Genomic DNA, 113,959 nt, shown 5'->3' with positions numbered 1-113,959 from the left:
ACACTTAATGTAGGAGCTGCCGAAGGCCGCGATATTTTGATGCTGATTTTTTCAAGAGCAAGAGATCGCAGCCTTCGGCAGTTCCTACAAGGATCAGAGGTGCTCTTGCGCCCAGCTGCGGACTTCGGCATAGGGATACTCCTCCAATGCGGCAAACCCGGTAATCGTCCGCGCCTTGAGCTTGGTGAACAGCGGCACGCTGATCCCACACAAAAATCGCGTCAACCGCTCAGCCGTTGGAATCACCCCGGTGTACTGCTCATGCCTGTGGATAAAATCACCACACAGCGCCGCGAAGTTTTTATCCACAAGTGCTGGCAACTCCGGTGGTGCCGGCAACCGCGCCACCTGGCCATGACACACCGAGCAATGCCCGCATTGCTCGGGCGCATTGTGATCACCGAAATACTTGGCCAGGCGATTGCCCAGGCAGCGTTCGGTGGCGAACACTTCAAGCATGGCGTGGATGCGCGCCACTTCGGCCTGCTCATGCCGGGTGAAATACTCATGCAGCTCGGCACTCAGGACGTCGCTGTCAAAGTCACTATTCAGCAGGCTGTAGACTTCGGTCATCTGCTTGCTTTCCAGTTCGACCCAGCCTTTTTCCTGAAAGTAATCCAGCGCCTTCACCACCCGATTGCGCTCGGCGGAATATTGCGAATACATCGCCTCGAAATTCACCGTGGCCCAAGTGCGCGCGCGAGCCGAGGTCTGAATAATTGCAGCGACGAAATCCCTGCGTTCGCCCTCAAAACGCTCAAGCAGCACTTCGGGTTCCAACAGGTATTTGAAACGGTATTCGGCGTAATAGGCGTAGCGCGGCGCGATCAAACCGCGCAGTTCCAGTTGCACCAGCAAGGTCTTCAGCGGCAGTGCACGAATGTTGCTTTGATCAGCCAATGGCCCGAGCAGAAACTCCCACTGCCCTTCCGGCACCGAGGCCTTTAGCTCATCGAGTACATAGCGAATGCCATCGCGCTCCGGCGTATCGCCGTAGACGAAGTTTTCCAGCACATTGAGGCTGTCGCGATTAGCCAATACCAGACAATCCGACGGCTGCCCGTCGCGCCCGGCGCGGCCAATTTCCTGACTGTAGTTTTCGATGGATTTGGGCAGGTCGAAGTGCACGACATTGCGGATGTCACTCTTGTCGATGCCCATGCCGAATGCGATGGTCGCGACGATGCAATTGGATTGCCCGGCCATGAAGCGCTTCTGGATCGCCTCGCGTTTGTCGTGGGCTAAACCCGCGTGATACGCCTCGGCCTGAATGCCGTTGCGCTCAAGGTGTTCAGCGATGTGCTCAGCAGTTTTCTGCAAGGTCACGTAGACGATGCTCGGCTGCCCCGCACGCTCGGTCATCCACTCGACCAGCCGCCGGCGCTTGTCCTGGCCACGTACCGGCTCGACCAGCAGATTGAGGTTGGGCCGGTAGAAGCCGGTGGTCACCACATCGTCAGCGGCGATAGCGAATTTGGCCTGCATGTCGGCGATGACTTTCGGTGTTGCGGTGGCCGTCAGTAGTAAAGTTTGCGGGATGTTGAACTGGCGCTGATAGTCCGGCAGCTTGAGATAATCGGGGCGGAAGTTATGGCCCCACTCCGAGATGCAATGCGCCTCGTCCACCACCAGTAGCGAGATTGGCACCTGCTGCAGAAAGTTGCGAAAGCGCTCGTTTTTCAAGCGCTCCACCGAGATCATCAAAATCTTCAATTCACCCGAGCGGGCGCGGGCCATCACGTCACTGGCATCATCGCGACTCTGCGCCGAATCGATGCTGCCAGCGGAAATACCGTGTCGCTGCAAAAAGGCCAGTTGATCCTGCATCAACGCCAGCAACGGCGAGACTACCAACGTCAGGTGCGGCAGCATCAGCGCCGGCAATTGGTAGCAAATCGACTTGCCGGAACCGGTAGGAAAAATCGCCGCCGCCGAGCGCCCGGCCAGTACCGCACTGATCGCGGTTTCTTGACCGGGTCGAAACTGTGGAAAACCAAAAACCTGTTCCAGGGTGTTGTGCATTCGCTGTCACTCCATTGACTGCTGCCATGCCAACAGCCTAGCGGGCGATCGCAGCGAGTCGAGAAAAGGTCGGGGCCAAATCGATTCGGAATGATACAGCGGATGCCACGAACACCGGGGGACTCTGTGGGAGCGAGCCTGCTCGCGAAGAGGCCAGCCGCCACACCACAAAATTTAAAAAGTCAGGGACGTAAAACCGCCACCCGCAACTGCTCATTCAGCATCTGCTCATGCACACCTTGGCTCTTGCTCGCCCACAGCGCATGGGCCGGGCTGATGTCGCCGGTGAATGCCGCTGCCAACTGCCGCAAATCAGCGACGCTGCGCACACGCGGGCAGAACGGTTGCTCATCACAGTTCTGACTGGCGCTTCGATAGGTGCTCAGCAAGCCCTCCCAGAGACCGTCGCGCACATGGCGAATCGACTTCAGTTGCACGTGCGGCACCCCGAGTCGCTGCTCAAGCCCCTCTTCATCCAGTGCTTCGCTGGCCAACAGAGCTTTGGCGAACATCAACACTTCACCGCGCGACGCCGTGTCCATGCTCGCCTGGCTGATGAGTGCCTCCGGCCAATCGGTGCGATCGAGGCGATCCAGCACCCACGCATTGCCAATGTCAGAGGCCATGGTCAAACGGCAAGTGCTCAGCCCGAGCAATAAAATTGCGGCCATTCGTAGCCAGTGCATACCTAATTCCCTTTAAGCGCGTGTCAGACGTTTGGAAACGCCCTACAGATTCTGGCGCGCACGATACAGCGGTTTACCGCGAATCGCCTGACAATCACGTAGGAATTATTACGCCTAAGGGTTTTGGCCTGAAAAAGCTGCGAAAACACGTAGGGTATTTCCTCAAAACACGGAAAAACCCCTACGAATACTGTCCATTGCGGCTGTCTTGTCCCACAGAGAAACGCCCTTCTATAGTGGCCGGCGCGGCTGCAAATCCGCTGCCGGCCCGCCCCAGCGCTTTAGAACAGGACACGCCTCACCATGATCAACCGCTATCGCCCACTCAAGACCTGCTACAGCGAAAACCCGGTACTGCTTATCGACAGCCACTCCAGCCAGACCGACCTGATCAATGCCGCCGATCAGCGCTTGCGCGCGGCCGGTGATTTGCTGGAAACGCTCTACTGCTTATGTTTCAAACAGGCTGATGTGAAAGACATTCCAAACATCGTTAACGCGCTTTATCTGCTGGTTCAGGATGGCTGCGACTTGCTTGAAGTGGCCAAGCAGAGGCCAGCGCAGCCGGCGTACAACTAGGCCACGCCAGGTCAGCGCTATATGTCCTTGGGCAGGAATCCAACAATGAATGTTACGAGCGATGAGTTCGATCCACCGAGTGACGAGGATGACTACACGGCTTGGTTCATCCGACAGGTTCAAGCCAGCCTTGATGATCCTCGCCCCAGCATTCCCGATGAGGTATCCAGAGCATTGATGGCTGATAAACGCGCTCGTTTAAAGCAGAAGGTCGATCAGCGGCGATGACCTATCAAATCTACGTCCCGTTCCTACAAAGACAGACTCCTTGTCTTCTATCGGCTTCGTGTAGCTGATCTCTATAGTCGTGGCTGTCGCTGTCAATTCAGCGGCTCGGGCTTGGTCACCCGATTGGATCGTGTATACGCATGCGCTGTATGCTGCCGGCACTCATTTGCCTGCAGTTTATGGTGACTGTGTTTGGGACACCTTCGGGTGTGCCGGGTATGTGCACGATCCTCACCGGTTGACCAACCCGAACACAGTTGCCTCCTGTCGCTTGGTCACGATGTGGTGGCTTCACCTGAAGCATATGAGGATCAAAAAATGAAAACATGGAATCAATTCACCACCGATCGCTACCGCCCACTCGAATCCAACCTCACCGACTCCAAGCCTCTGCTCATCGACACCGAGGCCAACCCGCAAGACATCCTCGAATGCGCCGTCCAGCGCCTGCGCGCTTCAAGCGACCTGCTACGCACCCTCTATTGCCTCAACTTCAAACAAGCCGACGTCGAAGACATCCCCCACATCACCCACGCCCTCTATCTGCTGACGCAGGATGGCTGTGACCTGCTGCAGGTTGCGCAGCAGCGGATGCTCAATTGGAAAGCTCCGACCGGAGCTTGAGTGATTAAACCGCTCTCACCTATCCGTCGAGAGCGGTAAATAAGGCAATTAACCATCGGAGTAACCATCGGAGTAACCATGAGCAAATTTTTTGATGAGCTGATGGAAAGCGTCCAGGAAATGGACGAGATCTTACGCCGGGAGCGTAGCGCTTCCAGTCCGACCTCTACACCGAAAACAGACGACAAGACCGCGTTGTCGCTTGAGCAAAAGCGAGCCTGCTACGACAAGCCACTTCCTTCAAGTGAGTCAGCTCTCGAAATGAACCGTAGAAACACAAACTGAATGGAAATTACAGCCCCCCATAAGTGGCAGTATTCTGGCTGTATATCCTAAAAACAGTTGGAATAATGCCATTTAAAAACTTGAACACTGCAGATCCGCCCTACCCTGCATCCTTCAACTTAAGTGCTATTATTCTGGCAGTTAAGGTTAAAAAATGAAGGAATACTGCCACTATGGCCAAGAAAACAGCGCCGCTTTTGCCCTCCACTGCTCGACTTCTGGTCGACTTTGGCGAACGCCTGAAGCTGGCTCGCTTACGCCGCAAATTGACGGCCAAGCAAGTCGCTGAACGATCTGGCATGTCGCTGACAACCTTGCGCAATGTGGAGACGGGAGGATCAGGAGTGACCATCGGTGCCTACCTTTCGGTCATGCAAGTGCTGGGGCTGGAAAAGGATCTGAACAAACTCGCTGCAGCCGATGAAACGGGTCGCCAATTGCAGGATGCGCAGTTAATGCCTGCAACACGATCCGCAGCGAAAAAGCCCCAGCGAGTACGAGCAGCCAGTGCGGTAAAAAAGGGCACATCCGAACACGTCGGGGCTTCAAACGTAATCGATGCCGCCACTACCACGAAAATTCCGGCTGACTTCCCATTCAACACACACTCACTCTCCAGCCTTTTGAACAAGAAGAAAAAGGCTGGCCCCCCGACAGGTGAAGAATGACGCTGATTGCTGTTTATGCAGACTGGGAATCTTTGAAAGGCGCCAGACGCCTCGGGTTTCTACACGCAAGGAAAACACGCAACACCAACGTGTTCGAATTTGAGTACGACCCGAAAGCGCTGGCCGATCCCGAGTTGAGTTCCATAACTCTAGACCCGCGCATCGGCCCCTTCGAAGGTCGCCAATTCCCCGGCGAACATCAGAGCCGCTTTGGCGTCTTCGCAGACTCAAGCCCCGATCGTTGGGGCCAACTGCTGATGAAACGCCGATTGGAAAGGGACATTCGCGACGGCTTGCTCCCCAGCAACAGCAAGTTGTTCGAATCCGATTACCTGCTTGGCGTGCACGACCTGTTCCGTGTCGGCGCCCTTCGCTACAAACTCAATGACGAAGGCAACTTCCTCGACGACCGCGACGGCGTTGCAGCTCCACCCTTTGTCGAGCTACGCGCATTAGAACAGGCAAGTCTCGCCTTGGAAAACGATAGGGACAACACAGCCACCGAGGGCCGCGAATGGCTAAGAATGCTCATCGCACCGGGCGGCTCACTGGGCGGCGCCAGACCGAAAGCCAGCGTCGTCGACGAGTTCGGCCAACTGTGGATCGCCAAATTCCCAAGTACGAGAGATGACTATGATGTCGGTGGTTGGGAAATGGTCGTGAACGCTTTGGCAGTCAACTGCGGGTTACGCGTAGCGACCGGCACAGCCCGACGCTACGCAAGCGATCACCACTGCTTTCTGGTGAAGCGTTTCGACCGAACCGAACGCGGCGGCCGACATCATTTCGCATCAGCCATGACCATGACCAACCGCGTCGACGGCGACGACGCCTCAACCGGCGCCAGCTATCTAGAGTTGGCGGAAGTGATCATGGAACACGGCTCGGAACCCAACACCGACCTCCGTGAACTCTGGTCACGAATCGTCTTCAACATCCTGGTCTCCAACACCGATGACCACCTGCGAAACCATGGTTTTATTCTGGATCCTGGTCGGGGATGGCGGTTGTCCGCAGCGTATGACATGAATCCGGTGACACATGCGGATGGGTTGAAGCTGAACATCACTGATTCTGACAATGCGCTGGACTTGGAGCTGGCGAGGGAAGTCGCGGGGTATTTTCGGGTTAGTCGTGAGGACTCAACAGACATCATTGAGCGCATTCAAGACGTGATCCGTCTTTGGCCGGAGATCGCTAATGCGCTTGGGATGTCCAGAAGTGAGCAGGAAAGGATGGCGCTTGCTTTTCGTACCTTCTAATCACCCACAAAAAAGCCGCCCCAAAGGGCGGCTTCTTCATTCACGACAGATCTTACAACTTCGGCCCAGCAGCCTTGATCGCGTCGCTCACTTCGAACTTCTTGAAGTTCTCGATGAACAGACCGGCCAGTGCTTTCGCAGCCTCGTCGTACGCAGCCTTGTCAGCCCAGGTGTTGCGTGGGTTGAGCAGGTTGGTTTCAACGCCCGGTACGGCCAGTGGCACGTCGAGGTTGATGGTGTCGAGGTGTTCGGTGGCAGCACCGATCAGCGCGCCGCTCTGGATCGCTGCGATCACCGCGCGGGTGGTCGGGATGTTGAAGCGTTTGCCGACGCCGTAGCCGCCGCCGGTCCAGCCGGTGTTGACCAGGTAAACCTTCGAACCGAAACCGCGGATGCGCTTGATCAGCAGCTCAGCGTATTCACCAGCCGGACGCGGGAAGAACGGTGCGCCGAAGCAGGTGGAAAAGGTCGACTTGATGCCGCTGCCCGAACCCATTTCAGTCGAACCCACCAGTGCGGTGTAGCCGGACAGGAAGTGGTAGGCCGCTTGTTCTTCGTTGAGGATCGACACTGGCGGCAGGACACCGGTCAGGTCGCAGGTCAGGAAGATCACAGCGTTTGGCTCGCCGCCCAGGTTCTTCTCGGAACGCTTGGCAACGTGCTCCAGCGGGTACGCGGCGCGGCTGTTCTGGGTCAGGCTGACATCGGCGTAGTCGGCGTGCTTGGCGTCGTCGATGACAACGTTTTCCAACACGGCGCCGTGCTTGATGGCTTTCCAGATAACCGGCTCGTTCTTCTCGGAGAGGTCGATGCACTTGGCATAGCAACCGCCTTCGATGTTGAACACCACGCCTTCGCCCCAGCCGTGTTCGTCATCACCGATCAGGTAACGGCTTTCGTCGGCCGACAGGGTGGTTTTACCGGTGCCCGACAGACCGAAGAACAGGGTCACGTCGCCTTCTTCGCCGATGTTGGCAGCGCAGTGCATTGGCAGCACGTCAGCGGCCGGCAGCAGGAAGTTCTGCACGGAGAACATGGCTTTCTTCATCTCACCGGCGTAACGCATGCCGGCGATCAACACTTTCTTCTGTGCGAAGTTGAGGATCACGCAACCGTCGGAGTTGGTGCCGTCACGCTCAGGCACGCACTCGAAGTTGGCCACGTTGAGCACTTGCCACTCTTCACGACCGGCCGGGTTGTACTGGGCCGGGTTGATGAACAGGCAACGACCGAACAGATTCTGCCAGGCAGTCTGGGTGGTCATTTTCACGGCCAGGTAGTGATCTTCCGCCGCGCCTACATGCACGTGGGACACAAAGTGCTCTTGCGCGTTGTTGAAGGCTTCTACGCGAGCCCACAGCGCGTCGAACTTGTCGGCCGGGAACTTGCGGTTGATCGGGCCCCAGGCGATAGCGGCCTGGGTGGAAGGCTCTTCAACGATGAAACGGTCAACAGGCGAACGACCGGTGCGGTGACCAGTGCGAACAACCAGAGCGCCGGTATCGGCAAGCTCGCCCTCACCGCGGTTCAGGGCTTCTTTAACCAGATCATCAACACTCAGATCGGTGTACACGGCGTTATTGGCTTGCGTCATGAGGTTCCCCGTCGGCCAGTGGCCGAGTGTGCTCCAAACGTTTTGTAGTAGAAAGTCGTGCACTACTACCGCGAAAAAAGTGGGCCGGATTATGCCAGAAAAGCCCAAAAAGAGTAGGGTCCTCCCGTCGTAACGGCGAAATTCCGTCGTTACGCAGTGAATTTACCTGCGCTGAACCGTTTTAGTGCCGGGTATCTGACGGCGTGTCGACGCCTGCGCCAGCGAACAATTGAGCAATATCGGCTGCGTCGAACAGGTACTGCTGATTGCAGAACTGGCAATCGATCTCGACAGTGCCGCCGTTCTCTTGAACCAATTGCTGTGCATCCTCAAGACCCAGACTGACCAGCGCGTTGCCCGAACGCTCGCGTGAGCAGGTGCAACGAAAGCGCAGATTCTGCACATCGAACAGACGCACCTGCTCCTCATGGTAGAGGCGATGCAACACGGTTTCGTTGTCCAGACTCAACAACTCATCGGCGGTCAGCGTGCTCGCCAGTGCAGTGAGGTGCTGCCAACTTGCGGCACGCTCTTCTTCGTCTTTCAAACGGTCGGCCGGCAGTTGTTGCAGCAGCATCCCGCGGGCACGGCGGCCGTCAGCGAACAACTTGAAGCGCGTGCCAACTTGTTGCGACATGACGAAATAGTTGGTGAAGCACTCAGACAGGGTTTCGCCATCAAGATCGACGATGCCCTGGTAACGCTGGCCAATCGTCGGGTCGACGGTCAGGGTCAGGTCACCGCCCGGCATCAGGTCGGCAAGGCTCGCGTCCGGCTTGATCCGCTCAGCGTCATAACGCGCCAGACCACGAATTTCGCGCTCGCTGGAGCATTCGATCATCAGCAGCGGGATCGGCCCTTCGGAACGCGCCTGCAGAATCAGCAAGCCATCGAACTTCAGCGTGCCCACCAGCAAGGAGGCGGCCGCCATCAATTCGCCCAGCAATTGCGCCACCGGCTCCGGGTACGGGTGCTTGGCGAGGACTTCGGCGTAGCTGCGTTCAAGCGCAACCAGTTCGCCGCGCGTGTCGCTGTCATCGAAGATGAAACGTTGAGTGAAATCGGTATCCGCTAGCTCGGTCATAATTTTGGGTATCTGAATGTGGTGACAAAATGGTTACAAGACGTGAAAATTTGCGCTTCTTGGCACTCTTTTTGGTGCCGACTGCTCTGCCATGGGAGGCATTTTATGAACAATCCGGGTTTGTTCCAATCTAGGTGGAACCTCGGCCGGCTGGTTCTGTGCAACGTAGCGCCACTGGCGCTACTGGCTTTCTGGTTATGGCCTACGGGCAACTCGCTGTGTGTGATTTTCGACGAGTGGCTGTTCCGCTCACTCAATGCACCGCTGGCCAGCAACCCGATATGGCTCCACATCTGGGCAATTGCAAGTCTGCGTCCGTTCGACATCGTTGTTGGTCTGATCTTGCTGACGCTGCTGATCAAGGGCGACTGGGTCTTCAAGGCGATTGATGTGCGTCGTGCGTTCTTCGGTTTTTTCTCGATCCTGCTATTGATGGTGGTAATTCGCGCACTGTTTTCCAAATTCGCCGACCACATGGACTGGCAGCACAGCAGCCCGTCGATGGTGCTGGAAGGCGCGGTGCATATCAGCGATTACTTCCCGCACATGGAGAAGACCTGGGAGCTGAAGGATCGCTCGAGCCAGAGCTTTCCCGGTGACCATGCTTCGGTGCTGCTGATCTGGGCGTTGTTCATGGGCGTGTTCAGCCGCACGGTTGGCCAGTTTGTGGCGATCTGGGGTCTGGCGCTGTTGTTCATGCTGCCGCGTCTGGTGGCCGGTGCGCATTGGGGTCAGGACGATTACATCGGCGGTATGCTGCTGGCGGTGTGGGCGTTGGGCTGGGGTTACTACACACCGTTTGCTTATCACGCCTCGAATTTCTGGCTGAAGGTGACTTCGCCGATTTTCAATCTGCTGAACAAGTTGCCGCTGGTTTCGCGAATGAGTGTGGTGCGTAGCGCCTGATACCGGGCTGTTTTCGGCGAGGGCTGCGCCCTCGATTCGCGAGCAGACTCGCTCCCACAATTGATCAAGTATCCACTGGAGGAACCGGATCTACTGTGGGAGCGAGCCTGCTCGCAAAGAGGCCAGCACATACAGCCCGGAAACGTCGCGCTTACTCGTCGTTGCTGCTACCCCGAAACTTGAACAAATCCCGCCGCTGCTTCTTGCTCGGCTTGCCGTCGGTACTCACACCCAACGCCCCCGCCTTGCGCATTGCCGCAGCCGCTTCACGTTTGGCAATACTCGCCTCGGTCTCCGCGTACAACGTCTGCGCCTCCGGTGCGCCGCGCCGCACAATCGACAACGCCTCGACCTTCACCGTACGCACCTCGAACCCAGTACGAATCTCGAACTCATCGCCGATGCGCGGCTCTTTGCCAGGCTTGCAGCGCTCACCGCGACAATGCACCTTGCCGCTTTCGATCGCCGCTTTGGCCAAGGCACGGGTTTTGTAAAAACGCGCGGCCCATAGCCACTTGTCGAGACGAACCTTGTCGTCCTCTTCGCTTTTTTGCGCCATTTGAATTCCTCGTTCAGCCAGTAGTCGAAACTGTACTACCGTTTCTGTCGGGCGCAACAACTCGGCCCTCCAGATAGACTGTGATCTTGGCCGGTGCACCGGCATGGGGGTGCTCAAGTGACTAAATTTCCCTCTTCATTGACTTCGACTCACACCGGTTGCCAGGGCTGCCAACACAGTGAACCGCTGGGCTTCGATTTTGCCTTTGCCTACCAACCTATCGTGGATCTGCGCGACCAGTCGGTTTTCGCCCACGAAGCGCTGGTTCGCGGTGTGAACGGTGAAGGCGCATTCACCGTGTTGAATCAGGTTACGGAAGAAAACCGCTACCGTTTCGACCAGCTCTGCCGAACCCGCGCCATCGAAGGCGCGGCCAATCTTAATATGCAGACACACTTGTCGATCAACTTCATGCCCAACGCCGTCTATCGTCCAGAGCTGTGTATTCGCAGTACGCTCGAGGCGGCCAAAAAACACCGTTTTCCTCTCGACCGGCTGATTTTTGAAACCCTGGAAAGCGAGCACGTAGATAACTATCGCCATTTGACCAATATTCTGCGTGAATACCGCGAATTCGGCTTCAAGACCGCCATCGATGATTTCGGTGCCGGTTATTCGGGGCTCAATCTGCTGGCTGATTTCCAACCGGACCTGATCAAACTCGACATGGCGCTGATCCGCGATGTCGATCAAGACCGTGTTCGTCAGGCGATCGTTCGGGGGATTGTCACAATCTGTGCGGAGTTGGACGTTACAGTCATTGCCGAAGGCATTGAGAGCGCCGGTGAACGGGATTTCCTGGCCGACTGTGGAATATTTCTGATGCAGGGCTACTGGTTCGCCAAACCTGCATTCAAAGCGTTGGCCCGGGTTTCACCTGAGGCCTGGACGCGTTAATCGTTGGTTTTTTCTATTGAAGACATTTGACCATTTGACCGTTGTCGGTCTGCGCGAGTGGGTGGCGCTCCCTGATCTGGGAGTCGCAGGCCTGCGAGCGAAAATCGACACCGGCGCCAGCACCTCCAGCCTGCATGCCACCGACATCGAGCCGTTCGAACGCGACGGCCAGAAATGGGTACGTTTCACCGCGCACCTGGGCACGGTGGTGCAGTTGCGTCACCGCCGCTGCGAAGCGCCACTGGTGACGCGCAAAACCATCAAAAGCTCCAACGGCCATGCCCAGGAGCGCTATGTGATTAGCACCACTCTGGCCCTGGGTGATCGGGTCTGGCCGATCGAGTTCACCCTCGCCTGCCGCAAGTCCATGCGCTATCGCCTGTTGCTCGGCTCCAAAGCCCTGATCGATGGCCAGTTGGTGGTCAATCCGGGCATCAAATATGTACAAGACAAGCCGGTGTTCCCGGTATCTACCTCCTCCACAGGTGTTGCATGAAGATCGCTGTGCTGTCGCGGAACCCGCGTCTGTATTCCACCCGCCGTCTGGTCGAAGCCGGAACCGAGCGCGGGCATGAAATGGTAGTGATCGACACCTTGCGCGCCTACATGAACATCGCCAGCCACAAGCCGCAGATCCACTATCGCGGCAAACCGCTGGAAGGTTTCGACGCGGTGATTCCGCGGATCGGTGCGTCGGTGACGTTTTATGGCTGCGCGGTGTTGCGTCAGTTCGAAATGATGGGGGTATTCCCGCTCAACGAATCGGTGGCCATCGCCCGTTCGCGGGACAAGTTGCGTTCGCTGCAACTGCTGTCGCGGCGCGGCATCGGCCTGCCGGTGACGGGTTTTGCTCACTCGCCGGATGACATTCCCGATTTGATCGACATGGTCAACGGCGCGCCGCTGGTAATCAAGGTTCTGGAGGGCACGCAGGGCATCGGCGTGGTGTTATGCGAAACCGCGACCGCCGCCGAATCGGTGATCGAGGCGTTCATGGGCCTGAAGCAAAACATCATGGTTCAGGAGTACATCAAGGAAGCGGGCGGTGCGGATATTCGGTGCTTCGTGGTCGGTGACAAAGTCATCGCAGCGATGAAGCGTCAGGCCAAGCCGGGCGAGTTCCGCTCCAACCTGCATCGTGGCGGCAGCGCCAGCCTGATCAAGATCACCCCGGAAGAGCGCATGACCGCGTTGCGCGCAGCCAAGGTCATGGGCCTGGCGGTGGCGGGTGTGGATATCCTGCGTTCCAATCACGGGCCGCTGGTTATGGAAGTGAACTCGTCGCCGGGGCTGGAAGGGATCGAGACCACTACCGGCAAGAATGTGGCGGGGATCATCATTGAGCATCTTGAGAAGAATGGCGGGCCGAATATGACCCGCACCAAAGGCAAGGGCTAAAGCGAAGAGCTAGAGCTAAGAGCAAGAGCCCCTCATCGGAACGCCGCCCGCCTAACCCTCTCCCGAAGGGAGAGGGGACTGATTGGGGGATATTGGAGAACTACGCCGACTTGAACGAGTACCGCTGAATCCATAATCGACCTGATTTTGCAGGTCGATGTATGACGCAAGACACCTCGGTCGGCTCCCTCTCCCTCTGGGAGAGGGCTGGGGTGAGGGGCTTTTGATCTACACAGCGTCCCTAGGCAACATTAGCCCCAACGGCAACCTCACCCGCGCTTCCAGTCCACCCCCGGACCGATTACGCAATTCAACATTGCCGCCATGCATCGAAGCAATCCGCTTCACAATCGCCAACCCCAAGCCGGTGCCCTTACCGCCCCGGGCACGATCGCCTCGCGTAAACGGGTTGAAAATCGCTTCAAGTTCCGAAGGATCAATCCCCGCGCCGCGGTCCATCACGCTCAGCACCACATAAGGCGCATTGACGTCACCGGACACATAAGCCGCGACTTCCACGCTACCGCCGGCATGGTTCAAGGCGTTGCCGATCAGGTTATTGAGCAAGCGCTTCATCGAGACCCGACGCAGCGGGAACGGCTGAATCGGCTCCAGACGCAAACGCACTTTCTCTTCATTCTGGTTGTATGGCGCCGCCACCTCGCGCACCAGATCAGTCAGATCCACCTCTTCCACCGACTCGTCGCGACCATCACGAATAAACGCGAGGAACTGGTCGAGAATCGCGTCCATGTCTTCGATGTCGCGCACCATGTCGTCGGTCAGGTCGTTGCGGTCGCCCATCAACTCCAGCGACAGGCGCAAGCGGGTCAACGGTGTGCGCAGATCATGGGATACGCCGGCCAGCATCAATTCACGCTCGCGACCGGCCTGTTCGACGTCTTCCGCCATCTGGTTGAAAGCGCGATAGACCTCGGTCATCTCGCTCGGTGTATCGCTGATCGGCAGCCGCACGCTACGGCCCTGACCAAGCTGCCGGGCGGCATACACCAGACGTTTCAACGGCTGGTTGAGCTGACTGACGAAAATCCATGCAGAGGCTGTCGAGAGCAAGCCGATGGCGAGGAACCAGCCGAGCACGTTCCAGATTTTCTGGCCACGCAACGGGTGCGGATACAACGGCACCTTCAACCAGCCATCACCGAGGCTCGGCGCGCGCACCCACAACGCTGGCGGCGAGTGCATGCGCAAGCGCACTTCGGTGTCGGCGCCCAGCTCCGCCTGCATTTGTCGCTGATAGATTTCGCTGTACGGCCAGTGCTGTTCGCCTTCCGGCACACCGGCGCCGACCACCCGGATCAGGGTCGCCGCATCAGCAATCTTTGCGCGGTTTTCTTCATCCGCAGCCCAATAGGCACGCAGCGTCAGGGCGACGCCATGGCTGTATTGGCGATCCACCAGCACGTCCTCGTTCATCAACAGATAAACCAGGGTCAGCGCCTTGGAAAACAGCACGACGATGAGCACCAGCCAAAGGGTGCGGGAGAAAAAACTTTGGGGGAACCAGACAGGGGTTTTCATCTATAACCGCTACACACTTGCAGGAGCGAGCAATGCTCGCATATTGCGGATTGCGAGTCTGCGGGCATGGCCGTTCGACCAAAACCTGCAGACCCGCTCCTACAAATCACCGATCACTTGGTGGCGGCACCATCCGGTACGAACACGTAGCCCACGCCCCAGACAGTCTGGATATAGCGCGGCTTCGACGGATCAGGCTCGATCATGCGACGCAGACGGGAAATCTGCACATCGATGGAACGCTCGAGGGCATCCCACTCGCGGCCACGGGCCAGGTTCATCAGTTTGTCACGGGTCAGTGGCTGACGCGCGTTCATTACCAAAGCCTTGAGTACCGCAAACTCACCGGTGGTGAGCATGTGCACTTCTTCGCCGCGCTTCAATTCTCGAGTGGCCAGCGACAAGACGTAATCACCGAAGGTGACGTTTTCGTCTTCGCTGCCCGGCGCGCCCGGTACCGGTGCGGCCTGACGACGCAGGACAGCTTTGACACGGGCCATCAGCTCATCCGGGTTGAACGGCTTGGCCAGATAGTCGTCGGCGCCCAGTTCCAGGCCTTTGATGCGGCTCATCTCATCGCCCTTGGCGGTGAGCATGATGATCGGAATCTGATTGTTCGCGGCCCGCAGACGGCGGCACGCGGTCAGACCGTCTTCGCCAGGCAACATCAGGTCGAGGACCACCAGATTGAAAACTTCACGCGACAGCAGACGATCCATCTGCTCGGTGTTCGGTACGGTGCGGGCACGGTAGCCCTTGCTGACGAAAAAACGTTCCAGCAGGCTGCTTAAGCCCGGATCGTCGTCAACGATGAGAATTTTTTCGCCTTCAGCAGTTTGTGCAGTGCTGCTCATTGGATGCTCCTTTTAGCTCGGCGCGCATTATGGCGTAGCTGCCGTTATACGCACCGTGTGCATTGTTAGCAGATTTTTCCTTCACTGCCAGAAAACCGGGGTTTATGCCTACAGACTGCGACGCCCCCGAATGACAGAACGCTGGTTATAATGCGCGGCGTTTTGTGCCAGGCAACGTCTGAATCGTTACCGCAGGTGGCAGGCTTTTTTTCCTGCCGCGCGCAGTAATTGTTCGATTTCACGGGTCAATGGGCTGCCTTTTGACCCAGGCAGCGGCAATTTTCTAGCCGCTCAACCAGACTCCGGGCCTTTATTTCCGTGCCTGCGAGCCTGATTTCACAATATGTCAGGTGGTTTTATGGACAGCATCAACAGCCGCATTGCCGAGGAACTCGGCGTACGCCCACAACAGGTCGAAGCGGCCGTCGCGCTACTCGATGAAGGCTCTACCGTTCCCTTCATCGCCCGTTACCGGAAAGAAGTCACCGGCAGCCTCGATGACACCCAGTTGCGTCATCTGGAAGAGCGCCTGCGCTACCTGCGAGAACTCGACGAACGGCGCATCAGCATCCTCGCCAGCATCGAAGAGCAAGGCAAACTCACCCCTGCCCTTGAGCGCGACATCAAACTTGCTGACACCAAGACTCGCCTCGAAGACTTGTACCTGCCGTACAAGCAGAAGCGCCGTACCAAGGGCCAGATCGCCCTGGAAGCCGGCCTCGGCGACTTGGCCGATGGCCTGTTCAACGACCCGAACCTGACCCCGGAAACCGAAGCCGCACGCTTCGTCGATGCCGAAAAAGGCGTGGCCGACGTGAAGGCTGCGCTCGAAGGCGCCAAATATATCCTCATGGAACGCTTCGCAGAAGACGCCAGCCTGCTGGAGAAACTGCGTAACTACCTGAAACAGGAAGCGACCCTCAGTGCCCGCGTCATCGCTGGCAAGGAAGAGGAAGGCGCCAAGTTCCGCGATTACTTCGAACACGACGAACCGCTGAAAAGCATGCCGTCGCACCGCGCGCTCGCCATTTTCCGTGGACGCAACGAAGGCATCCTCAGCTCCGCGCTGAAAGTCGGCGACGAACTGCCGGGCACCATGCACCCGTGCGAAGGCATGATCGGCCAGCAATTTGGCATCCAGAACCAGAACCGCCCGGCCGACAAGTGGCTCGGTGAAGTGGTGCGCTGGACCTGGAAGGTCAAGCTCTACACCCACCTGGAAACCGACCTGCTCGGCGAGCTGCGTGACGGCGCCGAAACCGAAGCGATCAACGTCTTCGCCCACAACCTGCACGACTTGCTGCTGGCCGCCCCGGCCGGCCCGCGTGCAACACTGGGTCTCGACCCGGGCCTGCGTACCGGCTGCAAGGTCGCCGTGGTCGACTCGACCGGCAAACTGCTTGATCACGCCACGGTTTACCCGCACGTGCCGCACAACAAATGGGATCAGACCATCGCCATTCTGGCCGCCCTGTGCGCCAAGCATTCGGTTGATCTGATCGCCATCGGCAACGGCACCGCCAGCCGCGAGACCGACAAACTGGCGATCGAGCTGATCAAAAAATATCCAGCGATGAAGATGACCAAAGTCATGGTCTCCGAAGCCGGTGCATCGGTGTACTCGGCGTCGGAACTGGCGGCCAAGGAATTCCCGGATCTGGATGTGTCGATCCGCGGCGCGGTGTCCATCGCCCGTCGTCTGCAGGATCCACTGGCTGAGCTGGTGAAAATCGATCCGAAATCCATCGGTGTCGGCCAGTATCAGCACGACGTTTCGCAGTTGAAACTGGCGCGCGGCCTGGACGCTGTGGTCGAGGACTGCGTGAACGCCGTCGGCGTTGACGTGAACACCGCTTCGGTGGCGCTGCTGGCGCGGATCTCCGGCCTCAACGCGACGCTGGCGCAAAACATCGTCACGCACCGCGACGAACACGGTGCGTTCAAAACCCGCGCAGCGCTGAAGAAAGTCGCGCGTCTGGGCGAAAAAACCTTCGAACAGGCGGCCGGTTTCTTACGCGTGATGAACGGCGACAACCCGCTGGATTCGTCGGCCGTTCACCCGGAAGCCTACCCGCTAGTGCAGCGCATTGCCGCTGAAACCGACCGCGACATTCGCTCGCTGATCGGCGATGCCGGGTTCCTCAAGCGTCTGGATCCGAAGAAATTCACCGACGAGACGTTCGGTCTGCCAACCGTCACCGACATCCTGCAAGAGCTGGAAAAACCGGGCCGCGACCCGCGTCCGGAGTTCAAGACTGCCGAGTTCCAGGAAGGCGTTGAAGACCTCAAAGACCTGCAATTGGGGATGATCCTCGAAGGCGTTGTCACCAACGTGACCGCATTCGGTGCCTTCGTCGACATCGGCGTGCATCAGGACGGTCTGGTGCACATCTCGGCGCTGTCGGAGAAGTTCATCAAGGACCCGCGTGAAGCGGTGAAGGCCGGCGATGTGGTGAAAGTGAAGGTCATGGAAGTCGACATTCCGCGCAAACGCGTCGGTCTGTCGATGCGCATGGGCGACACCCCGGGCGAGAAGATCGACGGCGCCCGTGGCTCGCGTCCAGGCTCGGCGCAACGCCAGCCTTCGAACAACGCACCGCGCAAGGAAACCGCCACCGCAGCGCCAGTGAACAACGCGATGGCCTCGCTGTTCGCCAACGCCAAGCAGTTGAAGAAACGCTGATGGAGATTCCGGCCGGGCTCGTCGAGAGCGCGTTTTTCAAGCTGTTGGGCTGCCGCCTGCACAGCCTGGAAACCGGGGTGGCGCAAGTCGCCCTGGTGCTGGAACCGGAACTGCGCAATCGCGGCGGCAAATTGCACGGTGGCGCGCTGTTCAGTCTGGTCGATATCGCCATGGGGCTGGCCTGTTCCAGCACTCATGGCTTCGATCAGCAGAGCGCGACCATCGAATGCAAGATCAACTATATCCGCGCCGTTTCCGACGGTGAGGTCATGTGCACGGCGCGGGTGATTCACCCGGGCCGACGTACTTTGGTGGTCGAAGCCGACGTGATGCAGGGCGACAAACTGGTCGCAAAAGCGCAAGGCACGTTCGCTGTCCTGTAGCTACCGGTCATCATTTTGAGTTAATTTCGGCGCAACGAATCCTGTAGGAGCTGCCGCTGGCTGCGATCTTTTGATTTTGTTTTTCAATAGCAAGATCAAAAGATCGCAGCCTGCGGCAGCTCCTACAGGTATGTGTGCGGCTGACCGGCTAGAAAAACCAGGCGAAAACGCCAGTTTCAACTTCACCCTTGTAGACCGTCTTGCCCACCCCCATATTGGGGCGACTGACGCGTGAAGGAATCCAAATTGAGCGAACTTCTCAACCGCCGCCTGGCTCTGCTCGGCGAGCGCGCTAACCTCTCTCTGCTCGAGCAGTGCCTGCACGGTATCGAACGTGAATGCCTGCGCGTGACCAGCGAAGGTCGCCTGGCGCAAACGCCGCACCCCGAAGCCTTGGGTTCCGCGCTGACCAACGAACAAATCACCACCGACTACTCCGAGTCGCTGCTGGAATTCATCACGCCCGCTCTGCCGGATCCGGCCGACACGTTGGCGAGCCTGGACAAGATTCACCGCTTTGCCTACAGCAAGCTCGGCAACGAGTACCTGTGGAGTCCATCGATGCCGTGCCCGTTGCCGGCCGAGGAAGACATCCCGATCGCCTACTACGGCACCTCCAACATCGGTCAGCTCAAGTACGTCTACCGCAAGGGCCTGGCCCTGCGGTACGGCAAGACCATGCAGTGCATCGCCGGGATTCACTACAATTTCTCCCTGCCGGAAAAGCTCTGGCCACTGCTGCGCGAAACCGAAGGTTTTGTCGGCACCGATCGCGATTACCAGTCGTTTTCCTACATCGCACTGATCCGTAATTTCCGTCGTTACAGCTGGCTGCTGATGTACCTGTTCGGTGCTTCGCCAGCGCTGGACGCCGGTTTCCTGCGTGGCCGTTCGCATCAGTTGGAACAGCTCGATCCAGACACGCTGTATCTGCCGTACGCGACCAGCCTGCGCATGAGCGACCTTGGTTACCAGAGCAACGCCCAGGCCGGTCTGACGCCTTGCTACAACGATCTGGCGAGCTACACCGACAGCCTGCGCAAAGCCGTGGCCACGCCGTACGCGCCGTACGTTGAAGTCGGCACGCACCAGGATGGTGAGTGGGTGCAGCTCAACACCAACATCCTGCAGATCGAAAACGAGTACTACTCCAACATCCGCCCGAAACGCGTGACCTATACCGGCGAGCGGCCGATTCAGGCGCTGGTGGCCCGTGGCATTCAGTACGTTGAAGTGCGTTGCCTGGACATCAACCCGTTCCTGCCGATGGGCATCGACCTCACCGAGTCGCGCTTCCTCGACGCGTTCCTGCTGTACTGCGCGCTGAACGACAGCCCGTTGCTGACCAACACCTCGTGCGGCAATGCGACGTCGAACTTCCTCAGCGTGGTCAAGGAAGGTCGTCGTCCAGGCCTGCAATTGCAGCGTGACGGTGAACCGGTCGAGATGAAGACCTGGGCGGCAGAACTGCTGGAGCAAATCGCCCCGCTGGCGGCGCTGCTGGATCAGAGCCATGGCGGCGATGCGCACAGCAAGGCGCTGGATGCGCAACTGGCCAAGGTCAGCGATCCGTCCCTTACACCATCCGCGCAAGTGTTGGCGGCGATGGCGGAGCACAAGGAAAGCTTTGCGCAGTTTTCGCTACGTCAGAGCCAGGTCCATGCCGAGTTTTTCCGTAGCGAGCCTTTGGCGGCGGATGAGCAGGCGAAGTTTGAGGAGCTGGCGCGTACTTCTCTGGCAGCGCAGGCTGAGCTGGAGCAGAACGAAGTCGGTGATTTCGACGTATTCGTCGGGTCGTATCAGGCGAGTATTTTGGCGATCAGCAACTGAAGAGCCCCTCCCCCTAACCCTCTCCCGGAGGGAGAGGGGACTGACCGGGTTGTTGGTGCGAAGTACGCTGACGTGAAATACCGAGCCGAACTCAGGCCTTGAAAAGCACAAAGATCGGCTCCCTTTCCCCCTCGCCCCCCTGGGGGAGAGGGCTGGGGTGAGGGGGCAAAGATCTAACGTCGAACGCAAGATCCGAAATATCCACAATTCTGATCGTTCCCACGCTCCGCGTGGTAACGCCTCAAGGGACGCTCTGCGTCCAGGTGACGCGGAGCGTCACCGGCTGCATTCCCACGCAGAGCGTGGGAACGATCTACCCCCCCAATCCCACCAAGCCTTAGATTTTTCCGCTCATAAGCTCATTCTAAAAAGTTATTTATTTACTGATTCTTAGATCATTTAGTCTCCTTTCACGCCGACGCTCGGTCGCCTGATATGGAGCTGTTCAATGAAACTGAATTTCCCGCTTCGCCTGCTGGCCGCGGCCTCTCTGGCTGCCGCGAGTTTTCTGGCCCAGGCCGCCGACCTTACCGTCGCCTACCAAACCACCGTTGACCCGGCGAAAGTCGCCCAGGCCGACGGCGCCTACGAAAAAGCCACCAAAGCCGACATCGCCTGGCGCAAGTTCGACAACGGCGCCGACATCATCGCTGCCATCGCCTCCGGTGACGTGCAGATCGGCTACCTCGGTTCGAGCCCGCTGACCGCCGCGATCACGCGCAAAGTCCCGGTCGAAACCTTCCTAATCGCCACCCAGATCGGCGCCGCCGAAGCACTGGTCGCTCGCGACGGTTCCGGGATCAAGACCCCGCAAGACCTGATCGGCAAAAAAATCGCCGTGCCGTTCGTATCCACCGGTCACTACAGCCTGCTCGCGGCGCTGAAGCACTGGAACATTGATCCGTCGAAAGTCACCGTGCTCAACCTCGCCCCGCCAGCGATCATTGCCGCGTGGAAACGCGGTGACATCGACGCCACCTACGTGTGGGATCCGGCACTCGGTGTCGCCAAGGAAAACGGCAAAGTGCTGATCACCTCCGGCGAACTGGCCAAGTTTGGCGCGCCGACGTTCGATGCGTGGATCGTGCGCAAAGACTTCGCCGAGAAGCACCCGGAAATCGTCACCGCGTTCGCCAAGGTCACCCTCGACGCCTACGCCGACTACCGCAAAGACCCGAAAGCCTGGCTCGCCAATCAGTCCAACGTCGACAAACTGGTGAAACTCTCCGGCGCCAAGGCCAGCGACATTCCGCTGCTGCTGCAAGGCAACGTCTACCCGCTGGCGGCTGATCAAGTCGTCACCCTAGGCGCGCCGACCACCAAAGCCATCACCGACACCGCCGCGTTCCTCAAGGAGCAGGGCAAGGTCGAAGCGGTTCTGCCGGACTACGCGCCGTACGTCAGCGCCAAATACATCACCAACTGACCGGGAGTTAACTGCGATGGCCTTGCTACAGCTGGAGCGCATCAGCGCACAGTACCCGGGCAGCCCGACACCGGTGCTGGCGGATATTTCTCTGACCCTGGGGCCTCAGCAATTGCTGGTGGCCCTCGGCCCGTCCGGCAGTGGCAAGACTTCGCTGTTGAACCTGATTGCCGGTTTCGTCGAGCCGAGCGCCGGGCGCATCACCCTCGACGGTGTGCCGGTCAAAGGCCCGAGCGCCGAACGTGGCGTGGTGTTCCAGGACGACGCTTTGCTGCCTTGGCAGGACGTGTTGGCCAACGTTGCATTCGGTCTGGAGCTGGCCGGTATCGCCAAGGACAAGCGCGAAAAAATCGCCCGTGAAATGCTCGCGCTGGTTGATCTCTCAGGGTTCGAAAGTCGCCGCATCTGGCAACTCTCCGGTGGCCAGAAGCAACGTGTCGGCCTCGCCCGCGCGCTCGCCGCTGATCCGCGCGTGTTGCTGATGGACGAGCCTTTCGGTGCCCTCGACGCGTTCACTCGCGAACAGATGCAGGAGCTGTTGCTGCAAGTCTGGCAGCGCACGGCCAAACCGGTTTTCCTGATTACCCACGACATTGAAGAAGCGGTGTTCCTCGCCACTGACCTGATTCTGCTCGCGCCGAATCCGGGGCAGATCGTTGAGCGTCTGCACCTGGATTTCGGTCAGCGTTACGCCACTGGCGAGTCCGCCCGTGCGATCAAATCCGATCCGCGTTTTATCGAAACCCGTGAACACGTGCTGAGCAAAGTGTTCTCGCAACGCAGCGCCGCACAACGGCAGGAGCGCGCATGAGCAGTTACGACGTTTCCTCGGCGGCGGTAAAACCCGCGAAACCATCCGTGGCGATTCCCGTACGCCGCAGCCTCAGCACGCGCTGGATCAGCCTGCTGACGCTGTTCGCGTTGTTGGCAATCTGGTGGGCCGTAACAGCCACTGGATTGATAGAGCCGCTGTTCCTGCCGCCACCGTCCGCCGTGCTGCAAAAAGGCTGGTTGCTGGCGACTACTGGTTACATGGATTCGACGTTGTGGCAGCACTTGGGCGCCAGCCTGAGCCGCATCGGTCTGGGCCTCGGTTTTGCGATCCTGACCGCCGTGCCGGTGGGCATTGCCATCGGGGCCAATCGCATCGCCCGTGGCGTGCTCGATCCGCTGATCGAGTTCTACCGCCCTATCCCACCGCTGGCCTATTTGCCGCTGATCGTGATCTGGTGCGGCATCGGCGAGTTGTCGAAAGTGCTGCTGATCTATCTGGCGATTTTCGCGCCGATTGCCATTGCCACCGCGACCGGTGTGCGCACGGTTGATCCGGCGAAATTGCGTGCTGCGCAGTCGCTGGGCGCGACGCGTTTGCAGCTGATTCGTCATGTAATTTTGCCGAGCGCGTTACCGGATATTTTGACTGGCGTGCGCATTGGTCTGGGGGTTGGTTGGTCGACGTTGGTCGCCGCTGAATTAATCGCAGCCACCAGTGGCTTGGGCTTCATGGTGCAGTCGGCCGCGCAATTCCTGGTCACCGATGTGGTGGTGCTGGGGATTCTGGTTATCGCCCTGATCGCCTTCGCCATGGAAATGGGCCTGCGCGCCCTGCAACGCAAACTGGTGCCGTGGCACGGCCAGGCCCACTAAATCGCCTTGTGAAACTTCCCCTGTGGGAGCGAGCCTGCTCGCGAAAGCGTCGGATCAGTCACTGCACTGTCGCCTGACACTCCGCATTCGCGAGCAGGCTCGCTCCCACAAAAGCATGACACTCCGAATTCGAAGAGAAAGACCATGAGCAGCCTCAACATCACCCCATTAAGCTCGGCCCTCGGCGCGCAGATCAGCGGCGTCGACATCAGTCAGCCGCTGAGCCTGGAACACCGCGACGCCATCGAACAAGCGCTGCTCAAGTATCAAGTGTTGTTCTTCCGCAACCAGCCAATCGAACCGCCACAACAAGCGCGTTTCGCCGCGTACTTCGGTGATCTGCACATTCACCCGATCTACCCGAACGTGCCGGAACAACCGGAAGTGTTGATCCTCGACACCGCCGTCACCGACGTGCGTGACAACGCGATCTGGCACACCGACGTGACCTTCCTGCCGACGCCGGCGATGGGCGCGGTGCTCAGCGCCAAGTTGCTGCCGGAGTTCGGTGGCGACACGCTGTGGGCCAGCGGGATTGCTGCGTACGAAGCGCTGTCGGCGTCAATGAAAGCCTTGCTCGAAGGGCTGACCGCGACCCACGATTTCACTCGCTCGTTTCCACTGGAGCGCTATGGCAATACGCCTGAAGCGTTGGCGCAGTGGGAAGAGGCACGGCGCAAGAATCCACCGCTGTCGCACCCGGTGATCCGTACGCATCCGGTCAGCGGACGGCGTTCGTTGTTCGTCAATGAAGGCTTCACGTCGAAGATCAATGAGCTGTCGGAAACCGAGAGCGAGGCGATTCTGAAGTTTCTGTTCGCCCATGCGACGCGGCCGGAATTCACCATTCGCTGGCGTTGGCAGCAGGACGACATTGCGTTCTGGGATAACCGCGTGACTCAGCATTACGCGGTGGATGATTATCGGCCGGCGCGGCGGGTGATGCAGCGGGCGACGGTGTTGGGGGATGTGCCGTTTTTTCGTTGAGCCGTTTTAACAGCCAAAAGCCCCTCACCCTAACCCTCTCCCGGAGGGAGAGGGAACTGAAAGGGGGGATGTTTTAGAGGTACGCCGACCTGATATTGCTTTGCTGAATCCATAGTCGACTCGGTTTTTCAGGTCGATGTATGGCTACAGACACCTCGGTCGGCCCCCTCTCCCTCTGGGCGGTCCGACGTTTCGGGAGGGCTGGGGTGAGGGTGACTCACTCCGCCGTCGAAGGCTTCTCCCAAAGATTGATCCCGCCCTCTTGGGCAAACCGGTCAATCTCCGCCAGCTCCTCAGCACTGAAGCTCAAATTCTTCAACGCCCCGACGTTCTCGATAATCTGCTCCGGCCGGCTCGCACCAATCAGCGCCGAGGTCACCCGTGAATCCCGCAACGTCCACGCCAGTGCCAGTTGCGCCAGACTCTGACCACGACGCTTGGCAATTTCATTCAACGCCCGCACATGAGCGATGTTGGCCTCGGACAGATGCGAAGCCTGCAACGAACCACCGCCCGGACGATTGACCCGCGCATCCGCCGGCACGCCGTTGAGGTATTTGTCGGTGAGCAGACCTTGCGCCAGTGGAGTGAAAGCAATCACGCCAGTACCGAGTTCATCGGTGGTATCCAGCAGATCCTTTTCCACCCAACGATTGAGCAGGTTGTACGCTGGTTGATGAATCAGCAGCGGCACTTTCCACTCGTTCAACAGCGCCGCCATTTCACGGGTTTTCACCCCGGAATACGACGAGATACCGATGTACAACGCCTTGCCCTGTTGCACGGCAGTGGCGAGGGCGCTGGCGGTTTCTTCCAGCGGGGTATCCGGGTCGAAACGGTGCGAATAGAAGATATCCACATAGTCCAGACCGAGGCGCTGCAGGCTCTGGTCGAGACTGGCCAGCACATATTTGCGCGAGCCGCCGCCCTGGCCGTAAGGGCCGGGCCACATGTCCCAACCGGCCTTGCTGGAGATGATCAGCTCATCACGATACTGCTTGAAATCTTCGCGCAGCAGGCGGCCGAAATTGATCTCGGCGCTGCCGTACGGCGGGCCATAGTTGTTGGCCAGGTCGAAGTGGTTGATCCCCAAGTCGAACGCGGTGCGCAGTAAGGCACGCTGGGTGTCGATCGGCGTGCTGTCGCCGAAGTTGTGCCACAGGCCCAGCGACAGCGCCGGCAGCACCAGACCGCTGCGGCCGACGCGGCGGTAAGGGATGGAGTCATAGCGGTTTTCGGCAGCGGTGTAAGTCATCGAATCCTCTCTTGTCTGTCTTGAAATGGGTGTCGACTTCATCGCTAGCAGGCTAGCTCCCACATTGGAATGCATTTCCCTGTGGGAGCGAGCTTGCTCGCGAAGGGTGTTACACAAATCGATTGCCGGGTCGGGCCAGACCCAGGTTCTGGCGCAACGTCCGGCCTTCATACTCGGTTCTGAACAGCCCGCGCCGTTGCAGTTCCGGGACCACGCCATTGGCGAAGTCCTCGAGCCCGCCGGGCAAGTGCGGCACCAGCACATTGAAACCGTCCGCCGCGCCCTGTTCGAACCATTCCTGCAAGCGATCAGCGATCTGCTCCGGCGTACCGACCAGGCTGTAATGCCCGCGCCCGCCCGCAATCTTGCGCCCCAGATCGGCAAGGCTCAGGTTCTCGCGCCCCGCCAGCTCAGTGAGCAATTTCTGCCGGCTCTGCTGACCGCTTTCCGTCAGCGGCAACTCCGGCAACGGCCCGTCCAGCGGGTACTTCGACAAATCGAAGTTACCCAGCATACGCCCAAGCAAGGCAACGCCAACCTCGGGTTCGACTAATTGCTGAAACGTTTCACATTTTTCCTGTGCTTCGGCTTCGGTGCCGCCGACCACGACAAAAAACCCGGGCATGACTTTCAGCGAATCGGCGCTGCGACCGTACTTGGGCAAACGTGCTTTGAGGTCGGCGTAGAACGCCTGAGCGTTGGCCAGAGAGGTCTGCGCGGTGAACACCACCTCAGCGGTCTGCGCCGCCAATTCACGCCCAGTCTCGGAAGAACCGGCCTGAACAATCACCGGGTGCCCTTGCGGCGAACGCGCGAGGTTCAGCGGGCCTTTGACCCGGAAGTGCTCACCTGCGTGATCCAGCACATGCAATTTCGCAGGGTTGTAATACTCGCCACTGGCCTTATCGCGAATGAAGGCATCGTCCTCCCAACTGTCCCAAAGTCCGGTCACGACCTGATGAAATTCACGAGCGCGGCTGTAGCGCTCGGCGTGACCGATATGTTCGTCTCGCCCGAAGTTCAGCGCTTCGGCAGCATTGTCCGACGTCACCAGATTCCACCCCGCACGCCCACCGGAAAGGTGATCGAGCGAAGCGAATTTGCGCGCCACATGATACGGCTCGTTGTAACTGGTGGTCGCCGTGGCGATCAGGCCGATGCGCTCGGTCACCGCACTCAGGGCAGAGAGCAACGTCAGCGGCTCAAAGTGATCGGAACGCGCAATGCGGCTGGCGATGTCCTGAGTTGGCGCGGCGACGCTGTCGGCGACAAACAACGCATCGAATTTTGCCGCCTCGGCAATCTGCGCCAGACGTTTGTAATGGGCGAAATCCAGACCCGCATTCGCCGGCACATCCGGATGACGCCACGCCGCCACGTGGTGCCCGGTGGCCATGAGGAATGCGCCGAGTTTCAACTGTCTGCTCATCTCAGAAATCCTTGCGCAGTTGCACGCCGAAGTAGCGCTCGTCATCCCGTGGCACAGCGCGATAGATGTAATTGCCGCCGCTGGCAAGCAACGGCGAATAGGATTTGTCGGTGAGGTTCTTGCCGAGCAACGCGATGCGCCAGCCGTTGCTGTAGTCGGCGAGCGCGACACTGGCGTTCCACAGACCGTAGGCGCCCTGCTTGGTGTCGACGTTCTGGCTGATGTCGTACTGCACTTCGCTCTGCCAGCTGTAGTCGGTGCCGAGTTCGATATCCAGACCGTTATCCAGCGGGATGCTGTAGTCGGCGCGCACGTAGCTTTTCCAGTCCGGACTGAACGGCAGCGGTTTGCCGTTGACGTTGCACGACGCCGCTGCGCCTGCCGGGCAGGCGAATTCGTCGATGCGCGCGCGGGTGTAGGCGAGTGCGCCGGACAGCTTCAATTGCTGGGTCGCCTGCAAGGCGTAATCGAGTTCGACACCTTCGGTGCTGACACTGCCAGCGTTGATCAGGCGCGTCACCACTTGCCCGGCGACGGTGTCGAAGAAGTTCGCCTGATAGTTGTCGTACTCGCTGTGGAATATCGCGAGGTTGGTGGTCAGGCGATTGTTCCAGCTCGTCGCTTTGATCCCCGCTTCCCAGGTGTTGGAGGTTTCCGGTTTGAGCGCCTCGGTGTCGCGCGGCTGCATGTTGAAGAACACGTTGTAGGCCGGGCCTTTGTAGCCGCGCGAGTAGGTCAGGTAAGTAGTGACGGTATCGCTGAGGTCGTACTGCACGCCGAGGCGACCGGACCAGCCATCTTCGTCCACCGAACCGGAACTGCTGGTGGCCGGTTGAATGCCGCTGACCGTGGTCGCCGAAGTGGAAACGCGGCGGTGATCGTATTCGAGATCATCGTGGGTGTAGCGCAGGCCGGCGATGCCGCGAAAGTCCGAGGTGAAGTTCAGCGTGCTCTCGCCAAACACGGCGTAACTGTCGCTGGTGGTGCTGTAATCAGCGACGCCGCGATCGGTGCGTGTGGTCGTTGTCAGCGTGCGTTGATAGGTCTCGTCGTCCTTGCCGTGCATGTAGAACAGGCCACCGACGTATTCGAGAAATTCGCCCTTCGGCGAAGCCAGGCGCAGCTCCTGCGAGTATTGATCGAAGGCCAGATCGCCCTTGTCCGCGGTCCCGGGAAACGCTGCGGTCACTGTGCCGAGCCGGTCGCCATCCTGATACTGCGTATTGTCCCAACCGCGCCACGCGGTGATCGACGTCAGGGTGTAATCGCCCAGTTGCCAGTCGAGCTGGCCGGACAGACCTTTGTTGGTGTCCTCAACGTGTGAGCGGGTGTCGGTGTTGATGTCGCGGTTGTGGCTGCTTGCATTGACCGGACTCAGCGCGTTGGCGAAGGCCGGGGTCAGCGACTTGCTGACCACGCCGTTTGGACCGTCGTCGTGGGACTGCATGTAGTCGGCGATCAAGGTGAAGGTGACGTCGTCATTCGGGGTGAATTCGAGTTTGCCGCGCACGCCACGATGGTTGTAACCGTTGACCTCCTGGCCGCTGTGCTGGTTGTCGACGTTGCCATCGTAGGTGCCGAACAGCGTGCTGATCGAGCCTTTCAACGCGTCCGGAATCAGGCTGCCGCCAATGCCGAATCGGGTGCGGCTTTCGTTGCCGCTGTAATACGACTGATCGATGTAACCGTGGGTCTCGGCGGTTGGCGCCTTGCTGGTGATGTTGAGTACACCGGCCGAGGCGTTCTTGCCGAACAGCGTACCTTGCGGGCCGCGCAGCACTTCGACGCGCTCCAGATCCAGCAAGTCGAGAGTGGATTGGCCGGGACGCGCGTAGACCACACCATCGATTACCGTCGCCACGGTCGGCTCGACGCCCGGCGAGGTGGAAATCGTACCGACGCCGCGCACGAACAACGAGGTGTCCTTATTCGATGCGCCGGTGCGGAAATTCAGCGACGGCACTTGCTGCACGATACTCGCCACGCCGTTGCGGTTGTCGCGCTCAAGTTGTTCGCCGTCGATCACCGAGACCGCGACCGGCACTTTTTGCAGCGATTCTTCGCGGCGCGTGGCGGTGACGGTCACGGATTTGAGTGTCGGCTCCTGATCACTGCTCTCGGTAGCGAATGCGTTGGGCAACGGCAGCGCCGCCAACCCCGTAAATAACCAACCAGCGGCGCGGATCGATTGCGCCAGTTTGTTTGTCGCCCCAGGAATGTTGTGCATGTTTGCCCGCTCGAAATTGGCCCTTAACCGCTGCCGTTCTGCGACGACAGCGCCTGAATCGGTGTCTTGGGCATTCGCTCGAGCGAGTAGCAGACAGCGCGCTTTGTTAGCGCTACCATCGACAGTATTGGCAAGCCGCACATAGAGCGTCCAATACTGAAAAATTACTTTTATATGCGATTTGGTTTTTAAGAAGGATCGAACCTTGAGCGAAGAAAAACCCCGCAAACGCCGTGGCGCCGGACGTGTAACGCTGAATGCCGTGGCGCGTGAGGCCGGGGTTTCGGCGATCACCGTGTCACGCTATTTCAACCAGCCTGAGCAGGTTTCGCCCGAGCGTCGCGAGCGGATTGCGGCGGTGGTGGCCGAGTTGGGTTACGTGCCGAATCTGGTGGCCGGCGGGCTGGCCTCGGCGCGGGGGAAAATCGTCGGCATGGTGATCCCGAATATCTCCGGGCCGATCTTCGCCAATACCATTCAAGGCTTCAGCGATACGCTCAGTCGTTATGGCTATCAGCTGTTGCTGGCGTCGAGTTACTTCAGCACTGAACAAGAAGAAAACGCCGTGCGTGCGTTTCTCGGCTGGTCGCCGGCGGCGCTGGTGCTGACCAGTCACTTTCACAGTGCGGGCACGGAAAAGATGATCGCCGAGGCGGATGTTCCGGTGATCGAGACGTGGGATTACCAGCCGGCGCGTGAGCCGATGCAGATCGGTTTTTCGCATTTCGAGGTGGGCGTGACAGCCGCCAGATATCTGCTGGAAAAAGGCTACCAACGTATCGCCTTCGTGCAGAACAGTGCGCCGGGGGACTTCAGCGCCCTGGAACGCCGCGATGGTTACGCGGCGACCTTGCGTAAATCCGGCCTGGATCCTTGGGTCTACGCCCCTGACGCTGATCGTGCGCCATTCGAGGCCGGCAAACAGGCGATGGATGCGCTGATGAATGCCTCACCGCGCCCCGACGCAATCATTTTCGCCAACGACAACCTCGCCGCCGGCGGCCTGCTCGCCGGGCAACGCGCCGGTTTCAAAATCCCCGAAGACTGTGCCGTTCTTGGCTTCGGCGATTACCCGTTCGCCGAGATGCTTTTGCCGAGCCTGAGCACGATCAAACCACCGGCGCTGGAGATCGGCGTACTGGCCGCAACACGCGTATTGGAAAGTCTTGGCGTGTTGCCGAGCGACGAGGTGCAACGGCTGAACCTGCTGCAATGCCAGGTCATTGAGCGCGAAAGCACCTGATGAATATGGTAGGGGCTGGATTGGCTATGCTCTAAAGAACACCGAGGTGGCCCTATCGCGAGCAGGCTCGCTCCCACAGGGATTTCCTGTGTACGTAAAATTTATGTCCAGCCGAGATCCATTGTGGGAGCGAGCCTGCTCGCGAAAGCGATTATTCAGGCAATGCACCTTCACCAGACAGAACCCGCCATGCACACTGCCATCATCATTTTCTTCGGCCTGGTCCTGCTCGCTCTGATGCTCTACATCGGCGAGCGCATCGGCTTCAGCCGCCAGACCATGGCCTACGGCTTCGCCGCCCTGTGGCTGGCATTGACGATGATTAATGGCGCCGTGGGAGTGGTGCATGCGGGCCAGCCGCTAGGTTCGGAAATTGCGATTGGCAGTGCGGTGTTCGGCATACCGATGGCGGCGATGGTGTTGTTCATGGTGCTAAGCGCCGAGTCCTGAACGGACCCGACGCTCAGGCGCCGATCAACGGACCAAGTGCAGGAACTGCATGTGCCGTTCGTACTGGTCGAGGATGTCGTTGATGATCTGCTCTTTGGTGTAGCCGACCAGATCGTAGTCCTGACTGCCCTCGCTCAAATGCACTTCGGCGCGGTAATAGCGACGATTGTTGAGCTGCTTCGAGCCCATCCCGCCACGCGCGAACGACGGCGTGAAGTAGCCGCGCATCTGCACCTGATAGATGAACGGATGCGCATCACCATGGCCGATTTCGAGGCTGACGCTGTCATTCGCCGGATCCGGCTGGGTGACCACGTTGAGGCCTTTTTCAACGAACACCGCCGTCACTTCTTCAATTGCCGGGCGTACCGTGGTGTCCATGAAGCGGTACACCTCGTCACGCGACGGGAAGTGCACCGCCTGACTCAGCCGCTGACGCCAGCCGCCCGTACCGCGCCGTGAACCGGAGACCGGTGCCAGCGAGTGCAACTGCGCGATCTGCTTCTGCGACTCCAGATAGAACGCCTTGTGCAAGCCCCACATCATCAACAGCAGGATCAACGAGAACGGCAACGAGGTCAGCACTACCGCTGATTTCAGCGCATCGATACTGCCGGAGAACAGCAACGCACTGGTGATCAGCGCCGTCATCGCGCCCCAGAACACTCGCAGCCATTTCGGCCCGTCTTCGTCTGGGTTGCCACCCTTGGCCGACAGGGTCGAGAGCACCACGGTGCCGGAGTCGGCAGACGTCACGAAGAACACGAAGCTGATAAACACCGTCACGGCGATGACGGTTTTGCTCCACGGGTAGGTTTCCAGCAGCAGGTAAATGCTCATCGACGGATTGTCGATGGCCGACATGCCCAGCGCGCTCATGCCGTGGTTGAGCACTTGATCCAGCGCGCTGTTGCCGAAAATCGACATCCACGCGAGGGTAAAACCGAGCGGAATCAGCAGCACGCCGAAAACGAATTCACGGATGGTCCGGCCACGGGAAATCCGGGCGATGAACAGGCCCACGAACGGCGACCATGCAATCCACCAGGCCCAGTAAAACACTGTCCAGCCGCCGAGCCAGTCGCTCGGTTTGTCGTAGGCGTAGAGGTCGAAACTCTTCATCGGCAAGGCGCCGAGGTAGTCGCCAAGATTCTGGATCAAGGTGTTGAGCAGGTGCTGGGTAGGCCCGGCGAACAACACGAACAGCAGCAGCGCACAGGCCAGCAGCATGTTGATGTCGGACATCACACGCACGCCTTTATCGACGCCGGAGACGGCAACGATGATCGCCGCGCCCATCATCAGCGTGATCAGACCGACTTGAATCCACTGGGTGTGAGCGATGCCGAACAGGTAGTCGAGACCGGAGTTGAGGTGCAGCACACCAAAACCCATGTCGGCGCCCAGACCGAACACCGTGGCGATGATGCCGAAGCCGTCCACTGCGTAACCAATCGGGCCGTTGATGCGTTTGCCAATCAGCGGATACAGCGCCGAGCGCAGCGCCAGCGGCAGGTTGTGGCGGTAGGCGAAGTAGGCCAGCGCCATGCCGACGAAGGCAAACACGCCCCAGCCATGCAGGCCCCAGTGCAGAAACAGAATCTGCATCGCCTGACGTGCCGCATCCGCGGTGCCCGCCTCGCCTTGCGGCGGCTGGAGCATATGGGTCAGCGGTTCAGAGACGCAGAAGAAGAACAGCGTGATGCTGATCCCGGCGGCGAACAGCATGCCGGCCCAGGACAAGTAACTGAATTCGGGCTCGTCGTGGTCGGCACCGAGTTTTATCTTGCCGTAGCCGGATAAGGCGGTGACCACCACGAAGACCAGATACAGGGTCATCGCGAGCATGTAGTACCAGCCGACCGTATTGGCCGCCCAGTTTTGCGCTTCCAGCAGCCAGGCGCCTGCCTGCTCCGGCATGGCGATGACAACGAGACCAAACAGCAGAATGACCGTCGCGGCGAAGTAGAACACCGGCGGATTCATGCGTACCAGACCGCTGGCGGGGGTAGACGATGCACTCATGAAACGTGCACCTCGAGGGGTTGAAACGTGGCTGAAATGATCGGACTCAGCAAAGGCAAGCCTCCTGTTGTGAGCGGGCAGCGAACCACCGGTTTAACTTGAATGAACGTTCAAGTTAAACATGGATAGGGTGGCAAGGACTAATCGTACGGCTAGGCGGTAGTTTTCCTACGCTAGCTCAAGGATGGGTATGACGTGGGTTTGAGGGTATTCGTTCACTGGAGAATTGGCTGATTGCCATTATCTTGATTTGGTCTGAAAATCATTCGCGAGCAGGCTCGCTCCCACATTTGAAACGCATTCCAGTGTGGGAGCGAGCCTGCTCGCGAAGAGGCCAGATGCCGCAACGCAATTTCAGAGCCTACTTCTGCGTCCCGTCATCATGCTGCAGATTCGCCTGGGTCAGATTGCACCCCGCCGGCACACTCCGCGTCAGCCACACATTGCCGCCAATGGTCGACCCCTTGCCAATGGTGATCCGCCCGAGAATCGTCGCCCCGGCATAAATCACCACATCGTCTTCAACAATTGGATGGCGCGGATGGCCCTTCTGCAACTGCCCGTCTTCATCTGCCGGGAAACGCTTGGCGCCCAACGTCACCGCCTGATAAATCCGCACGCGCTCACCAATGATCGCCGTCTCGCCGATCACCACGCCCGTGCCGTGATCGATAAAGAAGCTACGGCCGATCTGCGCACCCGGATGGATATCGATACCGGTCGCCGAATGGGCGATTTCCGCGCTGATCCGCGCCAGCAACGGCAAACCGGCGCGATACAAATGGTGCGCGAGGCGATGGTGAATCACCGCGAGAATCCCCGGGTAGCACAGCAGCACTTCGTCGACACTGCGTGCCGCCGGATCACCGTGATAGGCCGCCAGCACATCGGTGTCGAGCAGTGTGCGCAGGCCCGGCAGTGCGAGGGCGAAATCTTGTACGATCTGAATCGCGCGGGCTTCGACTTCGGTGTCAGCCTGCGCGCTGTGGCGGGCGACGTAACGCAACTCCAGGCGGGTCTGCGCCAGCAACGCATTCAGCGCGACATCGAGGGTGTGGCCGACGTAGAAATCTTCACTCTCTTCGCGCAGGTCAACCGGGCCCAGGCGCATCGGGAACAACGCGCCACACAATGCTTCAAGAATCTCCGCCATCGCTGCACGGGACGGCAACTCGCGACCGCCCTGCTCGCCGGACGCCCGGCCGTTCTGTGCCCGCCACTGATCCCGCGCGCTGCGCAGTTGACTGACGATGGTCTGCAATTGCCAATGGCTGGAACGCTCGCTCACGGTAAAGACTCCTCACGGGCGGCCGGACTGTCTGGCCGCGTCAACGGCGCCTACTTTACGGCATGCTTACGAGGGCGAATTAAGAACCGATAGTGCTGGCCTCAGTTCATTTGGCTATAAGCGATTCACGGTTGCCCCTGCAAAAGCGCGTGCCTATAGTCCTTTCATCTTCCTCCGCCAGTACGGACCCATGATCAAACAACAGCTGGACCGCTTTAACCGTCTCGACCTGCTCAACCACCCAACGCCGCTGGAAAAACTCGAACGCCTGTCCACCTGGCTTGGCCGCGAGGTGTACATCAAGCGCGATGACCTGACGCCGCTGGCCATGGGCGGCAACAAATTGCGCAAACTCGAATACCTCGCTGCCGACGCTCTCGCGCAAGGCGCCGACACGCTGATCACCGCCGGCGCGCTGCAATCGAACCACGTTCGCCAGACCGCCGCACTGGCCGCCAAATTGGGCCTGGGTTGCGTGGCGCTGCTGGAAAATCCGCTGGGCACTGACGACAGCAATTACACCGGCAACGGCAACCGCCTGCTGCTGGATCTGTTCGACACCAAAGTCGAACTGGTCGACAACCTCGACAACGCCGACGAACAACTGACCGCCCTCGCCGCCCGCCTGCGCAGCAACGGCAAGAAGCCGTATCTGGTGCCAATTGGTGGCTCCAATGCGCTCGGTGCGTTGGGCTATGTGCGCGCCGGTCTGGAACTGGCCGAGCAGATCAACGACACCGGCCTGAATTTCGCCGCTGTAGTGTTGGCCTCGGGCAGTGCCGGGACGCACAGCGGTCTGGCATTGGCGTTGAGCGAAGTGTTGCCGCAATTGCCGGTGATTGGCGTGACGGTTTCGCGCAGTGAAGAAGATCAGCGACCGAAGGTTCAGGGACTTGCCGAACGCACGGCGGCGCTGCTCGGCGTCGAACTGCCGGCCAGCTTCAAGGTCGAGTTGTGGGACGAATATTTCGGCCCGCGTTATGGCGAGCCGAATGCCGGGACGCTGGCGGCGCTGAAGCTGCTGGCGAGTCAGGAAGCGTTGTTGCTCGATCCGGTGTACACCGGCAAGGCCATGGCAGGTTTACTCGACGGGATTGGTCGTCAGCGCTTTGATGAAGGCCCGATCATCTTCCTGCACACCGGTGGCGCGCCAGCGTTGTTTGCCTACAAGGATTTCCTGTAACAGAAGATCAAAACGGCAGCTCCTACAAGTGATCTCATGTAGGAGCTGCCGCGGGCTGCGATCTTTTTCCACAGACATTACATATTCCAATAACGAATAACATTTCAAATATTAAGTATTTTCAAGTCTAACGCAGACATCTTATAGTCTCGCCGCAGGCGAATTTCGCGAGAGACGCATAAGCTGCTTTAAGGCAGGATAGCGCTGTCGTCCGAATCACCAATTCGCCAACTTTCCTTAAGCGTCTTCCATAAGAAAACACAGGGGCTTGTCATGAATTTTTCCGCACTACGTCGCAATCTGCTGGTGGGTTCGCTGGGCCTTGCGCTGAGCGCCGGCCTGATCGGCCAGGCAGTGGCCGGTGAACAGTTGCAACAGATCAAGGACAAAGGCGTTATCAACGTCGGCCTGGAAGGCACTTACCCACCGTTCAGCTTCGTTGATGCCGACGGCAAGCTGTCCGGTTTCGAAGTTGAATTCTCTGAGGCGCTGGCCAAAGAGCTGGGTGTGAAGGTCAAACTGCAGACCACCAAGTGGGACGGCATCCTCGCGGCGCTTGAGTCCAAGCGTCTGGATGCAGTGATCAACCAGGTGACCATTTCCGAAGAGCGCAAGAAGAAGTATGACTTCTCCGAGCCGTACACAGTTTCCGGGATTCAGGCGCTGGTGCTGACCAAGAAAGCCGCCGACCTGAACATCAAATCCGCTGCCGATCTGGGTGGCAAGAAAGTCGGCGTGGGCCTGGGCACCAACTACGAGCAGTGGGTCAAAGCCAACGTGCCGACCGCTGACGTGCGCACTTATGAAGATGATCCGACTAAATTCCAGGACCTGCGTGTCGGCCGTATCGACGCCATCCTGATCGACCGTCTGGCCGCACTGGAATACGCCCGCAAAGCCAAGGACACCACTGCCGCAGGCGAACCGTTCTCTCGTCAGGAAGCTGGCGTTACCTTGCGTAAAGGCGAGCCTGAACTGTTGGCTGCAGTGAACAAGGCTATCGAAAAGCTGCGCGCCGATGGCACGCTGGCCAACCTTTCGGAAAAATACTTCAGCGCTGACGTCACTAAATAATGGAAGCAACTTTCCAAATCATACGGGAGGCCATGCCCTTTTTGCTCAAGGGCATGTACTTCACGGTCATCCTCAGCCTCGGTGGCATGTTCTTCGGCTTCCTGCTCGGCTTCAGCCTGGCGTTGATGCGTCTGTCGCGCTTCAAAGTGGCGAACTGGATTGCCCGCATCTACGTGTCGTTTTTTCGCGGCACGCCGTTGCTGGTGCAACTGTTCGTGATCTATTTCGGCTTGCCACAGGTGGGGATCGAACTCGATCCGATCCCGGCTGCCCTGATCGGCCTTTCGCTGAACATGGCGGCCTACATTTGTGAAATCCTGCGATCTTCGATCAGCTCGATCGAACGCGGTCAGTGGGAAGCCGCCGCGAGCATTGGCATGACCCGCGCGCAAACCCTGCGGCGGGCCATCTTGCCGCAAGCGATGCGTACGGCATTACCGGCGCTCGGCAACAGCTTCATTTCACTGGTCAAGGACACTGCACAGGCCGCCACTATCCAGGTGCCGGAGTTGTTACGTCAGGCGCAGTTGATCAGCGCACGTAACTTCGAAATTTTCACCATGTACCTTAGTGCCGCACTGCTCTACTGGATTCTGGCCTCGGTGCTCGCGCACCTGCAAAACAAGCTGGAAGAGCGGGTCAATCGGCACGACCAGGAGTCCTGACCCCATGATTGTCGTGGAAAAACTGACCAAGCAATTCAAGGGTCAGGTCGTGCTCAACGGCATTGACCTCGAGGTGAAGGAAGGCGAAGTCGTCGCAATCATCGGCCCCAGCGGTTCGGGGAAAACGACGTTCCTGCGCTGCCTGAACTTCCTTGAACAACCCACAAGCGGCCGGATCAAGGTCGGCGATATCGAAATCGATACCGGCCGCCCGCTGAACCAGCAGCAAAGTCTGGTGCGCAACCTGCGCCAGCACGTGGGCTTCGTGTTCCAGAACTTCAACCTGTTCCCCCATCGCACCGCACTGGAAAACGTCATCGAAGGCCCGGTTGTGGTCAAGAAGATGCCACGCGAAGCCGCCATTGCCTTGGGCAAAAAGCTCATGGCCAAAGTCGGACTCGCCGGCAAAGAAGACGCTTATCCACGTCGCCTCTCTGGTGGTCAGCAACAGCGCATAGCGATCGCCCGGGCGCTGGCGATGGAACCGGAAGTGATCCTCTTCGACGAGCCGACTTCGGCGCTTGACCCGGAGCTGGTCGGCGAAGTGCTGGCGACGATTCGTGGCCTGGCTGAAGAAAAACGCACTATGGTGATCGTCACCCACGAGATGGGTTTTGCTCGTGACGTGGCCAACCGTGTGGTGTTTTTCGATAAAGGCGTGATCGTCGAACAAGGTGAAGCGAAGGCATTGTTTGCCAATCCGAAAGAAGAACGCACTAAACAGTTTCTCAGCAAGTTCCTGAATCACGCCTGAGAACTTTTATTGCATCACCGATAACTTCCACGGACGGAAGTTTCCTTTATAAAACATTTACCCCCTTCAGTCTCATTCAAACAAAACATATCCCAAACAGTACATATATATGTTCTGCAACAGATAACACCCGCCTCCTCCCCTGCCACCTGAAATGATAGTGCTCAAATAAATCCGCGCATAAAACGCCGAGAAAGCCCTGTGTCCCGTGGCTCATTTCGCCTGATCACTTAGGCATATGGCCGCGACAGCGTAGGAAACTTCTGATTAATTCGTAATTCACGGATTAACTAATATCGTCTATTGACACCCCATCCCGCAGACTCTTATCTAGTCGGCAACCGGCATCAACTAGTTTAACCACCCCGTCTTCAACTTGAATAAAAGCCCAAAGCTTTATTGCCAGTTTATTCACGCTTTTTGTTCTTTCAGAAACGGACTTCGCTGCAAGGCTTCAAGGAGAGAAATCGATGACCCGCACTTCGCACACCCCCGAACTGGCAGCGCCGACCCTCGCGCCAGCGCAAAAAACCGGCATCAATCTGGCTGCCGCCGCACACCTCTTGATCGAGGTGTCGCCCTACCCTGATATGGACAGCGGCGATCTCATCGAGCTGTTCTGGAACAAATGCTATGTCGCTTCCAAAGTGCTGACGGCGGATGACGTCGGCACAGCCGTCAGCCTAAGGGTGCCGGAAAGCTTCATCACCAACGGCACCGCGCGCATCCACTACCGGGTGATGCAGGTCGGTCAGGGGCCGGCGTTTTCGGCGGCGACGCGCGTACAGGTCAAACTGGACTGCCCCGGCGGGCAACCCACGGCGCTGAGCGCAGACGAAAATCAGCAACTGGCCCCGGTTGCCATCCCCGACGCCATACGCCGTCAGGGCGTCAATCCGAACCAGATTAAACGCGGTGTGCCGCTGACCATCGAGCCGTACCTGAACATGGCCGAGGATGACGCCATCACCTTGCGCTGGGGTGACGTGCGCATGGATCTGGCACCGGTCACCGCCGCAGATATCGGCTTGCCGATTCAGGTCTGGGTACCGCCGTCGGTGATCGTCGAAGCAGGCGAGGATCTGCGCCTGGACGTGACGTATTGCATTCTCGATCGGGTCGGCAACAACTCCCGCTGGGCACCGCCCCGCACATTGAAAATCGGCTGCGCAAATCCTTATCTGAAAGTCCCGCTCAGGCCCGAACTCAAAGCCGCCGAATCCCGCAAGCCCTGAACACAATGCCCCTGTGGCGAGAGAGCAAGCGCCCTCGCCACCGGATCATTCCAGCCGCAAAAAAATTCTTAACCAACCCGACCATCACCTCTTCTATGCATATTCCTAAAAGTTAGTTTATTTAATATTTATACACGTTTAGGGTATATAAACCGGACCACCGGACATTCATTCGTTCGCCGCACTTTTGCGGCGTTTTTCATGAGATGTGAGGTAGGTAGCATGGTCCGGAACACAATCACCCCAGTGCAGATCGCCAGGGCATTGCGTGCAGCCAAGGAGCGGCACTGATGTCCAGTCTGGCAAATGCAAACGTCCAGTCTGATCTGGACATCGCCCCGTTGTTGTTGCCTGCGCAGGTCTTGCGCAACGACGCCCAAGCCATCAACGCCGCCCAAGAGCTGGCACAAGTCGCCCGCGTGCAGGCCGCGAAACGCGACCGTCAGCGCAAGCTGCCGTGGTCGGAAATCGAACAGTTCACCCGCAGCGGATTAGGCAGCATCGCCATCCCGCGCGAATACGGTGGCCCGCAGGTTTCATTCGTCACTCTGGCCGAAGTGTTCGCGATCATCTCCGCCGCCGACCCGGCGTTGGGGCAGATCCCGCAGAACCAGTTCGGCATCATCAATCTGGTACTCGGCAGCGCCACCGAAGCGCAGAAACAACAGCTATTCCAGAGCGTTCTGGAAGGCTGGCGCATCGGCAACGCCGGTCCTGAGCGCGGCACCAAAAACACCCTGGAACTGAAAGCGCGGATCACCGCCGATGGCGATGATTACGTGATCAACGGCCAGAAGTTCTACTCCACTGGCGCACTGTTTGCGCATTGGGTTGCGGTGAAAGCGGTCAACGATGACGGCAAGCAAGTACTGGCCTTCGTCCGTCGCGGCACGCCGGGGCTGCGCATCGTTGATGACTGGTCGGGCTTCGGTCAGCGCACCACCGCCAGCGGTACGATTCTGCTGAACAACGTGCGTGTCGAATCGAGCCTGGTGGTCGACAACTGGAAGATCAACGAAACCCCGAACACCCAAGGCGCGGTGTCGCAGCTGATTCAAGCCGCGATCGACGCCGGCATCGCCCGTGGCGCCATTGATGACGCCATTGAGTTCATCAAAACCCGCGCACGGCCGTGGATCGACGCCAAGGTTGATCGCGCCAGCGATGATCTTTATGTCATCGCCGATATCGGCAAACTCAAAATCGAACTGCACGCCGCCGAAGCGCTGCTGCGCAAGGCCGGCAAAGTGCTCGATCAAGTGCACGCAGCGCCGATCACCGCCGAGTCCGCCGCACGCGCTTCTATCGCCGTGGCGGAGGCGAAAGTGCTGACTACCGAGATCTCGCTGTTGGCCAGTGAAAAGCTTTTCGAACTGGCCGGCAGCCGCGCCACCCTCGCCGAATTCAACCTCGACCGTCACTGGCGCAACGCCCGCGTGCACACGTTGCACGACCCGGTGCGCTGGAAATATCACGCGGTCGGCGCCTATCGCCTCAACGGCACTTTGCCTGCTCGCCATTCCTGGATCTGACGACCAGACATCTGGAGAAAAACATGACGCTTTCCCATCACGTCGCGGTCATCACCAGCGATGAGCAAGCCCTGATCGTCGCCAGCGACCTGGCCGAAGATTTCAAACGCGACAGCGCCCTGCGCGACCGTGAACGCCGCCTGCCTCTGCCGGAACTCGACGTGTTTTCCCGCTCGGGTCTGTGGGGCATCAGCGTACCGAAGGAATACGGCGGCGCTGGCGTGTCCAACGTGACTTTGGCCAAAGTCATCGCGCTGATCGCTCAAGCCGACGGCTCGCTCGGGCAGATTCCGCAAAATCATTTTTACGCGCTGGAAGTGCTGCGGGTTAACGGCAGTCACCAGCAGAAACAACGGCTTTATGCCGAAGTGCTGGCCGGGCAACGCTTCGGCAACGCCTTGGCGGAACTAGGTACGAAAACCGCTCACGACCGCGTCACCAGCCTCAAGCGTGATGGTGACGGCTATCGCATCAACGGCCGCAAGTTCTATGCGACCGGCGCGATTTATGCCCAGCGCATTCCAACTTCCGTTGTCGATGAAAACGGTGTGCAGCAACTGGCCTTCGTTCCGCGTGACAGCAAAGGCCTGACCGTGATCGACGACTGGAGCGGCTTCGGCCAGCGCACCACCGGCAGCGGTTCGGTGGTGTTCGAAGATGTGTACGTCGCGGCTGAAGACGTGCTGCCGTTTCAAAGCGCCTTTGAACGTCCAACCACCGTCGGCCCGCTGGCGCAGATCCTTCACGCCGCCATCGACACCGGTATTGCCCGCGCCGCTTACGAAGACGCCCTGCACTTTGTGCGCAGCAAGACGCGGCCGTGGATCGATTCCGGCAACGACAAAGCCACCGAAGACCCGCTGACGTTGAAGAGCTTCGGCCACTTGAGCATTCGCCTGCACGCCACGGAGGCGTTGCTTGAACGCGCCGGCGAATTCCTCGACGCAGCGCAAGCCGGGACCAGCGCAGAAACCGTCGCTGCCGCTTCGATTGCCGTCGCCGAAGCACGGGCGATCAGCACTGAAATCTCTTTGGCCGCCGGCAGCACGCTGTTCGAACTGGCCGGCAGCCAGGCGACACTGATCGAACACGGCCTCGACCGCCACTGGCGCAACGCCCGCGTGCACACCTTGCACGACCCGGTGCGCTGGAAATATCACGCGGTGGGCAACTACTACCTCAACGATGAAAACCCTCCGTTGCGAGGGACGATCTGATGAGCGCGGCGAAAAAGAAGATCCTGCTCAATGCGTTCAACATGAACTGCATCGGCCACATCAACCATGGCCTGTGGACGCATCCGCGCGATACCTCAACGCGCTACAACACCATTGAATACTGGACCGAACTGGCGCAACTGCTGGAGCGCGGACTGTTCGACGGCTTGTTCATCGCTGACATCGTCGGCGTGTATGACGTCTATCAGAACTCGGTGGACGTGACGTTGAAAGAGTCGATCCAATTACCGGTCAACGATCCGTTATTGCTGGTTTCAGCGATGGCTGCCGTGACCAAAAACCTCGGTTTCGGCTTGACCGCCAACCTCACCTACGAACCGCCGTATCTGTTCGCCCGGCGCATGTCGACGCTCGATCATTTGAGCCGTGGTCGAGTGGGCTGGAACATTGTCACCGGCTATCTCGACAGCGCCGCGAAAGCCATGGGACTGAGCGAGCAGGTCGAGCATGACCGTCGTTATGACCAGGCCGACGAGTACCTGGAGGTGCTCTACAAACTCTGGGAAGGCAGTTGGGAAAACGGCGCGGTACTGAATAACCGTGAGCAGCGGATCTACGCCAACCCGGAAAAAGTGCACAAGGTCGAGCACAAGGGCGAGTTCTATCAGGTCGAGGGCTATCACCTCTGTGAGCCGTCGCCACAGCGCACACCGGTGCTGTTTCAGGCCGGCAGTTCTGAGCGCGGTTTGCTGTTCGCCGGGCGTCACGCCGAGTGCGTGTTCATCAGCGGCCAGAACAAACCGTCGACCAAGGTTCAGGTCGACAAGGTGCGCGCCAGCGCCGTCGAGGCCGGGCGCAATCCTGAGGACATCAAGGTGTTCATGGGCCTCAACGTGATCGTCGGCGCGACCGAAGAAGCCGCGTGGGCCAAGCACGCCGAGTATCTGAGCTACGCCAGCGCCGAAGCCGGCGTGGCGCATTTTTCCGCCTCCACCGGCATCGACTTTTCCCAATACGAGATCGACGAACCGATCCAATACGTGAAGAGCAACGCCATTCAGTCGGCGACCAAAAACCTGCAGAACAACGACTGGACCCGGCGCAAATTGCTCGACCAGCATGCCCTCGGTGGCCGCTACATCACCGTGGTCGGTTCGGTTGATCAAGTGGCAGATGAGCTGGAATCGTGGATCGCCGAGACCGGCCTGGATGGTTTCAACCTGACCCGGATTGTTACGCCGGAAAGCTATGTCGATTTTATCGAGCTGGTGGTTCCGGAGCTGCAGCGGCGTGGGTCGTACAAGACCGCGTATGACAGCGGCAGCTTGCGCGAGAAGCTGTTTCACAGCGAAGCGCAGTTGCCCGAGCAACACACCGGCGCAGCGTTCCGCCGCTAAAAGCATCGCTGGCAAGCCAGCTCCCACAAGGGTCTGTGGCGTTCACAAAACCTGTGGGAGCTGGCTTGCCAGCGATGAGGCCCGACCCAACACCACAAAATTAATGCACTGACTGGAAAAACCATCATGACCAAGAAACGCCTGTCCCACCCAGTCAAAGCACTGGCCCTGGCCCTCGGCCTGTTCAGCTCGGCCATTTTCGCCGCCGACGCCCCATTGAAAATCGGCACCACCGCCGCCTTCGCCATTCCGCTCGAAGCCGCCGTGGAAGAAGCCTCCAGACAAGGCCTGAACGTCGAGCTGGTGGAGTTCACTGACTGGATCGCACCCAACGTCAGCCTCGCCGCCGGCGACATCGACGTGAACTACTTCCAGCACATTCCGTTCCTCGAAAACGCCAAAGCCGCCTCGGGTTTTGATCTGGTGCCGTTCGCACCGGGGATCATCAACAACGTCGGTCTCTATTCGAAAAAATACAAAAGCTTTGATGAGTTGCCCGAAGGCGCCAGCGTCGCCATCGCCAACGACCCGATCAACAGCGGGCGTGGTTTGCAATTGCTGGCCAAGGCCGGTTTGATCACGCTGAAGCCGGGCGTCGGCTACAAGGCTACTGAAGACGATATCGTCGCCAACCCGAAGAAAATCAAAATCCTCCAAGTCGAAGCCGTGCAATTGGTACGCGCCTATGACGACGCCGATCTGGTCCAGGGCTACCCGGCCTACATTCGTCTGGCGAAGACTTTCGATGCCGGTTCGGCGCTGCTGTTCGACGGTCTCGACCACAAGGAATACGTGATCCAGTTCGTCATCCAGCCGAAAAGCAAAACCGACCCGCGCCTGATCAAATTCGTCGACATTTACCAGCATTCGCCGGTTGTTCGCGCGGCGCTGGATAAGGCCCACGGCAAGCTGTATCAAGCCGGTTGGGAAAGCTGAGCATGACGGCCGCGATCCAACGGCGACTGGAGATTCCAGAGCCACACCATGCTGAAAAAACCGAGCTGCACCCTGAACTGAATCGCGCCCACGTACGCTTCATCGGCCTGGGCAAAACCTACAACGGCCGGCAGGGCCCGGTCGCCGCGTTGCAAGGCATCGATCTGGCGATTCAGCGCGGTGAAGTGTTCGGCATCATCGGCCGCAGCGGTGCCGGCAAGTCGTCGCTGATTCGGACGATCAATCGTTTGGAACAGCCGACGTCCGGGCGCGTTCTGATCGATCAGGTCGACATCGGCGAGTTCGATGAAGACCGTCTGGTCGCCCTTCGCCGGCGCATCGGCATGATTTTTCAGCACTTCAATCTGATGTCGGCCAAGACCGTTTGGCAGAACGTCGAATTGCCGCTGAAAGTCGCGGGCGTAGCAAAAGAGCAGCGCGACAAAAAAGTCCGTGAATTGCTCGAACTGGTCGGTCTGCAAAGCAAGCACAAGGCTTATCCGGCGCAGCTTTCCGGTGGGCAGAAACAACGCGTCGGCATCGCCCGTGCGCTGGTGCACGACCCGGATATTTTGCTCTGCGACGAAGCGACTTCGGCCCTTGATCCGGAAACCACGCAGTCGATCCTCGGCTTGCTGCGTGAGATCAACCAACGCCTGGGCCTGACCATCGTATTGATTACCCATGAGATGGCAGTGATCCGCGAAATCTGCGCCCGCGTTGTCGTGCTTGAACACGGGCGAGTTGTCGAGCAAGGCCCGGTCTGGGAAGTGTTCGGCAATCCACAGCATGAGGTCAGCCAGACCTTGCTCGCGCCGCTGCAACACGCGTTGCCGGAGGAGTTGCAGAGCCGCTTGCAAGCTCAAGCGCCCTCCTCCGACGCCGCTGTGGTGCTGCGTTTGCAGTTCACCGGCAGCGCCAGTGACGAGCCGGATCTGGCGGCACTGTTCGCTGCATTGGGTGGCCGGGTGAAGCTGCTTCAGGGCGGCGTCGAACGGATACAGGGGCATGCGCTGGGGCAACTATTGCTGGCGGTGAGCGGCTCTTCGTTCAGCGCCGAGCAACTGCGCGAGCGCGCCACGCCTTGGGCGCAACGGGTGGAGGTACTGGGTTATGTGGTTTGATCGCTTGTTGCAGGGTTTTATCGACACGTTTCTGATGGTCGGCGTGTCGTCGCTGATCGCCTTGCTGGTGGGGATTCCCATGGCGGTGATCCTGGTCACCAGCGACAAGGGCGGCATCTATGAAGCGCCGGTGTTGAACCGTGCCTTGGGCGCGTTCGTGAACCTGTTCCGCTCGATCCCGTTTCTGATTCTGATGGTCGCGCTGATTCCGTTTACCCGGTTGATTGTCGGCACCACCTACGGTGTCTGGGCGGCCGTGGTGCCGCTGACGATTGCGGCGACGCCGTTCTTTGCGCGGATTGCCGAAGTGAGCCTGCGTGAGGTCGATCATGGTTTGATCGAAGCCGCGCAGGCGATGGGTTGCCGACGTTGGCACATTGTCTGGCATGTGCTGTTGCCCGAGGCGCTGCCGGGGATTGTCGGCGGTTTCACGATTACGCTAGTGACGATGATCAACTCCTCGGCCATGGCCGGGGCGATTGGTGCCGGTGGCTTGGGGGATATCGCTTATCGCTACGGCTATCAGCGCTTTGACAGCCAGATCATGTTGACGGTGATTGTGTTGCTGGTGGCGTTGGTCGCGGTGATTCAGTTGGGTGGGGATCGCTTGGCGCGGGGGTTGAACAAGCGCTGAGCTCATCCGGAATCATGCCGCGCCTCTGAACCCGCTTTCGCGAGCAGGCTCGCTCCCACATTTGGAATGTGTTTCCCTGTGGGAGCGAGCCTGCTCGCGAATGGCTGCGCAGCAGCCCCGAACCCGATGGCGTATATTCGGCAAATCCCAATTGCCCGCGTATCCCGACCATGAAGCAGACCCCCACCGATCTCGAACAGATCACCGCGACCACCCTCGGCCATTACAACTCAGTGGCCGAAGACTTCCGTGAAGGCACCCGCGATCACGATGTCAGCCAGAACATTGATGCGTTGCTGCGGCATATTCAGGGCACGGCGCCATTCACGATTCTGGATTTTGGCTGCGGCCCAGGGCGGGATCTGCAAACGTTTACGCGCATGGGGCATGTCGCTGTGGGTCTCGACGGTTCGCAAGAGTTTGCGCGAATGGCCCGTGAGGACAGTGGCTGCGAGGTGCTGCAACAGGACTTTCTGAAGCTGGATCTGCCGGCCGAACGCTTCGACGGGATCTTCGCCAATGCGGTGCTGTTTCATGTGCCGCTGCAGGAGTTGTCGCGGGTGCTCAAGCAATTGCATGGCGCCCTGAAGCCCGGTGGCGTGCTGTTCAGCTCGAATCCACGCGGGGATAACCGTGAGGGCTGGAACGGGCCGCGCTATGGCTCGTATCACGATCTTGAGGCGTGGCAAGGGTTGCTGACGGCGGCAGGGTTTGTCGAGCTTGAGCATTACTATCGGCCGGCCGGGCTGCCGCGTGAGCAGCAGCCTTGGTTGGCCAGCGTTTGGCGTAAGGCTTGAGTCGAGTCAGAGAAAAGCCCCTCACCCCCAGCCCTCTCCCGGAGGGAGAGGGAGCCGATTGGGGGATATTTAAGCAGTACGCCGACCGGATCTAACTTAGCTGAACCCATAATCGACCCGATCCTTCAGGTCGATGGATAGCGTCAGACACCTACGTCAGTCCCCTCTCCCTTTGGGCGGTCCGACGTTTCGGGAGGGTTAGGGTGAGGGGCGCTGTTGACTCAATCCTTCTTCGGTTCGCGAATCTTGTACCAGGCCACATACAGCGCCGGCAGGAACAGCAGCGTCAGCAACGTCGCCACCACAATCCCGCCAATCATTGCGTAAGCCATCGGTCCCCAGAACACTTCCCGGGCAATCGGGATCATGCCCATGCTCGCCGCTGCCGCGGTCAACAGGATCGGCCGGCGCCGGTGCTCGGTCGCTTCCACCACCGCATCCCACGGCGCATAGCCTTTCTGCTCGAACTCATCGATCTGCGTCACGAGGATCACCGAGTTACGGATGATGATGCCGATCAGCGCGAGAATCCCCAGGATCGCCACGAAGCCCATCGGCGTGCCGGTCGGCACCAGCGCCAGCACTACGCCGATCAGCCCCAGCGGCGCGACACTGGCGACGAGGAACATCTTCTGCACGCTGTGCAACTGGATCATCAGGAAGGTCGCCATCAAAAACAGCATCAACGGCAAAACCTTGGCAATCGGCCCTTGGGCCTTGCCGCTTTCCTCGACCGTACCGCCGGTGGCGACCTTGTAGCCCACTGGCAGTTTGTCAGCGAAGGCATCAATCGACGGCTTGAGCAGTTTCACCAAATCGGTCGGCTGGATCTCGTCGCGCACCGAGGCCTTGATGGTGATGGTCGGCAAGCGGTCACGACGCCACACCAGCGGCTGCTCCAGTTCATAACGCACGGTGGCGAACGCCAGCAGCGGGATCGACGTGCCGTTGGGCGTAACGATCTGCAGATTCTGCAGGGTTTCCGGCGTACCGCGCTCCGAATTCACCGCCCGGCCGACCACATTGATCAGGTAGATGTCGTCGTTGACCTGGGTCAGAGGCGCGCCGCTGACGATGCTGTTCATCAGGTTCGCCACGTCTTCGGAGGACAACCCGAGTTGCCGCGCCTTGTCCTGGGCGATGTCGATGCGCAGAACTTTGCCCGGCTCGTTCCAGTCGTAAATGATCTCGCCGATGTGCGGGTTCTTGTCCAGTTCGGTGGCCAGGTCGATGGCGTGCTTGCGCACCTGATCGATGTCCTTGCCACTGACCCGGTACTGGATCGGACGCCCCACCGGCGGGCCCATTTCCAGCGCCTGGACGTAACTGCCGATGCCGACGAAGTCTTTGTGCAAGCGCTCACGCAGGCGTTGACTCAGGGCCTCGCGGGCTTCGAAGTCTTTGCTGACGATCACCAGTTGTGCGTAGTACGGGTTTTGCAATTGCTGGTCGAGCGGCAGGTAGAAACGGATCGCGCCCTGACCGATGTAGGTGCTCCAACGCACAATGTCCGCGTCGCCTTTGAGGGTTTCTTCCAACTTGTCGACGGCTTTGCGGGTTTCGTCAATCGAGGCGTTTTGCGGCAGGTTCAGGTCGACGAGAATTTCCGGCCGGTCCGAGGAAGGGAAGAACTGGTTCTGCACAAAGCGCATGCAAAACACTGCCAGCACGAACAGCAGCACGGTAATGCCGATGGCCCACCAGCGATTGCGCATCGCCCACAATAGACCGCCATTGAACGCACGCCCGACGCGGCCCGGCTCGGCTTCATGGGGTTTCACGTTGGCGCTGAGAATGTGCACGCCGATCACCGGAGCGAAGAACACCGCCACCACCCACGAAACCAGCATCGCCACAGCAATCACCGCAAACAGCGTGTAGGTGTACTCACCGGCGGAACTGGCGTTGAGGCCGATGGGCACGAAACCGGCGACCGTCACCAGCGTCCCGGTGAGCATCGGGAACGCCGTCGAGGTGTAGGCGAACGTCGCTGCCTCCTCCTTGCTCTCGCCCATTTCCAGGCGCGTGACCATCATCTCCACGGTGATCATCGCGTCGTCCACCAACAGACCGAGGGCGATGATCAAGGCACCGAGCGAAATCCGCTGCATGGTGATGCCACTGTATTCCATGAATACAAACACCATCGCCAGCACCAGCGGAATCGAGCACGCCACCACCAGGCCGGCGCGTACGCCGAGGCTGATGAAGCTGACCACCAGCACGATGATCACCGCTTCGAACAGGGCACTGGTAAAGCCACCGACCGCTTCTTCCACCACCACCGCCTGATCGGACACGGTGTGCACACCCACGCCAACCGGCAAGTCTGCGGTCAGTTCATCGATGCGTTGGTGCAACGCCTTGCCGAACTCCTGAACGTTGCCGCCCTTCTGCATGGCAATCGCCAGACCGATGGCCGGTTTGCCGTCGAAGCGGAATTCCGGGGTAGCCGGATCGGTGTAACCGCGAGTGATGTCGGCGATGTCAGCCAATCGATAGAAACGGTCGTTGAGCTTGAGATTGACCTCGGCCAGATCTTTCTCCGAGGCGAACTGCCCCGAGGTGCGCACGGAAATCCGCTCAGGGCCGGCCTCGATCACACCGGCCGGGGTCACGGCGTTCTGCGATTGCAGACTCTGCACAACCTGACGCTGATCGATACCCAACGCCGCCAGTTTGCGAGTAGAGAAGTTCAGATAAATCACTTCGTCCTGCTGGCCGATCATTTCGATCTTGCCCAGCCCCGGTACATTGCGGATCTCGGCCCGCGCCTGTTCTACGTAATCGCGCAACTGGCGCATGGTCAGGCCGTCGGCGGTGAAGGCGTAGACCGAGCCGAACACATCACCGAACTCGTCGTTGAACCCGGGCCCTTGAATACCTTTGGGGAACTGCCCGCGAATGTCGTCGATCTTCTTGCGCACCTGGTACCAGATTTCCGGGATGTCCTTGGCGCTGGTGGTGTCGCGCAGGTACACGTACACCGTCGATTCGCCGGGGCGCGTGTAACTTTTCACGTAGTCGAGGGAGTCGAGTTCTTCGAGTTTTTTCTCGATGCGGTCGGTGACCTGCGCGAGGGTTTCTTCCTGGGTCGCGCCCGGCCATTTGGTCTGGATCACCATGGTCTTGATGGTGAACGACGGATCTTCTTCGCGGCCCAGATTGAAGTACGAGAACACGCCCATCAGCAACGCGACGAACATCAGGTACCAGACGAATGACTGATGCTTGAGGGCCCATTCGGAGAGGTTGAAAGAGCCTTTCATTGACTGTCCTCGTCAAGTTTTACCGATTGTCCGGGTTTGAGGCTGTTGACGCCGGCGCTGACCACGCGCTCGCCGTTCTTCACGCCGCCCGCGAGCACTACGCTGCTGTCGGTGCGGCTGATCACGCTGACGTCGCGGGGGCTGACGGTTTTGCTCTGAGTGTCGATGACCCAGATCCGTAGTTTGCCGTCGACCTCCTGCAAAGCGGTAGCCGGCAATTCGATGCGCGGTTTGATCGCCGAACTGAGGGTCACGCTGATCGCCGTGCCGAGGCGGAAACCGTCCGGTGTCTCGGCCAGAGTCAGGCGTGCCCGACGAGTACGCGTGGCGCTTTGCGCCTGCGGTTCGATCTCGCGAAGGGTTGCCGTGGTGTTGATGCTCGGGTCGAGTTGCCCGGCCACCAGAAACACCACGTCGGAAGGAATCTGATCGACCAGGGTGTCGGGCAGATCGATCACCGCTTCCTTGATGTCCGGTTGCGCCAGAGTCACGACCTGCTGGCCCGCCGTCACCACTTGCCCAGCTTCGGCGTTCCACGCGGTGACCACGGCTTTATGGTCGGAACGCAGTTCGGTATAGCCGAGCTGGTCCTTGCTTTGATTGACCGCCGCCCGTGCCTGGTCCAGCGAGGCCTGGGTGGTTTTCAAGTCTGTGGTGGCGATGTCCAGTTGTGCCTGCGCCCCTACGCCACGATCAAACAGCGCCTGCTGACGGCGGGCATTGGCCTGGGCATTGATCAGTTGCGCCTGAACTCTGGCCAGGTCGCCCTGGGCCGAACGCAATTGGTTCTGCTGATCAGACGGATCGAGGGTGGCGAGCAGCGTGCCCTTTTGCACTTCGGTTCCGACATCGACGTTGCGGCTGGCGATGCGGCCACCAACGCGGAAACCGGTGTTGCTTTCATAACGCGCCTGGATGCTGCCGGCGAAACGCCCGAGGCTTTCCTCGCTCAACGCTTGAACTTTGACCGATAGCACCGGACGTACCGGCTCCGGAGGTGGCTCGCTTTTCGAGCAGGCCGCCAGCAACACACCCACGGATAACAGCCCCAGACGCTTCATGGCTGTGCTCCCGGTTGCAGATCCTTGTAGGTGTTTTCAGCGATTTCGACTTTCATGCCGGGATGCAGTAACTGTCCTCCGGCGACAATGACTTTCTCCCCGCCCTTGAGGCCTTCGCTGATGATGACCTTGCCGATCAGGTAGCGGCCGACGGTCACGTTGTGCAACTGCGCTTCACCTTTATCGTCGACCATCCACACCGCCGGATCACTGATGTTTTTAGTCAGCGCCGACCATGGCAATTCGACTGCCGACTTGCCGCTGCCCTTGGCGGTGGCGCTGACCACCGAGCCCAGCTGCATCCCTTGTGGCAGGCTGTCGAGGCTGACTTTGACTTGCACCGTGCCGGACTGCGCCGACACCGCCGGGGTGATTTCACGCACCGTGCCGGTGGTTTTGATGGCAGGGTTATCGAGCAGACTGACGACGATCGAGGGATCCGCAGGGCGCTCGGCCAGCAGTGATTCGTAGACATTGAACACCGCGTCACGGTCGCCATCGCGGGCCAACGAAAAAATCGGTGCCGTGGCCTGTACCACCTGGCCGACTTCGGCCTGACGCTCAGTGATCACGCCCGGGGCCTCGGCGATCAGTGCGGTGTAGCTGAGCTGATCTTTAGCGTTGGCCAATTGCGCCTGCGCCGCGCTCAAGGCGCTCTGGCTGCTGCGCAACGCGGCTTGGGCGGAATCGTATTCGCTCTGGCTGGTGTAGCCCTTGGGCAGCAGTTTTTGCTGGCGCACGAAGGCGGCCGCACTTTGTTTCACCCGGGCTTGTTCAGCGACGACTTGGGCCTGGGCCGAATCGACGTTGGTCTGCAAATCCTTGGGGTCGAGCTTGGCCAGCACTTGTTTGGCGGTGACCCGGTCGCCGACATCAACCATACGCTGGATGATCTTGCCGCCGACGCGGAACGACAGCTCGGTCTGCACGCGCGCCTGCACGTCACCGGTCAATGTCACCGCAGCGGCGTAATCCGTGGGTTTGACTTCCTGTACAAAGACCCTGGGCAGGTATTCCTCAGGGGCTTTTTTCTCGCCGCAGGCGGTCAGCAAAGTGAGCAGACTCAGCATGACCGCTGTTTTCAAACCGGGACTCGCCATGCAGACTCCTTCCTGTGTACGAACGTGCAAGTGACGATACGACTGTGAGCTTAGAACAGGGTTCCGCCTTCGCCTGCGCGATCACAACATTTCCCTGTAGGAGCTGCCGCAGGCTGCGATCTTTGCTTTTAAAGATCAACATCAAAAGATCGTCCGAACGCGGCCCGAGCCTTCGGCAGCCCCTACAATCGGCGTCTCAAGAGAAGAAATTCCATGCTCAACACTCTCGCGGTGGCCAACTATCGCTCGATCAATAAACTGGTAATTCCGCTGGGTCGTCTGAACCTGATCACCGGCCCCAACGGCAGCGGCAAGTCCAACCTCTACCGGGCCTTGCGCCTGCTGGCGGAAACCGCTCAGGGCGGGGTGGTTAATGCACTGGCCCGTGAAGGCGGACTGGAGTCGACCTTCTGGGCCGGGCCGGAAACCATCAGCCGGCGCATGCGTAACGGCGAAGTGCCGATCCAGTCGACGGTACGCCAAGGCGTTAAACGATTGCGCTTGGGGTTTGCCGGAGAAGACTTCAGTTATTCGATCAGCCTCGGGCTGCCCGACTCTAACGGGCACTTCATGTTGCCCGAACATTCGCGGCCGATCCCCTCGCGCTTCAGCCTCGACCCGCAGATCAAGCGCGAATGCATCTGGGCCGGCGCCCTTTACCGTCCGGCTAGCCTGTTGGTGGATCGTGACGGGCCGATGATCCGCGCACGCGCCGAGCGCCAATGGGATGTACTGGCGCAACACACGCCGAACTTCGACAGCCTCTTCGATCAGGTCGGCAGCCTGCGCAGCTCGCCGGAAGTGTTTCAGATGCGCGAGTTCATTCGCCGCTGGCGCTTTTACGATCACTTTCGCAGCGATGCCGATGCACCGGTGCGCCAGCCGCAATTGGGTACGCGCACGCCAGTGCTGCATCACGACGGCCGTGATCTGGCGGCGGCGTTGCAGACCATCATCGAGATTGGTGATGGCGATGCGATGCGTGCGGCGATTACCGATGCGTTTCCTGGCGCGCGGGTGCATATCGAAGCGCAGGCCGGTGGACGTTTTGCCATCGAGTTTTATCAGGAAGGTTTGTTGCGGCCGTTATCGGCGGCGGAGCTGTCGGACGGCACGTTGCGTTATTTGCTGTTGGTTGCGGCGCTACTGACGCCGAGGCCGCCGTCGCTGATGGTGCTGAACGAACCGGAGACCAGCCTGCACCCGGATCTGCTGCCAGCGTTGGCGCGGTTGATTATCCGTGCCTCGGAGCAGTGTCAGGTGTGGGTGGTGTCGCATGCGCGGCGGTTGATTTCGGCGTTGCAGGAAGACCCGGGTTGCAATTGCATCGTGCTGGAGAAAACCCTGGGGCAGACCGGGATTGTCGGCCAGCGGGTGCTGGATGAGCCGGCGTGGAACTGGCCGGATTGAGTGATTCAGGCAAAAGCCCCTCACCCTAACCCTCTCCCAAAGGGAGAGGGGACTGACCGAGTTGTTCTTTCGAGTTACGCCGACATGAAAGTCTCGAGTTGAACGCAGGTTTTGAAAAGCCCAGAGATCGGCTCCCTCTCCCACCGGGAGTAAGCTGGGGTGAGGTACTGATTGGGGGATGCTCAAGAGTGGCGCCGACGTGAAAATGCATCTGTGAATCCAAAATCGAAGTGACGCCGACGCGAAATGCGTCTGTGAATCCATAATCGACTCGGTTTGTCAGGTCGATGTCTGATGCAAGACACCTCGGTCGGCCCCCTCTCCCTCCGGGAGAGGGCTGGGGTGAGGGGCAAGCCTCACCACCGACCTGACAGGCAATCACCCCTGCCACTTGCCACCCTCGACAATCACGCTCTCAGGTTTGGTGTCATCACTCAGCTCTTTACGCACATATTGGTCGTACAGCTTGAGCAGATACTTCTCCTCACCCAGCTTGGTCAGCTCGGTATTCACCCAGTCACGCAGCTCGATATTGCCCTTCTTCACCGCTGGCGCAATCGGTGCTTCGGCGCCAAGTTTTTCATCCAGCACGCGATAGCCCGGGTTCTGCTTGGCCCAGCTGAACAACACCAGATTGTCCTGTGCGTACGCATCGCCACGACCATTGGCCAGAGCTTGCAGCGACTCGGAGTTTTTCTCGAACTTGAGCAATTTCCAGTCCGGGTGATTCTTGGTCAGCCAGATATCAGCAGTCGTGCCCGTAGTGACGATGGTAGTGCGGGTCGCCAGATCATCGAGGTTTTTCACCGCGCTGCTTTGCGGCACCAGCGCCTGCACCGCGACCTTGAGATTCGGGTTAGTAAACTCCACCGCTTCCTTACGCTCCGGGGTCACAGTCATGTTGGCGAGGATCAGGTCGACCTTGTCGCTTTGCAGGAAAGGGATGCGACTCGCCGGCTCGACGGCGACGAACTCGACCTTGTTTTCATCGCCAAGCAGATCCTTGGCGAAACGGCGGCCGATGTCGGTATCGAAACCGACGTAGCGCCCCGCTTCGTCGACAAAACCGAATGGTGGTTTATCGGTGAAGACACCGACAATCAACTTGTCGCGAGCCTTGATCTTCTCCAGGTAACCGGCCGGCGCGGTGCTTTCGCTGGCGACTTTCGGCTTTGGTGGTTCTTCGGTCTTGCTGCAACCGGCAAGTAAGGCGAGGCTCAGTAGGGGCAGTAAAAAAGCGGCAGTTTTCATAACAGTTCCAGTTCCTTTGTCGGATTCGTTTTTGGCAGTGTTGCCACGAAGGAGAACTTCTCCAGAAACTGCTGCGCGCGTGCGGTTTGCGGGTTCGTAAAGAAAATCTCGGGCGGGTTCTGTTCAAGGATGCGCCCGGCATCCATGAACACGATGCGATCGGCCACCGCGCGAGCGAAGGCCATTTCATGGGTGACGATCAACAGGGTCATGCCTTCGCGGGCCAGGCCCTGAATGACCTGCAAAACTTCCTTGACCATTTCCGGGTCGAGGGCGGCGGTGACTTCGTCGAAGAGCATCACCCGTGGGTTCATGCACAGCGAGCGGACGATGGCGATGCGTTGCTGCTGGCCGCCAGAGAGCTGACGCGGGAAGGCATCGCGCTTGTCCGCCAGGCCAACGCGTTCGAGCAGCGCTTCGGCTTGCTGCTGCGCTTCGCGGCGCTGACGTTTTTGCACCTTCAGCGGACCGAGCAGCAAATTGTCGAGCACACTCATGTGCGGGAACAGGTGATAACTCTGGAACACCATGCCGATCTGCTGGCGGATCTCGCGCCAGTCGGTGGACTTGTCCAGCAGCTCGCGGCCGACAAATTTCAGGCTGCCGCTGTGGGCTTCCTCCAGACCATTGAGGCAACGCAGCAAGGTGCTTTTGCCGCAACCGCTGGGGCCGAGGATGACGATCACTTCGCCACTCTGCACTTGCAGGTCGATGCCGTTGAGCACCTGCTGCTCGCCGTAGAATTTGTTGAAACCGTGAAACTCGATCAATGCGCTCATGCTTGCGTCCAGCGCCGCTCCAGCACGCGCGAAGCGGCCGAGAGCGGGTAGCAGATAAAAAAGAAAAACAGGAACAGCGCGCCGTAGATCAGCACCGATTCGTAAGTGCGCTCGATGATCTGCTGGCCGACCTTGATCACATCGACCACACCGATCAGTACCGCCAATGAGCTGGTCTTGATGATCCGCGTATAGACGTTGATGGTCGGCGGCGTCATGCGCTTCAACGCTTGCGGCAGCAGTACGTAGCCATAAAGTTGTGCGGCGTTTAGGCCGATCGACAGCCCCGCTTCACGCTGCCCGCGCGGCAGAGAATGCAATGCGCCGCGCGCCACCTCGCCGACCTCGCTGGCGCCCCACAGCGACAGCACCAGCACCGCGCACCAAAAGCTGGGAATACTCAGGCCGAAGAAAATCGGCAGACCGAAGAACAACAGATACAACCAGACCAGCACCGGGATCGCCCGGAACAGTTCCAGATACACGCGCAAAATCGCGTTCAGCCATGTCACGTTAAGCGTGCGCAACACGCCGTAAAGCACGCCGCCGACAGTGCTGATGGCGATGCTCAGAAAAGATATCGACAAGGTTTGTCCGGCGCCTTTGGCCAATTGCGGCAACGACACCCAGAGCAGCTCAAGACCCGAACTGGCCATGCTGGAGCCTCCTTTCCAGACGGCTGAGCAGCAACGACAGCGGCAAGAACAACAGCACGCAGATCAGCGTCAGCACGGCGAGCATTTCGTAGGTTTTGTAATAGAGCGCAATGTAGCTCTTGGTGGTGTAGAGAATTTCCGGCACCGCCACCGCCGAAACCACAGTGGTTTCCTTGAGCAGGAAAATGAAATTGGCGAACAGCGACGGCAGGCTGAGAATCCCCGCTTGCGGCAGGATCACGTAGCGCAGCAACTGGCCGTGGGACAGGCCGATGGAACGCCCCGATTCCAGTTGCGCTTGCGGCACCGCATCGACGCCGGCACGCAGTACTTCGGTGAGGTAAGCGCCGCCGAGGAAGGTCATGGTGATGATCGCGGCGGTGAAACCGGAAACCTGGATCCCCACGGCCGGCAAGGCGAAGTAGACGAAAAACAACTGGATCAACAGCGGCGTGTTGCGCGCCAGTTCCACATACAGCCCGACCAGTTTTTGCAGATACGGCGTACGGAACACCAGAATCGTCGCGTTGAGCAGCGCCACCAGCAACGAGGTGCCTATGGCGATAAAACCGACCTGCAGCGTCACGCCCACGGCTTTGAGAAACGCCGGCAGGGTGCTGAGGATAAATGCGTAATCGAAGGTCATGAAACGTCCTGGACGCCGCTCGGTAAGCGACGGTGGTGCAGTCCATGGGCAGCGGGTGGCTGTCCGGCAAGCACCGACTTTATAGGTATAAAAACAAGAATTTAAATACCGTTAAAGCATATTGATATCACCCAAAAAACTATCTTGTGGGTTTGCCGGGAAGGAATAAGAAGGCTATTTTTCTTTGCGCTGTAGGACGGATCTTTTTTTCACGAAAGCCCTCCAAGGACGAACAGCTTTTGGCCAGACTCCCTCGGCCAAACCCATAACAAGGAAGAAAACATGGACGTAAAAGTGCCGCAGCGACTGGATCCGCAGGAAATTTTGAAATTGTTGGTGGCGTTGAGGCGGGCGTTGAAGGCCACAGCGTAAATCAAAAGCCCCTCACCCCAGCCCTCTCCCGGAGGGAGAGGGGGCTGACCGAGGTGTCTGGCGTCATACATCGACCTGAAAGACCGAGTCGATTATGGATTCGGCAGAGATCGTTCACGTCGGCGTACTTCCACAGCATCCCCCAATCAGTCCCTTCTCCCTCTGGGCGGTCCGACGTTTCGGGAGGGCTAGGGTGAGGGGCTTTTCAACGCACACACAAAAACGCCGATGCCCATCACTGGCCATCGGCGTTTTCACACCTTGAAGGGGGTGGTTCAAGCGTCAGATCAGAACGCCGGCAGTACCGCGCCGTTGTACTTCTTCTCGATGAACGCTTTGACTTCCGGGCTGGTCAGGGCTTTGGCCAGTTTCTGGATCGCGTCGCTGTTCTTGTTGTCCTCACGGGCCACCAGGAAGTTCACGTACGGCGAATCAGCACCTTCAATCACCAGCGCATCTTTCTGCGGGTTCAACTTGGCTTCCAGCGCGTAGTTGGTGTTGATCATGTCCAGATCAACTTCTTTCAGAACGCGTGGCAGCAGGGCCGACTCCAGTTCCTTGAACTTGAAGTTGTGCGGGTTCTTGGCGATGTCTTTTGGCGTTGCCAGAGCGTTCTTCGGGTCTTTCAGCTCGATCAGGCCAGCCTTCTGCAGCAGGATCAGTGCGCGGCCGCTGTTGCTACCTTCGTTCGGGATGGCGATGGTGGCGCCGTCCGGCAGTTCAGCCAGGGTCTTGTACTTGCTCGAGTAACCACCGAACGGTTCAACGTGCACGCCCTGCACGGTCACCAGGTACTTGGACTTGTCGTCCTTGTATTTGCCCTGGTTGAAGCTGTTCAGGTACGGCAGGGTTTGGAAGTAGTTGGCGTCCAGACGCTTCTCGCCAACCTGTACGTTCGGCTGAACGTAGTCGGTGAACACTTTGATTTCCAGATCCACGCCTTCTTTGGCCAAGGTCGGTTTAATCAGCTCAAGGATTTCAGCGTGCGGAACCGGGGTCGCGGCAACCACCAGTTTTTCGCCAGCATTGGCCAGGGAAGCAGTCAAAGCAGCCGCCAATGCGGTAAACAACAGAACCTTTTTCATGCAGTGTCCTTATCGAAAATCACGGTCGTCATCGACGACGGCATTAATACGTGTGCCAGTGAAGTGATATCGCTGGCGTGGGGCGGACAATACCGGGATTTTTTATTCCCGGACAATAACGTTTATTCAGCTTCATATTCCATTTTGTTCATGTTGAACGAAACGGTTACAACCCCTCACTCAAACGAATCAGCAAATCTTTCAATGCCTTACGCTCGGCGACGCTGCCGCCGATGTTGATTTGTGCAACCAGCCGTTCGATCTGAAGCTGCGGCCCAGACGCTTCGGGCAGATTCAGGTGCTCCGGAAGAATCTCGTCGCCCGTGCTCACCAGCAACGCAAAATGAATGACGTTTTCCAGCTCGCGGGTGTTGCCCGGCCAACTGTGTTGTTCGAGCACGTGCTGCGCCGCTTCGCTGATCAGCGGCACGGGAAGGTCGAGACGCTGGCTGTAGATACCGAGGAAATACTCGGCCAACGACAGGATATCGCCGGTACGCGCACGTAACGCCGGCAATTCGAGGTGGCCCTCGCTGAGGTAGTGATAAAGGCGCTCGTGGAATTTCCCGGCGTCCACCGCTTGCGCCAGATCGATGCTGGTGGCCGCGACCAGCCGCACATCCACCGGACTCGGCTGATGCGCACCGACACGGGTGACTTCGTGATTCTCCAGGGCAGCGAGCAATTTGATTTGAATCGGCAGCGGCAGATCGCCGATTTCATCCAGATACAAGGTGCCGCCGTTGGCCGAACCGAACCAGCCTGCACGGCTGCTGGCCGAGCCGCTGTAACTGCCGGCAGCGTAGCCGAACAGCTCGGCATCAGCGTAGGTCGGGCTGATCGCCCCGCAATTGACCGAAACGAACAGACCGCTGCGGTCACTGGCGCGATGGATGTGCCGGGCGAGCAGTTCTTTACCCGTACCGGTCTCGCCACGGATCAATACCGAAGTCGAGCGCGGCGCCAGTTGCTCTAGCTCCTCACGCAGTTGACGCGAGCGCGGATCGACGAACACCAGCGCCTTGGCGCGAATGCTCAGGGGGCTTTTTTCCGCATCGGGAAAGGTCAGCAACGGCTGACCGAAGGTTTCGAAACTCATGGCAGGCTCCCGCCCAAAACCGCCGGCAGACGGGGGCGTTGAAAGAAAAAAGGTCAGGCGCGGCGGCGGGCGTGGTGTTCCATACGGTTTTGCAGGCGATAGAGATAAGCAAAACCCTGCTCCCAACGCTGATGCCCGGACTTGACGTTGATGTGTCCGGCACCGGCGAGAATTCCCGCCTCGGCACCCCAGTTGCGCGCCAGCTCCAGTGCGCGCGGCGCACTCACGGCGGCGTCGTTGTCGGAGCTGACGACCTGGCTCGGAAACGGCAGCAGATCAGTCGGAATCGGCGCGAAATTGCGCAGCGCCGGTGCACACGCCGGACGCTCGACATCTGCCGGCGCGACCAACAAGGCGCCACGCACCTGACGCAGGTATTGCAGAGGCGCAGTGGCTGCCCAATGGGCAACGGTGATGCAGCCGAGGCTGTGGGCGATAAGAATGACAGGCGTGCTGTCAGCGGCAATCGCCTCGGCCAGTGCCGCCACCCAGTCTTCACGACGCGGCGTCAGCCAGTCGGCCTGCTCGACCCGCGCGCTGTTCGGCAGGCTGTTCTGCCAGTGGCTTTGCCAATGATCTTCTGGCGATCCTTGCCAGCCCGGCACAATCAGGTAGCGGATTGATTCGTTGCGCATGGGGAGCTCTCCTGCGTCGTGTCTGTTCCTGGACGAGTATAGGGAGGGGATTTATATTCGTTAAGGAATAAGAAGCTATTTATTAAGACCTGAATTGAATATGAGATGTGTGCATGGCTGGAAATCTTTTCCCCCTCACCCCAGCCCTCTCCCCCACGGGGGGCGAGGGGGAAAGGGAGCCGATCTTCATGCCGTTCAAATCTTGAGTTCGGCTCGAAATCTCAGGTCGGCGTACCTCGAACAATCACCTCGGTCAGTCCCCTCTCCCTCTGGGAGAGGGTTCTGCTTTTAATGCCAGAAATAAAAAAAGGGCCGCACCCTGCCAAGGAGACGGCCCCGGAAAAACGTAAATCCTGTTACCGCGCGGTAATCACCGACAACTTGGTAATCCCCGCCCGTTCAATCGAAGCCATCGCCCGCGCCACTTCGCCGTAGTTCACCCCGTCATCGGCCTGCAATTGCACGCGCACTTCCGGGTCCTTGGCCTTGGCCGACTTGAGGTTGAATTCGAGCATGTCAGGCTGAATCTCGTCCTTGTTGATAAACAGCTTGCCGGCGCCATCGATGCTCACCACCAGCGGGTCCTTCTGCTCGACCGGCGCCACCGCTTCGGTCTTCGGCAGGTTGATCGGAATCGCGTTGGTCAGCAGCGGCGCTGTGACGATAAACACCACCAGCAGCACCAGCATCACGTCCACCAGCGGGGTCACGTTGATCTCGCTGAGTACCTCATCACTGTCTTGCGTGGAGAAGGCCATATCAGGACGCCTCCTTCACTTTTGCTGCGTTGCCCGGCGTTGCGACCTTGTGCGCCGTCGGGTGGATCAACACGCGGAACGCACTCTTCTGCGCCAGGCTGTAGAAGTCGTGGGCGAAGTCATCCAGATCCGCCGCCGTCAGTTTCAACCGACGCAAAAAGTAGTTGTAAACCAGCACCGCCGGCACCGCGACGGCGATCCCCACACCCGTGGCGACCAGTGCCGCACCGATTGGCCCGGCGACCGTTTCCAGGCTCGCCGAACCTGCGGCGCTGATGCCTTTCAACGCTTCCATGATTCCCCACACCGTGCCGAACAAACCAATGAACGGCGACGTACTGCCAATACTCGCGACCACCGCCAGGCCCGTTTCCAGCGAACGGCGTTCGCGAACGATCTGCTGACGCAATGCGCGCTCGAGGCGATCCTGGTGGTTGATCGCCTGGCTCAAATCATTCGCCTGTGGCGTCTCGCCCACCTGAATCGCCGCGTAACCGGCCTGTGCCACCCGCGCTGCAGCGCCGGGTTGGGTCTCGCTCAATTCAGCGGCTGAATCGAGACTCGACGCCGCCCAGAAACGCTTATGAAAACGCCGATCCTGCGCCTTCAGCCGCCCGAACTGCACAGCCTTGAGCAGTGCCAGGCCCCAGGTAGCGACGGAAAAAACCACCAGCAGCCAGATCACCGCGCTTTCGATGGATTCCAGTGGAGATGCCAGTAACGTCATGATGATTCCCTCGTGTAAACGTTTCGCGCGAATTTGGTTTCGGTTTAATGAATCTTGAAATCGATGGGCACGCTGACCCAGCCGTCCTGGGCGACATCACCCTGCTTGGCCGGGACGAAACTCCAACGTTTGACGGCGTTCAGCGCCGCGTCGTCGAGCTGTTGCCGGCCACTGCTTTTGGCTATCTGGATCTCACCCGGTTTGCCGCTGGCCAACACATGCACACGCAGCAACACCGTGCCTTCCCAACCGCGACGCTGAGCCAGCGACGGGTATTCCGGTGCCGGGTTTTTCAGGTATGCGGCGTTCGCTGAGGCCGGGGTTACCGGTGCCGGCGCGGGGGGAGCAGGTGGCGCTGGCGCTGCAACCGGGGCTGCCGGTTGTGGCGGCGCGGGTGGTTGCTCGACGGCTTTCGGCGCTGGCTTGGGGGCCTGTTTAATCACCGGTTTGGGTTTCGGAACGGGTTTTGGCGGCGGTGGTTTTACCGCCAGTTCGTCTTCTACCGGCGGCGGTGGCTCAACCACAGGCGCAGGTGGGGGCGGCTCGACAACCGGTGGTGCTGGTGGTGCCGGGCGCGAGAATTCGATAGTCATCGGCGGAATTTCCGGCGGCACGATCGGCAGCACCGGCGTCGGCTTCTGGCTGATCCAGTAGATCACCGCGCCATGCACCACCAATGCGAGCACGCCGAGCAGAAGGATTTCGCGCCGACTCAAAATACCTTTGGGCGCACGCTGCAAACGCAGCTGTCCCAACGGCACACGATGCGGCCGGCCGAGATCGACCAACTCGCCACCCGGCGTCTGACGCCACAGCAATTCCTCTGCGCTGGCGGCGGTCTGGACATTGCCCATTGATTCACTCCCTGCGGTCTTTTTGCGTTCTCTACAAAAACTGCCGATCAACCGTTTGTTGAATCCCCCACGGCGAATCGATGGATGAATCATTGGGCTTGGCGCTTATCTCCGAAAGTAATCTTTAACGTTATGCATAGGCCTTTATGGAATATGAAAAATGATCAATTCCGCCAAAGCCGCGTGCTACGCGGGCTGCAGCGATGCATGAAAAAATGCATGCTTTTCAGGCATTAAAAGTATTCATGCAACGCATCAAATTCACCTGACCCGGTTTTGCAGGACGACTAATACCAAGTAGATAGTTGATTATTATTTTCTAAAAACAAAAAAAGGCCGGGCACTTTCGTGCGCCGGCCTTTTTGTTCAATCAGCTTTTATTGCTTGACGAACTCCCCTGCCACGCCAACAACATCACCATCAAAGTTTGTGCGCGAACCAACCGCACGAACTTTTGAATAATTGTGATCCGGCGAGAACAATGTCCAGGACTGATAACCAGTGCCGTCATTCAGAGCCGTGAACGTGATGATCGTAGGCTGCCCGGTGCTGTTCTGGAAATGGTAGTGCCCGTAAGCAATGTCGTAATTCACGCCGTTCTGACTGAATTTACCGCTGAAGGTGCCGTTGGAATCGTTGCCATCGGTAATCGTCAGTTTGGCGCCAGCGTTAGCGTTTACATAATTGCCATTAATGCTCGACATAACGAGATTTCCTTTATCGTTGGATAAGTGTCTTCCGATGAGAGCAAGTTTCCTCCTGGAAACTCACGACAGTCAGAATGGTTGCACATTCAATTATTGTCCACGCGAGCTACTAACGAAATTGCAATAAGCACTATTCAACCCGCTCATAACTTATCGCCGTTCGATCGAGCATTAATTCCAATTCAACTAACGGCTGGCATTGGTTTGCTGCACACCGACAACCGGGGCATTAACCGCCGTCTCGGAGCGTGGCGTACCCGTTGGCACCCAGTCATAACTCACAGGCAGTGCCCGATACACCCAGTTGCTGATCGCGTCGCTGCCCGGCGCCTTGCCGAGATAGGGGCTGACGTATTCCCAGACGTTCTCACCGTTGGCCGTCACTTGGAAAAACCGCCCGTTCATGCCTTCATCGATTAACGTATTGCCGTTGGGCAAGCGCCGCGCGCTGCTGATAAACGAGCTGTAGAACGCCCACCCCGGTTGCTTCGAATTGGCCGCGCTGTACTGCCAGACGATCTCGCTTTTCACCGGGTCGATTTCCAATACCCGCGAGCCGGAAATCAGCCCGAGGGTGACGTTCGGATAACCCGCCGATCCCTGGTTATCGAACACCAGCACGTTACCTGCGCCAGGCAATCCTGCCGGAATGATGTGCGCATCATGCTGACCGACAAACTGATCCACCGGACGCGGCAATTTCTGCGCGGTTTTCGGGTTGATCAGCGGCAAATTCGGGCCAAGACGCCAGACCACTTTGCCGCTGTTTTTATCGATGATCGCGATGAAGTTGGCATTGCGTGAATCGATCAACAGGTTGTCCGGATTGAAGCGCTTGTCACCGGAATCGAACCACTTGTTCGGCCCGACCAGGCTGAGGTTGTTGATATGCAGGTAGTCCGGATTTTCACTGGCGCGCACCAGCTTCAACTGCTCGGCGGTGAAGCCGAATTCATTGAGATGCTCCGAGGCCAGCCACTGCCATTTCACCGCACCGTCGGGGCTGACTTCATAGATCGCATCATCGATCACCTCGGGCACTTTGAAGCCTTTGACCTTGTGCACCTTGTTCGCCAGCACCACGGTGTTGCCGTTGCTCAAACGGCGCTGATCATGGTGCTGTTGCGCGGCGCCACCGGGCGCCTTGTCGCCCCATTGCCAGATGACTTTGCCATTCCAGTCCAGCTCGCCAACGCTCTGATTGTCCAGCCCGTTGCCGGCCGAACCGAGTTTGCCGGGATCCTTTTCACTCAATTGCAGCAGCACATGGCCGCGCTCACCGCCAACCAGTTTTGGGTCGATGATCGCCGACGGAAAACCTGCCTGTGGCCAGGTTTTCACCTCGTTGCCGTTCATGTCGATCAGGTGCGTCTGTTTGTCCGCGCCGCTGAAAATCACGTACTGATTGAAGGCCTTGTTCGGGTCATAACGGGTCACGCCGGTCGGGTAAACACTTGGTGCGGCGAAGGCGCCGGCACTGAGCACTGCGCCGGACAGCAACACCGGCAAAGCCGTTTTGATACGCAACATGATGCAGCTCCTTGAGTGACGAATCAGAAGTCGTAGCGACCGGTGACGCCGAGGGTGCGCGGTGTGCCGAGCAGGCCTTCATAGCCGCCGTTGCCGCCCGTCCACAGGGTCGTGTAGTAGGTTTTGTCGAAGGCGTTTTTCAACCACAGCGACACGTCCCACTGGCCTTGGTTGAAGTCGCCGCGCAGACCGGTGGAAAAATTGACCACGGCGTAACTCGGGATCTGTCCGTAGTCGGAATCCTCGACGGTACCGACGGCTTTCGAGCGAAACGCGTAGCTCGCGGTGACGTAAGGTTCGAAGCCGTTATCCAGATTCCATTTGTATTCGCCGTTGGCGTTGCCGATCCATTTCGAGGCGCCGACCACTTGATGGCCGCTGAGGTCGCAAGACGCTGGAGCACCCGGCGCCTGGCTGACTTCCGGCGGGCACGGGGCATCCTTGTACGAGAGGTAGCTGACGTCGTTGTAGGAGCCGTTGATGTTCAGGGTCAGGCCGCGCAGCGGGATCACCGTGCTTTCGAACTCGACGCCGCGCGAACGCACGGAGCCGGCGTTGGTCAGGTATTGCACGCGGTTTTCCGCGTCGTAGGCGTTGGTCTGGTAAGCGTTGACCTGCGTCCAGAAGACGTTGGCGTTGAGTTGCAGACGGTGGTCCCACAGCGTGCTCTTGAAGCCAAGTTCGGCGTTGTTCGCGCGTTCGGTGCCGATCAGCAGCGAATCGGCACCCGCTACCGGAGCGGAACCGACGGCGAGGTTGACCCCGCCGGATTTCTCGCCGTGGGATAACGTGGCGTAGCCGAGCACATCGTCGGTGATCCGGTAGCTGAGATTGAGCAGCCCGGAGGGACTGGAGCTGTACTGATTCAAGTCGCCGGAATCGTAAGCGCCGGCACGACCGCGTCGCGCCGTGGCCGCAGCGCCCGTTACGGCAGCGCCACCAATCGGCGCATCGCGCGTGACCCAAGCGGATTTCTCTTCATAAGTGCCACGCACCCCGGCAGTGAAATCCAGCCGTTCGGTGAGGTGCCAGGTGCCTTGAGCGAACAGCGCAAAGCTGTCGGTCTTGATATGGCCGTTGCCAATGCTGGTGACGTTGGCCAGCGCACCGCGCGCGGTGCCGTTCCAGATGTCGGCTTGCGGGCCGTAATAGGCGAAGGATTTATTGTCCAGATCCGAACCGAAGTAGTAAGCGCCGACGACGTAATCGAAGAACTCGCCCTTGGGCGAGGCCAGGCGAAATTCCTGCGAGTACTGTTTGTCCTCCACCGACACCCCGGCGTTGTAACTCGCCGGCACGTTGAGGCCATCGTCGTTGCGCGGAGTGAAATTCCAGAAGCGATAGGAGCTGATCGAAGTCAGCGTGAAGTCGCTCGGAAGCGTCCAGTTGGCTTCCACCGACGTGCCACCCTGATGCACGGTAACGTGCTGGTCGTTGTCCAGATTGACCTTGCGGTGTGAGCCGTTGACCAATGTTGCGCCGGCCGCGTTGGCGCGCGACTGATAGAGATTGACGCCATTGATGGTCGGCCCGGTGTTGTAGAGCACGCGGGTGCCGGCGCTGGAATCCTCCTCGTTGTAGTCACCGATCCAGCGCAGATTGAAATCTTCATTGGGCTTGAACAGCAGTTGCGCGCGGAAGCCCTCGCGCGAGCCGCCGTTGAGATCATGGCCGTCGTATTCGTTTTTGATGTCACCGTCGCTGCGCGTGCGATAGGCCGAAAAACGCCCGGCCAGTTGATCGTTGAGCGGGCCGGAAATGGTGCCCTTGGTCTGGAAATAACCGTCCTCGCCGACCGAGGTTTCGATGCTGCGCTCAGGGGTGAAGGTTGGCGCGCGGGTGCTGATGTTGATCACCCCGGCGGTGGTGTTTTTGCCGAACAACGTGCCCTGCGGCCCACGCAAGACTTCGAGCTGTTCGATATCCATCAGGTCAAACACCGCCATCCCCGGGCGGCCCAGATAGACGTTGTCGATGTACAGGCCAACGCTGCCTTCCAGGCCATCGCTGGCCGGGTTATTACCGAGGCCGCGGATCGATACGCTGGACTGCCGTGCGTGCATGTAGGCGACGTTGACGCTGGGCACCAGTTGCTGCAAATCCTGAATCCGGTAGACCCGCTGCGTCTCCAGATTCTGCCCACTGACCACGCTCATCGGCGTCGGTACATCTTGCGAACTTTCTTCGCGGCGGCGGGTGGTGACGGTCACGGTTTCCAGTTGCGAACTGTTGGCGGCAGGCTTGCCGGCCGGCACCGGCGCCGGGGTTTCGGAGTCGGCGGCGTAACCGTGAGTCCAGCTCGCGCTCCCTGCCAGCAACAGGGCCAGAGGCAGGCGTTTGAGCCGTCGTGGCGTTAGGGGTGACGCAAGGTTCAACGGACTCATGGCGCGGCTCCTGGTCAAAAAACACACAGACATCTTTAGCGCTGCATATTCTTTTAAGTTATTTATTTATGTATTTACAGATATTTACTGCATAAGAGATTGCCTTTATAAGGAGTCGACCTAATGCATATCCAATGCATTTCCCGGATATTTTTTATGTGAAAAATGCATATCGACTTGCGTCAACTTCGTCACTTCATCGCCTTGGCTGAACAACGCAGCTTTGTGGCTGGCGCGCAGGCGGTGAACCTGTCGCAGTCGGCGTTCAGCCGCAGCATTCAGGCACTCGAGCACGGCGTTGGCTGTCAGTTGGTCGATCGCGGACGCAAGGAATTGCCGCCGACCAAACAGGGCCAGGTATTGCTCGAACACGCGCGGCGACTGGTCAGTGGCGCGCAGCAGATGGCCAACGAGATCAGTCAGTTCAATGGGCTGGAAGCGGGGGAATTACGCTTCGGTTGTGGGCCGGCGCCGGCGGCGGGTTTGATCCCTCGGGCGATTGGCAGCTTCATCGGCCGCTATCCGAAAGCGCGGGTGCAGTTTCAGGTCGATGACTGGCAGAGTCTGAGCAAGCGACTGATGAGCGAGGAGTTCGAATTCTTTGTCGCTGACACACGCTACTTCGAGGCGGATCCGGATTATCTGACGCACCGGTTACGGCCGCGTAAATGGCATTTCTGTTGCCGTGCGGGGCATCCGCTGGCGGGTTTCGATAAGGTCAGCGCAGAGCAATTGATGAGCTATCCGCTGGCGGTGAGCATTCGTCCGCCGAACTTGCGCAAGGTCATCGTTGACCTCAGTGGGCGGCCGGATTTCACCCCGAATGTCGAATGTGAAAACAGTTCGAGTCTGCTCAGTGTGGTGCTGCGTTCGGAGGCGATCGGCATTGTCGGGGCATATTCCGATGCGCTGCATCAAGCCAAGGGAGAGTTGGTGTGTTTGCGCATTGAAGGGTTGGCGGATGATCTTGAGGAGTTGTACACCCGCTATGGGATTGTCAGCCGCGCGGGGTATCGGTTGTCGCCGTTGGCCGAGGCAATGATCGAGCAGATAAAAGAGATTGATCAGCAGGATGAGGAGGTTTGCTCGCTGCAGAATCTCGCTGTCTGATCCAGCGCTATCGCTGGCAAGCCAGCTCCCACATGATTCGCGCCGAGCACAAACCATGTGAACACCCCTAATACTTGTGGGAGCTGGCTTGCCAGCGATAGCGGCAGTGCAGGCGCCGATGCATTTCCTGCATAAAACCCATTCCCCAAATGCACTTGCCGAACACCCCCACCGAAAGCGAAAACCCTCGCCTGTCCCATTGACCAGTGAACCCCATGCCCACCCCGCCAAACACCGTGCACAACGTGCTGTACATCATGTGCGATCAACTGCGCCGCGATTACCTGTCCTGCTACGGCCATCCGCATCTGCACACACCGAATATCGATCGCCTCGCCGCTGCCGGCGTGCGTTTCAGCCGCGCCTACACCCAAGGCACGATTTGCGGCCCGTCGCGGATGTCGGCCTACACCGGACGCTATGTCAGCAGCCATCAAGTGGCGTGGAACGCCGTGCCGTTGCCGCTGGAAGAACTGACCATCGGCGATTACCTGCGCCCGCACGGCATTCGTACTGCGCTGGTCGGCAAGACCCACGCCACGGCGAATGTCGATGCCTTGCAACGCCTGGCAATCAATCCCGAAAGCGAACAGGCCGAAATCCTCAACGAAGTCGGTTTCGAACCTTACATGCGCCACGACGGCATCTACCCCGACGACCCGCTGTTCGACGACAAACGCGAATCCGCGCCCTACACCCATTACCTGCGCGAGCAGGGTTTCGACGGCAAAAACCCCTGGCACGACTGGGCCAACGCCGCCGAAGGCGAGCACGGTGAAATCCTCAGCGGCTGGCAAATGCGTCATTCGAATTTGCCAGCACGAATTCCCGAGCAACACTCAGAGACTGTCTACACTACAAATCGAGCCATCGACTTCATCACCGAGCAAGGCGAGAAATCGTGGTGTTTACACCTTTCCTATATCAAACCGCACTGGCCCTACATCGTACCAGCACCGTACCACGCTTTGTACAGTACGAAATCGATTCTCGAAGCGATCCGCGCGACACCCTCCGAAGCCAGCAAACACCCCGTATACACTGCCTTTCGCCAGCATGAGGAAAGCCTCAACTTTTCCCGCGATTCAGTACGATTGACTGTAATCCCTACGTACATGGGTCTGATCAAGCAGGTGGATGATCAACTCGGACGGCTGTTCGACTTTTTGCAGAGCAACGGTCGCTGGGATGACACATTGATCGTGTTCACCAGCGATCACGGCGACTTTCTCGGTGATCACTGGTTGGGCGAGAAGGAGTTTTTGCTGGAGCAGGCGGTGGGCGTGCCGTTGATCGTGCGTGATCCTCGGGCGGCGGCGGATGTCACGCGCGGCACGGTGGAAGATCGACTGGCGGAAACCATCGATGCATTGCCGACCTTTCTTGAAGCACTGGGATTGCCGGGGGCGGAGCATCGGCTTGAAGGGCGTTCGTTAATCCCGCTTCTGCACGGCGAAAATCCGCACTGGCGCCGCTATGCAATCAGCGAATACGACTATGCCTTCCAGGCGCCGGCGCGGGAGCGTCTGGGCCAGCCGATCGATCGTTGCCGGATGACCATGGTGCGCAGCGAGCGCTGGAAATACCTGGCGTACGACGGCTTTCGGCCGCAGCTGTTTGATCTGTTGAATGATCCGCAGGAGTTGCGGGATTTGGGCGAGGATCCGGCGTATGCGGCGGTGCGCGAGGAGCATGCAGGGTATTTGTTTGAGTGGGTGCGGGGGTTGAAGCGGCGCACGACCATCAGTCATCAGGAAATTGATTTGCGCGGGCAGCGGTTTCGTTATGGTGAGCCGGAGTCGGAGAAGGTTGTTCAGATTGGTGTCTGGTAGCGGGAAGAGCCCCTCACCCTAACCCTCTCCCAGAGGGAGAGGGGACTGAATGGGGGATATTTCAGAGGTACACCGACCTGATCCAGCTTCATCGAATCCATAATCGATAGGGTCTTTCAGGTCGATGCATAACGCGAGACAACTCGGTCGGCTCCCTCTCCCTCGGGGAGAGGGCTGGGCGGGCGGCGTTCCGATGAGGGGCTTTTGATCTTTAATCACGACCCTTGATGGTCTGACTGCGCTGCCCGCTAGCGCCCACCGGCACTTCACCCTTCAACGTCACCCGACGCACCACCCGATCCTGCGTGCCGTAATCATCAATCGCATAATGCTGCGTCGAGCGGTTATCCCAGATCGCCACATCACCGGCCTTCCAGCGCCAGCGCACGATGTTTTCCTGGCGAATCACATGGCTCTGCAACAGCCCGAACAGATGCGCCGAATCCGCTTGCGAGTAACCCTTGATGCGTTTGACGAAATGCCCCAGCAGCAAGCTCTTCTCACCGCTGATCGGGTGCACGCGCACCACCGGATGCTCAGTCTCGTAAACGGTCGACGTGAAGACCTTGCGATAGCGCTCAAGCTTCTCCGCCGAGACGTCCGGCTTGGCGCTGGCGTAGTCATATTCGTTGCTGTGCACGGCGACCAGTTTGTCGGCCAGTTCACGCAGTTCGGTCGGCAAGCCGTTGTACGCCGTCGCGGTGTTGGCCCACAGGGTGTCGCCGCCGAATGCCGGCGCGACGACCGAGCGCAGGATCGAGGCTTTCGGGTAGGCATCGACGAAAGTCACGTCGGTGTGCCAGGAGTTGGCGCGCTGGCCCTCGGCACCGTCCAGCTCCAGCAGATAACGCGTGCCTTCGCGCGACGGCACGGTAGGGTGCGCCACCGGCTCGCCGAGCAAATGGGCGAAGGCTTCCTGACGCTGATCATCGAGTTGGGTCTGCTCACGGAAGAACACGACTTTGTACTGAACCAGCGCCTGTTGAATGGCTTCGACGGTGGCGGCGCCCAGCTCACCGGACAGGTGCACGCCACGGATCTCGGCGCCGATACGACCGGCGACCGGATGAATCTCCAGCGCGTGGACAGCGGGTTTTACTGCGAGTGCGGCATTGCTCATGGGTAGACCCTCATCGACTGCTTACGGTTTTTAACGGCAGCGAAACAACGCTCTATCTATATTCCATTTACATCTAATAGATATTCACATGCTTCGTTGACGGAATAAGAGCTTGCATTTAAAACCTCTAGCAACCCTCGTCGCAAATGCCTTCGAGCTATTTTTAGGATGCCGGAAAAGCATATGGATCTTCGCCAGTTGCGTTACTTCATCGCCCTCAACGAACACCGCAGTTTTGTCCGCGCGGCCGACGCGATGGGCATCACTCAACCGGCGTTCAGCCGCAGTATTCAAGGGCTCGAGCAGGAGTTCGGCTGCGTGCTGGTGGATCGCGGCAACAAGGATTTGCGCCCTACACCCGAGGGCCAAGTGGTGCTGCAACACGCCCTGAGCTTGGTGCAAGGCGCGGCGCTGCTCAGTGCCGAAGTGACGCAGATGACCAAGCTCGATGCCGGTGAAGTGCACTTCGGTTGCGGCCCGGCGCCAGCAGTGAAACTGGTGCCGGACGCCGTGGCGCAATTCATCAACGCGCACCCGAAAGTGCGCACCTGTTTTCAGGTGGATAACTGGGAAAAACTCAGCCGCGCGTTGAGCCGTGAAGAGATCGAATTCTTTATCGCCGACATTCGCCATTTCGAGTCCGATCCGAACTTCCAGACCCAGGCACTGACACCCAAACGCGGGGTATTTTTCTGCCGCCCGGGACACCCGTTGCTGGCCAAGGAAAGCCTGTCGACCAACGACATGTTCGACTATCCGCTGGCGACCACGCTGATCCCGCCGGGGATTCGCAAATTATTGGCGAACCTCAGCGGCCGCATCGATTTTTCCCCGACCATCGAGACCGAGCATTTTCCGGCGCTGGTGAAGGTGGTGCTGCAATCGAATGCGATTGGCGTCGGTACGGAAGAGGCGTTTGTCGAGGACATTGCCAAGGGTTCGCTGGTGTTGCTGCACTGGCGTAATTTGCCGCAGAACCTGGAGAGCATGAATGCGCGTTGCGGGATTGTCAGTCGTACCGGGTTTCGCCTGTCGCCGGCGGCACGGGCGATGATCGAGACATTGGTGGCGGTGGATCGGCAGGAAATCAGCGTCGCTGTTTAAGGGGATCGTTCCCACGCTCTGCGTGGGAACGATCGGTGTACGTTAGAGCTTGGCCGCTGCCAGCTCAGGCGCCACCCAATCATTCACCTTGAACGGCTTGCGAATCAGCTTCTGCTGCGCCGCCAGATCCACTTTGTCCTGCAGGCTGCCAAGGAACACCGGATCCAGCGTCGACGGGAACACTTCGCTCAACCTCTGATCCTGCAGATCCTGGGTCAGGATCACCGGCGGATAGCTGGCCAAACCCGAGACCAGTTGCACGTAAGCGGCCTTGTTGCCGTCCTGCGTCAGCCACTCCACGGCCTGTTGTTGCGCCTTGAGCAACTTGGCCACCGCCTCCGGGTGCGCGTCGACAAACTTGCCCGTGCCGACCAATACCGACTGCACGCTGCCTGCGCCACCGAGATCCTTGGTGTTCAGCGGCAACTCGGCCAGCCCCTTGGCCTGCAATGCGGTCAACCCGGAGCTGCCCCATGACGCATCGATCTGCTTGGCTGCCAACGCCGCGACCGCTGCATTGAAATCCAGATTGATGACTTTCAGATCCTTCTCGCTCAGGCCCTGGCTTGCCAGCGCCGCATCAAACGACAACTGCGTCGCGGTGCCACGGAAGATCGCCACGCGCTTGCCCTTGAGATCCTGCAAAGTCTTGATCCTCGAACCCGGTACCACCCCCAAATACTGCTTCACCCCACGCGCACTGGCGCTGAGCAAGCGAGTATCCAGGCCATTGGACTTGCCGATGATTGCCGCCAGATCGCCGAGATACGCCAGATCAACCTGACCGTTGGCAAACGCCTCATTGATCACCGGTCCCGCACCTTTGAAGAAACTCCACTGAATCTTGATGCCCTGATCGGCAAAGGCCTTTTCGAAGATCTGCTGATCACGCAGCACGTCGACCACACCGCCGCCACTGTGTTGAGTCCCCGCGCTCAGGTCGGGCACGGCGATTCTGATTTCCTTGAGTTCGTCGGCATGCGCGGTAAACGCCAGCAGGCCCACCAGAGCAGGAACGGCAAACAGACTGAAAACACGTTTGAAGGGGAGGTTCATGGGTGCTGCTCCTTGATCACGACGGGCGTTGAGGAGCCGAAAGTAGGCCGAATGACTACCTACGCTTAAATACTATAAATGCACATTTTTATAGCTTTTAGCGCTAAGCGAGCAGCGCCGGGGCTCGCAGCGGCGTATGCATTAACAGCATCGAAAATATTCTTCGAATGCATTGGATGCGTGTGGGCTGGAGGCCTTAAATGGCGCTGCTTATCTCTAAAAACAACTTATTGAAGATTATTTATAACCATTAGCTCTTAGTTAATACCGCAAGAGATCGCAGCCTTCGGCAGCTCCTACAGGGGTCAATTCAAGGACGCATTCCCCCGTGGGAGCTGCCGAAGGCTGCGATCTTTTGATCTTGATCTTGAGCCAACCCGACAACGGAGGTCACCCATGGCCCGCCAATCCTTGCTCAGTCTTCCACTCCCCGCGCCGCCGCTGAAAAGCCGCCGTACCTGGCCCAGCCTGAACCAGCGCCTGTTGCCATGGCTGCTGCCGCTCAGCTTGTTCGCCCTATGGTGGCTGGCCGCACGCAATGAATGGATGAGCGAGCAGATCTTGCCGGCGCCGTCGCTGGTCTGGAACAGCGCTGTCGAGCTGTCTCAAGGCGAGTTATGGAGCCATTTGTGGATCAGCCTGCAGCGTTTGTTCTGGGGCCTGCTTGCCGGGGTTTCGGCCGGTGCATTGCTCGGCGCAGCACTGGGCTTCAGTCAGCGTCTTGAACGTTTGATCTTCCCGACCTTCGCCGGCCTGTCGCAAATACCGACGCTGGCGTGGATTCCATTGTTCATGGTGTTTTTCGGCATCGGCGAAGTGCTGAAACTGGTGGTGCTGATCAAAGCGATCGTGGTGCCGGTGACCCTGCACACATTGGTCGGCGTAAGAGATGCCCAGCCGAAATTGCGTGAAGCCGCCGCTGTTCTGCGCCTGCCACCACGCCTGCTGATTCGGCGCCTGGTATTGCCCGCCGCCCTCCCCGCGTTCATGGCTGGCGTGCGCCTGGCGCTGGCCGCCGGCTGGACGTCGTTGCTGGCCGTCGAACTGCTGGCTTCCAGTGAAGGCATCGGCTACCTGATGGTCTGGGCGCGACAACTGTTCATGCTCGACATCGTTTTCGTCTGCATCGTCGTCATCGGTTTGATCGGCGTGGCGATGGATCGCGGCATCGGTCTGCTGGACAAGAAACTGGTGCACTGGCCGCATCCGGCCACCGCCGAAATTCGTCGCGGCCCGCGTTATGACGGCTGGCAGCGGCTGCAACCGTGGCTGCTACCGCTGGGCTTGTTGGCACTGTGGCAATTGGCAAGTGACCAACAGTGGGTCGACGCCAATATTCTGGTCAGCCCATTGGCCGTTTTGAGCACGGCTTGGGCTGGCGTGCTCGACGGCACGTTGATCAGCGGCATGGCCCTCAGTCTCGGCCGCACACTCGGTGGCCTGTTGCTCGGCGGCGGTCTCGGATTTGCCTTGGGCCTGCTGCTGGGTCTGTCGAACATCAGCGAACGCCTGCTCGGCCCGACCCTCGCGGCCATCCGCCAGATCGCTATTTTCGCCTGGGTGCCGCTGCTCACCGCATGGTTCGGTCTCGGCGAATTGGCCAAGTGGGTGTTCGTCGCCCTTGCCGCCTTCTTCCCGCTGTTTATCGCCACGCAACGCAGCGTCGCCAATCTCTCACCGCAACTCAACGAAGCCGCACAAGTGCTGCGCCTGAGCCTCGGCCAGCGTCTGCGTCGACTGGTACTGCCGGGCGCCGCATCGGGGATTTTCGCCGGGCTCAGACTGAGCCTGATCTACGCCTGGCTCGGCACCATCGGCGCCGAATATTTCATGCCGTCCAATGGCGGCATCGGCAGCCAGATGATTGGCGCACAACAACTGCTGCGCATGGACCTGATCATGGCCGGCATGCTTTTCGTCGGTCTCACCGGCGCCCTGCTCAACCTCATTGGCCAACGCCTGGAAATTCGCGCGACCCGCTGGAGACACGCATGAACGCACCGATTGTCAGCTTCAATCACGTAGGCAAATCCTTCGACGTCGACGGTTTCGAACTGGAGGCGATTCGCGAATTCAACCTCGACATTGCCGAGGGCGAATTCGTCGCCATTGTCGGCTCCAGCGGCTGTGGCAAATCGACCTTGCTGCGCTTGTTGGTGGGCCTTGATACGCAGTTTCGCGGGCAGATTACCGTGGATGGCAAAGCCGTCAGCGGCATCGGCGGCGAACGTGGCATTGTCTTTCAGGAACACCGTTTATTCCCGTGGCTGACCGTCGCCGACAACATCGGTCTGGGTCTGGTCAACGAGCCGCTGAGCGCTGCGCAGAAGCAACAACGGATCAATGACTTCATCGATCTGGTCGGCCTGCGCGATTTCACTCGCGCCTATCCGCACCAGCTCTCCGGCGGCATGGCCCAGCGTGTGGCGATTGCTCGCGGCCTCGTCGCCAGCCCGCGCATTCTGCTACTCGACGAACCCTTCGGTGCCCTTGATGCACTGACCCGCCAGCAGATGCAGGACGAGCTGTTGGCGATTCGCGAGCGCGCAAAAATCACCACGATCCTCGTCACCCATGACGTCGAAGAAGCGATCTTCCTCGCCGACCGCGTGGTGGTGATGGAGCCGCGTCCGGGACGGATCAAGCAGGTGGTCGACATCGCCCTGCCCCATCCGCGCCAGCGCAGCAGTTTCGACTTCCATCAGTTGCGTGAAGAGCTGCTGCACGAGCTGACCAGTGACGACCATTACCAACCGAGCGTGCCGGTGCAGATCCGCGATCTGCCGCTGACGTTCATTGCCTGCTGAACAGGAGTTTTGCGATGCCGCAACGTCCCAACTTTCTGGTAATTCTGGCCGACGATTTAGGCTTCTCCGACATCGGTGCGTTCGGCGGCGAAATCGCCACGCCGCACCTTGATGCCCTGGCCAACAATGGCCTGCGCCTGACCGATTTTCATACTGCGCCGACCTGTTCGCCAACGCGTTCGATGTTGCTGACCGGCACCGACCACCACATCGCAGGGATCGGCACCATGGCCGAAACGCTGACGCCGGAACTGATCGGTAAACCGGGTTATGAGGGCTATCTCAACGATCGGGTGGTGGCGCTGCCGGAGTTGCTGCGCGAGGCCGGTTATCAAACATTGATGAGCGGCAAATGGCACCTCGGTTTGAAGGCTGAATTGGCGCCGCATGCGCGAGGTTTCGAGCGTTCGTTTTCGCTGCTGCCGGGCGCGGCCAACCATTACGGTTTCGAGCCAACCTACGATGAGCAAACACCCGGCCTGCTGAAATCCACTCCGGCGCTGTACATCGAGGACGACACGTTTCTCGACGAATTGCCGAAGGATTTCTATTCCTCCGATGCCTTCGGCGACAAGTTGCTGCAGTACCTCAAGGAGCGTGACCAGACCCGGCCGTTCTTCGCCTATTTGCCGTTCTCCGCGCCGCACTGGCCGCTGCAGGCGCCCGCCGACATCGTCGAGAAATACCGTGGCCGCTATGACGCCGGCCCTGAAGTGCTGCGCCTGGAACGCCTGGAAAAACTCAAAGCCCTCGGCCTGATCGAACCAGACGTCGAGCCGCATCCACTGATTCAGTTGACCCAGCAGTGGGACGCGTTGAGCGATGAGCAAAAACAGATTTCCGCACGGGCCATGGAAGTCTACGCGGCGATGGTCGAGCGCATGGACTGGAACATCGGTCGGGTTGTCGATTATCTGCGCCAGCAGGGGCAGCTCGACAACACGTTCATCCTGTTCATGTCCGACAACGGTGCCGAAGGTGCACTGCTGGAAGCGTTCCCCAAATTCGGTCCGGAACTGGTGACGTACCTCAGCCAGCATTACGACAACAGCCTCGACAACATTGGCCGGGCTAACTCCTATGTCTGGTACGGGCCGAACTGGGCACAGGTGGCGACCGCACCGTCACGGTTGTTCAAGGCGTTTACCACTGAAGGCGGGATTCGCGTGCCGGCGCTGTTGCACTATCCGCAATTGGCGATCAAAGGGCAGATCAGCCATGGTTTCGGCACGGTGATGGACGTCACACCGACGATTCTCGATCTGGCGGGTGTGCGGCATCCGGGCAAGTTGTGGCACGGAAAACCGGTCGCACCGTTACGTGGCAAATCGTGGCTGGGGTTCTTGTCGGGTGAGACTGCGCAGGTGCATGACGAGCACACGGTGACGGGGTGGGAATTGTTCGGGCGTCGGGCGATTCGCCAGGGGTCGTGGAAAGCGGTGTGGATCCCCGGGCCGGTCGGGCCGGCGACCTGGCAGCTTTATGATTTGAGCAGTGATCCGGGGGAAATTCATGATCTGGCGTTGAGTCGGCCGGAGAAGCTCAGCGCGTTGATCGGGCATTGGCAGCAGTATGTCGAGGAGACCGGGGTGATTCTCAGTGAGTCGCCGTTTCAGCCGGATTGAGGCGAAGATCAAAAGCCCCTCACCCCAGCCCTCTCCCGGAGGGAGAGGGGGCCGACCGAGGTGTCTTTCGCTATACATCGACCTGAAAAATCGGGTCGATTATGGATTCACTGAGGAACATTCAGGTCGGCGTACTTCCCCAATATCCCCCAATCGGTCCCCTCTCCCTCTGGGCGGTCCGACGTTTCGGGAGGGCTAGGGTGAGGGCGCCTTCTGTCAGGCCTCCACCGCCTCACCAGACACCGCAACTTCATCCCGACGAACAAACCGGTTCGCCCGCCCAAACGTGCCGAAATCATTGAACCGCACACCCATCTCACGCATCACCTTATGCGCCACCGGTACCGTCATTTGGCGAATATAAAACGGCTCCTTCACGACAAAATGATGAATCCCGTGACTGCTGCCAAAGTTGAAGCAGAACGCCTGCAACGGCCACAACCACCAAGGGTTCAATACCTGACACTGCTGCAACACATTACCCAACTCGACATCGCCGTAGTAATGCATGTTCGAGCTGATGAAGTGCAGGCAAAAGGTGCGCAACACGTTCGGGCCGATGATCACCACGGCGGCGATATCGATTACCTGCATCACCGATAACGTCGTCGCTGACCATTCAATCGGCGCGCCCAGCAGATACGCAATGCCATTGGCCGCATGAAAACCGAGAAACACATACCACGCGCCCCAATGCACCAGCGCCAGCGGCGCGTAGACCTTGAGCGTGCGCTTGATGATGCTGAACTTGTGCGCCCAGGTTTTGGCTCGCAGCATGCGGATGAACGCCGACATCACGTTGTCGCCAACCATCAGCAAACGTGCAAAACCCCACGGTTCGCCGTTGGTGATCGCGCGCTCTTCCATGTCGGTTTCAGTGCCGGAGACCTTGTGGTGATTGAGGTGCAGATGGCGACGAATCCACGGATTGATCGTGCTCGGTCGCGCCAGCCACACCAACCCCATCATCAAATTGTGCGGCACGCGTTGCTTGCGGAAATACATGCTGTGGATCAGGTCGTGTTCCAGCTCATGGGTCAACGAAGCAAAAAACGCGTTGAGCAACAAGCACACCCACCACGCCATATGGCCGGTGATGTACAGCGCCGCCGAACCGATCATCCCGATCAGGGCAAAGGCCAGAATCCCCGCGCCCAGCGCATCCTGATGCTTGAGAATCGGGTAGCGTTCGCGCAGTTCGACGCCTTTGGCCAGCACCACTTGGCGAATATGCGCTGATCGCTGGGCCGCATTGTGTCGTTGGGGACTTGCAGAAGTACCGTCCATGCTTCCATCCTCGGGTTTATGATGTTCACATCGTGCCTCGCCAACGCTTCAATTGCGGTAGCCGAGAACGCCAACCTGTTGACCGGAAGCGCCAATCAGCATGAAGGAACCGACCTCCCTCGCCAGCTGGACCCGTGCCTTGCGCAAGCAACTCGATGCGTTGGGGCTGGACAGCATTGCCCTGTGTCAACAGGCCGGGCTCGATCCGAGCTTGATGGATGATCCCAACGCGCGCTATCCACTGTCCGGCACCACGCGCCTGTGGGAAATTGCCGTGCAGGTCAGCGGCGACCCGGCGATTGGCTTGCGCGTGTCACGCTTCGTCAGTCCAACTACGTTCCACGCGCTCGGTTATGCACTGGTGGCCAGCGGTAGCCTGCGTGAAGTGTTCGAACGCATCGTGCGCTATCACCCGGTGGTCAGCGATGCGCTGGAACTGGAGCTGAGTCGTGGCGACGACCGCTATCAATTTCGTCTGAAAATTCCGTCAGGCAATCCCGCGCCAGCCTTCGAAGCCATCGACGCCTTCACCGCGATCTACGTGCGCACCTGCCGTAATCGCCTTGGCCGTGATTACGCACCGTTGGCTGTGTACCTGCGCCGCCCGGAACCGAGCGATGCGCACCAATGGCACAAAGTCTTTCGCGCTCCGGTGCATTTCGGCTGCCTCGAGGATCGCCTGGAGTTCGCCCTCGCCGACTTCGACAGCCACCTCGACGACGCCAATCCGGAACTCGCCGAGCACAATGAAGCGGTGCTCAAACGCACCATGGCCCAGCTCCAGCCGCTGACCTGGGAACGCAAAGTGCGCGATGCGATTGAAGAACAATTACCGGAAGGTGAACCAAGTGCAGAGCGCATTGCCCAGGCCTTGCACCTGAGTTTGCGCAGCCTGCAAAGGCACTTGGCGGATGAGGGTTGTCGCTTCGACACATTGCTCAATGAGAGCCGTGAGAATCTGGCGCTGCTGCACCTGCGCGATCCGCAGTGCTCGTTGAGTGAGGTGAGTTATTTGCTCGGGTTCGCCGACACCAGCAGTTTCAGCCGCGCGTTCAAACGCTGGACGGGGCTGACGCCGGGGCAGTTTCGTGATGGGTTGCGCTGATCGTCAGCCTTTAGCCAGACTGCGTTCCATACCGGATGACCATTGTTCGATCATCGCAGCACCCATTGCGGCGAACGCCGGATGACTGGCGCCGTACTCCGCCATTTCGCCCATTGCCACCTGCATACCGTTAGCGACTTGCTGCAGTAATTGATTACAACGCGCCTCCGTCAGATTGCAGGCCGTACGACCGAACCGCATCAGCATTTTGTGCTTGGGCCAAGCCTTCGAGCCACCCAAGAGCAACGCCATACTGTCGTTCTTTATGTAGACCGATGTGGTGATGATGTCGTATGCGGGCGCGAGTCTGATTGACGATTCCTCGCCGCAGCTTTCGTAAAGCACGCCGAAGTTTTTTAAATGCGCGTCGCCGTTTTTCAGGCCTGCAGACAACGCCACAATTTTGAAAAATGCTTCGAGCGCATGATTGAGCAGCGCGGGTGAAACAAACGCTTTGATCTGCCGGGCTGCGCCTTCGTAAGAACCATCGTATTTGGCTTTCGACGGCCAACCGTTGAGCACGCAAAAGTCCTCAAAACCCAGGTAGCCCGAAGCGCTCAAATCAAAGCGCTCGATAACCAGAAACTTGCCATGTTCGCTGAGCTCGAACTTCGGTACTTCTAGCCCGCAGTGTTGCGCGGCACGCATGCAAAAGTACTCGTTGGTTGCCAGCTGCGGATATTCATCGGCGCGAAAAGCTTTAACCAAGTGAGTGGATCCGCGATGAGTCAGACGATCAATCGCAGCCGCACTGTCACGCACCAGCACTTTGGGCTGCACCCCAGACACTCCGGAATACTGGCCATAGGTTTGCAACAGATCCTCGAACAAGCCTTGCGCTCCATCGTGCACTAGCAGATCGGCCAGCGATGTTTCACGCGGGCGATCCGTCAACGATGCGCTGGCAATGGATAACCGACCGAGCTGATAGGGGCCGACAATGGCCAGCAATGCAAAGTCATCGAAGCCGCGAACCGCTTTGCTGAAGCGCCGAACCAGCTCATCACGAAGGGCACCTTCGGGCAGATTCATCTCGAAAACCGGATGAATGCCATGCTCCCAACCATAACTTTCCAGCCGGGACGGCATTGTCAGTGACACGGCATTTTCAGCACTGGTTTCTTCGCGGTAACTGAAGACGCTGTGGACTCGATCTTTCCCGCGCGCCAACGTTCCCACCGCTTGCCCGCCGATACAGACGTTTAATCGATCCGACGACTCACTCATGGAAGTTGACCTTTTGTAGCGTATCGAGTGTCGGGCGGCGAGACTGACGTGGAACCGCTGTCAGCTCATAGCCAAACCCGTTAAGGATCGCTTCGACTTTGCGCAGGCCGATTTCGGCAATGGTGTTGTTTTCGATCCCCGAAATCGTCGCGCGGCTCATTCCGTATTGCTGAGCCAGCGCCTGCTGGGTCATTTTGTTTGCCTTGCGCAGGGCTTTGATCAATTCGCCAAGCTGTTCCATGCGATTTCCTGCATCAAATACGGTGCAAATTAAGATATTTGTTTATTTTGCATCGAATTTGATGCGGCCATTCGACAATATTAGCCTAATTACAAGTGATCAAGAACTACTCAATTGCTCACCATAAACCCCAACTCAAAAACGGTGCCGTCAGCATCACTGCTGACCCGCACCTGCCCACCATGCAACTGCATGATCGACTGCACAATCGCCAACCCCAACCCACCGGAATCCCCCGGCTCTGCCCGTGCAGGATCGACGCGATAGAAACGGTCGAACAGTTTGCCCAGATGCTCCGACGCAATGGCCGGGCCATGGTTGTGCACTTGTAACCAGCACCAGCCCGACTCGTCACGCCGGCGCAGGCTGATCACGGTTTCGGAGTCAGCATGACGCACGGCATTGGCCAGCAAGTTGCCCAGCGCCCGTTGCAGCAACTGCTGATCGGCACGCAGTTCGCCATGCAGTTGATTGTCCAGCCGCAGGTCGCGGTCATCCGCCAACGCTTCAAAATAATCACACAGCTCACCACCAACGCTGCACAAATCCAGAGTTTGCAGATTGAGTGCGCGCTCGGCCTGCTCGGCGCGGGCAAGGAACATCAGGTTTTCCGCCATGCGCTTGAGCCGTTCGAACTCTTCCATGTTCGAGGCGAGGACTTCCTGATACTCCTCGGTGCTGCGCGGATGATTCAGCGCCTGACCGTTGCTCGCCAACAAGGTGTGCAGCGGCGTACGTATCTCGTGGGCGAGGTCGGCGGAAAACTGCGAGAGGCGCTGCACGCTGTCGTCCAGCCGCGCCAGCATGCCGTTGAGCGCCTGCACCGGCTCAAGTAGTTCGGCGGGCGTGCCGTTGGCGGGCAAGCGTTGATCGAGGCTACGCAGATCGATACCGCGTACCGCTTCGCTCAACTGCCGCAACGGTCGCAGGCCACGGCGTAGCAACAGCAAGCCCAAGGCAAAGGCGAGCAACGCACCGAGGCCAACCGACAGGTACAAGCGCATGCGATAGCTGCCGAGCATCTGTTCGCGCTCGCTAAGCACTTTGCCGGCGATCACGGTCAGCGGTTCGCCGTTCGGCCCCTGCGCTTCGCCGGACAACAGCGCGAGTTCGGCACCGTCCGGCGCTTGCCACGTCAACACATCACGGCGCTGCGGCGTTTGCTCGCGGGGGATCGCGCTCAGCGCGGGCAACTCGCGTTGCCGTGGATTGATCGCGATCACGCTCGATCCGTCGGCGCGGCGCACCAGCAACAGGCTGTCGAGATTACCGAGCATGTTCTGATACAGCCGTGGCCGCGCCTGCAAGGCATCGAGGCTGTCGCTGTCAGCGAGCAACGCGCGCACTTGCTCCAGTCGACCGAGCAACGCGAGGTCGTCGCGGTAGGCGATTTCCGAGGCCAGCGAACGGTAGAGAAACACACCGATAGCACTCAACACCAAGGCGCAAACCAATGCGAACGCCAGCGCCAGGCGCCAGGCGATCGATCTAGAGCGCATCGTCGGGGGCTTCCAGTTGATAACCGACGCCGCGCACGGTGTGAATCAGTTTCGGCATGTACGGGTCATCGACTTTCGCACGCAAACGCCGCACCGCGACTTCGACCATGTTGGTGTCGCTGTCGAAATTCAGGTTCCACACCTGCGAGGCGATCAGCGTGCGCGACAGCACTTCACCCTGACGGCTGGCGAGCAATTGCAGCAGGGCGAATTCCTTGTTGGTCAGGGCGATGCGCTGGCCACCGCGACTGACGCGGCGGCGCAATACATCGATTTCAAGGTCGGCAATGTTGTAGGACTCGGCTTCGCGCATCGGCCCGCGGCGCAGCAACGTGCGTACCCGCGCGAGCAGTTCGGCAAAGGCGAATGGCTTGAGCAAGTAATCGTCAGCGCCCAGTTCGAGGCCGCGTACGCGGTCTTCAATGGCGTCCTTGGCGGTGAGGAACAACACCGGTGTGGCGCCGCGCTGACGGATCAGTTGCAGCAGCTGCCAGCCATTTAGGCCGGGGAGCATCACGTCGAGGATGATCAGGTCATATGCCTGTTGCTCGATAAAGTAGCGCCCATCGAGGCCATTGAGCGCCACGTCCACGGCAAAACCCGACTCGCCCAGGCCTTTGGCGAGGAAATTCGCGGTTTTGGCTTCATCTTCTACGACCAGCAAACGCATGGCACACCTCGATTGATCAGGCACACAGGCTAGGCGCCTTCGAAGGCGTTGCCCATTACAAACTTGTAATCAGACTGACGAGGTTCTGACGAAGAGCGGCGATTAAGGTGGCGACCTTCGCTTTTGGAGCCTGTCCATGACCATCAAATACTTTGTAGCCAGCCTGATGATCGGCCTCAGTGGCGTCGCTGCCGCCAGTCCTGAGCTGCCGCGTCACGCTGATCTCGACCTGAAAACCGCACGGCTGCTCGCCGACACCGCCATGGTCAACTGCACCGGCACGGTGTCGGTGCTCGACCGTGGCGGCAATCTACTGGTAACCCTGCGCGGCGACGGTGTCGGCCCGCACAACACCGCCGCCAGCCAGCGCAAGGCGTACACCGCACTGTCGACCAAAACAGCGACCCGGTTGTTTGCCGAACGGGCTCGCAGCAATCCGGAAACCGCCAACCTCAACACCCTCGACGAGTTGCTCTTGCTCGGCGGTGGGATTCCGCTGTTCCTCGGATCTGAACTGGTGGGCGCCATGGGCGTGGCCGGTTCCGGCGGCGGCGAGCAAGACGAAAACTGTGCGATCAAGGCTGCCGAGAAAACCGGTCTGGCCACTACCCGTTCCCAATAAGGAGATTCATCCATGAGCACTTTGCGCATGACCTTCGCCGCGCTCGGCCTGAGCGCTTTTTCAAGTCTAGCCCTCGCCGCCGGCAACCCGTTGAGCGTGCACGTGCTCAACCTGGAAAACGGCCTGCCGTCGCCGGGTATCAATGTGACACTGGAGAAACACGTTGGCCAGAACTGGCAACCACTGGCTCAAGGCACGACCAATGAACAGGGGCGAATTGCCGAATTGTTCCCGGCCAAACAGCCTTTTGAAGCGGGTGAATACCGGGTGGTATTCAAGACCGGCGAGTACTTCAAGAAGGTCAAGCACGACACGTTCTTCCCGGAGATTCCGGTGATCTTCGAAGTGAAGCAGACCGATCAGCATTACCACATCCCGCTGCTGCTCAGCCCGTACGGTTTCTCGACCTATCGCGGTTCCTGAGCCCTACACAAATGCCCCTGTAGGAGTGAGCCTGCCCGCGACAGCAATCTGTCAGTTGATCAATCTGTGACTGACAGACCGCTATCGCGAGCAGGCTCACTCCTACAATGGTTCGGTGTTAGATCCTAGATCGTGGCGAGAGCGCGCAATCGCATGGCATCAAGGATTTCGATCTCTCCATACCCGAGTCCGATAATCCCCTGCCCCTGGAAATCCTTGAGGATCTGGTTGGTGGTCTGCCGCGACAGCGACAGCATCGATGCCAACTGCTCCTGCGGCAGTTGCAGAACGCGGCGTGGCGCATCGAGCTCGCCGTAGCCTTCGGCAATCATCAGCAAGCGATGGGCCAAGCGTGCCGGGGCTGGCAGCAGGCTCAGTTGTTCGAGATTGATGAAGGTCAGGCGCAGTTTATGGCTCATCAGCAGCGCCAGATGCCGCCAGTACACCGGGTGTTCGTCGAGCAGTTTGAGCAACGTCGCCTGAGGGATATTGAGCAAGGTGCACGGCCCGACTGCATAGGCGTCATGGGTGCGCGGCTGGCCATCGAACAGGCAGATTTCGCCGAACCAGTGCGGCGCCTCGACCAGACTCAACAACGCCTCTTTGCCCTGCTCGCTCACCGCGCCTATACGCACGGCGCCGTCGAGCACCGCGTATAAACCGCACGGTGGATCACCGCGCTGGAACAGCCGCTGCCCTGCCGTCAGCCGCCGCTCCCGGGCCGTAGCCAACAGACTATCCTGAAAGGACGCCGGCAGATGACTGAACCACTGGCCGCTCATCAGCCGTGAACGTGTTTGCATAAACACTCCTGGATTGTCGCCTGCCTGACAGAGCGAACCCTGATCCCGAGGGATGATGCGATCAACCCTACCGGAGGAACAACAATGAAAAGCCTCGTCGACCATCTGAGTCAATACGCCGCCTACCACCGTGATCCGCGTAATATCGCCAGCCACTTTATCGGCATTCCGCTGATCGTGGTGGCGGTGGCGGTTTTGTTGTCGCGGCCAGAATGGTCGCTGGGCGGCTTGTGGATATCTCCAGCCGTTGTCGTGGCGCTGGCCTCGGCGTGGTTTTATCTGCGTCTGGAGGTGAAGTTCGGGGTGCTGATGACGCTGCTGATGGGGCTGTCAGTCTGGGCCGGGCATGTGCTGGCGCAGCAGAGCACCCTGGTCTGGCTGAGCAGTGGTCTGGCGATGTTTGTGGTCGGCTGGGTGATCCAGTTTGTCGGGCATCACTATGAAGGGCGCAAACCGGCGTTTGTCGATGATGTCTCGGGGCTGATTGTCGGGCCGTTGTTTGTCGTGGCCGAGGTGGCGTTCATGCTCGGCATGCTGCATGAATTGAAAGAGCAGATCGAGGCGCGGGCGGGGGTGGTACGAGTTAATCCGAATCGTGCGGCAATCTAGACTTCAACCCTGCTCGTTCCCACGCTCTGCGTGGGAACGCCGCCATGGACGCTCCGCGTCCACTGTGACGCGGAGCGTCACGGGATGCATTCCCACGCAGAGCGTGGGAACGATCAGTTAGAGGCTGGCGACTTTCTGCCAGACCTTCGGCTTGAAGAACAGAGTTTCACCCTTGGCCAAGCCGATCAGGCTGTCGTGGTCTTTCACCACTTCGGCCTCGATCAGATCCGTCTGCCCTTCGACCTTAAGCGTCACCCGCGTGGTCGCGCCCAACGGCCGAATGTCACGCACCTCAGCAGCGTGGTGATCTTCCAGCTCATGTTTGGACAGCGACACCTCATGCGGGCGGAACAGCACGTGGTTGTCGTCGCTCAACAGCAAGCGGTTCGAATCGCCGAGGAAGTGATAAACGAAATCGCTGGCCGGGTTTTCGTAGACGTCGCCCGGTGAGCCGATCTGCTCGATCACACCCTTGTTCATCACCACTATGCGGTCAGCGACTTCCATCGCTTCTTCCTGGTCGTGGGTCACGAATACCGAGGTCAGGTTGATGTCTTCGTGCAGGCGGGCGAGCCAGCGACGCAGCTCCTTACGCACCTTGGCATCGAGGGCGCCGAACGGCTCATCCAGCAGCAGCACTTTCGGCTCCACCGCCAGTGCGCGGGCCAAAGCAATACGCTGACGCTGACCGCCGGACAACTGCTCCGGATAACGATCCGACAGCCAGTCCAACTGCACCATGTTCAGCAGCTCATGCACCTTGACCGCGATCTGGCTTTCGTTCGGACGCTGGTTTTTCGGTTTCATGCGCAAACCGAACGCGACGTTATCGAACACGGTCATGTGGCGGAACAAGGCGTAGTGCTGGAACACGAAACCGACGTTGCGATCACGCACGTCGTGGCCGGAGACGTCTTCGCCGTGGAAGACAATGTTGCCGTTATCCGGGGTTTCCAAGCCGGCGATAATCCGCAGCAACGTGGTTTTGCCGCAGCCCGACGGGCCGAGCAATGCGACCAGTTCACCGCTGTGGATGTCCAGGCTGATGTTGTCCAGCGCCTTGAACGCATTGAAATTCTTGCTGACGTTACGCACTTCGATCGACATGAATTATTCCTCCGCGGCGCTGGCGCGCAGGCGGTTGATACGGTTTTCGCTCCACTGCTTGAGCAGCAGGATGAAGAGCGCCAGGATCAGCAACAGGCTCGCCACGGCGAACGCGGCCACGTGGTTGTATTCGTTGTAGAGGATCTCGACGTGCAGCGGCAAGGTGTTGGTCACCCCGCGAATGTGCCCGGAGACCACCGACACCGCACCGAATTCACCCATGGCCCGCGCGGTACATAGCACCACGCCATAGATCAGGCCCCACTTGATGTTCGGCACAGTGACATGCCAGAACATCTGCCAGCCATTGGCACCTAGCAGACGCGCGGCCTCCTCTTCCTGCGTGCCTTGTTCCTGCATCAGTGGAATCAGCTCACGAGCGACGAACGGCACGGTGACGAAAATCGTCGCCAGTACGATGCCCGGCAGGGCGAAGACGATCTGGATGTCGTGATCCTGCAGCCACGGCCCGAACAGACCCTGCGCGCCGAACATCAGCACGTAGACCAGACCAGCGATCACCGGCGACACCGAGAACGGCAGGTCGATCAGGGTCACCAGCATGCTCTTGCCGCGGAACGAGTATTTACTCACGCACCACGCGGCGCTGACCCCGAACACCAGGTTCAGCGGTACCGAAATCAGCACGGCGAATACGGTGAGTTTCAGCGCCGAAAGCGCATCCGGCTCAAAGATCGCGGTGAAAAATGCGCCGAGGCCATTCTTCAAACCCTGCGATACCACGATGAATAACGGCAGCAACAGAAACAGGAAAAAGACCAGCCAGCCAAGGCCGATCAGGATTCTGCGCGAAGTGGCACTGCCACGGCGTGCAGCGTTGGCCGAAGAGGCGGCCGCAATAGACGATTGGGACATGGTTCGCGCCTCCTTATGGGGTTTCGATGCGCCGCTGCAGCAAGTTGATCAGCAGCAACAGGACGAAGGAAACCACCAGCATCAGCACGCCGATGGCGGTAGCGCCGGTGTAATCGTATTGGTCGAGTTTGACCATGATCAGCAGCGGCAGGATCTCGGTTTTCATCGGCATGTTGCCGGCGATGAAAATCACCGAACCGTACTCACCGACGCCACGGGCGAAGGCCAGGGCAAAACCGGTCAGCCAAGCGGGCAACAATGCGGGAACGAGGATGTGGCGGAACACCTGCAAGGGTTTAGCACCGAGGCACGCGGCGGCTTCCTCGACTTCACGGGGAATGTCGGCCAGCACCGGCTGCACGGTACGCACCACAAACGGCAGAGTGACGAAGGTCAGCGCCAACGTGATACCCAGCGGGGTATAGGCAATCTTGAAACCGAGGTCAGCGGCGAATTGCCCGACCAGACCGGCCGGCGCATACAACGCGGTCAGCGCGATACCGGCCACCGCTGTCGGCAGGGCGAACGGCAGATCGATCATCGCGTCGATCACCTTGCGCCCCGGGAAGGTGTAGCGCACCAGCACCCACGCCAGCAACGTACCGATGATGCCGTTGATGATCGCGGCACACAGCGCGGTGCCGAAGCTCAGCTTCAACGCGGCCAGCACCCGTGGTGCGGAGATGATCGTCCAGAACTGATCCCAGGTGAGTTGCGCGGCGTGGACGAACATCGCCGCCAGCGGGATAAGCACAATCAGGCTGAGGTACACCAAGGTGTAGCCCAGCGTCAGCCCGAAGCCGGGTATGACGGGGGAGATACGACGCGACATAAAAGTCCTTGGTTAAAAAGCGATCCGCTGAACGCACCCATGTGGGAGCGAGCTTGCTCGCGAAGAAGGAGTATCAGCCAACTCCACGTCGTCTGACACTCCGCTTTCGCGAGCAAGCTCGCTCCCACATTTTCTGCGCCTGGCTTCAGGCTTGATGTGTGGCCGAAGTCAGATTACTGCGCCTGATAAATTTGGTCGAACACGCCACCGTCGTTGAAGAATTTCGGCTGCGCGGTTTTCCAGCCGCCGAAGTCCTTGTCGATGGTCACCAGTTCCAGTTTCGGGAACTGCTGAGCGTACTTGGCAGCAACGTCCTTATCACGCGGACGGTAGAAGTTCTTCGCGGCAATTTCCTGGCCGGCCGGGCTGTACAGGTGCTTCAGATAAGCTTCGGCGATCTGCTCGTTGCCTTTCTTCTCGGCGTTCTTGTCGACCACGGCCACTGGCGGCTCGGCGAGGATCGACAGCGAAGGCACGACGATGTCGAACTTGTCAGCGCCGCCATCTTCTTTCAGCGCCAGGAATGCTTCGTTTTCCCAGGCCAGCAACACGTCACCCTGACCGTTGTTGACGAAGGTGATGGTCGAACCGCGTGCACCGGTGTCGAGAATCGGCACGTGCTTGAACAGGGTCTGTACGTATTCTTTGGCTTTGGCTTCGTCACCGCCGTTGGCTTTCAGGCCGTAGGCCCAGGCGGCGAGGAAGCTCCAGCGGGCGCCGCCGGAGGTTTTCGGGTTCGGGGTGATCACCGAGACGTCGTTCTTGACCAGATCGCCCCAGTCCTTGATGCCTTTCGGGTTGCCCTTGCGCACCAGGAAGACGATGGTCGAGGTGTACGGCGTGCTCGCTTCCGGCAGACGCTTCTGCCAGTCGGCGGGCAGGGTCTTGCCGAGTTTGGCGATTTCGTCGATGTCGCCAGCCAAGGCCAGGGTCACGACGTCAGCGCGCAGACCGTCGATCACCGCACGGCCCTGCTTGCCCGAACCACCGTGGGATTGCTGGATTTTCACGGTGTCGCCGGCGTGATCTTTCTGCCAGAACTTGATGAATTCAGCGTTGTAGTCCTGATACAGCTCGCGCGTCGGGTCATACGACACGTTGAGCAGTTCGTAATCCTTGGCAACGGCGGAACCGGCAAACACAGCACTGGCCAGGGCGGCCAAAGCGTAACGGCGAATCGACGACATGGTGAAAGCTCCTGGAATTCTGGGTGGTGGCTTTTTCTTATGTATTTCGGGAATCGTGTTGTCGGTTCAAAGATCGCAGCCTTCGACAGCTCCTACGCACAGCCCCCTGTAGGAGCTGCCGCAGGCTGCGATCTTTTAGCCCGGTTGTTTGCCCGGTTGCTGCAAACGGAATTTCTCTTTGCGTTCGATCTGTACAACCTGGGCGTTGTGCACAGTGATCTCCACCGCGCCGAAACGCAGATCGCGCAGGGCGCTCTGGATTTCACGCAAGATGGTGGTTTCGTCCTGACCGTCAACGCTGCGAAGGGATGCGCTCATGGTGCTGCTCCTTTGAGTGGGATTTGCCTGGCAGTGGGCGGCACTGCGTTCGGCGTGGGAGCAATATAAGAGAGGCGCGGATATTCTTAAAAAGACTATTTAAGAATGTTTATATAACTGAAAAACTGATCGTTCCCACGCGCAGCAAAGGAATGCAGCCGGCGGCGCTCTGCGCTGCGATTTTGGGCCGACGCAGAGCGCCCCTTTGCTGAGCGCAGGAACAAGTTTGCCCCTGTCTTAGCTAATCACCGGAGTTCTCACCCAATCTATCTCGTGCGCCGGAGCCGGTCGCCCAAACCAATAGCCCTGCCCCAGATCACACTCCTGCTCAAGCAGAAACGCCGCCTGCTCAACCTGCTCGATGCCCTCGGCATGCACCTGCATGCCCATGCTTCGGGCCAGCGCGATGATCACCCGGACAATCGCCACGTCATCCTCATCCCACGGCAACCCGGCAACGAATCCCTGATCGATCTTCAGCTTCTGCACCGGCAAGCGCTTGAGTCGCAGCAGTGACGAGTAACCCGTGCCGAAATCATCAATGGCCAGGCGAATACCCAACTCGCGCAAACGGTGCATCTGCTCCAGCGCCACTTCCGGATCATCCATCACTGCGCTTTCAGTGACTTCCAGCTCCAGATATGCCGGATCCAGTCCGGTGTCGTGCAGCACCTGCGCCACCTGCTGGTACAACTCGCGCCGGGCGAACAATCGTGACGAAACATTCACCGCGACAAACGACAGCACGATCCCGGCCTGCTGCCACTGGCACATCTGTCGACACGCCTGCTGCATAACCCACGCGTCAATTTCGGCGATCAGCCCGGTGCGCTCGGCAATCGGGATGAACTCCGCCGGCGACACCAGACCACGCAACGGATGCTGCCAGCGGACCAGCGCTTCAACGCCAATCAAGCGACTGGTTTTCAAGTCATGCACCGGTTGGTAGTAAACCCGCAGTTCCTGCTGCTCCAGCGCCCGGCGCAGCTCGAATGCGATCTCCACACGTTGCTGGGCGTGGGCGGTCAGTTCTTCGGTGTACAAGGCATAACCGTTGCGGCCGCTGCTCTTGGCCTTGAACAGCGCCGCATCGGCATTGCGCAACAGTTGCTCGGCGCTTAGCGCGTCGCTGGGGAACAGGCTGATGCCGAGACTGGCGTTGATGAACAACTGATTGCCATCAATGCTGAACGGCTCCTTCAGCGCATCGAGAATCCGTTGCGCCAGCGCCGCTGCCTGCACCGGCTGTGGACAACTCTCTGCCAACACCGCGAACTCGTCGCCGCCCAGGCGCGCCAGGGTAATACCGGGGCCAAACAGTTCTTGCAGGCGCGCCGCTACTGCCTTGAGCAAGCGATCGCCGACGTTATGGCCAAGGCTGTCGTTGATCATTTTGAAATGATCGAGATCAAGCATCAGTAACGCGCAGCCGCGCTTGTGGATCTGCGCCGAAGCCAGCGCCTGTTCGGCGCGGTCGCTGAACAGCAGGCGATTGGGCAGATCGGTCAGTGGATCGTGGTGCGCCAAGTGTTTGAGTTCATGCTCGGAATCCTTGATGGCGCTGATATCGGAAAACACCGCAACGTAATGGCTGAGCCGGCCCTGATCATCGTGAATGACCCGGATGGTTTGCCACTGTGGATAAATCTCGCCACTTTTACGCCGGTTCCAGATCTCGCCGCTCCACTCGCCCTGCGACTCCAGGGTGGCGAACATCGCTTGGTAGAAACCCGGCGGATGATGGCCGGACTTGAACAGGCTCGGCTGCTGCCCGAGGACTTCTTCACGCTGATAACCGGTGATCTCGATGAACGCGCGATTGACGTGCACGATCAACCCTTGGTGGTTGCTGACCAACACCCCTTCGCGGGTGCAATCGAAGACGGCCGCCGCTTGACGCAGGCGTTCGCGATCGGCGTGGCGCTCGCGCAACCGCGCACCGATTCCGAGAAACTCGCACAAGCGCGCCCGCGCCAGGAAAATCAGCCCGGCGCTGAACGCCGCTAAAACGTAACCGTTGATCAGTTGCCATCGGGCAAGATCGACGGAGTTATCGAAGAAATTGTTTAATAAATGATCAGTACCTTGCAGCCAGACAGCGGCAAGCACGAGATAGAGCAGCGCTGCACGCAAAGCATCGCGGTAAGTGGCACGCATTCGGCTGTCCATGTCCCCACAAAAAGGTTGGAATTATAGGTCAAGAAACATCCAGCGACTCTTATCTGAAAGGGCGACTGGTTTTATCTGTGTGCTTGGTGATAATGCAACGGCTGTTTTTATCTTTATCGAGGGCCCTATAGCCTATGTGGTACGAAGGTTTTCTTGGCTTGTCGGCCTGGTCTCTGGTCGCGGTCACCCTGCTGATGACCCACGTGACGATTGTTGCCGTCACGGTCTATCTGCACCGTTACTCGGCCCATCGCTCGCTGGAGCTGAATGCTGGCCTGAAGCACTTTTTCCGTTTCTGGCTGTGGCTGACCACGGCGCAGAACACCCGCGAGTGGACCGCCATCCACCGTAAGCATCACGCCAAGTGCGAAACCGAAGATGACCCGCACAGCCCGGTCATCAAAGGCCTTTCCACCGTACTTCGCACCGGCGCCGAGCTGTATCGTGCCGAAGCGCAGAACCCGGAAACCCTGCGCATCTACGGCAAGAACTGCCCCGAAGACTGGATCGAACGCAACGTCTACAGCCGCTACCCGCTGTTGGGCGTGGCGATCATGGGCGTTATCGACCTGCTGCTGTTCGGCACCATCGGCATCACCATCTGGGCGATCCAGATGATGTGGATCCCGGTGTGGGCCGCTGGCGTGATCAATGGCCTGGGCCATGCCGTCGGCTATCGCAACTTCGAATGCCGCGATGCGGCGACCAATCTGGTGCCTTGGGGCATCCTGATCGGCGGCGAAGAACTGCACAACAACCATCACACCTACCCTAACTCGGCCAAGCTATCGGTGAAGAAGTGGGAGTTCGACCTCGGTTGGGCGTGGATCAAAGTCTTCTGCTTCCTGCGTCTGGCCAAGGTTCAGCGCGTGGCGCCGATCGCCCACCGCGTTGAAGGCAAGGGCAATCTGGACATGGACACCGCCATGGCCATCCTCAACAACCGCTTTCAGATCATGGCCCAGTACCGCAAATTGGTGATCGGCCCGCTGGTCAAGCAAGAGCTGGCCAAGGTCGATCATTCGGTGCGCCACCAGTTCCACCGCGCCAAGCGTTTGTTGTCGCGGGAGACTAGCCTGCTGGAAGATCGCCATCACTTGCGCATCCAGACCATGCTCGAGCACAGCCAGGCATTGAAGGTAATTTACGAAAAACGCTTGGCACTGCAGCAGATCTGGGTCAAGACCAGCGCAAATGGCCACGACATGCTCGCGGCCATCAAAGAGTGGATTCACGAGGCAGAAGCCAGCGGCATCCAGTCCCTGCGCGAATTTGCTGATCAGTTGAAAACCTACTCGTTGCGTCCTGCAGCGGTCTGAGACCGTTGATCGGTGCACCCGGCTCCCGGGTGCACCCTTCGGAACTTCGCTAAAAATCGCCTATCTCAAAGACACTTCGCCATCCCGGCGGGCTGTACTGTGGCCGTTGTCGAATTGCGGCACGTCCTTTGAGATCTGTGCCGATGGTCAACAACAATCAAAAAGACTCATCCTTCCCGCAGTGGCCCGAGGCCGCGCAAACCCTGATGGCGTTGATGCACGCCCAAGGCGAGGTCGCCCGCTTGAGCGAACGCGAACAGCTGTTCAGCTCCTTGCTGGTCAGCGTCAACGCCGTGCTCTGGGCCTTCAACTGGGAAACCCGGCAGGTGCTGTACGTCAGCCCCGCCTACGAACGGATTTTCGGCCGCTCTGCAGGCCTGCTACTCGCCGACTACAACCAGTGGCGCGACAGCATCTACCCCGACGACCTGGAATACGCCGAACGCAGCCTTGCCGAAGTCCTGCACAAAGGCGCGGTGGAAGATCGCGAATACCGGATTATTGCCGCCGACGGCCAGGTGCGCTGGCTCAGCGACAAATGCTTCATCAATCGTCAGGACGAGCCCGGTCAGCCGGTAATCATCGTCGGCATCGCCGAGGACATCACCGACAAGAAGCAGATGGAAACCGAGCTGCACCGTTTGGCGACTACCGACGTGCTGACACAAAGCAGCAATCGCCGGCACTTCTTCGAGTGCGCCAATCGCGAGTTCGAAGTAGCGCGTGTACAGGGCGCACAAATGGCCTTTCTGCTGCTGGATATCGATGACTTCAAAATGATCAACGACACCTACGGTCATCCCGAAGGCGACAACGTGTTGCAGCGGATTGCCGAGTGCGGGCGCGGGTCATTACGTCGAGGGGATCTGTTCGGGCGGATTGGCGGCGAAGAGTTTGCAGCGGTATTTCCCGGTTGTGCGCCGGACATGGCCATGCAAGTGGCGGAACGGCTGCAGCAGGAGATTCAGCGGTTGAGTTTCAGCCATGATGGCCAGACGTTCGGTATCACCGTCAGCCAGGGGTTGACCAGTCTGAACGAGACAGACGACAGCCTCGACAGCCTGTTCGCCCGCGCGGATGCGGCGATGTATGAGGCCAAGCGACAGGGCAAGAACCGCATCATTTCTGCTTGACCCGTATCTCAGCTACACAGAGATCCATTGTAGGAGCGAGCCTGCTCGCGATAGCGGTGTGTCGGACACACAGAATTGACTGACATACCGCTATCGCGAGCAGGCTCACTCCTACATTGGAATTGTGTAAGTCAGGTTATTTGCGCATCCGCATCAACTCCGGCAGCCCGATCTTCAGCAACCGCGCCGTGCGGCTCTTCGCCAACTCCTCAACGCCCTCATGCTCGGTCAAGCGGGCCATCTGCGCCGCCATGTTCATCACCAGCGCCTCACGGGAATACACCCCGCCGCCGAGTTGGTACACCGACGCAATCAGCTCCCGCAATTCCAGCGGCAATCGCCATCGGGTACGCAACGCCGAACCATAAGCCGCGCCAAACTCGGCCAACGCCTCGCCGACTTCCTCCAGTTCATCCAGCTCACCACCCGCCTGCTGCCATTCCTGCAGACAACGCAGCAACGCCAGATCGCCCAAGCGATGCAGCATACCCGCGCAGTAACAGCGCTCCTGATCGAGATCGAGCAGCCGCGCGAGGGTGCGCGCATATTCAGCGGTGTGCAGCGACAACCCCCAGTAACGTTCGGCATAGTCCGCCAGACACGGATCACTGAGCCTTGCGCTGCGCTTGAGTGCCAGCCCCAGAATCAGGTTCATGCTCTGCCCGGTGCCCAACCGATGCAGGGCTTGCGCCAGTGTCTGCACCGGCGCGCCATGGTGCTGCGCCGCGCTGTTGGCCGCAGCGATCAGCACCGCCGTGATTTGTGGGTCGGTCTTGATCTCATCTTCCAACAGCTTCAGATCGAGGCCATTGGGGTTGAGGCTGCGCTTCACCGCCACCTGCACATCGGTCATCAACGGCGCACCGTCAGCCTGCTCACGACGTCGCTCGAGAAACACCGACAAGGTCATGCCCGGCGCCAATGCCGGTACGTCACAGAAAACCTCTTCACCGGCATTCAGCAGCAAACCCTGCAAACGCTCGGTCAGGCTTTCCATGTTCAGTGGTTTGGTCAGATAGGCCGTCGGTGCCAACGGAATCGCTTCGCGCACGCTGGCGCTGTCGTTACGGCTGCTCATCAGGATGAACGGCAACGGCGGGTTGCGTTTGCGCTGGCGCACGCTGCGCAGCACGCTCAAACCATCGATGCCGGGCAACTCCCAATCAACGATCGCCAGGTCATACGGCACTTCACTGAGCAATGACAGGGCTTGCTGCCCGTCGGCGCACAAGTCTATCCGCGCATCGCAACGCACGTTCAGGAGCACTTGTTTGAGCAGGTCCCGGGACCACGGATCGGCCTCGGCAATCAGCACTCGGGGTACGGCGGGTAAATCAACGGCAGTCATGCGCGCTCTCCCTTGCAATGCCTGAACCTTAGCCAATGCTGGCCATTCGATACAGCGCTAAAGCAATTGATATGTTCACGGGGCGAAAAAAAACCCGCCGAAGCGGGTTCTTTTGTCTATCCGATCACACAGTGCGCGGCTTACAGCTCCGAGAAGCACTCTTCGATGATCGCCAGACCTTTGTCCAGTTGCTCGTCCGGCGAGGTCAGCGGTACGAGGACGCGCAGAACGTTGCCGTAGGTGCCGCAGGACAGCAGGATCAGGCCCTTGTCGCGCGCCTTGGCCACAACGGACGCTACAGCGGCGGCGTTCGGCTTGTGGCTGTCGCCATTTTCGAACAGCTCGACCGCGATCATCGCGCCCAGAGCACGGACTTCGCCGATCACCGGATACTTGGCCTGGATAGCTTTCAAGCCAGTAACCAGACGCTCGCCGACAGCCTTGCAGCGGTCCAGCAGTTGCTCTTCTTCGAACACTTCCATCACCGCCAGCGCAGCGGCGCAAGCGATCGGGCTACCGGCGTAAGTGCCGCCCAGGCCACCCGGGGCGATGGCGTCCATGTATTCGGCCTTGCCGCACACACCGGCCAGCGGGAAGCCGCCTGCGATGGATTTGGCGAAGGTGGTCAAGTCGGCAGAAACGCCCATCTGCTCCATGGCGAAGAAGGTGCCGGTACGGCCAGCGCCAGTCTGTACTTCGTCAGCGATCAGCAGGATGCCGTGCTGGTCGCACAGGGCACGCAGACGCTTCATGAACTCTTTCGGCGCAACGTAGAACCCCCCTTCACCCTGCACAGGTTCGATGATGATCGCGGCGATGTCTTTCGGCTCAGCGTCGTTCTTGAAGATGCGTTCGATGGAAGCGATCGAATCATCGATGCTCACGCCGTGCAGTTCGTTCGGGTACAGCGCGCGGAAGATGCCGCCTGGCATCAGGCCCATGCCGGCCGAGTACGGCACGACTTTACCGGTCAGGCCCAGGGTCATCATGGTGCGACCGTGGTAAGCGCCGGTGAAGGCGATCACGCCAGCGCGGCCAGTGGCGGCACGGGCGATTTTCACGGCGTTTTCCACGGCTTCGGAACCGGTGGTGACCAGCAGGGTTTTCTTGGCGAAATCACCCGGAACCTTGGCGTTGATTTTCTCGCACAGCTCAACGTAAGGCTCGTAAGCCAGCACCTGGAAGCAGGTGTGGGTCAGCTTGTTCAGCTGTTCGGTCACGGCGGCGATGATTTTCGGGTGCACGTGGCCGGTGTTCAGTACCGCGATGCCGCCGGCGAAGTCGATGAATTCGCGACCTTCAACGTCCGTCACGGTGGCGTTCTTCGCCGACTCAGCGAAGATCGGGTGAATCTGGCCGACACCACGTGGAACAGCTGCGGTACGACGGGCCATCAGTTCAGCGTTAGTCTTGCTCATTACAGTCCTCATTCGCCGCTCATCGGGCGGCGTGGTTCAAGGATTAAGCGGGAGAAATCGACGGTGGCAGCATGCGATGATCGACTGCCACGGCGTTCCTGGCCGCAGAGAAAATTCCGGTTTGAAACCACGCAAAGGGACAGCGCTCTCGTGCCCTTTGCGTTTGCAGCAATCCTTGTCCGAGCTTAGATGCCCAGGCAGAGGTATTTGATTTCCAGGTAATCTTCGATGCCGTACTTGGAGCCTTCACGGCCCAGGCCCGAGGCCTTGATGCCACCAAATGGCGCGACTTCGTTGGAGATCAGCCCAGTGTTGACGCCAACCATGCCGTATTCCAGCGCTTCCGCGACACGGAACACACGACCGAGGTCGCGAGCGTAGAAGTAGGAGGCCAGGCCGAACTCGGTGTCGTTGGACATCGCGATCACTTCGGCTTCGTCTTTAAAGCGGAACAGCGGCGCCAGTGGACCGAAGGTTTCTTCCTTGGCCACGGCGGCATTTTTCGGCACGTTGGTCAGGATGGTCGGCTCGAAGAAGTTGCCTTCCATCGCCTTGCCGCCAGCCAGCACGGTGGCGCCTTTGGCTACAGCGTCAGCGATGTGTTCTTGCACCTTTGCCACGGCTTTTTCGTCGATCAGCGGGCCAGTGGTGGTGCCGTCTTCCAGACCGTTGCCGATCTTCAGTTTCGCCACAGCCACTTTCAGCTTCTCGGCGAATGCGTCGTAGACCGAATCCTGAATGTACAGACGGTTGGCGCAGACGCAGGTCTGGCCGTTGTTGCGGTATTTGGAAATGATCGCGCCTTCAACGGCCTTATCCAGGTCCGCGTCGTCGAACACGATAAACGGCGCGTTGCCGCCCAGTTCCAGCGAGACTTTCTTGATGTCCTTGGCGCATTCCGACATCAGTTGACGACCGATTTCGGTCGAACCGGTGAAGGACAGTTTGCGCACGATCGGGTTGCTGGTCAGCTCGCTGCCGATGTCGCCGGCGCTGCCGGAGACCACGCTGAACACGCCCGCAGGAATGCCCGCGCGCTGGGCCAGTTCGGCCAACGCGAAAGCGGAAAACGGAGTTTGCGAAGCTGGCTTGAGCACCATGGTGCAACCGGCAGCCAGTGCTGGACCGGCCTTGCGGGTGATCATCGCCGCCGGGAAGTTCCACGGGGTAATCGCCGCGGTCACGCCGATTGGCTGCTTGATCACGATCAGGCGCTTGTCTGGCTGGTGGCCCGGAATCACGTCACCGTAGATGCGCTTGGCTTCTTCGGCAAACCACTCGATGAACGACGCGGCGTAAACGATTTCGCCCTTGGCTTCGGCCAGCGGCTTGCCCTGCTCGAGGGTCATCAGACGCGCGAGGTCGTCCTGGTTCTCGATCATCAGCTCGAACCAGCGACGCAGCTTGCCGGCACGCTCTTTGGCGGTCAGGGCACGCCAGGCCGGCAGCGCTTTGTCTGCGGCTTCGATGGCACGGCGGGTTTCGGCAGCGCCCATTTTTGGCACGGTACCGAGGATTTCGCCGGTGGCCGGGTTGTTGACCTTGATCGTCTGACCGTTGTCCGCATCGACCCAAGCGCCATCAATGAAGGCTTGCTGGCGGAACAACAGGGTGTCTTTAAGCTGCATGTCGGCTTTCCTTAACAGCACCGCGGCCTGCGCGGAGCAAATTATGATTGTAGAAAGGCGCCTCGCAAGGCTGCCGTCAGGGAAATCAGTGACCGGGTGTGGCGCATCGACAGTGCACGATTCGAAACACCGGCGCTTCAACGCCCGGTCAACGGGCGTTTGAAATCTCAAACGGATCGTAGGATCAAAGGGGTTAAAGGACAATAGGTCGTTCGAAAAAAAGAACAAAAACGCCGCGTTTGTGGAATTTTTCAGATCAACGAGCCTAAAGCCTCAGCCGCAGCAAAACCATAGAACAGTCCCACGAAAGCGCCAAGCGAGGGTTTTGCAGGACGTTACCGCTTTATGGAATACCGCGATTTGCGCGGACATGCGCACTGACAATACCCGCCAAAACCCGGCATGGACGCCCCGAGTCGACCTAGGTATGATGTCGCCCGCTGCACCAGTAGCTCAGCTGGATAGAGTACTGCCCTCCGAAGGCAGGGGTCGTGGGTTCGAATCCCGCCTGGTGCACCATTGATTTAACGAGAAAGCCCCGGACTGTCATGGTCCGGGGCTTTTTTGTGGACGATGCAAAGGCACCTGAACGACGTCACTCCGTCGTCCAGTCGAACTCGTCGTAATCATCGTCGTCTTCTTCCTCCTCAACCTCCTCTTCGAAAACGTCGTCTTCATCAACGACATCTTCTTCCGGCTGATTCAGCAGAAATTCCTTACGCGTCTCGGTAATCGCTCGCCGCATCTCTTCGCCCTTCTCCGGGCAGTTGAGCAGTTGGGCGATGCGGTCAATTTTTGCTGCCACGTTGTCCTCCAGCGCATTGGCAATAGCCCGATAGTGCGCGTTTTTGCGGGGCAATGCCAAATGGCTGGGGGTTCAGGCGGTCATTTTTTCTGCAACTGTTCGAGTTGGGCGTCGAGATCGGCGTTCGGGTAGCGTTTGTGCAGGTTGTTGAACAGGCTGTCGGCGGCTTGCGATTGGCCGGATTCGCGTAGGCGCAGGACTTCGCGCAGTTGTGCGTCGAGGCCGTTGGCCGGGGCGGCGGCGCGTTTGCTGAATTTGGCTTCATCGGCGCTGATGGCTTGATCCTGCATCGGTGCGGCCATTTCCATCATCGGCACAGGTGCAGTCATGGCGCCGGCCGGGGCGGACAATCGGTGCAGTTGCGCTGAGTCCGTTTCGGTCATAGGTACGGCAAGTTTGGGGGCTGGGGCGTAGTCGTAATGACGCAGCGGCTCAGGAGCGCGCTGTACCAGTGACAACATCAATGCCACGCCGACGAGGCTGGCGAATGCAACCTGCCAGCGTGGTTTACGGCAAGCATCCAGCCAGCGTTGCCACAGGCTTGGTTTCGGCGCAGGGGTTTGACGCTGCGCAGCGTTGAGGATGAACGCATCCAGATGCGCTGGCGGTTCAGCGTTGTGCTGTTCGCGAACATGTTTAATCACCGAATCTTCCGGTGTCTGGCGGGCGTCAGTCATGTCAGTACCTCCTCGGCCAGCAGCCGACGCAGTTTTTGCTGGGCATAGCGCAAGCGGCTTTTGACGGTTTCCAGCGGTGTTTCGGTGAGGCTGGCGATTTGTGCCAGGTCGAGGTCGCCGTGGGCACGCAGCAAGAACACCTCGCGCTGGTCGGCGGGCAGGGTTTGCAGGGCGCTTTCCAGGCGCTGGCTGTCGCGACTGAGGCTGAGCAGTTGTTCGGGATCGTTGGTTTCATCGCTGACCGCGTGATGTTGCTCGTCGTAGCTGTCGTGCAACGGTTGCCGGGCGCCGTGTTTGCGCCAGTGGTCGATCAGGCGATTACGGGCAATCTGGAACAACCACGTCCGAAATGTCGCCAGCCCTTGTGGCTGACTGCTGCTGCGGATCAGGCTCAACCAGGTTTCCTGAAACACCTCGTCGGCCAGTTCCGGTTTGCCGCTCAATCCGAGCAGAAACCGGTACAAACCCTGACGATGGCGCGCGTACAAGGTCTCGAACGCCGCGCTGTCGCCCTGGCGATAACGCGCCAGCAACGATTCATCGCTGCTGGCGGTTGAGCTGTCTGCCGAGGCAAACAGCTGACTGATGAAGCCTTTCAGACGACTCACTTATTTGATCCGTTGTTCAGTGGCCAACGCGTTCGATGCGGTTGAGCTGCGCAAGCTCTGCGCCAGTTCGACCAGTTGCACGAACTCGTTGCGCAGACCGAAGCGATCATCGCCGCGAGCGCCACGGGCCAATGCCTCGGTGTCCTTCAAGCTGAAGTCGCCGGTATAACGGCCGTCTTTGAGCTGCTGGGAGAACGCGGCCACGGCGGCGGCAAAACGCAGATCTTCGCTGGCGGTTGCAACCTGATTGGCGATGGGCCGTTCGATCAGCAGACTTTTCCCACCTTCGGCACGCTGATAACGCACACGCAGCATTGCTAATTCTCCGCTCTTTGCCGAAACAACAGCGTCGGATTTGCCGTAACGCAGCGGCTCCAGCCAGCCCTGCTCGCCCGCCGGAACAATTTCGTACAGCGCGGTCACCGTGTGTCCTGCGCCGATTTCGCCGGCATCGACTTTGTCATTGCTGAAATCCTCACGCTTCAACGCACGGTTCTCGTAGCCGAGCAGGCGATATTCGCTGACCTGCGCCGGGTTGAATTCCACCTGCAGTTTGACGTTTTGCGCCACCACGGCGAGGGTCGAACTCAACTGATCCACCAATACTTTGCGTGCCTCGCGCAGGTTGTCGATATAGGCGTAGTTACCATCGCCAGCGTCGGCCAGTTGTTCCATCAAGTGTTCATTGTAGTTATCCACACCGAAACCCAGGGTCGTCAGCGAAATCCCGGTTTTGCGTTTATCCACAGCCATTTGTTTGAGGCTGTCGAAGTCACTGACGCCGACATTGAAGTCACCATCAGTGGCCAGGAGGATGCGGTTGATGCCTTTGGGGATGAAGGCTTGCTGTGCCATTTGGTAGGCCAATTCGATGCCTGAAGCGCCGGCGGTCGAACCGCCCGCAGTCAATTGCTCAATGGCTGTACGAATTTTCGCTTTTTCACGTCCAGAAGTCGGCTCCAGCACCACTCTCGATTCGCCGGCATACACCACCAACGAAACGCGATCCTGATCGCGCAACTGATCGACCAGCAATTTCAGCGTGCTTTTGACCATCGGCAGGCCTTCGCGGCGATCCATCGAGCCGGACACGTCGACCAGAAATACCAGATTGGCCGGGGCCAGTTCCGCCACGGCGCGGTCGGAGGCCTTGATGCCGATGCGCAGCAAGCGCGTGTGCGGGTTCCACGGTGAAGCGGCCAGTTCGGTGGTCACGCCGAAGGGCGAGCCATCACTGGGCAGCGCGTAGTCGTAGGGGAAGTAATTGACCAGTTCCTCCAGCCTCACCGCGCCTTCCGGCGGCAGTCGGCCCTGATTGAGCAAGCGGCGGACGTTGGCATAAGCGCCCGTATCGACGTCGGCACTGAAAGTCGAAACCGGTGTCTCGGCGACGCTGTGGATCGGGTTATCGGCCAACGTCTGATACTGCTCGCGCTGCTCGTCGCGATAGCTCTGTGGATAACTTTCACTCAACGGCATCGGCGCGCTGCCCGCATTGGGCATCCTGTACAGCGCGCGTTTGGCCATTGAGCTGTCAGCCATCACAGCTTCCTGTTGAACCAGCACCTCAGGCTGCGCCGGCGCTGGCACAGCAGCGGAATCGGGTGTGGACGAAGCACCGCAACCGGCGAGCGCCAGCAGCACACCAACCGCAACAGGACGCAAGAGAGAATGAGACATGGGGGCTGACCTCGGGATGAATTTGATCATTCATCCCCTGAGACGGGCAGCCCTTTCAGTTCGGGTTAAACGCCGCTAAAAATATTTTCAGCGGTGATAACGGCGCACCGCACTGCTGTTGCGCAGCACATGGCCTTTGATTTTTTCCATCAGCTCGGCGCGGGTCAGACCAGCGGGCAAGGCGTCCGGCGCCAGATCCAGTGCGTAGATCTGGATGATGTAATGGTGCGCACTGTCGCCCACTGGCGGGCACGGCCCCATGTAATGGGTGTTGCCCTTGCTGTTGGTGCCACCGACACCTTCGAACGCGGACTTGGCACCGACGCCAGCTGCAATCTGCCGTGTAGTGGACTTGATGCCGTAATGAATCCAGTGATCGACACCCAGGCCTTTCTGGCCGTCCGGGTCGTGCATGACGATCGCGTAACTCTGGGTGCCGGCAGGCCCGGCGTTCCAGCTCAGGGCCGGCGACTGGTTCTTGCCACCGCAACCGGGCGCATCGCTGGCCGCTGCCGAGGTGAACAGGCGGTTATCGGAAACACCCGGGATGCTCAGGGTGAAACGCTCCTGGGCCTGCGCCGGAAACTGCACGCAAAGGGTGACAGCGAGGGCCGCCAGCCAGGGGTTGAGAGAGGTCAATCGGGTCATTCCGGGAGCACCTTGTGCAGTGGGGCCGTCGTCGGCTTGCAAACTATAGCTGTACCGTTCGCGCCGTGGCAGTGGCAAATGGCTGAACCTCGCACTACCGCGCAAACTCACAAGAGAAATGCCCGCGAGGAAGCCGATCATGCCCCTGCACCGTGTCGCCCGATTCGCCGATGTCCCTGAAGACCGTGGCCTGCAGGTTGAAATCGGCGAATGCAAGATTGTGCTGTTGCGCACCAACGACCAGTTACGTGCCTTTCAGGGCGAATGCCCACATGCCGGCGCGCCGTTGGCTGATGGTGCGTTGTGTCACGGACGCCTGATCTGCCCGTGGCATAAAGCTGCGTTTCGCGCGGAGGACGGCGCACTGTGCGAGCCCCCGGCGCTCGACAGCCTCAAGCGCTATACGCTGGAACTGCGTGGCGACGAGGTTTGGGTCGATGATCAGCCGTTGCCCGACCCGCATACGCCGCCGGCGGACGATTCGCGCACTTTCGTGATTGTCGGTGCCGGCGCGGCAGGTACAGCGTGCGCGGCGGCGTTGCGGGAAAAGGGTTTCGGTGGGCGGATTGTGATGATCGATCGCGAGGCGGATGCCGGTTACGACCGTACCGTGTTGAGCAAATTTGTCCTAGCCGGGGAGATGACCCCGCAAGAAACACCGCCGCTGCGTGAAGATGACTTCTATAAAGAGCAGCGCATTGAACGTCAACGAGGCGAAATTAGCGCAATCGACGCGCCGAACAAAACCTTGCACCTTATCGACGGCCAGACGCTGAGTTATGACGCCGCGGTGCTGGCCACTGGCGGTGAGCCCAACTCGCTGAAGTTACCCGGCGCCGACCTGCCTCAGGTGTTCGTTTTACGCTCAAAAACTCAGGCAGAGCAGATCATGAGCTCAGCCAGACCGGAGCAACGCGCGGTGATCATCGGCGACAGCTTCATCGCCCTCGAATGCGCATCGGCCCTACGCCAATATGGCCTCGACGTCACGGTGCTGGCTCGCCACGCGATGCCCTTCGCTGCGCAATTCGGTGAAGCCGTGGGCAAGGCGATCCGCGCGCTGCACGAACAGAACGGGGTGAAGTTCATCACCGAACACGCAGCCACCGAGATCATCGGCGATGGCAAAGTCGAGGCCGTATTGCTGGACAATGGCCTGCGTCTTTCGGCGGATCTGGTACTGGCCGGGATCGGTGTGCACCCGGCCACCGAGGCCTTCGCGTCACTGCCGAGGGAAAAAGATCAGTCATTGCGCGTCGATGACGGTATGCGCGTTACGGACGGCCTGTGGGCGATCGGCGACATCGCTACTTTCCCGCTTCACGGCCAGCCGCAACGCATCGAACACTGGCGCCTGGCCCAGCAGCATGCGCGAATCGCGGCTGCCAATATGCTGGGTGGCGAGGAGCATTACCTCGACGTGCCGTTTTTCTGGACCTGGCACTTCGGCAAGAATTACGACTACCTCGGCCACGCTGAGCACTGGGATGAAGTGGAGTTTCTCGGCGAGCCTGAACATCCGCCATTTATTGGTCTGTTCGGCAGAAACGGCATTCTGGTCGCTGCAGTCGCTTGCGAGAAGGAACGGGTGATGGCGCTGCTGGCCGAGCGAATGAAGCAACCGCTGGCAATGGAAGAGGCTTGGACACTGGTCCGCGATTACGCTTGATCGTTCCCACGCTCTGCGTGGGAACGATTAGTTAACGGGGAAGAGGTTCGCGATTGTCGTCATCCTCGGCATGCAGAAAAATCACCCGCGGATGCTCCAGTGGTGCCAGCGGCGGTGGCAGTTCCTGCGGCTGAACCGGCCAGAAATGTGTCACCACATGGCTGATGTCACCCTCCTGATCGTTATGAATGGTCATCACCCCTGGCGTGCGCAACTTCTGAAAGCGGTCATCGCAGAGTTTGAAACTCTTGCTCAGCCCTTCATCGTCAATCACCGGCGATGGCAAGCGGCGCTGGGCGAAGCTGCGGCTTTTGCGCTGCTGATAGCGCGCCCAGGAAATCAGAATCACCGCGTTGACCAAGGCAATCCACAGATAAATCTGCAGGGTGCCCAGCGCGTCGAACGCCGATTTATCGAGCAGCGGCCCGCCCGCGTGAGTTTCGATCAGCGGCCATAAGCCACGGATCAGCAGAAACAGCAGGCCAACCCAGGCCACCACGGTGAGGATCACATCGATCACTACCAGAAAGGGCCGCTGGCGAGTCCGGATGATTTTCATTTGATGACCTCCTCTTCGTCGTCGCCGATCGGTTTGATGCCCCGATCAGGACTGACCCAACGCGCACGTTTCTGATGTTGACCGAACAGCACTTTGGGGAAGCTGACCAACGTGGTCAGCAGGCTGATTAGCCAGAACACCAACGGATACCAGACCACCCAGAACATCGTGCGGCCCAATCCCGGCTCATAGCGCCGATCGATGACGATGCTTACCGCGAACTGCACCAGGCAGACGAAGGCCAGCAGCAACCCGGTAAATGCCGGCGGCATCAGGTGATCCACCGCGATCGCCTCCGGCATGACCACAAATTTGCCAACGGCCCAGAAGATCACCGACAACAGGAAGGTGAACGCCCAACCGGTCGACAGGCAGTATTCGAAGAGCAGCGGCCACAGGTAACGATGGCGGTACTGCCAGATGCCACGAATATTCTTGAACAGCACTTCGGCGCCGCCCTGCGCCCAGCGCAGTCGTTGCTTCCACAGACCGCCGAGGGTTTCCGGCATGAGGATCCAGCACAGCGCGCGTGGCTCGTAGAAGATGCTCCAGTGATCCAGTTGCAGCTTCCAGCTGATATCGATGTCTTCGGTGATCATGTCCGGGCTCCAGTAACCGACGCGGTTCAACGCGGTACGGCGGAACGCGACGATCACCCCGGAGACGGTAAAAATCCGCCCGAATACCCGTTGCGTGCGCTTGATCAAGCCGATGATCGATGAGAACTCACCGACCTGCACCCGCCCGACCAGCGTCGAGCGCGTTCGGATCCGCGGGTTACCGGTCACCGCGCCAAGGCGTGCGTTATCCAGCATCGGCGCGACCAGATACGCCGCGGTGTTCGGCGCCAGCAACGCATCACCATCGATGCACACCAGATACTCACTACGCGCAGCGATCGCCCCCATACGCAGGGCCACAGCCTTGCCCTGGTTTTCCGCCAGATGCAACACGCGCAAACGTGGATCTTCCTTGGCCAGCGCGTCGAGCACTTGCGCGGTGTTGTCCTTCGAGCCGTCGTTGATCGCGATGACTTCGATGTTCGGATAATGCTGGGCCAGCGCCGCGTGGATGGTATCGGCGGCATTTTCGCCTTCGTTGTAGCACGGGATCAGGATCGAGATCAGCGGCTCGCCTTCCAGCGGTGGCGGCAAGGTGTCGTCCTGCCACGGCCAGTGGCGCTCCCAGTGCAGCCAGAAATACAGGCCACCGGCAATCCACAACCCGGACATGAACAGCGGGTAGAAGAACACGAAGTCCATCAGGAACTGCCCGGTGACCAGGAAGATCAGGCCCAGCGGCACGCCGAGGACGAGCGCCAGAACAAGCAGGGCTAACAGTCTATCCAGCATGTTATGGATTCCATTTGTTGGAGAGTGCAGGCCTTACGGTTTTCAGGTCCGGCAGGTTGTCGAGGAAGTTGTCCGGGTAGTAACCGAAACTGGTCGCGCCCTGACGCTTGAGGCGACCCATCCAGTCAGCCAGAAGGGCACCGTCAATGTCGGCCTGATCCTTTTTCGTCCAGTCGCGTGCCTGCAATTCGAACACCGTACGATCCAGCGCGCCGGGGCGTTTCCTGACTGTAGCCACCAACGCTTCCAGCCACGGGCCGGACTCTGCCTGGGTCTGTTTTTCCATCAGCGGCATGGCCATCGGCGCGGTCCAGTCGTAGGTCTGCAAGAAGTCATCGAGGTTCTGTGCGTACCATGCTTCGCTCTCGGGATTGAGCATTGGCTCGGCGAAAATATTGCGTGCGGTCAGCACCTGCGGGCCGCGGATCGCACGGACTTTGACGGTCAGCTCGTTGGTGAAGTCAATGAGGTATTGGCTCTTGAAGCGCGTCCAGCGCTGCATCGCTGCCGGATCGTCGCGCAATGCTGCAATCGAACCCGGCAAGCCGTGGGCAGCGTAGGCTTTCAGGGCTTCAGGGCCGGCATCTTCGAAATCCGACAGTACGGCGTCGTCGTGGTAAAGAATGCCGTTGACCGAGGTCAGGCGCGCCACGTCTTCGTAGATTTCACCGATGATCCGTCGCACTTCAGGATCGAACGGCGACAAGCGTTGGTACTGATCCGGATCCACCGAGGTGATGCCGGTTTTCGGGTCCCAACGGGTCACGCGCGGCAGTTTCGAGTCGAGACCAAAACTCAGCACCGGCATCCACGCGAAGACCTTCACGTTAGCGCGGGTACGTAGTTGCCAGGCGACGCGGTTAAAAATATCCGCACGCACCGGCAAGTGACGGTTGGGGAAGTACAGCGAATGCACCAGGCCATCGCCCTTGGGATCGGCGAAGGCTTGCAGGAACACCGTGTTGGCGCCCAAGTCAGCGATGCGCTGCACCAGTTTTCCGAGGTTGATGTCCTGCTGCGCCGGATCCGGGTCGTAAACGTTGTCCAGATCAACATGCACAACGCGCATGACGAAATCCGACTGCACGTCGACGATACTGTTGGCGAAACGCTCGCCGTCAGGATCCGAAGCAACGAGAAAGCGCGGGCTGCTCATCAGGTTGTCGAGGGCGTCGAGACCGTCTTCGAGGGTCAGGGCCATTTCGTAGCCCTCCTCGCCAACCACCGTCAGCGATGTGCCGTCCGCCGCGCCATACGGCCAGACCCAGACGCGTGGTTTCTTGCCGGTGACCTTGCGGATTTTTTCCGAGATGTTGTTCACGTCGGTGCGAATCCGTGCTTGGAATTCGGCCTCGGACTCATAACGTTTGGTCAGCGGATCATAGCGCCGGGTCGCGGCAGCAGGCTGCAGGTTGCCCTGCGGGTTGGCCAGGATCCCTTTGTGGTTGGCGTCGGTGTGCGCGGCAATTTCCACCAGACCGGATTGCGAGATTTCGCGAATCTGATCCCAGGTCAGGAAGTCGGAACGCGCACGCGGCGCACCGGCAAAATCCACCGGTTGATTGAGCGGCGTGTCGATCCAGCTGCCGACCGGCGCCAGCAGCGCGTTCCAGTTATAGGCGCGCAGCACCGGCAGTACGCGGGTGTAAAAGCTCGAATAGCCGTCGTCGAAGCTGAGCAGGATCGCTTTCGCCGGCAGCTCCGGGCCGCCCTTGCGCGCGGCCATGATCTGGTCGACGGTGACCGGTTTGTAGCCGTTCTCGCGCAACCACGCGAGCTGCTCGATCATGCGCTCGGTGCGCACCGCCACCACGGCCTGATCGGGATCGCGGTCTTCAACGTCGTGATAGGCAATGCCGAGCACGTGATTTTTCGGCCACGGTTTTTCGCTGGCCGCCAGCGGACGCTCGGATGGCGGCGCAAAGGCCGGAGCTTGCTGGGCGCAGGCGCTGACCAGCAGCGCTCCCAGCAGAAGGATGAAACGCGAAATCAAAGGCATCTTCAAACTCTTCTAGAAGCGGAAAGTGAGGTCGACGAGCAGACGCAGATCGGTCTCCCGATCACCGTCGTAAGGCCGGTTGATCACACTGAACAAACCGCCCACTTCGAACACGTCGTTCCAGGCGTAACGTTGGCCGTAACCGAGCAGGGCCATGCCGCCGGTGCCGTGCTCACGCTGGCTGTACGTGCCTGCTCCGGCTTGGAATTGTTGGCTCCAGGAGGTTTCGTAGCGGTGGTAGAGCACGTGATTGACGTTGACCAGCGGCATCACGCTGAAGTCGGATTTGGGGTTGAAGTACGGCACATCATCAGACTTGGAGTTGTGGCTGGTGCCGACCTCCAGACCGGCGTCGACCTGCACGTTCGGCGCGCTGTAGACGCCCTCACGGCCGGTGAGCAAGGCTTCGACGCGGTTGTTGCCGTCGCTGAAGTGCGACGGGCTTACCGACAGGCGCCACTCGCGGCTTTCGTTGGCACGCCAGCGAATGAAACCGCTGCCGCCATTGGCCTTGATGTCACTGTTGAGCGCACGCAATGGCGTCTCGGCCGACAGGTATTCGAGGCTGCCGCCGTACTGCCAGTGGTCATTGAAGTCGCGGGCGATCGCCAGACGCGCGCCCTGTTTGTCGCCGAACCCGTAATCGTGATTGGACACCTCGGCTTCAAGGGTCATGTCACGAGTGCGGCGTTCCAGGCCAACACGCTGAAAGCGGTGGTGACCGGTGCCTTCGGCGAAGTCGCCGGTGGCATAACCGACCCCGGCGAACACGCGCCAGTCTTCATTGATGGGCGGGCTGTACAGGGTGGTCTGGATACCGAAATCGCGGCTGCCGCTGACAGCACCGGCATCACCGCTGCCACCACCGTTGGCCTTGCCGCCGTAGGCTTCGACGCGCAGCTCGGACATGTCGTGCACTTCGCGCTCACGGGCCAGACGCTGTACCTGGCGGTTATCCGGATAACGGGCGACGACGTCGTCGGTCAGCGCATCCATTTGCCGCCATTCCTGTAATTCCATCGCGGTGTGGGCCTGGCCAATTTCCAGGCCCATGGCGCGTGGCACCATGCTCTCGGTTTCCTTGAGCTGCATTTCTGCGCGGCGCGGCCAGTTACGGGCCAGGTATAAATCGGCCTGAGCCAGACGCAAACCGACGTTACCCGGCGCCTGATCGACCAGCGTCTGCAAGCGCTCCTCACCGTGGGGCAAGTCAGCGCTGTAAGTGCCGGCCTGCGCCGCCAGTTGCTGGGCGTCCATCCATTCATCATTGGGGTTGCCGATCGGCAAGCCCTTGAGTTCGACACGCGGACGCTGGGACTTGGCGGCGTCCTCGGCGACTTTGCGCGCCTCATCAGCGCGGTCGCTTTCCAGCAGCGAGTAGTACAGCGCTGTGGTGTCTACGAGTCGGTCGCCGACATCGGCATCCGGCGCCGCAAGCACTTGGCGATACAAGTCCGTGGCGATTTCCGGCTGGCGTTGATCCAGATACGACGCCGCTACCCAACGCAGTGCGTAGGTCGGAATCTTCACGCCTTCGGCTTGCAGCTTTTGGTATTCAGTGATGACGTCGGCGGAGCGCGCCCGGGCCTTGAGCGCGCCCATGCGATCGATGCGCCAGCGAATCACGTCGTCGTGCGCCGTGGCATCCGGTGTCCAGGTGGCGAGCAGTTTGTCGTAATCGACCAGCGCTCGGTCGGCGATGACGTAGCGTTCTTTTTCGCTGCGGGTGGCGAGTTCGGCGAGGCGCACGCGCTCGGCGGCCAGATCACCTTCGAGGCGACGCAACGTGACCGGATCGATCAACCCCGGACGCTGATTGGCCAGACGCAGCGCCGGTTCCGGCAAACGCGCCTTTTGCAGGGCAACCACGTATTCGCGAGCGACTTCCGGCTTGCTGCCGGCGCGCTTGAAGGCCTGATCGTATTCGAACAGGGCATCGTAAGGTTTGTTGTCACGGGTCAGGGCATAGCCCAAGGCGAGACGGCGCGACGGATCATCGGGCTTGGCCGCGACCAGCGCTTTGGCGCGGGTCACCGCTTCGTCGGGTTTACCGGCGTCAGCCTGAGTCAGGGCCAGGCCCAGTTGCAGGTCGGCGTTGTCCGGCTCCAGCGCCAAAGCCTTGTTGTAGACCTGCGTGGCTTGATCCCAACGTTTGAGATTGCGATAGGCGCGGGCGGTGGCGGTCAGCGCCTGAACCGGCAGCACGTGGTCGCGGCCCTGGGTTTCATAGACTTGCACCACTTCGGCGTCGAGTCCGGCCCAACTGGCAATTTGCAGGTGATCGCTGATCTGCCCGGTGGTCGATTGGCCGGGTGGCACCTGCCGCAAAACCGTTAGCGCAGGCGTGTATTGCCCGGCACGGGCGTCGCGCACCATTTGATCGTAGGGTGTGTCGGCAAACGCCAGTGCCGGCCAGAGCAACTGGCTGCACAGCGCGACTCGAAACAAAGGGCGTAAACCACGATGTAATACGGGAACATCAATACGCGGCATTCGTCAGCATCCTTACATGGCCAGCCGGGTCGCAATGCCCTCCTTGCCCATTCGTAACGGTGGCCGCCAATGCACATGCAACGGCCAAGCTTAGTCAGGCAGTTTTGCACGCAAGCACAGAGCAATATCCAGAACACAATAATTGTTCAGAATCGTGCTGGTGGTTCAGCCGAAAACCCGAACGCCAGACAGCAAAACGCCCGGCGTCTGTGCGATACAGAGGCCGGGCGCTGCTATTAAGAACGCAGAATTACTGCACTTGCGTGACGCCTGCGAACTTGCTCATCAGGAAGCCGACGAACTGCTCGACGGTCATCTTCTGGCCGTTGAATTCGACCTGATTGGCGGCGTAATGCAGCTTGGTCACGACATTGGTGCCGTCGACGACGGCCAACTGCGAACCGACCGCCATGCCCGCAAACATGTCGGCCGCTTCCTTGGACTGATCGACGATGGCTTTGGCATCGGTCTGGCCGTCGAGTTGCGCCTGCACACTGAGCAGATCGACCAGCATCGGCTTGGACACCTGGATATTCAGATCCAGCAATGCAATCAGTTGTTTGCCCAGTTGATCCGGCGGCAAATCCATCGATTGCGGCTTGGTCAGGTCGATCACCAGATTGGCCTTGCTCTCGCCGTTGGCGGTGTTGAACGACAGGTTCTCCAGCGCAATCTGTGGGCCGGCGGCCAGCAATTTCTGCAGGTCGGCTTTGACCTGGGCGTTTTCAGCTTCGGTGAGGTTCAGCTCCGGCGCTGGCAAGCCTTGGGCTGCAGCCTCGGCCGCGGCTTTTTCATACGGCTGCAATTTAGTCTGGTAGATCTGCATCAGCGACATGGTCGACGGGATGTCGAGGTTTTTCAGGCTCATGGCCATATTGGCCGAGCCGATTTTCTTGTCGTTGAGGCTGACTTCGCCAACCTTGTAATCGGCACGGCCAGAGGCATTGCTGCCGTTTTCTTCGGTGAGGTTCTTCATTTCGAAGTTCTTCACACCGAGCACCGATTGCTTGGTGCCGAAGGTGGTTTTGCTGTTGGTCAGCTCCAGAGTGTTTTCCCCGGTGTAGTAGCCGTAGCTGCTCTTGGCGAGGTTGCTGGCCAGGGTCAGACCGTTGAGCTCGACCTGCACCGGCGCCTGGTCTTCAGCCACAGTAACCAGTTTCAGGTTATCCATGTAGCCGTCTGCCTTGACCTTCTGCGCTTTGGCGTTAGCGGAGATGTTCATGGTCAGGCCGGAAAATTTCAGACTCGATTGCTCATCCAGCGCAGTTTCGAACGGCAGCAGGTCGAGAGTGCTGGTGGTGGACTCGTCGTAGCCGATGCTGGTCACGCCTTTGAGCGGCGCGGCGCCCTTGGTGGCGGCGAACCACTTCTCGGTAGCCGGATTCTTTTCCAGTTCGTAGTTGCTGGTGGCCATGACCGGCAGCCATTTCAGCGAAACCAGACGCGAGAACGGCAGCGGACCGTGTTCGATGTGGTCGACGAACAGCAGTTCGACCGGCGCATCACCGAACATCTCGCCTTCACCCTTGAGGCGATAGTGCGCGGTGCTGGTGAAGGTGTGGCGATCCAGCGACACCAGCTCCAGCGATGCGGTGCCGTTGGAGCCGGCCATCGCGGTTTGCAGCTCTTTGTTGGCGTTGCTGACGGCGTTGTTCAACACGCCTTCGATTTTGGTCCCGGTGTACCAGGCCCCGCCCGCGCTGATCGCGCCGATGGCAACAACAATTCCGAGGAGCACGCCTGCTGATTTATTCATGAATGACCTGATCGATTTCCGTGGCTGTGAGTGTGGTCGTCTTCCCTGAACCCGTGACCGGGTCGCGGCTCGACTGCGCTGAATTCAGCGGTGGAGATTAGCACCGGGCGCGTGAGCTGGCCCAATGTTTAAAGGTTAAAGAGTGTCTATGGGGGGAATGGACAGTCGACAGGTTGGAAGAGTTTCGGTGTTTTTCAGTCCGCCTTCGCGAGCAGGCTCGCTTGTATGGTAGGACTTGAAGGGAGGAGGAGGGACAAGGCTCGATTCTGACTGTTGACGCAGCACAGACCGTGGGAGATTTCGCCCCTCCTCCTTTCACCCAAGCGCCGATAAAGAATGCATCTG

At 59.4% G+C, this 113,959-nt stretch carries 100 protein-coding genes and 1 tRNA gene; 46 read left to right on the top strand and 55 right to left on the bottom strand.

All coding sequences use genetic code 11. The annotated features are described in order from the left end of the window. Positions 1-93 precede the first annotated feature (93 nt). Positions 94-2,022 (bottom strand): ATP-dependent DNA helicase RecQ, encoded by a 1,929-nt coding sequence (locus CKW14_RS10360; protein WP_095125282.1) that lies wholly within the window; start codon positions 2,020-2,022, stop codon positions 94-96. A 182-nt stretch (positions 2,023-2,204) separates the two neighbouring features. Then, positions 2,205-2,708 carry a polysaccharide deacetylase gene (locus CKW14_RS10355; RefSeq protein WP_095125281.1) on the bottom strand — a complete coding sequence of 168 codons (504 nt, stop codon included), beginning with the start codon at positions 2,706-2,708 and terminating at the stop codon, positions 2,205-2,207. Between the two features lie 303 nt (positions 2,709-3,011). Between CKW14_RS10355 and CKW14_RS10350 the strand changes: the two genes are divergently transcribed. From CKW14_RS10350 to CKW14_RS10325, 6 genes are all read left to right on the top strand, one after another. Further along, entirely contained in the window at positions 3,012-3,287 is a 276-nt protein-coding gene (locus CKW14_RS10350) for a hypothetical protein (protein ID WP_095125280.1), read from the top strand. 45 nt (positions 3,288-3,332) lie between these two features. Beyond that, positions 3,333-3,515: a hypothetical protein gene (locus CKW14_RS10345; protein ID WP_095047112.1), complete on the top strand. Its 183-nt coding sequence runs from the start codon at positions 3,333-3,335 to the stop codon at positions 3,513-3,515. Positions 3,516-3,833: 318 nt separating this feature from the next. Continuing rightward, complete coding sequence (locus CKW14_RS10340; RefSeq protein ID WP_095125279.1) at positions 3,834-4,139, top strand: hypothetical protein; 306 nt, start codon at positions 3,834-3,836, stop codon at positions 4,137-4,139. 78 nt (positions 4,140-4,217) lie between these two features. After that, the gene (locus tag CKW14_RS30160; protein WP_095047110.1) at positions 4,218-4,424 is read left to right on the top strand and encodes a hypothetical protein; all 207 of its coding nucleotides are present in this window, start codon (positions 4,218-4,220) and stop codon (positions 4,422-4,424) included. 173 nt (positions 4,425-4,597) lie between these two features. Further along, on the top strand, positions 4,598-5,092 hold the full coding sequence (locus CKW14_RS10330; RefSeq protein WP_095047109.1) for a helix-turn-helix domain-containing protein: 495 nt from the start codon (positions 4,598-4,600) through the stop codon (positions 5,090-5,092). Continuing rightward, positions 5,089-6,354, top strand: coding sequence for a type II toxin-antitoxin system HipA family toxin (locus CKW14_RS10325; protein ID WP_095125278.1), 1,266 nt, complete (start codon positions 5,089-5,091; stop codon positions 6,352-6,354). The genes CKW14_RS10330 and CKW14_RS10325 overlap by 4 nt, the downstream gene beginning before the upstream one ends. A gap of 52 nt (positions 6,355-6,406) precedes the next feature. Here CKW14_RS10325 and CKW14_RS10320 read toward each other — a convergent pair whose 3' ends face one another. Next, complete coding sequence (locus CKW14_RS10320) at positions 6,407-7,948, bottom strand: phosphoenolpyruvate carboxykinase (protein ID WP_025110978.1); 1,542 nt, start codon at positions 7,946-7,948, stop codon at positions 6,407-6,409. A 181-nt stretch (positions 7,949-8,129) separates the two neighbouring features. Then, complete coding sequence (gene hslO / locus CKW14_RS10315; RefSeq protein WP_093429984.1) at positions 8,130-9,032, bottom strand: Hsp33 family molecular chaperone HslO; 903 nt, start codon at positions 9,030-9,032, stop codon at positions 8,130-8,132. Between the two features lie 105 nt (positions 9,033-9,137). Between hslO and CKW14_RS10310 the strand changes: the two genes are divergently transcribed. Further along, positions 9,138-9,938, top strand: a complete 801-nt coding sequence (locus CKW14_RS10310; RefSeq protein ID WP_095125277.1) for a phosphatase PAP2 family protein — start codon at positions 9,138-9,140, stop codon at positions 9,936-9,938. A 151-nt stretch (positions 9,939-10,089) separates the two neighbouring features. On the opposite strand, the gene CKW14_RS10305 is transcribed toward CKW14_RS10310, so the two are convergent. Further along, positions 10,090-10,497 (bottom strand): RNA-binding S4 domain-containing protein, encoded by a 408-nt coding sequence (locus CKW14_RS10305; protein ID WP_007917939.1) that lies wholly within the window; start codon positions 10,495-10,497, stop codon positions 10,090-10,092. Between the two features lie 117 nt (positions 10,498-10,614). Between CKW14_RS10305 and CKW14_RS10300 the strand changes: the two genes are divergently transcribed. The 3 genes from CKW14_RS10300 to rimK are packed head-to-tail and all read left to right on the top strand — an operon-like array spanning position 10,615 to position 12,792. Further along, positions 10,615-11,394 carry an EAL domain-containing protein gene (locus CKW14_RS10300; protein ID WP_095047105.1) on the top strand — a complete coding sequence of 260 codons (780 nt, stop codon included), beginning with the start codon at positions 10,615-10,617 and terminating at the stop codon, positions 11,392-11,394. A 49-nt stretch (positions 11,395-11,443) separates the two neighbouring features. Beyond that, a complete protein-coding gene (locus CKW14_RS10295; protein ID WP_176471280.1) occupies positions 11,444-11,890 on the top strand; it encodes an ATP-dependent zinc protease in 447 nt (148 codons plus the stop codon). After that, positions 11,887-12,792 (top strand): 30S ribosomal protein S6--L-glutamate ligase, encoded by a 906-nt coding sequence (gene rimK, locus CKW14_RS10290; protein ID WP_007949201.1) that lies wholly within the window; start codon positions 11,887-11,889, stop codon positions 12,790-12,792. The genes CKW14_RS10295 and rimK overlap by 4 nt, the downstream gene beginning before the upstream one ends. Positions 12,793-13,020: 228 nt before the next feature. On the opposite strand, the gene CKW14_RS10285 is transcribed toward rimK, so the two are convergent. Both CKW14_RS10285 and ompR read right to left on the bottom strand, forming a co-directional pair. Beyond that, positions 13,021-14,334 (bottom strand): ATP-binding protein, encoded by a 1,314-nt coding sequence (locus CKW14_RS10285; protein WP_095047103.1) that lies wholly within the window; start codon positions 14,332-14,334, stop codon positions 13,021-13,023. Positions 14,335-14,447: 113 nt separating this feature from the next. Then, complete coding sequence (gene ompR / locus CKW14_RS10280; RefSeq protein WP_095047102.1) at positions 14,448-15,188, bottom strand: two-component system response regulator OmpR; 741 nt, start codon at positions 15,186-15,188, stop codon at positions 14,448-14,450. Between the two features lie 358 nt (positions 15,189-15,546). Between ompR and CKW14_RS10275 the strand changes: the two genes are divergently transcribed. The 7 genes from CKW14_RS10275 to tauD all read left to right on the top strand — a co-directional run bounded on the left by CKW14_RS10275 (position 15,547) and on the right by tauD (position 24,144). Next, positions 15,547-17,871, top strand: a complete 2,325-nt coding sequence (locus CKW14_RS10275; RefSeq protein ID WP_095047101.1) for a Tex family protein — start codon at positions 15,547-15,549, stop codon at positions 17,869-17,871. Beyond that, positions 17,871-18,254: a PaaI family thioesterase gene (locus tag CKW14_RS10270; protein WP_053116527.1), complete on the top strand. Its 384-nt coding sequence runs from the start codon at positions 17,871-17,873 to the stop codon at positions 18,252-18,254. Before CKW14_RS10275 ends, CKW14_RS10270 begins: the two co-directional genes overlap by 1 nt. A 246-nt stretch (positions 18,255-18,500) precedes the next feature. Continuing rightward, positions 18,501-20,084 (top strand): glutamate--cysteine ligase, encoded by a 1,584-nt coding sequence (gene gshA / locus CKW14_RS10265; protein ID WP_095125276.1) that lies wholly within the window; start codon positions 18,501-18,503, stop codon positions 20,082-20,084. A gap of 448 nt (positions 20,085-20,532) precedes the next feature. Further along, the gene (gene tauA, locus CKW14_RS10260; RefSeq protein WP_095125275.1) at positions 20,533-21,510 is read left to right on the top strand and encodes a taurine ABC transporter substrate-binding protein; all 978 of its coding nucleotides are present in this window, start codon (positions 20,533-20,535) and stop codon (positions 21,508-21,510) included. A gap of 16 nt (positions 21,511-21,526) precedes the next feature. Next, positions 21,527-22,321: a taurine ABC transporter ATP-binding subunit gene (gene tauB / locus CKW14_RS10255; RefSeq protein ID WP_095125274.1), complete on the top strand. Its 795-nt coding sequence runs from the start codon at positions 21,527-21,529 to the stop codon at positions 22,319-22,321. Continuing rightward, on the top strand, positions 22,318-23,157 hold the full coding sequence (gene tauC, locus CKW14_RS10250; protein WP_095047097.1) for a taurine ABC transporter permease TauC: 840 nt from the start codon (positions 22,318-22,320) through the stop codon (positions 23,155-23,157). Before tauB ends, tauC begins: the two co-directional genes overlap by 4 nt. A gap of 144 nt (positions 23,158-23,301) precedes the next feature. Then, positions 23,302-24,144: a taurine dioxygenase gene (gene tauD, locus CKW14_RS10245; protein ID WP_095125273.1), complete on the top strand. Its 843-nt coding sequence runs from the start codon at positions 23,302-23,304 to the stop codon at positions 24,142-24,144. 217 nt (positions 24,145-24,361) lie between these two features. On the opposite strand, the gene mgrA is transcribed toward tauD, so the two are convergent. From mgrA to CKW14_RS10230, 3 genes are all read right to left on the bottom strand, one after another. Then, a complete protein-coding gene (mgrA, locus tag CKW14_RS10240) occupies positions 24,362-25,399 on the bottom strand; it encodes an L-glyceraldehyde 3-phosphate reductase (RefSeq protein ID WP_095125272.1) in 1,038 nt (345 codons plus the stop codon). A 109-nt stretch (positions 25,400-25,508) separates the two neighbouring features. Next, the gene (locus tag CKW14_RS10235) at positions 25,509-26,828 is read right to left on the bottom strand and encodes an LLM class flavin-dependent oxidoreductase (protein WP_095125271.1); all 1,320 of its coding nucleotides are present in this window, start codon (positions 26,826-26,828) and stop codon (positions 25,509-25,511) included. A gap of 1 nt (position 26,829) precedes the next feature. Then, positions 26,830-29,055 carry a TonB-dependent receptor gene (locus CKW14_RS10230; RefSeq protein WP_095125270.1) on the bottom strand — a complete coding sequence of 742 codons (2,226 nt, stop codon included), beginning with the start codon at positions 29,053-29,055 and terminating at the stop codon, positions 26,830-26,832. 205 nt (positions 29,056-29,260) lie between these two features. Between CKW14_RS10230 and CKW14_RS10225 the strand changes: the two genes are divergently transcribed. Continuing rightward, a complete protein-coding gene (locus CKW14_RS10225; RefSeq protein ID WP_095047092.1) occupies positions 29,261-30,298 on the top strand; it encodes a LacI family DNA-binding transcriptional regulator in 1,038 nt (345 codons plus the stop codon). Positions 30,299-30,487: 189 nt separating this feature from the next. Beyond that, positions 30,488-30,748: a hypothetical protein gene (locus tag CKW14_RS10220; protein WP_095125269.1), complete on the top strand. Its 261-nt coding sequence runs from the start codon at positions 30,488-30,490 to the stop codon at positions 30,746-30,748. 24 nt (positions 30,749-30,772) lie between these two features. Here the strand turns inward: CKW14_RS10220 and betT are convergent, their stop codons facing one another. Then, positions 30,773-32,734, bottom strand: a complete 1,962-nt coding sequence (gene betT / locus CKW14_RS10215) for a choline transporter BetT (protein WP_163030199.1) — start codon at positions 32,732-32,734, stop codon at positions 30,773-30,775. A 400-nt stretch (positions 32,735-33,134) separates the two neighbouring features. Then, positions 33,135-34,061 carry a serine O-acetyltransferase EpsC gene (gene epsC, locus CKW14_RS10210; RefSeq protein ID WP_016983653.1) on the bottom strand — a complete coding sequence of 309 codons (927 nt, stop codon included), beginning with the start codon at positions 34,059-34,061 and terminating at the stop codon, positions 33,135-33,137. A 190-nt stretch (positions 34,062-34,251) separates the two neighbouring features. Here epsC and CKW14_RS10205 point away from each other — a divergent pair, with 190 nt between their 5' ends. From CKW14_RS10205 to CKW14_RS10150, 12 genes are all read left to right on the top strand, one after another. Beyond that, on the top strand, positions 34,252-35,244 hold the full coding sequence (locus CKW14_RS10205) for a D-cysteine desulfhydrase (protein WP_095125268.1): 993 nt from the start codon (positions 34,252-34,254) through the stop codon (positions 35,242-35,244). 273 nt (positions 35,245-35,517) lie between these two features. Then, on the top strand, positions 35,518-36,318 hold the full coding sequence (gene tcyJ / locus CKW14_RS10200) for a cystine ABC transporter substrate-binding protein (RefSeq protein WP_095125267.1): 801 nt from the start codon (positions 35,518-35,520) through the stop codon (positions 36,316-36,318). Next, the gene (gene tcyL, locus CKW14_RS10195) at positions 36,318-36,983 is read left to right on the top strand and encodes a cystine ABC transporter permease (RefSeq protein ID WP_095125266.1); all 666 of its coding nucleotides are present in this window, start codon (positions 36,318-36,320) and stop codon (positions 36,981-36,983) included. The genes tcyJ and tcyL overlap by 1 nt, the downstream gene beginning before the upstream one ends. A 4-nt stretch (positions 36,984-36,987) precedes the next feature. Then, entirely contained in the window at positions 36,988-37,737 is a 750-nt protein-coding gene (gene tcyN, locus CKW14_RS10190) for an L-cystine ABC transporter ATP-binding protein TcyN (protein WP_095125265.1), read from the top strand. 470 nt (positions 37,738-38,207) lie between these two features. Continuing rightward, on the top strand, positions 38,208-38,972 hold the full coding sequence (locus tag CKW14_RS10185) for a hypothetical protein (protein ID WP_095125264.1): 765 nt from the start codon (positions 38,208-38,210) through the stop codon (positions 38,970-38,972). A 290-nt stretch (positions 38,973-39,262) separates the two neighbouring features. Next, positions 39,263-40,504, top strand: a complete 1,242-nt coding sequence (locus CKW14_RS10180; RefSeq protein WP_095125263.1) for an SfnB family sulfur acquisition oxidoreductase — start codon at positions 39,263-39,265, stop codon at positions 40,502-40,504. A gap of 23 nt (positions 40,505-40,527) precedes the next feature. Beyond that, the gene (locus CKW14_RS10175) at positions 40,528-41,721 is read left to right on the top strand and encodes an SfnB family sulfur acquisition oxidoreductase (RefSeq protein ID WP_095125262.1); all 1,194 of its coding nucleotides are present in this window, start codon (positions 40,528-40,530) and stop codon (positions 41,719-41,721) included. Further along, on the top strand, positions 41,721-43,079 hold the full coding sequence (locus CKW14_RS10170) for an LLM class flavin-dependent oxidoreductase (RefSeq protein ID WP_095047082.1): 1,359 nt from the start codon (positions 41,721-41,723) through the stop codon (positions 43,077-43,079). The genes CKW14_RS10175 and CKW14_RS10170 overlap by 1 nt, the downstream gene beginning before the upstream one ends. A gap of 126 nt (positions 43,080-43,205) precedes the next feature. Then, the gene (locus tag CKW14_RS10165; protein WP_095125261.1) at positions 43,206-44,015 is read left to right on the top strand and encodes a MetQ/NlpA family ABC transporter substrate-binding protein; all 810 of its coding nucleotides are present in this window, start codon (positions 43,206-43,208) and stop codon (positions 44,013-44,015) included. A gap of 2 nt (positions 44,016-44,017) precedes the next feature. Continuing rightward, entirely contained in the window at positions 44,018-45,139 is a 1,122-nt protein-coding gene (locus CKW14_RS10160) for a methionine ABC transporter ATP-binding protein (protein ID WP_095125260.1), read from the top strand. Continuing rightward, positions 45,129-45,773: a methionine ABC transporter permease gene (locus CKW14_RS10155; RefSeq protein ID WP_034151854.1), complete on the top strand. Its 645-nt coding sequence runs from the start codon at positions 45,129-45,131 to the stop codon at positions 45,771-45,773. Before CKW14_RS10160 ends, CKW14_RS10155 begins: the two co-directional genes overlap by 11 nt. A 170-nt stretch (positions 45,774-45,943) precedes the next feature. After that, positions 45,944-46,570 (top strand): bifunctional 2-polyprenyl-6-hydroxyphenol methylase/3-demethylubiquinol 3-O-methyltransferase UbiG, encoded by a 627-nt coding sequence (locus CKW14_RS10150; protein ID WP_095047079.1) that lies wholly within the window; start codon positions 45,944-45,946, stop codon positions 46,568-46,570. 221 nt (positions 46,571-46,791) lie between these two features. Here the strand turns inward: CKW14_RS10150 and CKW14_RS10145 are convergent, their stop codons facing one another. The 3 genes from CKW14_RS10145 to CKW14_RS10135 are packed head-to-tail and all read right to left on the bottom strand — an operon-like array spanning position 46,792 to position 52,000. Then, on the bottom strand, positions 46,792-49,839 hold the full coding sequence (locus CKW14_RS10145) for an efflux RND transporter permease subunit (protein WP_095125259.1): 3,048 nt from the start codon (positions 49,837-49,839) through the stop codon (positions 46,792-46,794). Further along, entirely contained in the window at positions 49,836-50,900 is a 1,065-nt protein-coding gene (locus tag CKW14_RS10140) for an efflux RND transporter periplasmic adaptor subunit (protein ID WP_095047077.1), read from the bottom strand. Before CKW14_RS10140 ends, CKW14_RS10145 begins: the two co-directional genes overlap by 4 nt. Then, the gene (locus CKW14_RS10135; protein WP_095125258.1) at positions 50,897-52,000 is read right to left on the bottom strand and encodes an efflux RND transporter periplasmic adaptor subunit; all 1,104 of its coding nucleotides are present in this window, start codon (positions 51,998-52,000) and stop codon (positions 50,897-50,899) included. Before CKW14_RS10135 ends, CKW14_RS10140 begins: the two co-directional genes overlap by 4 nt. A gap of 213 nt (positions 52,001-52,213) precedes the next feature. Between CKW14_RS10135 and CKW14_RS10130 the strand changes: the two genes are divergently transcribed. Continuing rightward, a complete protein-coding gene (locus tag CKW14_RS10130; RefSeq protein WP_095125257.1) occupies positions 52,214-53,410 on the top strand; it encodes an AAA family ATPase in 1,197 nt (398 codons plus the stop codon). A 378-nt stretch (positions 53,411-53,788) separates the two neighbouring features. Here CKW14_RS10130 and CKW14_RS10125 read toward each other — a convergent pair whose 3' ends face one another. From CKW14_RS10125 to CKW14_RS10065, 13 genes are all read right to left on the bottom strand, one after another. After that, complete coding sequence (locus tag CKW14_RS10125; protein ID WP_095047075.1) at positions 53,789-54,661, bottom strand: transporter substrate-binding domain-containing protein; 873 nt, start codon at positions 54,659-54,661, stop codon at positions 53,789-53,791. Next, on the bottom strand, positions 54,658-55,440 hold the full coding sequence (locus CKW14_RS10120) for an amino acid ABC transporter ATP-binding protein (RefSeq protein WP_095047074.1): 783 nt from the start codon (positions 55,438-55,440) through the stop codon (positions 54,658-54,660). The genes CKW14_RS10125 and CKW14_RS10120 overlap by 4 nt, the downstream gene beginning before the upstream one ends. After that, the gene (locus CKW14_RS10115) at positions 55,437-56,096 is read right to left on the bottom strand and encodes an amino acid ABC transporter permease (protein ID WP_007918714.1); all 660 of its coding nucleotides are present in this window, start codon (positions 56,094-56,096) and stop codon (positions 55,437-55,439) included. Before CKW14_RS10115 ends, CKW14_RS10120 begins: the two co-directional genes overlap by 4 nt. Continuing rightward, a complete protein-coding gene (locus CKW14_RS10110) occupies positions 56,077-56,742 on the bottom strand; it encodes an amino acid ABC transporter permease (protein ID WP_008083580.1) in 666 nt (221 codons plus the stop codon). The genes CKW14_RS10115 and CKW14_RS10110 overlap by 20 nt, the downstream gene beginning before the upstream one ends. Positions 56,743-57,401: 659 nt before the next feature. Next, on the bottom strand, positions 57,402-58,199 hold the full coding sequence (locus tag CKW14_RS10105; protein WP_007918708.1) for a MetQ/NlpA family ABC transporter substrate-binding protein: 798 nt from the start codon (positions 58,197-58,199) through the stop codon (positions 57,402-57,404). Positions 58,200-58,365: 166 nt separating this feature from the next. Further along, positions 58,366-59,298: a sigma 54-interacting transcriptional regulator gene (locus tag CKW14_RS10100; protein WP_095047071.1), complete on the bottom strand. Its 933-nt coding sequence runs from the start codon at positions 59,296-59,298 to the stop codon at positions 58,366-58,368. A gap of 53 nt (positions 59,299-59,351) precedes the next feature. Further along, complete coding sequence (locus CKW14_RS10095) at positions 59,352-59,933, bottom strand: alpha/beta hydrolase (RefSeq protein WP_095047070.1); 582 nt, start codon at positions 59,931-59,933, stop codon at positions 59,352-59,354. Between the two features lie 356 nt (positions 59,934-60,289). Then, on the bottom strand, positions 60,290-60,691 hold the full coding sequence (locus tag CKW14_RS10090; protein WP_095125256.1) for a biopolymer transporter ExbD: 402 nt from the start codon (positions 60,689-60,691) through the stop codon (positions 60,290-60,292). A 1-nt stretch (position 60,692) separates the two neighbouring features. Continuing rightward, a complete protein-coding gene (locus tag CKW14_RS10085) occupies positions 60,693-61,418 on the bottom strand; it encodes a MotA/TolQ/ExbB proton channel family protein (protein ID WP_093440486.1) in 726 nt (241 codons plus the stop codon). Between the two features lie 44 nt (positions 61,419-61,462). Next, the gene (locus CKW14_RS10080) at positions 61,463-62,272 is read right to left on the bottom strand and encodes an energy transducer TonB (RefSeq protein WP_095125255.1); all 810 of its coding nucleotides are present in this window, start codon (positions 62,270-62,272) and stop codon (positions 61,463-61,465) included. 377 nt (positions 62,273-62,649) lie between these two features. Further along, the gene (locus tag CKW14_RS10075; RefSeq protein WP_034151843.1) at positions 62,650-62,976 is read right to left on the bottom strand and encodes a hypothetical protein; all 327 of its coding nucleotides are present in this window, start codon (positions 62,974-62,976) and stop codon (positions 62,650-62,652) included. A 189-nt stretch (positions 62,977-63,165) separates the two neighbouring features. Continuing rightward, the gene (locus tag CKW14_RS10070) at positions 63,166-64,509 is read right to left on the bottom strand and encodes an aryl-sulfate sulfotransferase (RefSeq protein WP_095125254.1); all 1,344 of its coding nucleotides are present in this window, start codon (positions 64,507-64,509) and stop codon (positions 63,166-63,168) included. Between the two features lie 23 nt (positions 64,510-64,532). Beyond that, entirely contained in the window at positions 64,533-66,893 is a 2,361-nt protein-coding gene (locus CKW14_RS10065; protein WP_095125253.1) for a TonB-dependent receptor, read from the bottom strand. 165 nt (positions 66,894-67,058) lie between these two features. On the opposite strand from CKW14_RS10065, the gene CKW14_RS10060 reads away from it, so the two are divergent. Together CKW14_RS10060 and CKW14_RS10055 are read left to right on the top strand one after the other, a co-directional pair. After that, entirely contained in the window at positions 67,059-68,003 is a 945-nt protein-coding gene (locus tag CKW14_RS10060) for a LysR family transcriptional regulator (RefSeq protein WP_095125252.1), read from the top strand. A gap of 215 nt (positions 68,004-68,218) precedes the next feature. Then, complete coding sequence (locus tag CKW14_RS10055) at positions 68,219-69,835, top strand: alkaline phosphatase family protein (RefSeq protein WP_095047064.1); 1,617 nt, start codon at positions 68,219-68,221, stop codon at positions 69,833-69,835. Positions 69,836-70,046: 211 nt separating this feature from the next. Here the strand turns inward: CKW14_RS10055 and CKW14_RS10050 are convergent, their stop codons facing one another. Then, positions 70,047-70,955 carry a TauD/TfdA family dioxygenase gene (locus CKW14_RS10050; protein ID WP_095125251.1) on the bottom strand — a complete coding sequence of 303 codons (909 nt, stop codon included), beginning with the start codon at positions 70,953-70,955 and terminating at the stop codon, positions 70,047-70,049. A 183-nt stretch (positions 70,956-71,138) separates the two neighbouring features. Between CKW14_RS10050 and CKW14_RS10045 the strand changes: the two genes are divergently transcribed. Next, positions 71,139-72,059: a LysR family transcriptional regulator gene (locus CKW14_RS10045; RefSeq protein WP_093440454.1), complete on the top strand. Its 921-nt coding sequence runs from the start codon at positions 71,139-71,141 to the stop codon at positions 72,057-72,059. Between the two features lie 42 nt (positions 72,060-72,101). On the opposite strand, the gene CKW14_RS10040 is transcribed toward CKW14_RS10045, so the two are convergent. Continuing rightward, positions 72,102-73,115 (bottom strand): ABC transporter substrate-binding protein, encoded by a 1,014-nt coding sequence (locus CKW14_RS10040; RefSeq protein WP_095125250.1) that lies wholly within the window; start codon positions 73,113-73,115, stop codon positions 72,102-72,104. A 396-nt stretch (positions 73,116-73,511) separates the two neighbouring features. Here CKW14_RS10040 and CKW14_RS10035 point away from each other — a divergent pair, with 396 nt between their 5' ends. Genes CKW14_RS10035 through CKW14_RS10025 form a run of 3 tightly spaced genes read left to right on the top strand, consistent with a single transcriptional unit; the run spans position 73,512 to position 77,547 of the window. Further along, positions 73,512-75,110: an ABC transporter permease gene (locus tag CKW14_RS10035; RefSeq protein ID WP_095125249.1), complete on the top strand. Its 1,599-nt coding sequence runs from the start codon at positions 73,512-73,514 to the stop codon at positions 75,108-75,110. Beyond that, positions 75,107-75,922, top strand: a complete 816-nt coding sequence (locus CKW14_RS10030) for an ABC transporter ATP-binding protein (RefSeq protein ID WP_038359705.1) — start codon at positions 75,107-75,109, stop codon at positions 75,920-75,922. The genes CKW14_RS10035 and CKW14_RS10030 overlap by 4 nt, the downstream gene beginning before the upstream one ends. Positions 75,923-75,936: 14 nt before the next feature. Then, positions 75,937-77,547, top strand: coding sequence for an arylsulfatase (locus tag CKW14_RS10025; RefSeq protein WP_095125248.1), 1,611 nt, complete (start codon positions 75,937-75,939; stop codon positions 77,545-77,547). Between the two features lie 216 nt (positions 77,548-77,763). On the opposite strand, the gene CKW14_RS10020 is transcribed toward CKW14_RS10025, so the two are convergent. Then, positions 77,764-78,834: a fatty acid desaturase gene (locus tag CKW14_RS10020; RefSeq protein WP_095047059.1), complete on the bottom strand. Its 1,071-nt coding sequence runs from the start codon at positions 78,832-78,834 to the stop codon at positions 77,764-77,766. Between the two features lie 100 nt (positions 78,835-78,934). On the opposite strand from CKW14_RS10020, the gene CKW14_RS10015 reads away from it, so the two are divergent. Continuing rightward, positions 78,935-79,939: an AraC family transcriptional regulator gene (locus CKW14_RS10015; protein ID WP_095125247.1), complete on the top strand. Its 1,005-nt coding sequence runs from the start codon at positions 78,935-78,937 to the stop codon at positions 79,937-79,939. 3 nt (positions 79,940-79,942) lie between these two features. On the opposite strand, the gene CKW14_RS10010 is transcribed toward CKW14_RS10015, so the two are convergent. From CKW14_RS10010 to CKW14_RS09995, 4 genes are all read right to left on the bottom strand, one after another. Continuing rightward, positions 79,943-81,166 (bottom strand): type II toxin-antitoxin system HipA family toxin, encoded by a 1,224-nt coding sequence (locus tag CKW14_RS10010; protein ID WP_095125246.1) that lies wholly within the window; start codon positions 81,164-81,166, stop codon positions 79,943-79,945. Continuing rightward, positions 81,159-81,407, bottom strand: a complete 249-nt coding sequence (locus tag CKW14_RS10005; RefSeq protein WP_095125245.1) for a helix-turn-helix domain-containing protein — start codon at positions 81,405-81,407, stop codon at positions 81,159-81,161. The genes CKW14_RS10010 and CKW14_RS10005 overlap by 8 nt, the downstream gene beginning before the upstream one ends. 110 nt (positions 81,408-81,517) lie before the next feature. Further along, entirely contained in the window at positions 81,518-82,906 is a 1,389-nt protein-coding gene (locus tag CKW14_RS10000; RefSeq protein WP_095125244.1) for a heavy metal sensor histidine kinase, read from the bottom strand. Beyond that, a complete protein-coding gene (locus CKW14_RS09995) occupies positions 82,896-83,576 on the bottom strand; it encodes a heavy metal response regulator transcription factor (protein ID WP_095125243.1) in 681 nt (226 codons plus the stop codon). The genes CKW14_RS10000 and CKW14_RS09995 overlap by 11 nt, the downstream gene beginning before the upstream one ends. A 136-nt stretch (positions 83,577-83,712) precedes the next feature. Between CKW14_RS09995 and CKW14_RS09990 the strand changes: the two genes are divergently transcribed. Together CKW14_RS09990 and uraH are read left to right on the top strand one after the other, a co-directional pair. Beyond that, a complete protein-coding gene (locus CKW14_RS09990; RefSeq protein WP_095125242.1) occupies positions 83,713-84,198 on the top strand; it encodes a heme-binding protein in 486 nt (161 codons plus the stop codon). A gap of 12 nt (positions 84,199-84,210) precedes the next feature. Next, on the top strand, positions 84,211-84,621 hold the full coding sequence (gene uraH, locus CKW14_RS09985; protein ID WP_093440416.1) for a hydroxyisourate hydrolase: 411 nt from the start codon (positions 84,211-84,213) through the stop codon (positions 84,619-84,621). A gap of 125 nt (positions 84,622-84,746) precedes the next feature. On the opposite strand, the gene CKW14_RS09980 is transcribed toward uraH, so the two are convergent. Beyond that, on the bottom strand, positions 84,747-85,424 hold the full coding sequence (locus CKW14_RS09980; protein ID WP_095125241.1) for a Crp/Fnr family transcriptional regulator: 678 nt from the start codon (positions 85,422-85,424) through the stop codon (positions 84,747-84,749). An 84-nt stretch (positions 85,425-85,508) separates the two neighbouring features. Between CKW14_RS09980 and CKW14_RS09975 the strand changes: the two genes are divergently transcribed. Then, positions 85,509-86,033: a DUF962 domain-containing protein gene (locus CKW14_RS09975; protein ID WP_095125240.1), complete on the top strand. Its 525-nt coding sequence runs from the start codon at positions 85,509-85,511 to the stop codon at positions 86,031-86,033. 117 nt (positions 86,034-86,150) lie between these two features. Here CKW14_RS09975 and CKW14_RS09970 read toward each other — a convergent pair whose 3' ends face one another. From CKW14_RS09970 to dibA, 6 genes are all read right to left on the bottom strand, one after another. Continuing rightward, positions 86,151-87,140, bottom strand: a complete 990-nt coding sequence (locus CKW14_RS09970) for a sulfate/molybdate ABC transporter ATP-binding protein (protein WP_034151825.1) — start codon at positions 87,138-87,140, stop codon at positions 86,151-86,153. A 3-nt stretch (positions 87,141-87,143) separates the two neighbouring features. Continuing rightward, positions 87,144-88,016: a sulfate ABC transporter permease subunit CysW gene (gene cysW, locus CKW14_RS09965; RefSeq protein WP_038367233.1), complete on the bottom strand. Its 873-nt coding sequence runs from the start codon at positions 88,014-88,016 to the stop codon at positions 87,144-87,146. A gap of 13 nt (positions 88,017-88,029) precedes the next feature. Continuing rightward, positions 88,030-88,848, bottom strand: coding sequence for a sulfate ABC transporter permease subunit CysT (cysT, locus tag CKW14_RS09960; protein WP_038367238.1), 819 nt, complete (start codon positions 88,846-88,848; stop codon positions 88,030-88,032). 173 nt (positions 88,849-89,021) lie between these two features. Then, the gene (locus tag CKW14_RS09955; RefSeq protein ID WP_095125239.1) at positions 89,022-90,035 is read right to left on the bottom strand and encodes a sulfate ABC transporter substrate-binding protein; all 1,014 of its coding nucleotides are present in this window, start codon (positions 90,033-90,035) and stop codon (positions 89,022-89,024) included. Positions 90,036-90,170: 135 nt separating this feature from the next. Then, positions 90,171-90,353, bottom strand: coding sequence for a sulfur starvation response protein OscA (gene oscA / locus CKW14_RS09950; protein ID WP_034151822.1), 183 nt, complete (start codon positions 90,351-90,353; stop codon positions 90,171-90,173). A gap of 237 nt (positions 90,354-90,590) precedes the next feature. Beyond that, a complete protein-coding gene (gene dibA / locus CKW14_RS09945; RefSeq protein ID WP_095047052.1) occupies positions 90,591-92,510 on the bottom strand; it encodes a phosphodiesterase DibA in 1,920 nt (639 codons plus the stop codon). Positions 92,511-92,656: 146 nt separating this feature from the next. Between dibA and desA the strand changes: the two genes are divergently transcribed. After that, positions 92,657-93,841 (top strand): delta-9 fatty acid desaturase DesA, encoded by a 1,185-nt coding sequence (desA, locus tag CKW14_RS09940; RefSeq protein WP_034151820.1) that lies wholly within the window; start codon positions 92,657-92,659, stop codon positions 93,839-93,841. 143 nt (positions 93,842-93,984) lie between these two features. Then, the gene (locus CKW14_RS09935; protein ID WP_095047051.1) at positions 93,985-94,974 is read left to right on the top strand and encodes a sensor domain-containing diguanylate cyclase; all 990 of its coding nucleotides are present in this window, start codon (positions 93,985-93,987) and stop codon (positions 94,972-94,974) included. Between the two features lie 136 nt (positions 94,975-95,110). Here CKW14_RS09935 and CKW14_RS09930 read toward each other — a convergent pair whose 3' ends face one another. The 3 genes from CKW14_RS09930 to gabD form a co-directional block, all read right to left on the bottom strand. Then, positions 95,111-96,322: a response regulator gene (locus CKW14_RS09930; protein ID WP_095047050.1), complete on the bottom strand. Its 1,212-nt coding sequence runs from the start codon at positions 96,320-96,322 to the stop codon at positions 95,111-95,113. Positions 96,323-96,462: 140 nt separating this feature from the next. Continuing rightward, positions 96,463-97,740 (bottom strand): 4-aminobutyrate--2-oxoglutarate transaminase, encoded by a 1,278-nt coding sequence (gene gabT, locus CKW14_RS09925; RefSeq protein ID WP_095047049.1) that lies wholly within the window; start codon positions 97,738-97,740, stop codon positions 96,463-96,465. Positions 97,741-97,925: 185 nt separating this feature from the next. Further along, positions 97,926-99,368, bottom strand: a complete 1,443-nt coding sequence (gene gabD / locus CKW14_RS09920) for an NADP-dependent succinate-semialdehyde dehydrogenase (RefSeq protein WP_007917688.1) — start codon at positions 99,366-99,368, stop codon at positions 97,926-97,928. A 442-nt stretch (positions 99,369-99,810) separates the two neighbouring features. On the opposite strand from gabD, the gene CKW14_RS09915 reads away from it, so the two are divergent. Beyond that, positions 99,811-99,887: transfer RNA gene (locus CKW14_RS09915), tRNA-Arg, on the top strand. 76 nt (positions 99,888-99,963) lie between these two features. Here the strand turns inward: CKW14_RS09915 and CKW14_RS09910 are convergent. The 5 genes from CKW14_RS09910 to CKW14_RS09890 all read right to left on the bottom strand — a co-directional run bounded on the left by CKW14_RS09910 (position 99,964) and on the right by CKW14_RS09890 (position 103,786). Further along, the gene (locus tag CKW14_RS09910; protein ID WP_245398013.1) at positions 99,964-100,233 is read right to left on the bottom strand and encodes a hypothetical protein; all 270 of its coding nucleotides are present in this window, start codon (positions 100,231-100,233) and stop codon (positions 99,964-99,966) included. A gap of 20 nt (positions 100,234-100,253) precedes the next feature. Next, complete coding sequence (locus CKW14_RS09905) at positions 100,254-100,850, bottom strand: hypothetical protein (RefSeq protein WP_095125238.1); 597 nt, start codon at positions 100,848-100,850, stop codon at positions 100,254-100,256. Further along, complete coding sequence (locus tag CKW14_RS09900) at positions 100,847-101,428, bottom strand: RNA polymerase sigma factor (RefSeq protein ID WP_176471279.1); 582 nt, start codon at positions 101,426-101,428, stop codon at positions 100,847-100,849. Before CKW14_RS09900 ends, CKW14_RS09905 begins: the two co-directional genes overlap by 4 nt. A 30-nt stretch (positions 101,429-101,458) precedes the next feature. Continuing rightward, on the bottom strand, positions 101,459-103,138 hold the full coding sequence (locus CKW14_RS09895; RefSeq protein WP_095125237.1) for a VWA domain-containing protein: 1,680 nt from the start codon (positions 103,136-103,138) through the stop codon (positions 101,459-101,461). An 87-nt stretch (positions 103,139-103,225) separates the two neighbouring features. Then, positions 103,226-103,786, bottom strand: a complete 561-nt coding sequence (locus CKW14_RS09890; RefSeq protein WP_095047045.1) for a YbhB/YbcL family Raf kinase inhibitor-like protein — start codon at positions 103,784-103,786, stop codon at positions 103,226-103,228. 139 nt (positions 103,787-103,925) lie between these two features. On the opposite strand from CKW14_RS09890, the gene CKW14_RS09885 reads away from it, so the two are divergent. Beyond that, positions 103,926-105,455, top strand: a complete 1,530-nt coding sequence (locus CKW14_RS09885) for an FAD-dependent oxidoreductase (RefSeq protein ID WP_095125236.1) — start codon at positions 103,926-103,928, stop codon at positions 105,453-105,455. A 31-nt stretch (positions 105,456-105,486) separates the two neighbouring features. On the opposite strand, the gene pgaD is transcribed toward CKW14_RS09885, so the two are convergent. From pgaD to CKW14_RS09860, 5 genes are all read right to left on the bottom strand, one after another. Further along, positions 105,487-106,014: a poly-beta-1,6-N-acetyl-D-glucosamine biosynthesis protein PgaD gene (gene pgaD / locus CKW14_RS09880; RefSeq protein WP_095047043.1), complete on the bottom strand. Its 528-nt coding sequence runs from the start codon at positions 106,012-106,014 to the stop codon at positions 105,487-105,489. Next, a complete protein-coding gene (gene pgaC / locus CKW14_RS09875; protein WP_095125235.1) occupies positions 106,011-107,366 on the bottom strand; it encodes a poly-beta-1,6-N-acetyl-D-glucosamine synthase in 1,356 nt (451 codons plus the stop codon). The genes pgaD and pgaC overlap by 4 nt, the downstream gene beginning before the upstream one ends. 1 nt (position 107,367) lies before the next feature. Then, positions 107,368-109,365 carry a poly-beta-1,6-N-acetyl-D-glucosamine N-deacetylase PgaB gene (gene pgaB, locus CKW14_RS09870; RefSeq protein ID WP_095125234.1) on the bottom strand — a complete coding sequence of 666 codons (1,998 nt, stop codon included), beginning with the start codon at positions 109,363-109,365 and terminating at the stop codon, positions 107,368-107,370. Between the two features lie 12 nt (positions 109,366-109,377). After that, positions 109,378-111,858: a poly-beta-1,6 N-acetyl-D-glucosamine export porin PgaA gene (gene pgaA / locus CKW14_RS09865; RefSeq protein WP_095125233.1), complete on the bottom strand. Its 2,481-nt coding sequence runs from the start codon at positions 111,856-111,858 to the stop codon at positions 109,378-109,380. A 250-nt stretch (positions 111,859-112,108) separates the two neighbouring features. Further along, positions 112,109-113,614, bottom strand: coding sequence for a YdgA family protein (locus tag CKW14_RS09860; protein ID WP_095125232.1), 1,506 nt, complete (start codon positions 113,612-113,614; stop codon positions 112,109-112,111). Between the last annotated feature and the right edge of the window lie 345 nt (positions 113,615-113,959).

This window comes from Pseudomonas sp. Irchel s3a12, from assembly GCF_900187485.1.
GTDB lineage: Bacteria > Pseudomonadota > Gammaproteobacteria > Pseudomonadales > Pseudomonadaceae > Aquipseudomonas > Aquipseudomonas neuropathica.
The sequence above is the reverse complement of the archived record's forward strand: the minus strand, read 5'-3'. Positions and strand labels throughout refer to the sequence as shown.

What these genes read in the sequence shown, in the direction of transcription:
- CKW14_RS10000 (WP_095125244.1), bottom strand. Translation starts at nt 82,906, where the DNA reads ATGCGCTCTAGATCGATCGCCTGGCGCCTGGCGCTGGCGTTCGCATTG.
- CKW14_RS09990 (WP_095125242.1), top strand. Translation starts at nt 83,713, where the DNA reads ATGACCATCAAATACTTTGTAGCCAGCCTGATGATCGGCCTCAGTGGC.
- mgrA (WP_095125272.1), bottom strand. Translation starts at nt 25,399, where the DNA reads ATGACTTACACCGCTGCCGAAAACCGCTATGACTCCATCCCTTACCGC.
- CKW14_RS09935 (WP_095047051.1), top strand. Translation starts at nt 93,985, where the DNA reads ATGGTCAACAACAATCAAAAAGACTCATCCTTCCCGCAGTGGCCCGAG.
- CKW14_RS10055 (WP_095047064.1), top strand. Translation starts at nt 68,219, where the DNA reads ATGCCCACCCCGCCAAACACCGTGCACAACGTGCTGTACATCATGTGC.
- CKW14_RS09930 (WP_095047050.1), bottom strand. Translation starts at nt 96,322, where the DNA reads ATGACTGCCGTTGATTTACCCGCCGTACCCCGAGTGCTGATTGCCGAG.
- CKW14_RS10060 (WP_095125252.1), top strand. Translation starts at nt 67,059, where the DNA reads ATGCATATCGACTTGCGTCAACTTCGTCACTTCATCGCCTTGGCTGAA.
- CKW14_RS10040 (WP_095125250.1), bottom strand. Translation starts at nt 73,115, where the DNA reads ATGAACCTCCCCTTCAAACGTGTTTTCAGTCTGTTTGCCGTTCCTGCT.
- CKW14_RS10100 (WP_095047071.1), bottom strand. Translation starts at nt 59,298, where the DNA reads ATGAGTTTCGAAACCTTCGGTCAGCCGTTGCTGACCTTTCCCGATGCG.
- CKW14_RS10020 (WP_095047059.1), bottom strand. Translation starts at nt 78,834, where the DNA reads ATGGACGGTACTTCTGCAAGTCCCCAACGACACAATGCGGCCCAGCGA.
- CKW14_RS10310 (WP_095125277.1), top strand. Translation starts at nt 9,138, where the DNA reads ATGAACAATCCGGGTTTGTTCCAATCTAGGTGGAACCTCGGCCGGCTG.
- CKW14_RS10355 (WP_095125281.1), bottom strand. Translation starts at nt 2,708, where the DNA reads ATGCACTGGCTACGAATGGCCGCAATTTTATTGCTCGGGCTGAGCACT.
- pgaA (WP_095125233.1), bottom strand. Translation starts at nt 111,858, where the DNA reads ATGCCGCGTATTGATGTTCCCGTATTACATCGTGGTTTACGCCCTTTG.
- CKW14_RS10345 (WP_095047112.1), top strand. Translation starts at nt 3,333, where the DNA reads ATGAATGTTACGAGCGATGAGTTCGATCCACCGAGTGACGAGGATGAC.
- CKW14_RS10045 (WP_093440454.1), top strand. Translation starts at nt 71,139, where the DNA reads ATGGATCTTCGCCAGTTGCGTTACTTCATCGCCCTCAACGAACACCGC.
- CKW14_RS10050 (WP_095125251.1), bottom strand. Translation starts at nt 70,955, where the DNA reads ATGAGCAATGCCGCACTCGCAGTAAAACCCGCTGTCCACGCGCTGGAG.
- CKW14_RS10015 (WP_095125247.1), top strand. Translation starts at nt 78,935, where the DNA reads ATGAAGGAACCGACCTCCCTCGCCAGCTGGACCCGTGCCTTGCGCAAG.
- desA (WP_034151820.1), top strand. Translation starts at nt 92,657, where the DNA reads ATGTGGTACGAAGGTTTTCTTGGCTTGTCGGCCTGGTCTCTGGTCGCG.
- CKW14_RS10235 (WP_095125271.1), bottom strand. Translation starts at nt 26,828, where the DNA reads ATGAGCAGACAGTTGAAACTCGGCGCATTCCTCATGGCCACCGGGCAC.
- CKW14_RS10135 (WP_095125258.1), bottom strand. Translation starts at nt 52,000, where the DNA reads ATGGCGAGTCCCGGTTTGAAAACAGCGGTCATGCTGAGTCTGCTCACT.
- hslO (WP_093429984.1), bottom strand. Translation starts at nt 9,032, where the DNA reads ATGACCGAGCTAGCGGATACCGATTTCACTCAACGTTTCATCTTCGAT.
- CKW14_RS10220 (WP_095125269.1), top strand. Translation starts at nt 30,488, where the DNA reads ATGCACACTGCCATCATCATTTTCTTCGGCCTGGTCCTGCTCGCTCTG.
- CKW14_RS10320 (WP_025110978.1), bottom strand. Translation starts at nt 7,948, where the DNA reads ATGACGCAAGCCAATAACGCCGTGTACACCGATCTGAGTGTTGATGAT.
- CKW14_RS10070 (WP_095125254.1), bottom strand. Translation starts at nt 64,509, where the DNA reads ATGTTGCGTATCAAAACGGCTTTGCCGGTGTTGCTGTCCGGCGCAGTG.
- CKW14_RS09885 (WP_095125236.1), top strand. Translation starts at nt 103,926, where the DNA reads ATGCCCCTGCACCGTGTCGCCCGATTCGCCGATGTCCCTGAAGACCGT.
- rimK (WP_007949201.1), top strand. Translation starts at nt 11,887, where the DNA reads ATGAAGATCGCTGTGCTGTCGCGGAACCCGCGTCTGTATTCCACCCGC.
- CKW14_RS09955 (WP_095125239.1), bottom strand. Translation starts at nt 90,035, where the DNA reads ATGTCGTCGATTCGCCGTTACGCTTTGGCCGCCCTGGCCAGTGCTGTG.
- CKW14_RS10035 (WP_095125249.1), top strand. Translation starts at nt 73,512, where the DNA reads ATGGCCCGCCAATCCTTGCTCAGTCTTCCACTCCCCGCGCCGCCGCTG.
- CKW14_RS10230 (WP_095125270.1), bottom strand. Translation starts at nt 29,055, where the DNA reads ATGCACAACATTCCTGGGGCGACAAACAAACTGGCGCAATCGATCCGC.
- CKW14_RS10185 (WP_095125264.1), top strand. Translation starts at nt 38,208, where the DNA reads ATGACCCGCACTTCGCACACCCCCGAACTGGCAGCGCCGACCCTCGCG.
- CKW14_RS10005 (WP_095125245.1), bottom strand. Translation starts at nt 81,407, where the DNA reads ATGGAACAGCTTGGCGAATTGATCAAAGCCCTGCGCAAGGCAAACAAA.
- CKW14_RS10180 (WP_095125263.1), top strand. Translation starts at nt 39,263, where the DNA reads ATGTCCAGTCTGGCAAATGCAAACGTCCAGTCTGATCTGGACATCGCC.
- CKW14_RS09995 (WP_095125243.1), bottom strand. Translation starts at nt 83,576, where the DNA reads ATGCGTTTGCTGGTCGTAGAAGATGAAGCCAAAACCGCGAATTTCCTC.
- CKW14_RS10205 (WP_095125268.1), top strand. Translation starts at nt 34,252, where the DNA reads ATGATCAAACAACAGCTGGACCGCTTTAACCGTCTCGACCTGCTCAAC.
- CKW14_RS09860 (WP_095125232.1), bottom strand. Translation starts at nt 113,614, where the DNA reads ATGAATAAATCAGCAGGCGTGCTCCTCGGAATTGTTGTTGCCATCGGC.
- CKW14_RS10115 (WP_007918714.1), bottom strand. Translation starts at nt 56,096, where the DNA reads ATGGCCAGTTCGGGTCTTGAGCTGCTCTGGGTGTCGTTGCCGCAATTG.
- oscA (WP_034151822.1), bottom strand. Translation starts at nt 90,353, where the DNA reads ATGAGCGCATCCCTTCGCAGCGTTGACGGTCAGGACGAAACCACCATC.
- CKW14_RS10275 (WP_095047101.1), top strand. Translation starts at nt 15,547, where the DNA reads ATGGACAGCATCAACAGCCGCATTGCCGAGGAACTCGGCGTACGCCCA.
- CKW14_RS10075 (WP_034151843.1), bottom strand. Translation starts at nt 62,976, where the DNA reads ATGTCGAGCATTAATGGCAATTATGTAAACGCTAACGCTGGCGCCAAA.
- CKW14_RS10140 (WP_095047077.1), bottom strand. Translation starts at nt 50,900, where the DNA reads ATGAAGCGTCTGGGGCTGTTATCCGTGGGTGTGTTGCTGGCGGCCTGC.
- CKW14_RS10090 (WP_095125256.1), bottom strand. Translation starts at nt 60,691, where the DNA reads ATGGCCTTCTCCACGCAAGACAGTGATGAGGTACTCAGCGAGATCAAC.
- CKW14_RS09980 (WP_095125241.1), bottom strand. Translation starts at nt 85,424, where the DNA reads ATGCAAACACGTTCACGGCTGATGAGCGGCCAGTGGTTCAGTCATCTG.
- CKW14_RS10150 (WP_095047079.1), top strand. Translation starts at nt 45,944, where the DNA reads ATGAAGCAGACCCCCACCGATCTCGAACAGATCACCGCGACCACCCTC.
- CKW14_RS10155 (WP_034151854.1), top strand. Translation starts at nt 45,129, where the DNA reads ATGTGGTTTGATCGCTTGTTGCAGGGTTTTATCGACACGTTTCTGATG.
- CKW14_RS10130 (WP_095125257.1), top strand. Translation starts at nt 52,214, where the DNA reads ATGCTCAACACTCTCGCGGTGGCCAACTATCGCTCGATCAATAAACTG.
- CKW14_RS10065 (WP_095125253.1), bottom strand. Translation starts at nt 66,893, where the DNA reads ATGAGTCCGTTGAACCTTGCGTCACCCCTAACGCCACGACGGCTCAAA.
- tauD (WP_095125273.1), top strand. Translation starts at nt 23,302, where the DNA reads ATGAGCAGCCTCAACATCACCCCATTAAGCTCGGCCCTCGGCGCGCAG.
- CKW14_RS30160 (WP_095047110.1), top strand. Translation starts at nt 4,218, where the DNA reads ATGAGCAAATTTTTTGATGAGCTGATGGAAAGCGTCCAGGAAATGGAC.
- CKW14_RS10360 (WP_095125282.1), bottom strand. Translation starts at nt 2,022, where the DNA reads ATGCACAACACCCTGGAACAGGTTTTTGGTTTTCCACAGTTTCGACCC.
- dibA (WP_095047052.1), bottom strand. Translation starts at nt 92,510, where the DNA reads ATGCGTGCCACTTACCGCGATGCTTTGCGTGCAGCGCTGCTCTATCTC.
- CKW14_RS10175 (WP_095125262.1), top strand. Translation starts at nt 40,528, where the DNA reads ATGACGCTTTCCCATCACGTCGCGGTCATCACCAGCGATGAGCAAGCC.
- CKW14_RS10285 (WP_095047103.1), bottom strand. Translation starts at nt 14,334, where the DNA reads ATGAAAACCCCTGTCTGGTTCCCCCAAAGTTTTTTCTCCCGCACCCTT.
- CKW14_RS09975 (WP_095125240.1), top strand. Translation starts at nt 85,509, where the DNA reads ATGAAAAGCCTCGTCGACCATCTGAGTCAATACGCCGCCTACCACCGT.
- gabT (WP_095047049.1), bottom strand. Translation starts at nt 97,740, where the DNA reads ATGAGCAAGACTAACGCTGAACTGATGGCCCGTCGTACCGCAGCTGTT.
- CKW14_RS10165 (WP_095125261.1), top strand. Translation starts at nt 43,206, where the DNA reads ATGACCAAGAAACGCCTGTCCCACCCAGTCAAAGCACTGGCCCTGGCC.
- tcyN (WP_095125265.1), top strand. Translation starts at nt 36,988, where the DNA reads ATGATTGTCGTGGAAAAACTGACCAAGCAATTCAAGGGTCAGGTCGTG.
- tauA (WP_095125275.1), top strand. Translation starts at nt 20,533, where the DNA reads ATGAAACTGAATTTCCCGCTTCGCCTGCTGGCCGCGGCCTCTCTGGCT.
- cysT (WP_038367238.1), bottom strand. Translation starts at nt 88,848, where the DNA reads ATGTCGCGTCGTATCTCCCCCGTCATACCCGGCTTCGGGCTGACGCTG.
- CKW14_RS10325 (WP_095125278.1), top strand. Translation starts at nt 5,089, where the DNA reads ATGACGCTGATTGCTGTTTATGCAGACTGGGAATCTTTGAAAGGCGCC.
- CKW14_RS09895 (WP_095125237.1), bottom strand. Translation starts at nt 103,138, where the DNA reads ATGTCTCATTCTCTCTTGCGTCCTGTTGCGGTTGGTGTGCTGCTGGCG.
- CKW14_RS10340 (WP_095125279.1), top strand. Translation starts at nt 3,834, where the DNA reads ATGAAAACATGGAATCAATTCACCACCGATCGCTACCGCCCACTCGAA.
- cysW (WP_038367233.1), bottom strand. Translation starts at nt 88,016, where the DNA reads ATGTCCCAATCGTCTATTGCGGCCGCCTCTTCGGCCAACGCTGCACGC.
- CKW14_RS10105 (WP_007918708.1), bottom strand. Translation starts at nt 58,199, where the DNA reads ATGAAAAAGGTTCTGTTGTTTACCGCATTGGCGGCTGCTTTGACTGCT.
- CKW14_RS10125 (WP_095047075.1), bottom strand. Translation starts at nt 54,661, where the DNA reads ATGAAAACTGCCGCTTTTTTACTGCCCCTACTGAGCCTCGCCTTACTT.
- CKW14_RS10030 (WP_038359705.1), top strand. Translation starts at nt 75,107, where the DNA reads ATGAACGCACCGATTGTCAGCTTCAATCACGTAGGCAAATCCTTCGAC.
- uraH (WP_093440416.1), top strand. Translation starts at nt 84,211, where the DNA reads ATGAGCACTTTGCGCATGACCTTCGCCGCGCTCGGCCTGAGCGCTTTT.
- pgaD (WP_095047043.1), bottom strand. Translation starts at nt 106,014, where the DNA reads ATGAAAATCATCCGGACTCGCCAGCGGCCCTTTCTGGTAGTGATCGAT.
- tcyJ (WP_095125267.1), top strand. Translation starts at nt 35,518, where the DNA reads ATGAATTTTTCCGCACTACGTCGCAATCTGCTGGTGGGTTCGCTGGGC.
- CKW14_RS10110 (WP_008083580.1), bottom strand. Translation starts at nt 56,742, where the DNA reads ATGACCTTCGATTACGCATTTATCCTCAGCACCCTGCCGGCGTTTCTC.
- tauC (WP_095047097.1), top strand. Translation starts at nt 22,318, where the DNA reads ATGAGCAGTTACGACGTTTCCTCGGCGGCGGTAAAACCCGCGAAACCA.
- CKW14_RS10170 (WP_095047082.1), top strand. Translation starts at nt 41,721, where the DNA reads ATGAGCGCGGCGAAAAAGAAGATCCTGCTCAATGCGTTCAACATGAAC.
- ompR (WP_095047102.1), bottom strand. Translation starts at nt 15,188, where the DNA reads ATGAGCAGCACTGCACAAACTGCTGAAGGCGAAAAAATTCTCATCGTT.
- CKW14_RS10120 (WP_095047074.1), bottom strand. Translation starts at nt 55,440, where the DNA reads ATGAGCGCATTGATCGAGTTTCACGGTTTCAACAAATTCTACGGCGAG.
- pgaC (WP_095125235.1), bottom strand. Translation starts at nt 107,366, where the DNA reads ATGCTGGATAGACTGTTAGCCCTGCTTGTTCTGGCGCTCGTCCTCGGC.
- CKW14_RS09905 (WP_095125238.1), bottom strand. Translation starts at nt 100,850, where the DNA reads ATGACTGACGCCCGCCAGACACCGGAAGATTCGGTGATTAAACATGTT.
- CKW14_RS10145 (WP_095125259.1), bottom strand. Translation starts at nt 49,839, where the DNA reads ATGAAAGGCTCTTTCAACCTCTCCGAATGGGCCCTCAAGCATCAGTCA.
- pgaB (WP_095125234.1), bottom strand. Translation starts at nt 109,365, where the DNA reads ATGCCTTTGATTTCGCGTTTCATCCTTCTGCTGGGAGCGCTGCTGGTC.
- CKW14_RS10010 (WP_095125246.1), bottom strand. Translation starts at nt 81,166, where the DNA reads ATGAGTGAGTCGTCGGATCGATTAAACGTCTGTATCGGCGGGCAAGCG.
- tauB (WP_095125274.1), top strand. Translation starts at nt 21,527, where the DNA reads ATGGCCTTGCTACAGCTGGAGCGCATCAGCGCACAGTACCCGGGCAGC.
- CKW14_RS10160 (WP_095125260.1), top strand. Translation starts at nt 44,018, where the DNA reads ATGACGGCCGCGATCCAACGGCGACTGGAGATTCCAGAGCCACACCAT.
- CKW14_RS10330 (WP_095047109.1), top strand. Translation starts at nt 4,598, where the DNA reads ATGGCCAAGAAAACAGCGCCGCTTTTGCCCTCCACTGCTCGACTTCTG.
- CKW14_RS10080 (WP_095125255.1), bottom strand. Translation starts at nt 62,272, where the DNA reads ATGGGCAATGTCCAGACCGCCGCCAGCGCAGAGGAATTGCTGTGGCGT.
- gabD (WP_007917688.1), bottom strand. Translation starts at nt 99,368, where the DNA reads ATGCAGCTTAAAGACACCCTGTTGTTCCGCCAGCAAGCCTTCATTGAT.
- CKW14_RS10095 (WP_095047070.1), bottom strand. Translation starts at nt 59,933, where the DNA reads ATGCGCAACGAATCAATCCGCTACCTGATTGTGCCGGGCTGGCAAGGA.
- CKW14_RS10305 (WP_007917939.1), bottom strand. Translation starts at nt 10,497, where the DNA reads ATGGCGCAAAAAAGCGAAGAGGACGACAAGGTTCGTCTCGACAAGTGG.
- CKW14_RS10085 (WP_093440486.1), bottom strand. Translation starts at nt 61,418, where the DNA reads ATGACGTTACTGGCATCTCCACTGGAATCCATCGAAAGCGCGGTGATC.
- CKW14_RS10025 (WP_095125248.1), top strand. Translation starts at nt 75,937, where the DNA reads ATGCCGCAACGTCCCAACTTTCTGGTAATTCTGGCCGACGATTTAGGC.
- CKW14_RS09970 (WP_034151825.1), bottom strand. Translation starts at nt 87,140, where the DNA reads ATGTCGATCGAAGTGCGTAACGTCAGCAAGAATTTCAATGCGTTCAAG.
- tcyL (WP_095125266.1), top strand. Translation starts at nt 36,318, where the DNA reads ATGGAAGCAACTTTCCAAATCATACGGGAGGCCATGCCCTTTTTGCTC.
- CKW14_RS09890 (WP_095047045.1), bottom strand. Translation starts at nt 103,786, where the DNA reads ATGACCCGATTGACCTCTCTCAACCCCTGGCTGGCGGCCCTCGCTGTC.
- betT (WP_163030199.1), bottom strand. Translation starts at nt 32,734, where the DNA reads ATGAATCCGCCGGTGTTCTACTTCGCCGCGACGGTCATTCTGCTGTTT.
- CKW14_RS10270 (WP_053116527.1), top strand. Translation starts at nt 17,871, where the DNA reads ATGGAGATTCCGGCCGGGCTCGTCGAGAGCGCGTTTTTCAAGCTGTTG.
- CKW14_RS10350 (WP_095125280.1), top strand. Translation starts at nt 3,012, where the DNA reads ATGATCAACCGCTATCGCCCACTCAAGACCTGCTACAGCGAAAACCCG.